Raw genomic sequence first — 115,343 nt, 5'->3', positions numbered from 1 at the left:
CCGCTTGGGGTCATCGATCCTGCGATCGAGGCACTGTCCCCGCAAGACGCCGATCTCGATCTCGACCATGTTGAGCCAGCTTGCGCGTTTGGGGGTGTAGTGGAACTCGAGCCGCCGCAAGATCCGTCGGGCTTCGGCAGGCGGGAACGCCTGATAGAGGGCGCCGGCAGAATGAGTCGATAGATTGTCCTGGACGACCCGGATGGTCTCGGCGTCGGATAATGGATGTCGACGAGCTCGCGCATGCATTGGGCGTAGTCTTCTGCCGCGCGCCGCTCGGTGACTTTGACCTTGCGCCAGGGACGATGCACGTCAAGCAGGACGAAGAGACTGACCGTACCGTTGCGACGATACTCGTAATCGTAACGTTTGAGCCGCCCGGGCTCGGCCGGGATTGGCTAGCGCGCCTCGCCGATGAGCTGCACCGGGCTTTCATCGAAGCACACCACCGGCCGCTCGGGATTGGACGGCTTGGCGTAAAGATCCAGCACGTCCTCCATGCGGGCGACGTATTCGCCATCGATCTGCGGAATGCACCACATGTCCTTGCGCCAGGGTTTGAGGTCATTTTCGACCAGGCGCCGCCGAACCGTCTCGTGCGACAGGCTCTTGTGCTCGGTGAGCTTGACCAGCGCACCTGCCAGCAGCTTGAGCGTCCAGCGGGCACGGCCCTCCGGCGGACCGGCACAGGCGGTGGCCACCAGCAAGGCTTCTTCCTTGCCCGTGAGTTTGCGCTCCGCCCCGGGACGCGGCTCTTCGCTCAGCGCCCGCTCCAGATTGCGTTCCACGAAGCGTCGCTTAGTCCGGTACACGGTCGAGCCGCCCACGCCGACACTTCTGGCGATCTCCTCGTCGCCGACCCCGGCATCGGCAGCCAGCAAAATCTGCGCTCGCTTGAGCTTGCGGGACGCATGCTTGCCGCCGCTGAGCAGGGTCTTGAGTTCGGTGCGCTCGACTTGGCTGAGTTTCCTTGATCGAGGCACGCACGTACAACTGAATCGGATGGCCGGCGTGAGTCCTTCGGCAAAAACCTTCACGCCCAAACAGGGGCAATACCTTGCCTTCATCCACCTCTATACGCGGCTGCACCGCAGGGCCCCGGCGGAAACCGACATGCAAGAGTATTTTCGCGTCAGCCCGCCTTCGGTTCACCAGATGGTGCTGACTCTGGAACGAGCTGGCCTAATCAGACGGCAGCCAAGGATACCCCGCAGCATCGAGGTCCTCGTTGATCCCAAGAGCCTGCCGGAGCTAATCTGACCGCCGGACGCGCAACACGTCAAAATCACTGTGCAGAGCCACTAGACCTTCCGGCTTTTTGGCTTCTCGTCGCAATGAGACGCGCTTGATCTGCGAGATTTGAAGCGCAACATTCTGAACTCGTCGACATGGCGGGAGATGTAAAGCAATTTGGAAACCAGGACCAGCAACCAGCGTTTGATATCATGTGAGATCTCGATCATGCTTTGATCTGCGACGAATGGCGCAAGACGCTCTTAGAAGCCAGCTGCGCTCTGAGTTAGCTCAGCAAAAATTGTATCGTACGCTTCACATGACCAACCGAAGTTGCTTTCCGTTTTAACAATGGGAATGCCGATGGGAGCATATGCATTGTGCTGGCGCTTACTCACGCTGCCGTCAAGGGACAGGGCGAGGTCAGCGGTACCGCACTTTGGCCGATAGCCCGCGGCCCTCCCATGGCCGAAGCGGTTCGGTTTCTTTGCCAGGATATACGACAATGCAATAGGGCGCATGCACTAGACACCTTCGAGGTTTCGGCAACCCCCTTCCGCATTGATAATGATGCGAGCAGAGCCAGAAGCAGGATCGCCCGCTTGCTCAACGCTCCTGTCGCTTCGCTGGCTGCGCAAGCACCCTTACAGATCCTGACCGCACTGATCGCCGACGTCTGCCTGTCCGGTTACACGGAAAGGAAGGACCTGCGCTTGCCGAGGACCGCACCAACCTGTCCGAGCCGGACTCAAAGCTGCACCAGCGATTTTAGGCAATCCACGACTACTCGGATTCGGAGTTCGTGAGGAGAACGTCGCGCCTTTCATGCCATAACGCCGGAGGACATTCAGCGGCGTCTATGCCAACGCGATGAAGGAAACCCACTGACCTTCCTACACCAACTAAGCGGCGCTGCTGTCGAGGTCGAACTTCACGACGGGAGCTCGCCGAACGTCGAACCGACACCTTCATCAACCTCGAGCTCAAGACGGTGGAGAATCCTGCTACTTCTCTGAATTGCAAGTCCAGGGCCAAGCCAATAGAGCAAATCTTCCTGGTATTTCCACGGCTTCCGCAACTTAAGCCGGACCAGGAGGCGGCGCAATCGCGCTTTGGCAGGTTTGTGAGCTTGCGGACCGGGTCGACGCCAGGATCGTGCTGTGGACCACGGGCGCGAACGTCTACCCCTACTATAAGCATCCGGCCTTATGCAGCTGCACCATATGCCCTATGACCCAAGCATGGCGTATTTCCGCCGCGAGCCGATCGCGGCGGATGACAGGATGGTGGATCTGGGTGGCAGAAAGTCAAAAAGGCGCATCCATTCGGCAACCGGTAATCCTAATCGACTCAGCAGTCTTAGCTCTGGTCAGCCTCGAGACGATCCGAGTTCGCGACTTGCTCATGATGGTGCGACGCATCTTCCAGCACGTATCGTGGTAGGGAGCTTTCATATCCTCGTGAACGCAGCGGACACTGTTCAGTTACACACCGCGCTGTCGCCGCAGAAGAAGAGAGCAAAACGGTCCCGTTCTAGGCCGCGCTCTTCTTGATCGATATCGATCATTGTAGCCGATGCTGCAAAGGGGACGTTGAGCTTCCGACCTATGTCGTAATGCTTCGACCGCTAAGGGGACGCAAATCGATCGTCCGCCCTTTCTCAATCATTTCCTCCCGCCTGATTTTCTCAACCCCCCATTGGCATGGGGCTTGCTGTCTCGGCATTGCGATCTGATCTTGATACGGAGCGCCTCAAACATGAGCCACGATACGTCAATAAAGCTATCCGAGCGCGAAAAACAATGCCTGCAGTTCGCGGCAGAAGGGAGATCGTCTTGGGCAATTGGGAGGGAACTGAAGATCAGCGAGAATACGGTCAATTATCATAAGAACGCCCTGCGAAAGCTTGCTACGAGGACCCGCGTCCAGGGTATCATCAAGGCGATACGCCTCAAGCTGATCCCAGATCCGTCGCAGGAAACGCGACGAGGATAAGGACTAGCGCGACGTCGAGCTTTTGCGACGTCCTCAAGTCCCGGGAATGTGAACCTCCTCCGATCCCCTGAGGCACGTTGCTCGCCAATGAGCCAAGCTTCGTCGCCCGGGAGATGCTGCTGACCCTTATCCCAAATCCGCTGAGGAGGGCCGTCGGCGGTGCGGACACGGAGAGCAGCAAAGCGGGCTGTCAGCCGACCTTTGGTCCCGCTGCGCCAGCTCACGGCTTTCCATTTGGCGCTGGCCAGCATTTGTTCTGCGCCAATCGACAAGATATCAGGCACGTGGTGCTTTCGTGGTTTCCCGCGGGCTTTGGTAATCGGCCAAATGAGCTTCACATCGACCGGGTACACTTTCAGGTGCCGAGGGATTCCGACAGCCCAGACCAGCCCGCGCTCTGTTAGCCCTAGTCGAAACGGTACGCTGAGACCGTATCCTGCACCGCCAGCACATATCCAAAGCGCACGTTGGCTGCTATCGCGCGGTCAATCTCGGCCAAAGCAATCTCCGGCTTGGACCGTGGCGTTCGATGTTCGACTGGCACGCGAGCGCGCTTCAAACGAGATACGTCGCTTGTCCAACTGTCAGGCAGAAAGAGACGTAACGCGACCATCACGGGCACTTCGCCGCTCGCAAGCGTCAAAGACACCAGTGTCTGGCAATTTGCCGTTTTACCGAGTGCCGAGGCGTATTGAGCCCCAACACCGACCGAGCGCTCACCCTTCTTGGGAAGTGAGGTGTCATCAATAACCAGCACCGCAGCCCTGCCGCCGACAAGTCGATCCGCCTGGTTGAGCAACTCTGTCCCCAGCGGCGTCGCGTCCCAGACACCGTCCGCAATGAAATGGTGCAACTGGTCGTAGGTGCTGGTGGCAAGGCGTTCCGCCATCGGCTGAACGCTCTTACGATCGCCGGGACCGATCAATCCCGCAACATACAGAGGACACATCCGCTGCCGGGTCTTATGACCCAGCCGGTCCAAGAACGGCATCAACCAGCGTTCGAGTTCGTCTTCCCATCCTGGCATGGTCAGCCCTCCAAGAGCCGACCACCCATGAATCATTGAAAAATTGATTCGGGAATCTTGAGGGTTCTGTGAGGTCGCGTGGCAGGCGCGAGCCGCGCGCTCGGTCGTGGGTGCGACCTCATAGAAGCCGGATTGAACGAAGCTGCGGAGTTGTGGGCGCTATGGGAATAGTGCAGCGGGTGCGGCTGCGGGGAAGGCGCGCCTGTGGTCGCCGGGCGTCGGCGAGACGTTCATCGGATGTGAGCGGCCGGATTGATCGGGCCAAGGGCGCGATCCAGCGAGCGATTTGCTGCGCTGGGATGCGTGGCCGAACGATTGGCCGGGTGTTCGGAGACGAGTGCGGCCACGGCGACTTCGGACGTTGCCACCGCGAAGGTGATCACAGAAGAGGTGGATGGTGCAGGCGCTGGTCATGACGTATCACAACGAAACGGATGGTCGTGGGCACGGGCTCGCGGGACGACATCGACGCGGCGCATGGTGCCGCCGCAATGCGGGCAGACGGGGATCTGACATGTGGTGAGGGGATCGTCGCCGGCTTCTTGATCAGTCGGCGCGTTGCGGACAGCAAGGAGTTGACGGCAGAGAGCGATTTTATCGTTGCGTCCGCCATTGGCGAGGAAGCCATAGTGGCGGATGCGATGGAAGCCGTCCGGCAGGGGGTGTAGCAGAAAGCGCCGAATGAACTCATCGGCATCAAGCGTCATCACTTTGGCTTTACGATTCTGCCGATAGTCCTTCCAGGGAAAGCTCACCTTGCCGTCGGCAAGCGAGATCAGCCGACTGTTGGCGATGGCGACGCGGTGCGTATAGCGGCCGAGATAAGCCAGCACCTGTTCGGGCCCGCCAAATGGTGGCTTGGCATAGACGACCCAGTCGGTCCGTCGAAGTTGATTAAGGCGCGCGGCGAATGCAGCGGGATCGGTGAGATGGGCGAGAGCGCCAAAGAAGCTCAGCTGGCCAGCCGCGTAGGCAGCTTGCAGCTCTTGCAGAAACAGGCGGCGGAACAGCCGGGAGAGGACGCGCACTGGCAGGAAGAAGCCGGGCCGGCAAGCGACCCAGCGTGTGCCGTCGAGCGAGGGTCCACCGCCCGGCACGACGCAGTGGATATGCGGATGGTGTTGCAGGGTCTGGCCCCAGGTATGGAGGACGGCAGTCACGCCGAGCTGAGCGCCGAGATGCTTGGGGTCGGCTGCGATGGTGGTGAGCGTTTCGGCTGCGCAGCGGAACAGGATGGCATAGACGACGGCCTTGTTCTGGAAGGCGATCCCTCCGGCGAGGGCCGGCATGGTGAAGACGACGTGGAAATACGGTACGGGAAGGAGTTCAGCTTGCCGTTCGGCGAGCCATTGCGCGCGCGCCGCGCCCTGGCACTTCGGGCAATGCCGATTGCGGCAGGAGTTGTAGGCAATGCGTGTGGCGCCGCAGTCATCGCACTGCTCGACGTGGCCGCCGAGCACAGCCGTCCGGCATGCCGTGATCGCGCCCATGACGCGCCGCTCGACGCGGCCCAGATGCTCGGCACGGGCTTGTCGAAACACTTCGCCGTGGCGGCGGAAGATATCCGCCACTTCCAGAACCGGAGCCATGGCGCCCGCTCAGCCGGGCGGCACGACCTCCAGGTGGAGCCGGTCCAGCGGACTTGGCGTATTGCTGATGGTCTTGGTGGCGACCTGGGTATAGCGCGCCGTGCTGGCCAGGCTGGCATGGCCGAGCAGCACCTGGATGATGCGCACGTCGGCCCCGCTCTCCAGGAGATGGGTCGCGAATGTGTGCCGCAACGTGTGCACCGTCACCGACTTGCTCAAGCCGGCCGCCGCACAAGCTGAACGGCAGGCGGCGTGCAGCACGTTCGGGACGAGCGGACGCTCGTCGTCGCGGCCGGGAAACAACCATCGCTTTGGCCGAGTGAGCCGCCAATACGTCCGCAGAATCCTCAAAAGCTGCGGCGAGAGCATAACGTAACGGTCCTTGCCGCCCTTCCCGTGCTCGACCCGGATCAGCATCCGTTGGCTGTCGATGTCGACAACCTTCAAGAGGACCAGTTCCGATACGCGTAGTCCGGCGGCATAGACCGTGGTCAGCGCGGTACGGCTCTTCAGGCTCGGGACTGCTTCCAGGAAGCGCACGACCTCGTCGGCGCTCAGCACGACCGGAAGTTTGCGCGGTTGGCGCGCATAGGCGATGCGCTCCGGAACGGTGTCATGACCAAGCGTCACACCGTAGAAGAACCGCAGCGCGCACACGATCTGGTTCAGCGCCGGCCAGGACATCCCCGTCGCCACCAGATGAACCTGGAAGGCACGGATATCCTCCAGGTCAAGGCGGTCGGGAGAGCGACCGAAATACCGGCTCAACTTCGCTACGGCGTTGAGGTAGGATTGCTGCGTCGCCGGTGACAGATTGCGGACCGTCATGTCCTCGATCATGCGGCGGCGAAGTGGGCTGATCTCAGCCATCGGAAAACCTCCTGTCTGAAGGGTTGGGCTTCGAAACCCCGCAATCCTCTCAGACAGGAGGCAATCCTTGCTATGCCTCCCTACATGCCGCGCCAGCGGCTTCGTTCAATCCTATAAAACGCGGCAAAATCAACAATCTGCCAAAGTAGTGCTAGGCGCCGTCGATATAACAGTGGCCTGCGCAGGAGCGAGAGGCCTTTGAGGTGGTCGCGGATGGCGTTTGGCTGTTCTGAGACACCAGCAGACTTTAACTTGCAGGCGTTTCTCGGTCGCCTCACCAAGCTTGTGGAGCGGGGTTATGAGAGCGCGTCGGTCAGCTCCGGAACCGCCTGGTAGAGGTCGGCGACCAGGCCGTAATCGGCCACCTGGAAGATCGGCGCGTCCTCGTCCTTGTTGATCGCGACGATCACCTTGGAGTCCTTCATGCCGGCCAGATGCTGGATCGCACCGGAAATGCCGACGGCGACATAGAGCTCGGGGCCACGACCTTGCCGGTCTGGCCGACCTGCCAGTCGTTCGGCGCATAGCCGGCGTCCACCGCCGCACGCGAGGCACCGACGCCGGCGCCCAGCTTGTCGGCGAGCGGCTCGATGTATTTGGCGAAGTTCTCGCGGCTCTGCATGGCCCGGCCACCAGAGACGATGATCTTGGCCGAGGTCAGCTCGGGACGGTCGCTCTTGGCAACTTCCTCACCGACAAAGGTCGACAGGCCGGGATCGGCCGCGGCAGCGACGCTTTCGACCGGCGCGTTGCCACCGGCAGCTGCCGCCGCAAAGGTCGAGGTGCGGACCGTGATGACCTTCTTGGCGTCCTTCGACTTCACCGTCTGGATGGCGTTGCCGGCATAGATCGGACGCTCATAGGTGTCGGGCGCGACCACCTTGGTGATCTCCGAGACCTGCATGACGTCGAGCAGCGCCGCGACGCGCGGCATCACGTTCTTGAAGCGCGAGGTCGCGGGCGCGACGATCGCATCGTAGGACGGGGCCAGCGAAACGATCAGCGCGGCCAGCGGCTCGGCCAGATCGTGCGCGTAGGCCTCGCCTTCGGCGACCAGCACCTTGGCAACACCAGCGAGCTTCGCGGCGACCTCGGCCGCAGCCTTGGTGCCCTGCCCGCCGCCAGCGACCAGCACGTGGACGTCGCCGCCGAGCTGGGACGCCGCGGTCAGCGCCTTGTTGGTGGAGTCCTTGAGGACCTCCTGTTCGTGTTCAGCAATCAACAACGCAGTCATCAGAGCACCCCGGCTTCGTTCTTGAGCTTCGACACCAGCTCGGCGACGTCCTTCACCTTGACGCCGGCCTTGCGGCCCGCGGGCTCAGCCGTCTTCAAAACTTCGAGGCGCGCAGTGACGTCGACACCGTAATCGGCAACGGTCTTCTCCGCGATCGGCTTCTTCTTGGCCTTCATGATGTTGGGCAGCGAGGCATAGCGCGGCTCGTTGAGACGCAGATCGGTGGTGACGATCGCCGGTCCCTTGAGCTTGACGGTCTGCAGGCCGCCGTCGACTTCACGGGTGACCTTGAAGTCGGAGCCTTCGACCTCGAGCTTCGAGGCAAACGTCGCCTGCGACCAGCCCAGCAGCGCAGCCAGCATCTGGCCGGTCTGATTGCTGTCGTCGTCGATCGCCTGCTTGCCGAGAATGATCAGGCCGGGCTGCTCTTCTTCTGCAACCTTCTTGAGGATCTTGGCGACGGCGAGCGGCTCGACGGTGCCTTCGGCCTTCACCAGGATGCCGCGATCGGCGCCCATGGCAAGACCGGTGCGGATCGTCTCCGACGCCTGCGCCGGTCCAATGGAGACCACCACGACTTCGGCCGCCTTGCCGGCTTCCTTCAGGCGCAGCGCTTCCTCAACCGCGATTTCGTCGAAGGGGTTCATCGACATCTTGACGTTGGCGAGTTCAACGCCCGATCCATCGCCCTTGACGCGGACCTTGACATTGTAATCGACCACCCGCTTTACCGGCACTAAGACCTTCATCAGGGTTTCCTCAACAATTGCAGCAGTTGACATCTGTTGAAGGATAGTATCTCATGCTACTACCATATTCCAGGAAGCAGGGAAGGCGGAATCTGCGAGCCCAAGACCCCGCCAGGAAAGAACTCGTATTATGCCTCGTGAATTCGACGCTGACGTCATCGTGGTAGGGGCAGGAAATGCTGCCGCTTGTGCGGCCATATCCGCCAGCAATAATGGCGCGACTGTCCTCATGCTTGAGGCGGCGCCTCGGGACGAGCGGGGAGGGAACTCGACCTATACGGCGGGCGCCATGCGATACGTCTTCAATGGTGTGGAGGACGTGCTAAGCGTAGTGCCGGACATCAATCCCGATACGTTAGCCAATACTGATTTCGGCACTTACACCGAGGACCAATTTTTCGATGACATGTTTCGCGTGACGCAATTCAGGACCGATCCTGACTTATGCGAGATTTTAGTCAAGCGCAGCTTGCCGACGCTTCGGTGGATGCGAGAGCAAGGCGTTAGGTTTCAAACTAGTCATGGGCGGCAAGCCTACAAAGTGAACGGACGGTTCCAATTCTGGGGTGGGCTCAGTGTGGAAGTGTGGGGTGGTGGTCCCGGTCTCGTGGACATGCTGCTAGAGTCCGCGGAAGGGAAGGGTATCCAGTTTCTTTACGAAACTGCCGCGGTCAGTTTGATCAATGACAATAGCGGGGTCGTTGGAGTTCGCGTCCGGCATCAAGGCAAGGAGCGCGATCTGCATTCAAATGCTGTCATCCTGGCGTGCGGAGGCTTCGAGTCTAATACGGAAATGCGCGCGCGGTATCTCGGACCAAACTGGGACCTGGCGAAAGTTCGTGGCACACGCTTCAATACCGGCGCTGGAATCCAAATGGCGCTTGCGATTGGTGCAATGCCATGTGGACATTGGTCCGGAGCACATGCCGTCGGCTGGGACCAAAATGCTCCGGCGTTCGGCGATCTCGCAGTAGGGGATGCCTACCAGAAGCACAGCTACCCATTCGGCATCATGGTCAATTCCCGAGGCCAACGCTTCCTTGATGAGGGAGCCGATTTTCGCAATTATACCTATGCCAAGTATGGTCGCGAAATCCTAGCGCAACCCGGCCAGTTCGCTTGGCAGGTATTCGATGCTAAGGTGCATCACCTTTTGCGCGACGAATACAGGATCCGGCAAATCACCAAGATTACGTCGGATACCCTGGAGGGTCTCGCCGACCAACTCGAAGGCGTTGATCGCAACGCCTTTCTCAAGACCGTCGCTGAATTTAACGCATCGGTGCGGCAGGACGTTCCCTTCAACCCGAATGCGAAAGATGGCCGCTCCGCGGAGAGTTCGCCGCGCAAGTCCCATTGGGCCAACACGATTGATACAGGACCATTCGAGGCTTATGCCGTCACGTGCGGTGTCACCTTCACATTCGGTGGACTCAAGATTGACCAGAGCGGTCAGGTGCAGGATACAGCCGGCCTTCCGATTCCCGGCTTGTTCGCAGCTGGAGAGCTGGTCGGGGGGCTGTTCTATCATAACTATCCAGGTGGCACGGGGCTCACTTCAGGCGCTGTATTCGGGAAGATCGCAGGTGAGAGCGCTGCTGCGGCAGTCGCTGCAAGCAAGAGCCGTTCAGCGGCCTGATCAATAAGTTGCAGAACAAACTGCATCATAAACTGCCGACAGGGAGGCACAAAAATGGCTCGCTCAATCCAAAACAAGTTGCGTCGTGTAGCATTTGTTGTGGCATCCTGCGTGATGCTGATTCCAGCGCACGCCACGTCCAAAGATGCGCTGACAATAAAGATAGGTCTGCAAGCCGTTCCAACCGACGACGTTTATCGCACCAAGGATTGGGGCGCAAAGTACAACCTTAAGGTTGACATCGGGAGCTATAGCTCTGGAAGCGAAATACTCAAGGCGTTTGTCGCCGGGCAAATCGATATCGGCAACGGAGGCTCAGGTCGACTAATCACTATGGCTGCGATGCAGCCCAATCTGTTCTACATTATTGCCGCCGATCAGTATGGGGGCGATCGCTACGGCGTAATTGTCGCGAACCATTCATCTGTCAAAGCGGTGGCTGAACTCAAAGGAAGGAAGATCGGCGCGGTTGCCGGATCCGGCTCTTTCAGCACTTTCCGTGTCTTTTTAGACAAGAACGGGATGAAGGAAGGCGACTTCCAGATCGTCAATATGAAGGTTGAGGACCTGCGAGCCGCCGTGCAGCAAGGTGTTGTCGACGCTGCAGTGGCATGGGAGCCGCATGTTGCGATTGGCGAGACGATGGGCGTGGTAAAGCGTATTCAGTCGATGAAGGGCGTAAGTGAATCGCCGAACCTTGTGCTGGTGCGCCGCAAGTTTGCTGATGAGCATCCCGAGGCCGTGGCGCGATATCTTGCCACGTTGATCGATGCCGGCACGTACATGAAGACGCAACCGGACGATGCCGCCAGCAAGGTTGCAGCCGATATCAGCAAGCAGGGCGTGGACATCGATCCAAAGGCGCTGGAGCTTGCCTTGACGCGGATCAACGTCGATCCAAAGCTGACCGACGCGATGACCGACGAGCTCATGCCGGTTGCCGAGTCTATGAAGGCGGCCGGAAAGATTCCCAACATTCCGGACTTCAAGAGCCTCGTGCGCAATCAATTCTATGAGGAAGCGGCGAAACTCGCGTCATCTACCAACTAAGGGCTCCATCATGTCTAACGCGACGCCGTCGGCGCCGTTCGCGGGTGTTGCCGACGAGCAGAGGCTGCGTAGCATCTTGTACCGCGGGGCGGCATCGGCATTCTTGTTCGCGCTGCCAATCATCGTCTTCCTGTTAATATGGGAGACAACGGTACGTCTCGGCTGGGTCAATGCGACGATCCTGCCTTCGCCATCAAATATCGCGCGGCGCGCGTGGGTGCTGCTTGATCCAGCCGATCCCGCCAAGAGCATATTGCTGACGCATATTGTCGTTAGTTTGTGGCGTGCGCTGAGTTCGTTCGCTCTGGCATGCGTGCTGGCCATCCCAATGGGCCTCTTCCTGGGCCTCAACAGGACGGCCTATCTGATTGCTTCCCCACTCCTGAGCCTGTTACTGCCGCTACCGGCAGTTGCCTGGGCTCCGATCTTCCTGGTCATTTTCGGTCAAGGCGATATCACGATCATTGCTGTCTGTTTCCTCGGTGCCTTCTTTCCGATTCTGTACAGTACTATCCAGGGCGTGCGCGCAATCGGCCGACACTCCTTGTGGGTCGTGCGCAGCATGGGCGCAAGCCGGTTTGATATCTTTCGGCGTGTGCTGTTACCCGGTGCGCTGCCGGCGCTGATCTCGGGGCTGAAGCTTGGAATGGCGCATTCGTGGCGCACGCTGGTCGCGGCCGAAATGCTAGCTGCGTTGACCCATGGCCTCGGATTCATGATATTCGCGGCGCGTTCCTATATGGACGTATCCACGATGTTCGTCGGCATCGTATGCCTGGCCCTGATCGGTCTCCTTATCGAACGTGGCGTGTTTGGCTCGCTCGAAGCACTTACCATTCACCGCTGGCACGGTAACGGAAAAGTGGGTAGCCATCGATGAGCGTGGACACATCCGGCATCCGTCTGCAGCGATATACTCGGTCCCCAGCCTCGTCCGGTCTCGCGATACCGATGGCTCGTATCGCGCTGATCCTGGTGCCGCTGGTGGCTTGGGAGGTGTGCTCGCGGTTAGGGTTGATAAACGGCTTCTTGTTTCCGGCGCCGTCCGCGATCCTCAACAAGCTTTGGGTGCAATCCGGCCCAAACGGAAACCCGCCATATGCAATTCTGTGGCACGTGGCAGACAGCATGCTGCGCTTGCTCTCGGGATTATCACTTGCGGTAATCATAGGTACCCTGCTCGGGGTTGGACTTGGCATGAGTCAGCGGGCGCGGCTGGTGTTTCAGCCAATCATTAGCATCTTGATGCCTGTGCCGACGCTAGCATGGACCCCCGTCCTGCTGTTGGTCATGGGTATCGATAACCGCACGACCATCCTAGTCGTATTTCTCGCAGCGGTTTTCGAAATGATATACATCGTCGCGAGCGGCATCGAAATGCTGAACGTCAAAATGCTTTGGGTGGCTTGGTCGATGGGCGCGAGCCGACGGCAGGTATTTTGGCGCGTCATTATTCCCGGCATTTTTCCTTGCCTGATCACCGGCACACGGCTCGGTACAGGTTACGCCTGGCGCGCTCTGATCGCCGCCGAGATGCTGGCCGCCAGCAGCTATGGCCTGGGTTTCATGATCTATGACGCCTCCGAATACATGAACATTGGCGTCATCTATGGTGGCGTGATGATGATTGCGGCGCTCGGCTATCTTCTTGAGAACGTTCTGGTTGGCAAGATCGAAGCTGCTACCATCGAGAAATGGGGAGTACTCAATGAGCGTTGAAACGGCAAAAATACTCCCGCTGCGCGACGGTGCCGGTACCAAGCCCAAGATTGTCGCCAAGAATGTCCAGAAGTATTTCGGAAACGTGCTGGCGATGGAGGACATTTCTTGCACGATCAACGAACGGGAATTCGTGGCTATCATCGGTCCAAGCGGTTGCGGCAAGTCGACGTTTCTGTACCTGATCGCTGGATTCGAGAAGGCAAGCCAGGGGGAACTGCTAATCAACAACGAACTCGTGGTGGGGCCAGGACCCGACCGTGGCGTGGTCTTTCAGGAGTTCGTGCTGTTCCCCTGGCTTACGGTGTTGCGTAATGCGACGCTGGGCCTGGACATCAAAGGTGTGCCACGGCAGGAAGCTGAGGAGCGGGCGAGGAAGTGGCTTCGTCTGACAGGCCTTTCGGGGTTCGAGAATGCCTATCCATCGTCTCTGTCGGGCGGCATGAAACAGCGCGTCGCCATCGCTCGGGCACTTAGTTACGATCCGGAGGTGCTGCTACTCGATGAGCCGTTCGGCGCACTCGACGTGCAAACAAAGAACTACATGATCCAGGATCTACAAAACCTCTGGGTCGAGGCCAATCGAACTATCGTGATGATAACTCATAGTGTATCAGAGGCCGTTCAGCTTGCCGATCGAGTGCTTATTCTGAGCTCACGGCCCTCGCGAATAATTGCGGACGTGGCGATCAAGCTACCCCACCCTCGGGACTTAAGGGACCCGCAGGTCCGGCGATACGAAGACGAGGTTACGGCTCTTCTGTCGGCGGAAGTCGACAAGGCGATGAAGCGCGAACGCCAGACGTTTGCTGGCCGCTCATAGAGCGCTGTGAATCAATAGCCCAGATTACCGCAGGCCGACACTCTAACGCTCTGATCAGCTTGCGTCGGCACGCCGGTGGCGCCGCGCCCGCTCCAAGAGTTGCCGGGCACGTTCGACGACGGGCTCGTCGACCATCCTGCCTTCCAGCGAATAGGCGCCGACGCCACGTTCGGTTTGCTGACGGGCGGTCTCGATGATCAATTGCGCCCTTGCGACATCAGCGTCGGACGGTGCAAAGGCATTGTTTAGGATCGGTACCACTGAAGGATGGACACAGGTCGCACCCGTAACTCCGTGACCGAATGCCTCCTCCGCTAGCTCGCGCATTAGTCGGACATCCTTGTAGTCCGCAACGGAGCCGAACAATCCGAACGAGTATTTTCCGGCTCCGGCAGCGGCCATGTGAACCAGCATCTTGGGTATCTTAAGTGCCTCATGAGTGGGATTAGCTCCCATCGATAGCGCTAAGTCCTCACTACCGCCCATCAGGCCTATCACCCGCTCGTGGGCGCGTGCGATGTCGTCCGCTTTGGCCAAAATCTTGACGGACTCGATGACTGCGATCGCTTGGAGTGGCTCCCGACGGTCATGATCCCGTTCGGTTCGCTCAGCAACCTCTAGAAGCAACCGCACGTGCTCGGCGCCCTCGACTTTTGTAATCAGAATGCCCTTGGCACCACCGAGCACCGAAGCCTCGATATCTCGGACGGCAGCCGACAGAGGTCGATTAATACGCACCCAAATGTCAGCTCCTGCGGCAGCGCATCGTTTTATCGACGACGCAAGCCTATTGCGTGCCCCCTCCTTCTGTGCGGGCGCGACGCTGTCTTCAAGATCCAGGATTATGGCATCGGCGCCACAAAGCGCCGACTTTGCAATGAAGCGCTCAGATGAGGCGGGGACATAAAGCAGAGATCGGTACACTGGTGTCTTCCGGTCGCCTACGGGTCATTGGGATGATGGCTTAGCCTGCACGATGACGCCAGCCTCGCGCAGTTCTTCCAACCGGGCCTGCGTGATGCCGAGGGAGCGCAGAATCGCAAACGTGTGTTGACCGAGATCCGGAGCGGGCATCCGAATCCTTCCGGGCGTAGTTTCGAGCCTCGGGACCACGTTGTGCATTAAAACCGTTCCGAGTTCGGAGTCCGGTAACCCAACGACGATTTCGCGAGCTTGAACATGGGGGTCATCCAAGAATTGATCGATGTCGTAGATTGGTGCAGCAGTTACGTCTGCCCGCTCGAATATACTCATGTTATCTTCAAGCGTCCGCGCGGCAATGAATTCCGCGATAGGCTCCTCGCAAGCATCGGCGTTTTTGATGCGATCAGAGTTCGTCAAAAATCGGGGATCCACGATCATGTCAGGGCGACCGATAGTCCGGAACAACCTCTCGGCCACAACTTGCATCGAGGCGGAGATTGCGATCCAGCGAGAGTCGCTGGTACGGAATGTGTTGCGCGGCGCTCCGGTAAGCGATCGACTGCCGGTCCGCGGGCGTACCTGCTGTGTTAGTTGATAGATTCCGGCTTCGGGACCGAGGAGGGAAAAAAGCGGATCTAACAAGGGCAAGTCGATAACCTGGCCGTTACCCCCGCTCACTTCTCGATGCCTGAGCGCAACCATGGTTGCCCCAAATCCGTAAATGCCCGCGACCATATCGGCGAGCGTGGCGGGTGGCAGCAGCGGAGGTCGATCAGGGAATCCGTTGCGGGAAGCGAAGCCTGACATGCCTTCGACCAGAGTGCCGAAGCCGGGCCTGTCCCGATAGGGACCGGTCTGCCCCCATCCCGAGATTCTCACGATGATCAGTCCTGCATTCTGTGCTCGAAGGACCTCGGGCAACAAACCCAGCTTTTCCAGACCTCCGGGTCTGAAGTTCTCGACCAGCACGTCCGCCGTCGCGAGCAGATCCGATAGGATCGTCCGACCTCTCTCGTCGCGAAGGTCTAGCGCGACACTCTTCTTGTTCCGGGCGTAGGTCTTCCAATGGATGCTGACATCGTTGACCCGCCAAGCGCGCAGAGGGTCGCCCGAGACGATGTCCTCAATCTTGATGACTTCGGCTCCGAAGTCGGCGAGCTGCAGGGTGAGCATATTCCCGGCGACCAGACGCGAAAGGTCCACGACACGGACGCCGTTAAGCGCGCCAGCAGCCTCTGGCTCGAACTGCTTAGGTACGGCCTTCATTGCGCCGACTTAACGATGCAAGGCGGAAGTAGTGCCTGTACAGTACCCGCGGAGGTCCCCATCGATCCTCAACAAGCTGACTTGTATGGGGTAGTATTAAGTGATACGACCACATCCTGCAACATCCTTTCGGTGAACCCGATGTTCACCGCAGCTGGCAACCCGAAGTTAAGCAGAGAGTGCCCTCACTTGAAGAGTTGAACCAGGCCGAGGCTCATCGCGAGCAGAAGTATCAGAGACAAGGTCACCGCAATCGTGACTTTCCCGCCGGCCTTCGAAAGCACCCGGATATCGACACCCAGCCCGAGTGCGGACATGGAGACTACGGTTAGCACGCTGGCGAGCTTCGCAACGGGGGCGGCAACGCTGCTGGGTATGATCTGCAACGAACGAAGGCCGGCCAGTACCAAGAAGCCGATGATGAACCAAGGTACCAATTTGATGAGGTTAATGCGCTTGCCGGGCGCGACTTCGCCACGCAGGCGTGGTGCGACAAGCGACAAGCCGACCACCAACGGCCCTAGCATGAGGACCCGAACGAGCTTCACCACGGTGCCAATTTGAGTGCTGACGATTCCTGCCGGAACGGTCGCGGCAAGCACCTGGGGAACGGCGTACACGGTGAGGCCGGCGAGAATCCCGTACTGAGTAGCCGAGAGCTCCAAGAGTGGAATGAGCAGTGGAAGCCCGAGCACCATCAGCACGCCAAGGACCGCGGTGAAGGAAATCGATGACGCGATATCATCGCCATCTGCCCCTATAACGGGGGCGACCGCGGCGATCGCGGAATTGCCGCAAATGGAATTTCCGGAGGCGATCAGGAGCGAAAGCTTAGTGGGTAGGCCGAGCATGCGGCTGAGGCCGAAACTCACGGCAAGCGTGACCGCAACCGTTCCGACGATCGCGGCAATCAGAAATAATCCGGAAGGCAGGATTGCCCCAAAGCTGATCGAGGCCCCGAGCAGCATCACGGCCACTTCGAGAAGTTGTTTCGCGCTGAAGGCGATTCCGACCTTCCAGCGCTCGGAAGTAGTTGAGACGCTGCGGATCATCATCCCGAGCAGGATGGCGATGACCAAGGCTTCAACATAGGGATGTTGGAAGATGTGCTCCTCGGCCTCCTGGATTCCAATCGACAGCAGCGTCAGGAGCACGCATAAGAGGATGCCGGGAAGCAATGCAACCAAACGACCGGCAGGCGCGTCTACCTTGCTCGATTTGGGAAGATCTTTGCATGGAGCCATGAGTCCCTCGCCAGCCGACAAGGCTATGCCCGAGAACCAAGGGCTCATAACAGTAGAATTTTGATCTAGGCCGATAAGCAGGCGTTATGCCAATGAATTTGCATTTCCTCCGCTTCTTTACCACCGTCGCTGAGGCTGGAAGCTTTTCGCGAGCAGCGGACATCTTGCGCGTTAGCCAGCCCGCGGTCTCGAAAGGAGTACGCGATTTCGAACTGCAAGTGGGCTGTCGCTTGCTGGATCGTACATCGAAAGGAGTACGTACGACCCGCGAGGGGCGGGCACTTCTCAGGCACGCAGAAAATCTGTTCGCTGCCGAGCGGGCCGCCGAAGAGGAACTGTCGTCGCTGCGCAACCTCGCGAGCGGATCGCTTCACATCGGGGCAAGCACCACGATCGCGACCTACATGATCGCTGAGTACATAGGCAGCTTCCGGCGCAGGTATCCGAGCATCGATGTGCATCTGGTAAGCGCCAACACGCGGGATATTGCCGGAATGATGCGCGCGCATGAAATAGAGATCGCCCTCGTGGAAGGACCGGTCGAAGACGATGATCTCGTCAGTACGGCCTGGCGGACGGACATGATGAGCCTGATAGCAGGTCCGACTCACGCCTTCGCATTATCGGAAAATCACGTGTATGCGGCGGCCCTCGAAGATGAAATCCTGATCGTTCGGGAACCAGGCTCCGGCTCACGGGAGATCGTCGCGCAGGCGCTGTTGAACCATGGCGTGCGGCCGCGCAAAACCCTCGAAATCGGCAGCACGGAAGCGATCAAGCAAGTTGTCGCATGCGGTCTTGGTGTCTCGATCGTCTCAACATCAACCATTGGCGATCAGATCAAGCTTGGCCGGCTCAAGGCGATAAAAATGAAGGATCTGCAGATATCGCGCACGCTTTGGCACGTGGAAGTACGGGGACGAACCAAAATTCCTGCCGCGATTGCCTTTGAGCGAATCATAGGTGTCGCCCCATGACATCAATATGATGGAGTCGCGGGATCGTCTCGTCATTCGGAAGGCTTTGCTGGACGTGACGGCGGATCAAAAAAGGCGAGCGGCGCGAGATAAACCCAGTTTGCGTCAGCAACATCCAGAGAGCAACTTATCCGATCCACCATAGATAGCGAGACAGTTCGCCAGATGTCTGCTGCACTGCAATCCGATCAACGTCCGAGGGGTCCGTAGTCAGGACATCCCATCGCGGTTCTTGTGCCGACGCGCAAATTATTGGTGGTTGGCCGTTGGATGCAATGGTAGCGAGGTCTCGTTTTGAGCGGCCGTAATGGGAATATGTTCTCCGAGGGGGCGCCCCGACAGGATATTTTGGGCAGGGTCCTCTGTTGCTTGGAGGCTGAGACTGTGCCCCCAGTCCGCTCTCCGGAAAATCTGGCGAGTCGGGTGGGCCTGATTAGGTCGATGATTGTGGCCATCTCATCTCGAGCGCTCGCTTTGGCTGGCTTTGCGATCGGCTGGGCGCGATCTGGTCGAACGCGCCATCGCGATCAAGTCATGCACTTGACACGAAAGCCATAGTCATAAAGGCTGCTACCCATGTTAGTTTCGCTTTGCCCGCTGGATATCAAAGACTTGCGCTTCTATCAAAATTGAGCGCCGACGGCGTCGAGCGGCAAGGAGCTACGTCGGAATGGTCAGCTAGGGCGTGACAATCAAGCTTCGAAGGCGAATTGATCAACTGAGGCAAAGCACTTCTTGTCGACGGGTGGGGGCGCTGCTTGGCTCAAATCAGGAAAAATCGGGTGAGCGGCGATAAGCAAGCTAATCTAAGTGAGTTGATGCCAGACTTGCTCGCTCTGGGTTTTAGCGAGTACGAAGCGCGTGCCTACCTCGCGCTCTATGAGCTTTCGCAGGCGACTGCCTACGAAGTAGCCAAACTTGCAGGCTTACCCAAGGCGAACGCATATTCTGTCCTCGAGAGTCTGGCAAAGAAGGAGGCGGCTCAACCGATCTCCGAAACTCCACTGCGGTATGTGGCGGTAGCGCCCCAGGTTCTGTTTGAGCGAATTGCGACAGCGACGAGCAAGCGCTGCGCAAAGTTGATCCGAACGATTCCGGCTGTTTCACAGTCCAACGACGGTGGCTACGTATGGACCATTAACGGCGAGGACGCGATCGCCGCCAAGATGGAGGCTATGATCGACGGAGCGAAATCACACATTTGGGTAAAAACAGAAGAGAAAATACTGCTGCCGCACCGCGACGCGCTTCGACGTGCTGCAGACCGCGGGGTTGCGATTCTCATCATCCTTTTCGGGACTCAAGTCGAGAAGTTTCAATTCGGTGCGAAGTCGCGAACTTATCTCCACGAGGGAAACGGCATTCCCGTGGGAATCGCACCGCATCTTGTAACCCTTACAGTGGATTTCGAAGAAGCTCTGGTGGCGGAGATTCGTGCGCAAGGCGGCTCCTACACGCGAAATAAGCCGATAGTTAATCTTGCTGACTCCCTATTGCGGCACGAGATCTACTTCGCGGAAATATTCGAAATGTTCGGGCAACCGATCCAGAAGACGTTCGGCCCCGCTATTATCGAGCTTCGAAGGAAGTATCTTCCCGCACCGCAAGTTGCGGCGCTGGAAAGCCTTCTAGGGCTTACCGCGAGTCGAGTTGAGAAAAAATCCAAGCTGAAAGAAGAAAAGATCTAACGCGTCTGTCGCGGCGATTGGCACGCTTCGCCGGCGTGTTTCGCGCGCCTGCAAGGAGCAGCAATCTTAAGGGGGAGTTGGCTTTGAACCTTCAAAAGTTGCGCGCGCTGCATAGTGTAATCGTGACCGGTTCGGTCACCGGGGCCGCAACTCGACTTCATTTGACCCAACCAGCGGTAAGCCGTTCGCTGTCTGCCCTTGAAGCGGAGCTGGGATTCAAGCTCTTCAACCGGCTTGGTGGGCGCCTGGTTCCGACTCCTCAAGGAGAAGCCTTCTCGCGGGAATGCGAGCGTATCCTGCTGGATATCGACGATCTTACCCGCATCGGCAAAGAAATCCGCGCCAATCGAGGCGGTCGCCTTCGGATCGTGGCAATGCCACAACTCGCCCGAAGTCTACTCGTGCCGGCACTGGCCCAATTTTCGAAGGAGTTTCCGAGTGTTTCGATTTCTTTGGAAGTCAGGGAAAGACGCGAAGTCGAACGTTGGGCTTCGGGACTTAGGTTCGACGTTGGGATAGTAATGCTCCCGACTCAATTTGAAATGTTGACGTCGCATTCCTTCGCCGAATTGGTTCCCGTTGCGGTGCTTCATCCCGATCATCCACTTGCGGCGAATAAGACGATTCTCCCCAGTGATCTGATCGAGGACCGTTTTATTGCGCTGGACCGGACGACGTTGTTGCGGCAGATCGTTGATGGAATGTACGTACAAGCTGGCCTTGCCGCGAACATTTGGGTTGAAGTGTCGTCGGCGTTCATCGCGTGCCAAATGGTGGGAGCCGGAATGGGTGTGTCGATATCGGATCCATTCAGCGCAGCGCTGCTAGCAGAGCGAGATGTCGTGGTTCGCCCTTGCAAGACGTCGGCAAGGCTCAACTATGCTTTCGTCTATCCGCGCCATTCGAAGAAGACGGCGCAGGCGGTCCGGTTTTCCGAAATCGTGAGGAGCACTCTGGAGAATTTGATGGGGCGGTTCGAATTCGTGCAAGGGCAAACAATTCGATAAATTGCACTTCTTCCGTGCAGTGCTGTAGACGCGCGGGTCGCGGCGGTACGCACAGCCAACTTGACCACGTTTTCCTGAGGAATCGGGAGGATCCGGCAAGTCGCGCGTCCTCGATATTACAGCAAGTAATGCATCCATTACGCTAATTGAATTGCTGCGGTTCCGAATAACCCTTCAGATATGTAGGATGCGAGTCTGGCTCAATCCAAACTGAGCAGAAGCCAAAAGAGATGCCGGTGTGTCAATGGCGACGCATTCGAGACAGATGAGGAAACACATGCTACGAACTTTGCATATTTTTCTAGCACTCGCTTTCCTGACTTTCTCGTCATCGAGTTTTGCCGGTGCCAGGCTGGACGACGCAAAGAAGAGCGGCCTTACCCTCGGCTTCAGCAACGAGCCGCCCTTCGCGTTCAAGCAGGCCGATGGATCATTGGCCGGGTCAGACTACGATCTCGCAAAGCTCGCATTCAACCGCCTTGGAGTAGAGCGGATCGAAGGAACGGTGGTTGCGTTCGGATCGCTCATCCCGGGACTTCAAGCCAAACGTTTCGATTTTATCGCGACCGGACTCTATATCCTTCCCGCGCGCTGCCTTCAGGTTCTCTTCACCGAGCCCAACTTCACCGTTCAGGAAGGTCTTCTCGTTCGCAAAGGCAATCCCAAGCAAATCCATAGTCTTGACGACATCGTCAAACACGAGGACATCAAGGTTGGTGGCAACATAAGTGGCCAGCCGACACAGAATGCAGTCAAGGCCGGCGTGAAGGATAGCCAAATCACGCGTTTTCCGGACATCCCCTCCAATGTCGCGAGCCTGAAAGCGGGCAGGATCGACGGGGCATTGCTTATATCGGTAACTGCACGCTGGAACGCAAAGAACGATCCGACCCTGGAAGTCGCCGAACCATACACGGGCCTGCTCATAGATGGCAAGCCGAAGCAAGACTACGGCGCATTTGCCTTCCGTAAGGAGGATTCGGAGCTTCGGGACGCATTTAATGCCGAGATGCTCAAGATCGTGCATTCTTCGGAATATGTTGAGATCCTGAAAAAGTACGGCATGACGCAGAACGAAGTGCCGGCGGCCGACGTCAAGCTCGATACTCTTTGTAAGCAGTAGGACTCGTGCCCGAAGCGGACGGTGACAGATGTCGGCGCTCTACGAGGGTAGATGGCTGCTCCTTTCTGGTGCGGTAACGACGATGGCCCTTTACGCGCTCTCGACAGTATTGATGTTCGCTTGCGCGCTCGTTTTCGGTATCGCCAGGACATCCAAGAGCTGGTGGATCCGAACCATCAGTTTGCTCTATGTCGAGATCTTCAGGGGCATATCTCTGGTGGTCGTCCTGTTCTGGCTCTACTTTGTTTTGCCGTTCTTCGGGGTTGCGATTTCCGCCTTTTGGGCGGCCACACTCGCCATAGGCATGTGCTTCGGGGCTTATGGAGCTGAGGTCGTCAGGACGGCGATCGGCGCTATCCCGCGGGGCCAGTATGACGCCGCCTTGGCGATCAATATGGTGCCATCAATGATGATGCGCCGGATCATTCTTCCTCAAGCAATGCTGTCGATGATACCACCTCTCGGTAACCTCAGCATCCTGGTATTGAAAGCCACCTCGGTTGCCGCCTTGGCGACCGTTCCGGAACTGACTTTTGAAGCCTACTCTCTCAATATCAGAACCTTTCAGACCGTGCCGATCTATCTCGTTGTCATGATCTTCTATGTGGCTGCGGCGCAATTGATAGGAGCGGCAATCGCGTACGCAGAGCGACGTCTCGGGTTATGGCAGGGGAAGCCAACGCACGGCGCAACCAGGGGCTGGTCGGCATGAAGGTCGATTTCCAATATGCCTGGGAGTTGCTTCCGCAACTCGTGGTCGCGGCGCAAACCACATTGCTCGCCGCCGTCCTCGGTTTTATCGCCTCCCTGCTTGGCGGCCTCCTTCTCTTTGCGCTGTACAGCGCTAAGCACCGTCTGACCAAAATCTTAGTTCGCGGCTACGTCGAATTCGCAAGAGGGGTGCCGCTCCTGGTCCTGATCTATTTTCTGTACTTCGTGGGGCCTTCGGCAGGCGTCGTGATCAGCCCGCTGGTGACCGGCGTCATTGCTCTCGGCTTGCACTACAGTGCGTATATGGCCGAGGTCTACCGTGCCGCAATGATCGGTGTTCCGGCCGGGCAATGGGAGGCATCAACATCCATAAATCTCTCAACGTTCGACACATATCGGCGGATCATTGTTCCACAGATGATCCCATTCATCATTCCAAATGCCGGAAGTTACTTCGTCTACATGCTGAAGGACACGCCGCTGCTCGCATCCATATCCGTTTGGGAACTCATGGCCGTTGCTCAGGCGGAAGGAGCCAGGCGGTTTCAGTACTTTGAACCCATAACGATGGTTGGGATAATGTTTCTCGTCCTCAGCATTGCCGGCGCGTTTCTCATCAACAGGCTCGAGCGACTGTCCCAGAAGGGATGGCGGTAATGTCGGCCGGACCGTTCTCAGTACAGCTAAGGAACGTTACAAAACGTTTTGGGGCGTCCACGGTCCTAAATGACCTAAATCTCGAAGTCGGACAGGGTGAAAAGCTTGTGGTCATCGGTCCGAGTGGATCGGGAAAATCAACTCTCCTCAGGGTTCTCATGACATTGGAGGGAATCGACAGAGGCAGTGTCTCTATCTGCGGCCGTGAGTTGTGGTCGTGCGATTCGACCGGCGCAGCACGCCAAGCATCGGCCCGGCAAACACGTACGATTCGGAGCGATGTCGGCATGGTCTTTCAGAGCTTTAATCTTTTTCCTCACCTTACGGCGCTTGAAAACGTGACCGAGGGACCGATTCGCGTCCTCAAGATGCCGAAGGAGAAAGCCGTGAGCCTCGGAAAGGAGCTGCTTCGAAGGGTGGGACTGGAAGATCGGTGCGACTACTACCCTGCGAGGATGTCAGGCGGTCAGCAACAAAGGGTTGCGATCGCGAGAGCAATGGCGATGAGACCGAAAATACTCCTATTCGACGAGGTGACCTCGGCGCTCGATCCTGAACTCGTTGGCGAGGTGCTAGCGGTCATTCGGGAGCTGACTCACCAAAAGGAACTGACGGTTATCATGGTAACGCATCAGATGTCCTTCGCGCGAGAGATCGCCGACAGGGTTTGCTTCTTCGATCACGGCCGAATTGTCGAGGAAGGAGAGCCGTACCAGTTCTTTTCTCAACCGAAAAGCGCGAGAACCCAGGCGTTTCTAAAGTCGGTCCTGGACGCCTGACGATCTTAGTCTCAGCAGTCGAATTCCTCTTAGGAGACACTCAAATGACTTCCAGATCCATTTCGATGCCCGAGCCGGAGAATGCTCAGACTCGCCGGTCGGCGCGCAAAGAAACGGTCTACGCCGTCGGACAAATTCCGGCGCTCGATATGGAATTCTACCAGAACGTTGGGTCCGGTGCTGAGAAAGTGTCGGAGTTGACGATCCCTGCTCGGGATGGCGGCGCGTTCGAAGTGCCTGCCGGGCACCTCTTTCGGATCGTGAGCGTGGAGGGATCGCAGGTTGGTGATTTTAATCTTTGGAATAGCGACAATCTTTCTGAACACTTCTACAGCGGTAAGACGCGGGCGATTCATGCGACGCACATTTCTACTGGTGATCGCCTGTGGAGCAGCATGCCATACCTGAGGCCGATGGCGACTATCACTTACGACAGTCTGGGATGGTATGGGTGGGATTCCGATGGTTGTGGAATTCACGATGTGATCGGAACACGCTGCGACCCTTACACGAGAAGAATGATAACCGGTGAAGATTACGATCACTGTTGCCATTCCAATCTCGTTCGAGCCCTATCTGCCTTCAGAAAGATTTCGGCGAAGGAAGCCGAGGGCTACGTGCACGACGTCATGAACGTCTTTATGTGCACAGGCTTCGATGTCGAAAGTCACGAGTATATCAAAAAGGCAAGCCCGGTTCGTCCAGGCGACTTCATCGAATTCTTCGCGGAGATCAATCTCCTTGGTGCGCTATCCGCCTGTCCCGGCGGCGACTGTGGGCCGCGGGTCCCAGGGCAGACCCCCAAGTGCTATCCCCTGAAGGTGGAAATCCTTCGTCCCGCGAAGGGCGCGCTGAATGGTTGGAAGTCGCCTGAACCCTCGCCCTACAAAGGCAAGCACGGGATGAGCTGATTTGCGGAGCGCATTGTAAGAGCCGATTAACATCAAGGCGCTCGGAAATACCGTCGGCAGCTAGGCGCCGACCGGAATGGCGTCAGCCGTGCCAAGTTGACGCCGCGTTTGGGTTTGAAGTGCAACCGCGACAGCGAATTTCGAGATTATTCTCGTCATGCATGGTTGCAGGCGCTTTAGTAATTGGCGTCGTGGCGAGGCGTGATTGATAATTTGGCCCCATAAGCGATCGGTCAATCCTGTCCGCTGTGGCCAGGCCGACAGCAATTGCTCATCGGTGGTAGGATCCGGAATGTCCAGTGACGTGTCGAGCTTTCCCGCACAATTGATGCAGGGCTACGCCGCTTTCATGTTGGACCGCTTTCCTCAGGAACGACAAAGGTTCGATTCATTGGCCGCGCGCGGGGCAGTCACCGGAAGCCCTGGTGATCGGATGTTGCGACAGCCGCGTTTCACCCGAATTGATATTCAATGCGAGACCCGAGGAAATCTTCGTCATCAGAAACGTTGCAGCGCGTACCGCCCTTCGGTGTCGAGGGAGAATTCCACGCCGCCGGGGCTGCTCTGGTTGTGCTCGGTCACGCCCGGTGTGGGGCGTCCCCGCTTATGCCAAAGGCAAGGTATCGGCCTCACCAGAAAGCTTCACGACTCCATGGATGCAACGTCTGGTCCCGGTGGCGCACAGAGCTGGCCGTGTTGCGGCGGCCTGGACGACGATCACACCGACTTGGAGCTGGCTGCGATCGATCAGTCCTTGCTCAATCTAATGAGTTTTCCGTGGTGTGCGATCGCGTAGGTCGCAAGCAGCTCACGTTGCATGGATCGTATTTCGAGATTGCGAACGGTGTTCTGCACATACGAGATCGAGAGACCGGCAAATCTGATCCAGCGTGTGCGGACCGTTTTACGGACGCGATTACCTGTGCATCCGGACGATATCGATGAGGGGGCCGCTCCTGCGCCGATAGGTTTGAAATCGAAATCGGCTCGCGAATGGCCTGCTGCACATCCGGCAGATGACAACGACGAGAGGAACTACCAATGACAGTCTTCGACGCCGCGTCTGCGTCCAACCGCTCCGAGTTTGCCGCACGCGTGAATCGAATTCAACCGTCGCAGAGTGGTGCTGCGGCCCAGCGAGTGCGGGAATTGCAGGCTCAGGGGCGAACAATTCTCAATCTGACCCAGGGTGAACCCGACTTCGACACACCCGATAATGTCGTGCAGGCTGCGCTCGCCGCCATGAAGAGGGGCGAGACGAAGTATACCAACACGGATGGTACGGCAGTCCTGAAAGAGACAATTGCGAAGAAATTCGCGCGTGAGAACGGCCTCTCCTACAAGGTCAGTCAAATTTCGGTCGCCAACGGCGCCAAACAAATCTTATTCAATGCGTTGGCGGCGACGTTGGATCACGGAGACGAGGTCATCATCCCGGCTCCGTACTGGGTGTCGTACCCGGAAATGGTGTCGTTCTTCGGTGGGGTACCCAAAATCGTCGCTTGCCCGGCGGCGAGGAACTTCAAGCTCGATCCGATCGATTTGGAACGTGCGATCACGTCGAGGACTCGGTGGCTCCTCTTGAACTCGCCTTCTAATCCCACGGGGGCCGTATACACGCGCAGGGAGCTGGAGCCAATCATCGATGTATTGCGAAGAAATCCGCACGTCTGGCTCCTTAGCGACGACATATACGAGCATCTTGTCTATGACGGGCTCGAATATTGTACGCCGGCGGCGATCGATCAGTCCGTCGCGGAGCGAACCCTGGTCGTCAATGGCGTCTCGAAGGCCTATTGTATGACGGGTTGGCGCATCGGTTATGCCGCGGGTCCGGCGAAGTTGATATCCCAAATGGCGAAATTGCAATCTCAGGCCACGGCCAATCCATCGTCCATCAGCCAAGCTGCGGCCGTCGAGGCTTTGAACGGGCCGCAAGAGGGGCTTCGAGAGCGAGCAGAGAAATATCAACGACGGCGCAATCTGGTTCTGGAAGGACTCGCGTCCGTGCCCGGGTTGGCTTGCGACAAGCCGTCCGGCGCCTTTTACGTCTTCCCCTCCTGCCGCGACCTGATCGGAAAGCGGACCCCGGACGGAACCGTCCTTGCCGATGACAAGGACTTTTGCAAGTATCTCCTCGATGCCGAAGGGGTGGCGGTGGTGCACGGAGCGGCCTATGGCTTATCGCCCCACTTCAGAATCTCATATGCTACTGCGGACGAAACCTTAAAGGAGGCCTGTGTCCGCATAGCCCGGGCATGCAGTCGACTGAGTTGATGCAGCTCGCTGCCCTGACAATACGTGTGGAGCGATGTCGGACCACATTCGAGCAGCTCATATCGTTTTGCGGTTCATCGGGTCCGTGATGCGAAATGGAGATCTGCGACATGATGTCATCATTGCTCCAGGGCCGCATGAGCTCTCTAACCAGCGTTCTGTATCGCGGCCAAACGGGCGAACCGCCAAGATCAACTCATCGAGCTGGCCGCTGAGCTGGTCTTGCAAAACCGCCTCCACGAAAGTCGAGGTATTTGGTAGCTTGAAATAATACTACCAAATGGCTAGCCTCAAAGCGATCGACAAGGGAGGAAGTAATGGCCGCCATTCGACGGATAGGTATCCTCGCGCCGCCGATAAATGTGGCTATGGAAACCGAGCTACCGTCCTACGTTCCTCCCAATGTCAAGCTCAATCACAACAGGCTCACCAAACCCGGCACCGCTATAGCGAAGGAAGCGCAGCTCGCTATGGCCAACTCGTTGGATCGAGCGGCCTCGGATCTCGCACAGGCGAATCCGGAGGTGATAGTTTACGGATGTACGAGTGCCAGCTTCCTAGAGGGGCTAGGCAACGAAGCCAAGCTAGCCGACCGCATCACGATGTTGACCGGAATTCCCGCTGTCACCACTTCAACAGCCGTCATCGAAGCCTTGAAGGCCGTTCGGGCGACCAGAGTATTCATGCTCACTCCCTATCCGGATCTAATCAACAAGGAAGAGGCCCTCTTTCTGCAGCACTATGGCTTCGGCGTGGAGGCCGTCGATTCCTTCTTTTGCGCAGATGGACGACAGATCCTGACCATCTCGTCGGCGGACGTTGCCTCCAAGGTGCTCTCAAGCCGTGAGGTCATTTCAAGGTGTGACGCCGTGTTTGTCAGTTGCACCAATTTGCTGGTGATGGATCAAATCGACCGATTGGAAAGGGAATTGAACCTGCCGGTTGTCACCTCGAACCAAGCCTCTCTTTGGGCGGCACTCCGAAGGATGAAGATCGATGTCACCTCAACGGGGGTAGGCCGCCTGTTCAAGGAGCGGCGGCCACAAGAAGCACCGGTATTCGAGTTGAGCAATGCCTAACCGCGCCGTCAGGATCGTCGAACCGCCAGCATGCTCGATCGATTCCGACGCGGATAGAGTGGCCGCGCTCGAAATCATCGAAGTGTCGAAACGATTTGGAGATAACTCGATCGTCGACAACTTGTCATTGACGGTCAAGCAGGGCGAATTTTTGACATTTTTGGGACCGTCAGGCTGCGGTAAATCAACGACCTTGCGCATGATCGCGGGGTTCGAGCAGCCGGACGCGGGATCAATCAAGATCGGCGGCCATGTGATGACGGGCGTTGCGCCTTATCGGCGTCCCGTCGGCTTGGTCTTCCAAGGTTTGGCGCTATTTCCGCACCTTACTGTCGAGGAGAACATCGCCTTCGGGCTGGCGGTGAAAAAGGTCAAACGCGACGAAATCGTAGCAAGAGTACGCGAGGCGCTCGCGTTGGTGGATCTGAGCGAGCTCGGACGACGTCGGATACAACAGATATCGGGCGGTCAACGTCAACGCGTGGCCCTGGCGCGCGCGCTGGTCACTGGCCCGTCCGTTCTCCTGCTGGATGAGCCCTTCGGTGCACTGGACTTCAAGCTGCGCCGCCAGATGCAGATCGAATTGAAGCGTATCCAGCACCAAGTCGGCACAACATTCGTATTCGTGACTCATGATCAGGAAGAGGCGATGATCCTGTCGGATCGGATAGCCGTTTTCAATCATGGAAAGCTCGAACAATTGGGCAGCGCGCGTGAGGTCTACGAGAACCCGAAGAATGCATTCGTCGGAGGCTTCCTCGGGGATATCAACATCTTCGTCGGCCACGTGCAGTCTCTCGAGAAAAACGGTGCGAGTCTGCACCTGAGCGAGGTCTCGGCCGACGCTCTGATAGTGGCAACTCCAGAGATGAAAATCGGCGCAGAAGTCGCGATATCGATTCGTCCCGAGAACGTACGTGTGGGACGCGAAGTGTGGGGTAACAGTTGTCTTATGGTCGGCCAGATCGTGGCGAACATCTATATGGGCGCGACCGTCCGTCAAAGCGTTGTGGTCGACGACAAGGTCGTGGTGGTGGATACGACGGCCCGGCATGTGCAGCAGCAAGGCCTGCTTCCGGGAACTCAGGTCAAGTTGGCATGGGATTTGGAGGACGCCATCGTTTTCGCGAACAAGGAGGTGCGGAAGTGAAGCACGCTGCCGGTCTATTGATGGCCCTGAGCTTGTTCAGCCTTTCGACGACGGTTGCGTGCGCCGCCGACGGAGAAGTTGTCATGGGCACCTGGGGAGGAGGCAACAGCGAGATGTGGCGAGAGAAAGTCGGCAAGCCGTTCTCCGCGTCGTCCGGTATCGTGGTCAAGATCCGCGACTGGTCGGATCCGGAGCCGACGTTAAGAGCCCAAGCGAGAAAACCTCAGTTCAACGTCGCACTGGGCACCTGCTACAACGCCGCAAATCTCCAAAAGGATGGATTGCTGGAAAGCTTTAAGAAGGAAGACTTCCCCGAACTGGCTAATTTCGAGAAGTCGTCCTATCTGATAGACCAGAACGGCGAAGTTTACGCTTTCGGCATCTACTTTCAGTATTACGGGGCCGCATTCAACAGCGATCAGGCAAAAGCGTCAGACTTCGAGTCCTGGCGGGCATTGGCCGACCCGAAATTCAAGGATAAAGTCGCTATCGCCCGGCCGATCTATGCTGCTCCCAATGATTTGGTTCTCTTTGCGAAAGTCGGAGGGGGCGACGAAAACAACATTCAGCCCGGCATTCCTCTGCTTACGTCGATCGCGCGTAATGCTCTGACTGTCACGAACTCCACTGCTCAGATGAATGCCCTGCTGTCGCGCGGAGAGGTCACGGCGGGAGCCTACTATTCGAGCCGCGTCTGGACCATGCGGGCTTCCGGTGTAAAGAACGTCGATATCACAATACCCTCCGAAGGAGGATTGCTGCTGTCATATTTCTTGATCGTGCCGAAAGGCGCGAAGAATCTGGACGCCGTGAAAGCCTGGATAAACTATGCTTTAAGGCCAGCACCAGAATTGGCCATGCTTGATGCGTCTGGCTTCCTACCGCTCAATCAAACTGCCGCGCTTAGCCAGGAACAGCTCAAGGAGGTTGGTTCGCCGCAATCGTTGCGTTCGAAACTTTACCAGCCAGACTGTTCGGTGCTTGCCGCGAACCAGGAGAAGCGGGTCAATTTGGTCGAACAAATCTACTCTCAGGTCAAGTAAGCAATAAATTGGAAAGCGGCGGGTCAATGACGGATGTCGGAACTGAGAGGACGACCCGGCGGCACAGCGGCAGCGGAATGTTGTTCAAGGCGCGGCCGGTAAAAGTCGACTCCCAATTTCTTCTTCTCGTTCCAACTAGCGTACCGTTGATGCTTCTGGCGATCGGTGTCATCTCACTCGTGGTCGGCTCGTTCACGTCGAACAACGAATTGAGCTTCGCGCAATACCAGGCAGTCTTGGCGCGTAAAGATTACATTGAGACTCTTTATCGAACGATTTGGTTGGCCGGTCTCACGACCTCGATTTCGCTCCTGATAAGCTATCCCACTGCCTACTGGATCGCGCGATATCCGGGAAGGCGCGACATCTTTCTCATCATTCTGATGATGCCCTGGTTGGTAAGCGTCGTCGTGCGAACGTACGGCTGGATAGTGATCCTGGGCAAGAAAGGGGTCATTAGCCAGGCGTTGATGTCATCAGGCCTGATCGCGGGTCCATTAGAAATCCTGTTCAGTCCGACCGCCATCGTGATCGGGCTGGTTCATGTATTCTCACCCTTCATGATCCTTGCGATAGTGACAGTTCTGATCCGGCTGGACAAATCACTGGAGGAGGCGGCAGCCAGTCTCGGCGCGGGACCGTTTGAAACGTTCCGCAGGGTACTGTTGCCGTTGAGCTTTCCTGGGATCGTGACGGGCAGCATCATCGTGTTTCTGATGTCAATGGGATCGGTGGTCACTCCTCTGTTGCTCGGCAGCATGCGTGACAAGATGCTTGGTGCGCAAATTTATCAAGATGTCTTTCAACTCTTCAATTTTCCGAAGGCCGCGGCGCTAGCGATGATTCTTTGCGTCGCTGCCCTGGCGGTCGTGCTGCCTCTGCAGCTACTCGAGGCTCGTGCGAAGAAAAGTGCGGCCTCTTAGGGAGGTAGGATGAAAGTCGCTTGCCGCATAGTCGCCGTCCTAGTGCTCGCCTTTTTGCTCGCACCGATTGTGGTCGTGGTGCTGTCCTCATTCTTCGAGTCGGGATTCATCGAAGTTCCGCTCAGCCAGCCTTCACTGAAGTGGTACAGTCAATTCTTCAGTAGCGACGAGTGGATTTTAACGGCGGCCGACAGCGTCGTCATTGCTTTTGTTGTCGCGGTGGCGAGCACTGCCCTAGCGCTGACAACCGCATTGGTGACCGCGCGCCGCCATTTTTGGGGCCGCGCATCATTCGAGTTCATGATTTTGGTGCCGCTGGTATTGCCGCACGCCGCAATGGGTGTCGTGATGCTGACCGTGATCGGATCGCTCGGCTGGAATGGAACGTATAGCGGCATTGTGCTGGCCCATACAATCCTAGCGTTACCCTTCGCTTATCGACCGATCCTGAACAACATGCGGAGCCTTGAGAAGGATGTCGAGGAGGCGGCGATGAATCTGGGCGCGACGCCCGTCGTGATGTTCTTCAAGGTTATTCTTCCACTGATGCGGCCGGGCATTGTCACGGCACTCATCTTCAGTTTTATCATTTCGTTCGACGAGTCGACCGTGACGCTCTTCCTAATCGGACCCGACGCCACAACTCTGCCAGTCAAGATTTTTGCCGCGATACAGGAGGACGCAAGTCCGATTATATCGGCAATTTCGACGATGTTGATCGGAGCAACCGTCTTTGTACTGATCGCTGTGCAGAGGTTGGTTGGCTTGGAGGCGTTTGCTGAGGCCGAGGGAGGGCCAGGCCGGCGATAGCAACGGCTGCTGTGTAGAAGGCGTCCGGTCTCTTCCGACAGGAGGTGCTTGACGGCGGAAAAAAGAAGCTGCCGTCAGCCGGGGCTATATGCATCATATGCATGAAAGTAGGTACTTTTGTTATTGGCGTTGTTTTGGCGAACTGTTTTTAGTGTTGCCCAGCATATGGCTGGCACGCAGCTCCATCGAGGATCGATGGCTGAATGGCTTCGACGTTTGCGACGCAAGAAGATGAGTCTTGGAGACGAAAAGGAGCCATGAAAAGCGAAGACTTCAAGATGATCTCAAAGCTCATTGGCTTGATGCATGGATCAGGGGTCGAGGAGCTGGAAGCATCCGACGGAGACTTGCGCGTAAAGATCACGATGTTTGCGGCCGCACAGGGTAGGCAGGAAATGCATGGGGCGGCGCCTTCCGATCCGCCAGTTGATGCGACCGTGTCGAACGAAGCCGTCGACGAAACGACGTCGTTCGTCTGCGCTTCAATGCAGGGCATTTTCCATCGCGCGCCCGCGCCGGGTGCCGAACCTTTCGTAGTAGTTGGAAGCCGGATCTCCACAGGTCAGCAGGTCGGCATCATCGAAGCGATGAAGCTCTTCACTCCACTGCTCGCTCCGACAGCCGGTGTAATCGAGCAAATATTGGTGGAAAACGGAGTGGAAGTGCAGGCCGAACGGCCATTGTTCAAGGTGAAGTGCAATAGCAATACCAGTAGCGATGGCGAAGCGACATGAAGCCTTCCAGGCCGATAGAGTTTGCAAACCCGCAGGTGAGCTTGTGCGGAAGTGCGGCGCTCTTGTTCGATGCGGAGGGGCCGATGTGTCTACCCACACAGGAGCGTATCTGGACTCTTAGCAAGCAGGTCGGTCAATGGGACGTGGTTGTCGATACTCAAGTCGGTATGAATAATCTTCTCGTCCTGTTCGACTCTTCGAAGGCCGATCCGGAAGCACTTGCATCGAGACTTCTGGAGAGCTGGAGGAAAGTTGAACCGGGCGGTCCACAAGGGAAGCTTCTTGAGGTTGGTGTCGTTTATGGAGGCGATCGCGGCATGGACCTTGGTGAACTGGCTGCTCATCACGGTATCGATCCGGAGACCGTCGTAAAGCTGCATTCCACTCCGGAATATGTCGTGTTCGCGCCCTCCACGACGCCGGGATTCGGCTATCTCTTCGGTTTAGACCCACGTCTCTTCACACCTCGAAGAAAGGTGCCCGTGGTGCGTCCGTTTGGGGGAAATGTGACGATCGGGGGCGGGCAATCAAATCTTGGAAATCCTCGCGGCGCCGGTGGGCCACCGACGTTTCCGACCGGCTGGTACGTCATCGGGCACGTACCGGAGGCGCCGGTGCCGTTTGATCTAAGTCGCAATCCGCCAAATCTTCTCGATGTCGGTGATCGAATTCGCTTCCGCGTGGAGCGCATAGAGAGATGATTGAGGTTGTTCAGACTCCGCCGCTCAACTCCGTGCAGGATGACGGCCGTGTCGGCTTTCGAGGATTTGGGATTGGACGATCCGGGGCGATGGATCACGTGGCCTTGGCGGCGGCCAATGCGCTTTTGGGAAACGAGGAGAACGCGGCCGCCATCGAACTGCAATTGTATCCGTTCGCGGTGAAGTTTCATTCTGACACTCTTTTTGTGCTTACAGGCGCGACAGCTCGTGCAAAGCTCGATGGCGTGGCGGTACTTCCTTGGTGGGTGACGCCGGCTCGCGGCGGCCAAAAGCTTGTGGTGTCCGAGCCGGTGGACGGTTTGCGGACGTATTTGGCGATCGCCGGTGGCGTCGAAGTTCCCGTAATACTCGGATCTCGCAGTACGCAGCTGCGCGATGGCTTCGGCGGCTTTGAAGGGCGCTCGCTTAAGGCCGGAGACCAATTGGAGGTAGGGCACGCCGCTCCGGTCACTCTGCGGGATTTAGGAGGATATGGCGCCAGTCCAGCCTTGTCTGAGCTGCCGTCGGCGACGTGGGCGGGCAGCAGCCCGGGGGGAGTCATCCTCCGCGTCATTACGGCATCGGAGTACGACCTGTTCGACGAATCCTCCAAAACCGCCTTTTGGACCACACCTTGGACGATTTCCACGAAAAGCAGCCGGATGGGCTATCATCTTACGGGCGCGACACTGTGCCGGACGCATGACGTGGAAATGAGGTCGCACCCGATCGTACCTGGCGTCATTCAGGTGCCGCCTTCCGGTGATCCGGTGATACAACTGGCGGACGGTAACTCTGCGGGCGGTTACCCGAAGATTGGTGTCGTCATCGAGCCCGATCTTTGGCGGATTGGGCAAGCAAGGCCAGGCCAGTGTCTTCACTTCGTTCGGTGCAGCTTCGCCGAAGCTCGCGATGTCGAGAGGGTGACGCGCAGCTACATCGAGGAGATCCGACGGTTGGCAAAGTTTTGTAGGTGTTCCCCGCGAGCGAAGCTCCCATGAGCATCGAGTCTTGGGAATTAGCGGAGTTGATCGCCCAAATGAAACGGGCAGGCGTGAAAGAGTTGGAGGCGCAACGCGGAGAGAGTTCGATCCGCCTCTCTCTGGGCCGGCACAACCGCAAAATGGTGGGGACGAGAGCGCTAGAGCTGGCTGGCGTCGAGCGGACCGACGCAGCCACGTTCGTTCGGGCTCCTGCTGTGGGTAGGTTCTCGAATAGACACCCGTTGGGAGAGGCGACGACCGTAGGAGATCACGTTCAAGAAGGTGACTTGCTCGGGGTGATCGCTATCGGACCAATCTTCAGGCCGGTGATCGCGCCCGTCGCCGGTCGTGTGATCGAGCAGGTCTGCCGCAGTGAGAGCGACGTCGAATACGGAACGACGCTATACCGCATAATGGCATCGGGCTGAAACGAAGGTCCTGCCGAAAGGAGCACCCATGGAGATTGATCTCAATTCTGATCTTGGCGAAGGCCTTGGCCGTTGGAGGATGGGAGACGACGAGGCGCTGATGAAGCTGGTCTCATCAGCGAACGTCGCTTGCGGCTTTCACGCGGGCGATGCGGTCATCATGACGCGCATGGTCGAGGCAGCGAAAGAGAACGGCGTAGCTCTCGGCGCACATGTCGGGCTGCCGGACATACTCGGTTTCGGGCGTATCCCGATGAAGATCGATCCGCGTGACATGCAGAAGCATGCGCTTTATCAACTGGGTGCGCTTTCTGCTATCGCGAAGGTCAATGGCTACAAGGTTACCCACGCGGGGACCCATGGCGCCCTGGGCCAGATGGCACAGGAAAACAAGGAATATATCGAGAAGATTCTCGAAGTGTTCGCGGCGTTCGACAGGGATCTGATCATCGCGGCTTCGGTCAAGAGTCACGCAGGCACATTCGCGAAGTCGCTCGGATTGCGGGTGGTAGGCAAGATCTTTGCTGACCGGGCATACGACGACGAGGCTCGCTTGGTTAATCGGCGACATCCGGGCGCACTTATCACCGATCTGACCGAGGTTGCGAGGAGAATGAGCCAGTTCCTCGATGACGGGACTATCACGTCCGTGTCGGGAAAGCGGATCAAGGTCGACGCAAAATGTGTCCTGGTCCATAGCGATACTCCGGGCGCTGTGGAAATCGCGAGAGCCGTAAGGACGGTGGTCGAAGACGGCGGAGGACGTATCGTTCCGCTAACGGAGCTTGCGGCGTAATGTCGGTGCGGTCCATATTGATCGCTAATCGAGGCGAGATAGCGCTCCGGATCATTCGCGCGTGTCGGACGCTGGGGCTGCGAACAATCGCTGTCTGCTCCGAGGCAGATCGAGGGGCGGCTTACCTTGCTCTTGCCGATCGAGCGGTCTGCATCGGCGGCGCGGCGGCAGATACGAGCTATCTGGATATTGGGGCGGTGATGCTCGCAGCAGCCGCCGTTGGTGCCGACGCAATTCACCCCGGATACGGGTTCTTGTCGGAGAACGGAGACTTCGCGGAAGCGGTCGAAGGCGCTGGGCTCATCTTCATTGGTCCGACCTCCGATGTTGTCCGGCTAATGGGGGATAAGATCGCCGCGAAGGCGAAAATGCGCGAGCTCGGCGTGCCTTGCGTTGCGGGAAGTCATGGCGCGCTTCCCGATGATCCGCAGCTCTGCCAAGCGTGTGCGACCGAGGTTGGGTACCCTCTTATCATTAAGGCGGCGGGCGGCGGCGGCGGTCGCGGCATGCGGATCGTACGAGACAGCGCAAGTCTCCACCAAGCGATCGGAGCCACGCGGGAGGAGGCGAGGCGGGCATTTGCCAATCCGACGATCTACCTGGAGAAATTTTTGGAGCACCCGAGGCACGTCGAGATCCAGGTCATCTGCGATGGGGGAGGCGAGGGAGTATGGCTCGGCGCCCGCGACTGCTCGATGCAGCGCCGCCACCAGAAATTAATTGAAGAGGCGCCGCCGCCAGGCGTGCCTGAGGCCAATATCGCCGAACTTGGGGAGCGCTGTGTAGCCGCTTGCCGGGCGATCGGCTATCGCGGCGTAGGCACCTTCGAATTTCTCTACCAGGACGGGATATTCGCTTTCATCGAGATGAATACGCGCATACAGGTCGAACATCCAATAACCGAGGAAACCAGCGGCATCGATATCGTGCGCGAGCAGATTCGGGTGGCATTGGGCGAGCCGCTCGGACTTCGTCAATCCGAGGTCACCTGCAGAGGCCATGCTATTGAGTGCCGGATCAATGCGGAACATCCTTTCGACGGCATTCCTTCTCCTGGTCGTGTTGAGAGCTGGCTGGCTCCGGGCGGACCGGGAATTCGGGTCGATACCCATATCGTGGCAGGTTCGGAAGTCCCTTCACACTACGACTCCTTGATAGCCAAGGTGATCGCTAGGGGCGAGGATCGTTCGGAGTGTATCGAGCGCATGCTTTCGGCCTTGGCAGACCTGCGCGCAGAGGGTATCCGGTTGAACACCGAGCTTCACTCGGTGGTATTGAAGGACGCGTCCTTTCGGGACGCGCGCCTTAGCATCCACTCCTTGGAAGACATCCTTCGACGGCGCGCCTCGTCCGATCGACGGTGAGCGTGATAGGCGACGGCCCGTCGAACCTAATGTGCAATCGAGCACGCATCAAAGGCGGGCAGCCTTGGGCGAATTCGTGCAGTGCGAGATCGCGTCCGATCGAGTCGATGACTTCGGGCTCGGGTCCCAGGAAGATATCAGCTCTCGCGGAACTCGGTCAGACCGAATTCCTTCAAGACGGCCTCGGTATGTTGTCCGAGGGACGGCACCGGGTCCATACGCGGCTGCCAGGACTCACCGCTAATTGGTCGCAAAGATGGCATCGGGCCCGCCGGGGTTTCGATATAAGCCCAGCGCTTGCGGCTGCGCAGTTGCGGATGATCCCACACGGCGGACATGTCATTCACGCGAGCCGTACCGATCCCGGCGGTCTCGAGGCGCGAGATGGCTTCGTTCGACGGCAGCTTGCGGAACGTGTCACAGATGACGGCATCGATCTCAGCTCGCTCTTTCATCCGGCCCGCATTGCCCTTAAAGCGTGCTTCGCTGGCCCACTCGGGCCGTTGTAAGACGATCGTCGTGAACGCGGCCCACTCGCGATCATTTTGAAGTCCGAAAAGTACCATGCCATCAGCAGTTTCGTAGGGCCCATATGGGAAGATCGTGGCATGGCCAGCTCCCGCCCGAGCCGGAGGTTGTGCTCCGTCCATCGCATAGTAAAGCGGATATCCCATCCATTCCACCATGGCCTCCAGCATCGAGACTTCGACATGATCGCCCTGTCCGCTTTTGGCTCGACGCAGCAAGCAGGCCAAAATGCCCTGAAAAGCCATTGTGCCCGCAGCGATGTCAGCAATCGAGATGCCGGCCTTTGCAACGGCGTCCGGCGTGCCGGTCGTTGACAAAAAGCCGGCCTCCGCCTGAATCAGTAGATCGTATGCTTTGCGCTTCTCCCACGGCCCATTCGGACCGTATCCAGATATGTTGCAAGTAATCAGCTGCTTGTATGTGGAGCGCAGCACGCCATCGGCGAGCCCTAGGCGGGCAGCTGCCCCTGGAGCAAGATTTTGCACAAACACGTCTGCGTGCGCGATGAGCCGTTGCACGGCTTCCAACGCTCCCGGCCGTTTCAGGTCGAAGGTGACGCTCTCTTTCGACCGATTGGTCCAGACGAAATGACTGGCAAGACCACGCGCACGCGTATCATAGGCCCGAGCAAAGTCGCCACCATCGGGCCGTTCGATCTTTATGACTCGGGCGCCGAGGTCGGCAAGCTGACGCGTGCAATAGGGAGCCGCGATTGCCTGCTCGATTGCGATGACCAATACCCCGTCCAGTGGCCGCGTCACGACACCTCCGACCTTAGATTGTAGCTTCCGCCTTCATGATAAGCTCGTCCCGATCGTTCGTGGCCCACAGCAGGATTTTTCCGGTTTCGTCCGGCGGACTGCCATTCAGATGAAGTTCGCTGCCGTCGAAAAGCGGCGACACCGCGCGGAAGGAATATGCCTTCACCACCACTGAGGAAGGGAGACTGCGCCTAACGAGATCGATCAGGAGAGTAGCAATGAGCGGACCATGGACGATCAGGCCTGGATAACCTTCCACCGCAAAGACGTACGTTCGGTCATAGTGAATACGATGGCCGTTGAACGTGAGAGCCGAATAGCGAAACAGCATGACGGTATCCGGCACGATGCTGCGATGCCATGGTCCTTTCGGTGCAGTTGATCTCGCTCTGTCGGCGGGCGCTGTGACATCTCGATAGACAATGTCGTGATGGTCCGTCAGAAGTAGATGGCCGTTCTCGTCGTGGACGGCGTGCCCTACCGTGACGAACACCAGAGGGCCGGTCGTACCTTGTTTGGACGTCACGCTTTCGATCGTCGATGTCCGCTTGACATGCATGCCCACGCGCAGCGGGCTCTTAAAGGTGAGCCTGCTGCCCGCCCACATCCGCCGGGGAAGGTCATGGATGGGAGGAAGAAAGCCCCCGCGCTTGGGATGCCCGTCAGGCCCTAATGTCGATTGCCGTTCGTTAGGTAGAAAATACAACCAGTGGGCCAGCGGAGGCAGCGCAACCCCCGTTGAATAGAGCTGGTGGTCGGTTTCGAGGGTCGCATCCAGACGCTCAATCGGACTGGCTGTCACCATGTCTTCCTGGGTTACTGTGCGCCCGATCCATTCCTGGTAGTCGTGTCCGTCAACCATCTAGACCTCTCGTTCTGGTCGAACCTATTGGATATCGCTGGTGGACCAACAGTCGTATTATCCAGCAACAGCATTCGGAGTTGGAGAAAGGCATGCATTTCGATCTGGTGGATCTGCGGCTGCTTGTGCTCGTCGTGGACAGAGGTGGGCTTGCCGCGGCAGCCAGACATGCCAACCTCTCTGTTTCTGCGCTGTCCGAACGCATGAAATCGCTAGAGGAGCGGGCTGGCCTGCAGTTGTTCGAGCGTACGGTCAAAGGGACACGACCGACCTCAGCGGGACTGGAGTTCGCCGGGCACGCCCGCAGCATACTTATGCAGGCAGAGCGGCTGAGCGGGGCGGTCCGATCGTGGAGAAAGCGCGAACGGGGCCTGATACGGATGCGGGCCAATTCGAATGCCATCGCAAGCTTCCTTCCGGATGTCTTGGCGAGCTATCTCGCCCGGCATCCCGACGTGACGGTCGATCTCCAGGAGCAGACGTCGGATCTCATCGCGGTGGCGGTAAGAGCGGGTGAAGCAGACCTCGGAATTGCCGCCGAGAATGCGCAGTTTGAAGGGCTGCGAACGGAGCCATTCGGAGTGGACCGCCTTGTCGTACTGGTTCCTCCGGGGCATTGGCTCGCCGACTACACCTCAATAGGGTTCGCCGAGGTGTTGAACGAGCACTTCATCGGCCTAGATGAGCAGGCATCCATTCAGACATATCTCGCCGATCATGCGCGAAGGCTCGGTCGAGAGCTGGTCATCCGCATACGTTTGCGAGGGTTTGAAAGTGTTTGCCGCATGGTGGCTGCGGGCGCCGGCGTTGCCGTCGTCCCAGTAAGCGTCATCTCTTCTTCGGTGAAGGACGCAGGAGCGCGGGCTGTCGAGTTGTCGGATAACTGGGCCCAACGCAATCTTGTGGTCTGCCTCCCGGTCGATCGTCCCGTATCAGATCTGGTGCAGAGACTAATAGCGGACATAGCGAGGTCTACTAGGTCTCGATTCGCCGAAATCGGCGGAGATGCCGGCCCCCTGCGGACATAATCAGCCAGTGTTCGCCCACCGCGAGGGCGGCTTTCGGCAGAAACGAGTTTACAAAGAGTTCGCCGCGTGCGCTTTAGATCTCGGCCTCGCATGAGGCGTTTCCTCCCTGACTCGCCGAGGCCTTCAAAGGTCTCGGCATTTTCGTGAGATGAGGATGGGCAGAGTGCCGCTCGCCGTTAGCGAAGAATGGTGAGCTTATTATGGGAAAAGCCCTCGGGTCGTTTTCGCTGCCCGCACTCGTTCGACACCTATGGCCATGGCGGCGGTTCGATGAGAGACGTTGTCACGAGCGGCGCGGGTAACCATATCGTTGAATGCGCGATCGAGGATCTGATATTCCCTCCGCATAACCTCTTCTTCTTCCCAGAACAATTGCTGGAGGTCTTGAAGCCACTCGAAATAACTCACGATCACGCCGCCCGAGTTACAGAGAATATCCGGTATGAGGAATATCTCGTTGCGGCGCCTCTCTAGGACCAGATCAGCCTCCGGAGTGGTCGGGCCGTTGGCGCCCTCAGCAAGCACGCGACATCGCAGATCCCGCGCCACGCGATCATCGATCACCCGCTCCATGGCTGCTGGCACAAGGACGTCGCAAGGAAGCTGCAGGAGCTCGGCTGGATCGAGACGGGGCGCTTCGTGATAATCAGACAGACTTCCGTGCCTCGCCGCATGACGGATCAACTGTGTGACGTTGAGGCCTGCACGGTCGTAAAATGCGCCCGTGTGGTCGCCGACACCTACTATCTTGACGCCGCTCCTGCTCAACTCCAGTGCCGCGTACGAGCCGACGTTGCCGAAGCCTTGAACCACCGCGGTCGCCGTCGACCAGTCGATCGACAGATCCTTCAAAACTCGTTTGGCCAGATGGGCGACGCCGCGTCCTGTCGCCTCCCGACGCCCTAAGGTGCCTCCCGCGCCAACAGGCTTGCCGGTTACGATCTCCGTTACGGTACGCCCCTGGTACATGGAATACGTGTCCATGAACCACGCCATCACTTGCTCGTTGGTGCCCATATCGGGAGCCATGACGTCGACGTGCGGACCCACGAACGGAATCATCTCCTGCATATAGCGGCGCGAGAGCGCCTCAAGCTCTCGGTGGGAAATCTTCGCTGGATCGACACGAATACCGCCCTTCGCGCCGCCATAGGGTAGTCCGACCAGTGCGCATTTCCAGCTCATCCAAATCGCGAGGGCGGCGACTTCGCCGATATCAACACTAGCGGCAAAGCGCGTTCCTCCCTTGGTCGGCCCGAGTGTAAGGTGATGCTGGACTCGATAGCCCTCGAATACGGAGATCGACCCGTCATCACAATGGATGGGGCAAGAAACCGAGATGGCGCGCTTGGGAAGAAGCAAGCGGCTGCGTTCGTCGATGGGAATTGCCAGATGATCGGCAATCACGGTGAACTGTCGTGAAGCCATCTCGAAGACGGGCCCACTATAGATGCTCATTTTGGCTCCGATTTATCAATAAGCGACGGCCCGGGAGCAATCGACTAAGCGCCCGCGAGCGGATGGAGGACGCGCGGCTGTCTCGCAGCGCCGGCGATCACGTGAGAACTTGCGGGCGTGCAAGCACGCAGGCCCGAAATAGCAGCGGGATGTCTACTGCAATCGGAGCCACACGCTCTTCGTCTGAAGGAAATCCTTCATCGCGTCGATCCCACTTTCACGCCCCAAGCCGGATGTCTTGTAACCACCAAAGGGAACGGCAGGATCAGTCTTCCGATACATGTTGATCCAGACCGTTCCGGCCTGGAGTCGGGCTGCGACGCGGTGAGCGCGACTTACGTCCTTGGTCCAGAATCCCCCGGCTAAGCCGAAGTTGGTCGCATTAGCCGTGCGGATCGCATCCTCTTCATCCTTGAACGCGATAACAGAAAGAACGGGACCAAAGACTTCCTGCTGGGAAATCGTCATCGTGTTCTTCACATCGGCATAGATCGTCGGTTCGACGAACCATCCCTTGCCGCATTCCGGGGCGTGGGATCGCTTGCCGCCAAGCACTAGCCGCGCGCCCTCCGAGCTGGCTGTGTCAATCATCGAAAGTATCTTGCGGAATTGCTGTTCCGTCGCGACAGGGCCGATGTCGGTCGCTGGATCCAACGGGTCGCCCAGCCGCATGCCGCTTCCACGCCGGACCAGCTTTTCAAGGATCTGTTCAAGCACCGTCTCTTGAACGAGTAGGCGGGAGCCCGCGACACATGTTTGCCCGGTCGAGGAGAAAATACCTCCGACGGCACCGGCTGCCGCAGCATCCAGATCGGCGTCCTCGAAAATGATGTTAGGCGATTTCCCGCCCAGTTCCAGGGCTACCGGTTTGAGGTGGCGAGCGGCGAGCTCGTAGACTTTGCGACCGGCGTCGACACCACCAGTGAAGGAGATCTTGGCGACTAGTGGGTGCTGGACCAGCGCGGGTCCGATCTCGGAGCCGTAGCCGGTAAGAACATTCACGACGCCGGGCGGCACTCCAGCCTCTTCGAGCAGATCCACGAACAACAGTGTCGATGTGGATGTGAATTCTGATGGCTTGACGACCACCGTGTTGCCGGCGGCGAGGGCCGGGGCAATCTTCCAGGAAAGAAGTCTCAACGGCGAATTCCACGGAGTGATCGCGGCGACGACGCCGATCGGCTCGTATCGTGTGTAGTTGAAATAATTCTCCGGATCGACGGGGATAACGGAGCTGTGGACCTTGTCGGCAAGGCCGGCGTAGTAGTGATACCACTGCGCCATCGTCTGCATTTGGGTCCGCATTTCGGAAATAGTCTTTCCGTTGTCGCGGATCTCCCATCGCGCCAGGCTCTCGATGTTCTTCAGCACGAGATCTCCAACCCGGTGAAGAATAACCCCTCGCTGCTTTCCGGTCAGCCGAGGCCAAGGTCCTTCGACGAATGACCTGTGTGCGGAGTCGACTGCGTCGTTCACGTCGGAAGCATCGGCTTGCGGGACAGTCGCCCAGGTCTCTGATGTAAAAGGGTTCTGTGTTTCCAATCGCCGTTGGCTCTTTGACGCGCGCTTTTTTCCTCCGATCACCATCTCGAAGTGCTGCATTCCATCTCCTCCGTTTGAGCGTTCGCAACAAGCAGCTCAATAGATCGAGGTAGCAGCATGGGCAACGACAGCAGCTGTTATGGAAGTATGATCAAAATGAAAGAGGAGGCTTGTCCTGCGCGTAAGCTTCGGGGACTTCGAGTAAATTTGTCGCGACGGCCGTGGTTTGGTGCAGCGCGGGAAGCGACCGGCTGTCGATCTCGCCTTGACGTCTCCGGCTCACTGATCGTAGCAATCACTACGACGTCGTCCCGGTTGCCGGGTTGGTCGGAGATACAAGGAGGATCGTTCATTGTCAGCAGCTGTGCACGCAGAGAGCCGCGTTAAGGCGAAGGAAGCCGCCCGGGCGGGCTGGCAATATGAGTTGTACGACCTGCTCCGACGAAACAACTTCACGCAGTTTGCCTACGTCCCGGATGCCGGCCACACCGTTCTCATCAACGAGTCGCTCGCAGATGCCGAGGTCGAGTCGATCGCGCTTACAACCGAAGAAGAAGGTGTCGCGATGATGGCGGGTGCCGAGTTGGGCGGCGCCCGTGGCGTGCTGCTTATGCAGAGCAGCGGCGCGGGTAATTGCGTCAACCTTCTCTCCCTGATAGCGGGCGGACGCTTCCCTTTCTTGACGCTCCTGAGTATGCGCGGAGATTTCGGCGAGGGTAATCCCTGGCAGATGCCGATGGGGAGGGCCGTCGAGCCGGTCCTGGAAGCGATGTCGGTTCGATGTCTGCGTGTAGACCGGCCTGAGGACGTCGTGCCTGTCGTCTCGGCTGCCATCACGATGGCCTTCCAAGGCGGCGAGGCAGTTGCGGTCCTCCTCACTCAAAAACTCATCGGCGCGAAGGCGTTCTAGGGGGCATGATCATGAAAGCAAATGTTGGCAATCCGGAGTTCGACGAGCGCTACGTCCTTGATCGACGTGAGGCCGTTCCAGCGTTAGTGGGAGGTCACAAGGAGTTCCTGTTCATCGCGGGCTTGGCTGGCACCGCGCGCGATGTGACTTCGCTGGTGAACGATGGTCCGTCCGCCTATGGTCTCGGAGGGGCCATGGGGGCGGCGACGATGATGGGGTTGGGTCTCGCTCTCGCTCGTCCCGATCGTACCGTCATCGCCTTTTGCGGTGACGGAGAGTTGCTGATGAACGTCGGGTCCCTGGCCACCATCGGCGTCCGCAATCCTCCCAACTTGAGAATCGTTTGTGTCGACAACGGTCACTACGGCGAAACCGGCTACCAGCGCAGCCATACGAGTTTGGGCGTAGACCTTGAGAAGATCGCCGTCGGGTCCGGCATCAGGCGCACCCTGACTATCGGTACAGCAGCCGAGCTACCGAAAGGCAGCAAGTTGCTGCGGGAATCTGAAGATGCCGTCTTCATCTTGATGCGGGTCAAGCCCACCGATCCGCCGAAGTTTAAGCGAACTCTGGATCCGGCCGTGTGCCGCGTCCGTTTCAAGGCTGCTTTGGCGGATGCAGCTCGTGCGGGCGGCTGAGTCGAAGAGGCGCGAAGTGCCGACGGCACGCAGCGAAGACGCCGCGCCGTCGGCTACCGGCATCGACGTTCGCGATGTATCGAAGATCTTCGCGCTCGGCGCTTCGGAACAGACCGTGGCGCTCAAGCCGCTTTCCCTCACGATCCGGAAGGGCGAGTTCTTCAGCTTCATCGGACCGTCGGGATGCGGCAAGACAACCTTGCTCCGCATCATCGCCGGCCTCACCACCCCCACGACAGGTGGCGTTTTCATAAATGGCACGCAAGTGACCGGACCGGATTCACGGATCGGTATGGTCTTCCAGAAGTCCACGCTTCTACCCTGGCGAACGGTTCTTCAGAATCTTCTCCTTCCCGTCGAGGTGACGAAATCATGCTCGATGCAAGAGGCGAGATCGCGGGCCGATCGCCTGCTTGAGATGATGGGAATTGCCGCTTTCAAAAATCGCTCGCCAGACGAGTTATCCGGCGGCATGCAACAACGAGCGGCGATAGCTCGGGCGTTGATCACAGATCCCGAAATCCTGGCCATGGACGAGCCCTTCAGCGCGCTCGACGAATTCACGCGTGAGCGCCTGAACGATGAACTGATGGGTCTGCAAAAGAGCGCGCAAAAGACCATCATCTTCGTCACGCACAACATATCCGAAGCGGTCTTTCTGTCTGATCGCATCGGAGTGATGGCCCCAAGACCCGGGCGCTTAGACAGCATCATCGAAGCGCAGGGCTTTCCCGCTGTGAGGGACGCCTCACTCCGGAAGAAGCAAGAATTTTTCCGGGAGGTGGCGAGAGCCCGGGATGCCTTCGATAGGCTTCATTTGTGACTCGGGACCTATCGTTCGATGTTGTAAACGGAGAATGCAAGTGTCCAGCCAGGCCGTGAGAAGCGAATCCGAGATCGGCTCAGTCCCCTCGATCCTAGAGGGGGGCCGAAAATTCGGAGCAGCACTGCTAGCGCTCGGCATTGCGCTGCTGCTTCTCGCTATCTGGCAACTCTCGTCCCAATATCGACTTGTGTCCGCTCTGATCCTCCCGAGCCCAGCTCTGGTAGCGGGCGCGCTCTACGAAGGCGTGGTCGGCGGACGCTTCCTGAACGACATCCTCGTGACATTCAACGAAACCGTACTTGGCTTCCTGTTTGGAACGGTCGTCGCCATCACTCTGGGGGCGACGTTCGCATATTCGGGGCTCCTGCGGCGTGCCGGCTATCCCTACGTCATTGCTGTTCAGACGTTCCCGAAGATCGCTATCGCTCCCTTGCTGATAGCCTGGTTCGGATACGGCATAGGACCGAAGGTCATCATTTCGGCTCTACTCGCCTTCTTTCCGGTATTCACCGCTACACTTGCCGGATTCACTGAAGTGAACTCGGACATGATCGATCTGCTGCGATCGATGAAGGCGACGCGGCTACAAGAACTTCGCAAATTGAGGCTGCCCTTCGCGATGGCTTTCATCGTGCCTTCTCTCGATGTGGCCATCGTGCTGGCTTTGCTCGGAGCAATCGCTGCCGAACTGGTCGGCGGAGCCGCAGGTCTGGGGCAGGTCATTCAACAAAAGTCGTTCACGGGCGACATAGCGGCCGTTTATGCGGTCCTCGCTCTCACGGCCGCAATCGGCATAAGCCTTAGAAGCATCGTCAGGACGGTGACCCGAGCTCTTCAGTCAATGGCGTGGGGCTGATTGCAGGTATGGGCACGCAATGCCTTTCGGCACGATTGAATGGAGGAAGTCCTTGCGTTTAGTAGGTTGTTTGGCGGTTGCAGCCAATCTGTCCGTCTTCGTCTGTGGTGCGACGCAAGCCGAGAGTCTGAAGGAAGTGACCTTCGCATCCTCGGATACAGCATTGAGCATCGGGTCCGCGCCTTACTCATCGCTCCAGCCCACCTTGAAGTTGCCGGAGAAGTACGCGGGGGTGACGGTCAAGTTTCAACCTACCGCTGGCGCGACGGCTGCGGTGCAGGCCGTAAGCAACGGCAATGCATTCTATACTTTGGTGGCGTTAGCGTCCTTCTTGCCGCTCGCCCGTCAAGACCCGAACCTTGTTATCGTCTCGTTCGACCCCGGCAATTCTCTCCGGGTGATTGTGCCCCCCGATAGTCCGGTGAAGGGTCCCTTAGACCTGAAAGGTAAAGTTATTGGAGTCGGTAGTTTTGGCACGGCGGCCTATCCGTATGGCAAGGCTATCCTCAAGGAAGCCGGCCTCGATCCCGACAAGGACGTGACCTTCCTGCCGGTCGGTCTCGGAGCACCAGCGGCGGACGCTTTGAAAAGCGGCAAGATCCAGGCTTTCGCGGGGTTCGATAGCCCGAACGCGGTGATCGGAAATCTCCTCGGCGTGAAGATGAGAGACGTGCCGTCCCCGCTGAACGATCTCGTTGGTATGGTCGGTATGGTTGTCACCCGCAGTGAAATCGAAAAGCATCCGAAGGTGGTCGCAGGCCTGTGCCGTGCGCTCTACGAATCGTTCTTCTTCGCCGAAGGAAACATCGAAGGGACCGTGCGCAATCACTTTAAGGTCTATCCTGGCCAGCTCCCATCGAACAAACCACTTGATGAAGCGGTCCGGGAAGGCGAGGTCATCCTGAGAGCCAAGCTCGACGTCGTGAACCACAGAGGAGCCGGTGGCATCATCGGCTACCAGGAACTGCCGACCGTTCAGCACACCGTCGACAAGCTGTACGAGAACGGAATCCTTCCGGAGCGGATGGAAATATCAAAGTACGCGGACCAACGGTTCAAGAACGATTGTGGCGGTTTCGATCCCGCTGAGCTCCGGGCGCAGGCCCGCGCTTGGAAACCGCAATAGAGGAAATCGACAACTGGACACCGAGAGAGGAGAATATTCAATGACGGTCATCGAGCATCTTGCAAAGTGGGGGTCCGAAGCGCCCTTCGAACATTCAAGGGCAGCGCGAGACGTCGCTCGGCACGCTGTTGAAGACGTAATTGCCTGCATCATAGCGGGATCCAACGATCTCGGCGCCTCTAACGTCCGCAAGATGGTGTACGCCTCCGATAGTGCCGGTCCTGGCACGGTCGTCGGAGAGGAGAAGGCCGTGTTGCCGCAGCTGGCGGCGCTCGCAAATGGAACGGCCGGCCATGCATTGGACTATGACGATACGTTCCTTCCGGGCGTCAATCACGCCAGTTCGGTTCTCGTCTCGGCCCTCATGGCGCTTGGCGAGCAAGCGGGATCCTCGGGCGCCGAATTAATCGATGCCTATTTGGTCGGTCTAGAGCTCCAATTCGCGGTCGGCAGCGGTGTGATGCGTAGCCACTACGATTTTGGTTGGCACTCCACTTCGACGATCGGGTGCATCGGAGCCGCCGGCGCCTGCGCGCGGCTTCTCAAGCTGGATGCCAGGCGCTTCGCGCATGCGCTCAGCCTCGGGACGAGTATGGCGTCTGGGTGCAAGGTCCAGTTTGGCAGCATGGCAAAGCCTCTGCACGCCGGGCTTGCCGCTCAGCACGCCATCGAGGCGGCCCAATTGGCCGCGGCCGGCGTCGAGGGACGGCTGAATGCGCTTGAAGGAGGGATGGGCTTTCTCGAATTGTTCGGCGGCAAAGGACCGGCTGGCTGGGGAAAAAACATCGAGAAACTGGGCGCGCCGATGACGGCGGAGTCTCGCGGTCTCATGTTCAAACGCTATCCGTGTTGCGCCTCGACGCACCGGGTTCTAGACGCGTTCTTCGAGCTAAGGGCGCAAGAGAAGTTCGAGGCCGACGAGGTCGAAAGCATCAACACGCTAATTGGATACGGTAACTCGCGAAATCTGATGTACACAAATCCAGTCTCCGAAATGGAGGCTAGATTCTCTATGCAATATTGCATGGCCGTGGCTCTTGTCGACGGTGCTCCGAAGCTCAGTCACTTCACGCCGCAATCCGTCAAGCAGGAAAAATACCGTCGACTTTTCGGACTGACAACCGTCAGTTGCTACGATCCTGCGGAGGAGCAGAAGAACGTCGACCTAATGCGTCCTCATGTCATTACCGTCAAGTTGAAGAATGGCCGGTCGCTGGAACGGTCGCGGGATCTTCCGGTCGGTACCCTCAAATACCCGTTTAGCCTCGACGACCGCAAAGCAAAATTCGACGATTGCTGCAAATCTAGATTGGACAAGGTATCCTCCGATAGGCTCTTCGAGGCCATCAACAATATCGAGAGCGAAGGGCATCTGTCCCGGTTCACCGGTTTGCTGCGATTCGGAGCAAAGGCAAACCACGCTTTCCGCACTTCGAGCTTCGCGTGAGTGCGGCCGGAAGACCACGCATCCGGCCTCACGTGATCCATTCAGCGCAGAACGACTGCGACCGGAAAAAAATATGTCGTCGAAGCCACTTCCCCTGGATCAGGTTAGCGTAGTCGAATTCTGCTCGACGGCAGCGGGGCCTTTCGCGTCCATGCTGCTCTCGGATATGGGAGCGAGCGTCATCAAGGTCGAACCGCCAAATGGAGATGGCTTACGCCAATGGCCGCCGTTGACAGAAGGATTTAGCGAGAACTTTGCCTCACTCAATCGCAACAAGAAATCGATCGTCCTGGATCTCAAGAATGATGAGGACAATGACATTGCGCGGCGGCTTGTGCTCGATGCCGACGTGCTGATCGAGAACAATCGTCCCGGCGTGATGGAGCGCTTGGGGCTCGGTTATCCGCAATTCGCCGCGGAGAGGCCGGATCTTATCTACTGCTCGATATCCGCATATGGTCAAACCGGACCTCGAGCCGACGAAGGTGGGTTTGATCTCACCATTCAGGCCGCTGCTGGCGTGATGAGCGTAACGGGCGAAAGCGATGGAGCGCCGGTCAAATGCGGAGTTCCGATCTCGGATTTTGCGTCGGGTCTATACGCCGCTTTTGCCGTGACCTCCGCTCTGGTGCGGGTTCGGGCGGGGGGCAACGGCGCTCACATAGACGTTCCGATGTTTGGCTGCACGTTGGGTATAGCCGCGTTACAGACAAGTGAATTTTTCGGGACTGGTCTGCTCCCCCGCAGATTGGGATCCGCCCACCCGCGTAATGCGCCCTACCAGGCTTATCGAGCGGCGGACGGCTTCTTCGCGATTGCGGCTGGCAACGACGGACTGTGGCGCGAGGTCTGTCGTGTCGTCGGACGCGACTATCTCGTCACCGATGGGCGTTTCCTTACCACCGCTGACAGGGCTTCGAACCAGCACTCCCTCAAGGAGCTGCTGGAGGCCGTATTCGAAACCCAGCCGGTCGATTACTGGATCGGAGCCTTCGCGAAGGCTCGTGTGCCTCATGCAAGGATTAATAGCTACGACGCGGCCCTTGGAGATCCTCAGACGCGCCACATGGGATGGATCAAAGAACTCCAGTTGCCGGGTGGACGAACGACGCAGACTTTCGCATCGCCCCTGAAGTTCGGCGGCGAAAGCTTTGAAATCCGGAGCCGACCGCCCCTGCTGGGTGAACATACAAAGGAGTTCCGTGACGCCTACAGCCGCAGGCAGCCGGACCTCAACCGAGTTTCAACAAGGTCGGAGGACTGAGGTGAGCCAAAAGCTGCTTGCATTTGTGGCCGAGGTGACACGCTGTGTCGAAAACGTTCAGGACGAAGTCATAGTCGTTTCGCGCGTCAGGAAGGCGATGAGCGAGCTTGTGTCAACGGATGACTGGTTGCCTGAGACGATGGCGCTGTCCGATCCCAAATTCTATCAGCAACATCTGCTATATGGAGACCCTCTTGATCGCTTTTCGGTCGTGAGCTTCGTTTGGGGACCGGGCCAGCAGACGCCGGTCCATGACCATTCCGTGTGGGGTGTCATCGGCATGTTGCGAGGATCCGAGATCAACCAGAGGTACGGCCGGACGGCCTATGGGATGGACCCGATCGGTGGTTCCGAGCGACTGGAGCCAGGCGACGTGGAAATCGTGTCGGAAGCGGTTGGCGACATTCATCAAGTGCGAAATGCGTTCGATGACCGCGTGTCCATTAGTATCCACTGCTACGGTGGGAATATCGGGAGAATCCGACGTCATGTCTTCAAAGATCTCGGTGAGACCCAAGAGTTTGTCTCGGGTTATTCCAATGCTCTCACTCCCAACCTCTGGGCGCCAGCGCAGTGAGTGGGACGGAAGACCTTTTCGTCGGTCGCGCCGACGGTGTCGTGCGATTGCGCCTGAACCGACCGGAAGTAGGCAACGCCTTGAACCCAGGTTTGATCGCGGCCCTCACGCGCGAGGTAGAGGAGGCACGAAGATCGTGCGCCAGGCTTATGATCGTCGAGTCGAGTGGGCGCAACTTCTGCACTGGCTTTGATCTGTCGCGACTCCAGGAGGAAACAGACGATACGCTATTGGCAAGATTCGTCCGTATCGAATATTGTCTCCAGGCGATCAAGAATGCACCTTTCCCGACGTTGGCAATAGCCCGAGGGCGAGCGATCGGAGCCGGGGCCGACCTGTTCTGCGCCTGTGCCATCCGTTGGATCCTACCGGGGTCGTCGTTCGTCTTTCCGGGAGCGAATTTCGGCCTTGTCTTGGGTACCTCAAGGCTCGCCGAGATCGTCGGCGCCGCGACGGCCGCGGAATGGATCATGGGAGGGGCGACGGTCGATGCGCAATCCGCGCTGGAATCCGGCTTGGCTATGAAACAAATTGGCTACGAAGACATCGAAAGGGCAGTGTCTAGCGAGACCGCTCGCGCCTGTCGGCTAGATAGTTCGACGCATCAATCGATTTGGATGGCTGCAGCGAGTGCTCGCAGCGTTCGCGGAGAAACGGGTGACGGCTTCGACATGCTGAGGCTCATCGCGTCCGCTTCGCAGGTCGGCCTAAAGGAAAGAATAGCATCATACCGAACGGCAAGCCAATCGATCTGGCCCGTCACGTCACCTTGATATAGGATCGTGATCTAACCTCGCCGAACAATCAGCGTGAACGATGTTACCTCGGGCCGGCCACAATTTGACCTTCGAAACGTTTCGTCCGGTCGGTCACCATCGCTTCTTTTGAGATGGTAGCTGCGACGTCTGACAATCTGACGAGATATTGCTTGCCGGCCTACTCCGCTTGTTTGGTCTCATCACACACAAGATCGTCGACGGACCCAGGCGTCTTTGAGTAGCTTACATTTAGCAAATATTCGTCGCGGCGGAGCCTACTTTTGCGCTCGAGGACGGCGCCGCCATCAATCCTTTCCACCGCGACATGCCGCGCCTGTCGGTGGATATCGACCACACCTATCTGCCGGTGGTTCCGCGCCCCAAATCTCTGGCCCCGATCGATGCGGCGATGGAGCGCATGGCGGCGGCCATCAGGAAAGGATTGCCGGCAGCACGGGTGACGGAAGTCGTCAGCGCCGGTGAAAGATTGTCATCAAGCTGACCGTCCAGAGAGGCGCCGCGCAGGTCAGGATCGAGGTCACGCCGGTGATCAGGGCCGAGCTAGAGCTGCGCGATGTCTCGTCGAGCGTCGAAGAAATGTCCGGCTTCCGGACCCAAATGGAGCTGCTCAGGCTGTTGTCAAGTAAACCAATTCGTCATATATGGCATATAAACAAGTGTTAGTCGCCACATATGGTGATATTATGAGTTCGCCCAAATCCAATGCCGCGCTTGAACGTCTTGGTCACGACCTTCGATCGGCTCGCCTGCGCCGTCGTGTGGCTGTGGCCGACTTGGCTGCGCGCGCGGGTACGTCGCCTAGCACCATCGCACGCCTGGAAAAAGGCGATCCGGGAGTCGCCGTAGGCACGCTCGCGGACGTGCTCGTCTCTCTCGGGCTTATCGAGAATCTCGCCGATCTCGTCGATATACGGAAAGACGATCTGGGTTTGGCGTTGACGTCGGAGCGGTTGCCGCAGCGCGGTCGATCGTACGCTGCAAGGCTGCGCAAGCAGGAGAGGCAGGGCGACAAGGACGGGAAAAACGAACCGGACGATGTTGATCCGAACGGCGTGGCCTTCTGATGACTGAATACTACGCCCAAGTAGCCCTTGGCGAAGGCTTAACGCGAGTCGGTGAACTACGCTTCACGCAGACCGGGCCTCGTCAATTTTCGATCTTCACCTATGACCCGGCCTGGGCGAAGGATCCGCGTGCTTTCGCATTGCAGCCGAACATGCCCTTTGAGGGCGGGCCGTTTCATGCGTCGGCGCAGTCTGGCAATTCGCGCGAGGCGCTTGCTGGCGTCTTCTCCGATGCTGCGCCCGACAGCTGGGGGCGCAGACTGCTTGAACGTGCCTATGGCAATGGCCTCTCTGAATTCGAATATCTCACACTGTCCGACGATACATGCCGGCAAGGTGCTCTGCGTTTCATCGATGAACATGGGAAGATCATTACCGGTAAGGCCAACGAAGCGGTACCGCGTCTTCTTGATCTAGAGGCGATCACGGCGATTGCCCGCGCCTACGAACAAGGCAAGGAGATTTCCCCTGCGGACATGCAAGCTCTTGCCGGAGCCGGCGGCTCGGGCGGGGCTCGGCCCAAAGCCAACGTTCGTGACGGCGACGTTCTCTGGCTTGCCAAGTTCACTTCCGTCCACGATCAGCACCCGATCGAACAGGTCGAGGTCGCGACGCTGAACCTTGCCAGGATGTGCGGCATCCGCATTCCAGAGGTCAGACTGGAACTCGCTGACACGAAATTTCCGGTCGCGCTGGTCCAGCGTTTCGATCGACGCGGCCGCGCCCGCATTCCCTACATCTCCGCCCGAACGGCGCTCGGGAAGACAGGCTTAGAGCTCGGTTCGTACACGGAGATTGTCGATTTCATGCGGACGTCAGCTCCGGATCCGCAAGTCGATTTTGAGGAGCTCTATCGGCGGATGGTCTTCACTATCCTTGTTTCGAACAAGGATGATCATCTGAAGAACCATGGCTTCCTGTACGTCGGTTCGGGACGGTGGCGTCTGTCGCCGATGTTCGATGTGAACCCGGCGCCCGATCGCAACCCGCATCTCGAGACGGCGATCATGGAAGGTGGCACGCACGACCGATCAATCAAGCTCGCCCTCGAGGCCTGCGAGTTTTTCGAAATCACCGACGCCAACGCGCGAAAGATCATCCGAGATACAGCTCAACGCGTGTCCGATGGATGGCGGGAAACTTTCCGACGGGCAGGGGTCGGCCGTGCCCAATCGCGCGACTACGAAGCCGCCTTCGTCCATGATCAGAGCGACACAGCGCTTGGTCTATAATTCATCATATATGAAATGTTATCTGCTTCAATATATCATATTTGACTACTACGTAGTGATGCGCCAGAGACTTGCGAAGGCGCGGCCGGGTTCCCTCTGCCCTATCCACTTAGGTACGATCGACGATTTGCCTCGTATCGGACGGGAGGCATTCCAAGATTTGTGCCTCGCCATCGTGGCGGAAGATTTGAAGTCCCCGATACAGAACTTTTTGGCCTCCCACGATGGCGGTCGGACGAGCATTTCCCGGCGCTTGGGAAGGAGGCGAGGCCGCCCCGCGCCGGAAAGTGCACGATCCAGATCAAGCATTTCGGAAATGCCGCCGCCCGTCTATCTCTGTCGCACCTCACCAAGAAGCCGGGTGTCAAACGCCATCCGGAACTGAGGGGGCAGTTTTCCATGGCGCGCGACAGCCGGGCAATGCCAAGGAGCTCGCTGCCCAGGGGGCGCGCAGGCGATTACATCTTCATTACGAACGCCGGGGTTTCGGGAGCTGCCGAGGCAAGCATCTGCAGGCTTTCGAAAAGGCCGGTGTGCAGCGTTGTCGCGTGTTTGGAGGCGACTGGGTCGCGGCCCAGCTTCGGAGCCGCCCGTCCCCGAGGATGCTAATTCCGCGAATCTACAACCTCACGCATCTCCGACAATTCATCGACGGCGGAGCCTATCTTCAGGCATGACATCTACTCGGCGCGATGGGCGACAAATCTGCGCTGCTTCGCGACCACGGACGCGCATAGACGGAGCGTGGAAGCGCTGCTGGATCACCGGTTCGTCTTGCTTCGCGGGATCCGGCTTCCGGCAAATCGATGATCGCGGCGATATCGTCTCTTGGCGCGCTGGATGACCTTGCTATAGCCGAGCACGAGGAAGGCGACAGGTGGACCTTTCGTCATCCGACGATCGCGGATGCCTATTCGTCGCGGGAGGCCCCGACCTCGTCGAGATATACCTGCCCGGAGCCAAATCCGAGCGACTGCTGGCGTACGTGTTTTGCGGACGTCGCAGCGATGTCGATGCGTCAGAACGCCATAGAGCGCAGAAGGTACTATTGGACGTGCCGATCAATAGCGTCCTTCATTACTTCCTAGCCGAGCGCTGTGATGAAGATTTCTGCGCACTTTCGTCGAGGCGCGCCCAGAGATTTGGTAGTTCCCCTGCATATTCCGATGGCTGACGGCAATAACATCCGCTTGCTTGCCCGATTCAAACAAATCGTCCTTTGTCCGAAGAGGACATTGAAACCTGATGAGGGAGATACGGGAATACGCTGGAATGCTTCGACGAGTCGATTTTCCAGGATGGACGTGTGCGATCACTGTTGCCTTCTGACGAATTCGAACGGCTCTGCGCCGACGTGAAATGGGAATGGCTTGCCGACCTTGGTGCGTCGGTCGGTCGCACGCGAAGAAGTTACAGCTCGAGCGATCAGGCAGGAATGTATCGTGACTTTCGCGATTCTCTCGAGGCCGCCGCAAAGTATTTTTGGGACGATGACGCGTTGCAAGCGGCGTTGTCAACGGCTTTGCGCCGGATGGACGAGATGATCTACGAGGATGAGGACCAGCGGCCTCCCCGCGGCGAAGCGAAACTTTCAAATCTTCGCCGAAGATCTCCGGAGCGTTGATCGAGATATTCAGTGATGTAGATGAAGAGTAGGGGCGCCATGATCTTGATCCAGCGCTTGCCCGGGGCAGTTCAGAAAATCGTGCCTGTCGTACCCGCGGCGCTGTTTCGCGGTGCGTTCGCCGTTTTCGTTGAAGTCCGACAGGCCCGGAGCTTGCGGGCTTCGCCTCGGTCACCTATCGCGAGCTCAGCAGCGATTGCCACAAATGCCGTTATGAAATTTCTGAATCGTCGGCCCTGGTCGATTCACTTATTTAATTGGACGGTTGATTCGGGAATTGCGATTCTGGCGCATGTCCGAACTCACCGTGCAATAAGCCCGCAAAGTTCTACGTGCTGACGATCGAGCCGACGCTGTTTGGCGATACAGCATTGGTGCGCGAATGGGGCCGCCTCGGTGGGCACGGCCAACGGCGGCTCGATCTGTTCGATGGGCACGTGCAGAGGCGCTTGAGTCCTGGTTCAAGCGCAAGACCCGTCGTGGTTACGTACAGCGGCACTTTCGCTTGGAGCCGGCTGCGACGTGCGGCAAGCGGTCTGATCTGGAGAAAATCTCCAATTAAAGTATGTCAAAGTAATCCGAAGGTATTTCGAATCTATTCCGAGAATTGCAGTATTCCATAGTACAACAATAGCGTACCTTCGCCGTGATCGAGGCTCATCAGGAAGGCTTTCCGCTCTCTACGTCAAGCTACCTTATCCTGGTTTGAAGTCGGAACATCGAGATGAAGTTGGAGCCCTTCTCAAGGTCCCGATAGCTCGAACACTGCGTCTTTGCGCCCGCGTTCAAGCGAATCGGTGGTGATGTTCGTCCGGACGGCCGCCACCTGAGCCAACCTAATTCGACCCCGCCGCAGCAGCCGTGAAGCTGCGGTCGACGGCTTTGCTGACGTCGAGCGTCTTCGGCAGGATGCCGTAGCGGGTCGAGCGGTCGGAGGCTTCCTGCACCTCTTTCACCACGCCCTCGTCGATCACAATCGGGCTGGTGCGCTGCGCGGTGTAGGCCGAGATCAGCACGTCCTCCGGCAGCTTGGTCAGCTCGGCCGTGCTCCTGGCGTATTCCGCAATATGGTCCAGCGACCACAGCCGTGCCTTGTTCAGCCGTTGCACGAGGTCCTGAACCGCGGCGCGCTTGGTGGCGATGGCATTGTCGGAGGCGACGATGAAGGTGATGGTCGGCGTCAGGCCGTCGCCGTCGGCGATGACGCGCGCCTTGTCCTTCAACGTCGCGAATGAGACATAGGGCTCCCACACCGCCCAGGCGTCGACTGACCCCGCCACCAGTGCCACCTTGGCATCGACAGGGCCGAGAGGCGCGAAGGTCGCCTCGTCCAGCTTGATCTGCGCCTTCTCCAGGGTTGCATCGATCAGGAACTGGCCCCAGCCGCCGCGCGTACCAGCGAGGCGCTTGCCCTTGAGGTCGGCGGCCGACTTGATCGGTGAATCCTGACGAACCAGGATCGCCTGCGTCTTGGCATCCGACCGCGTGCCGCCGATCGCCTTGATCGGCGCGCCCGCTGCATAGACGGAGAGGAAAGACAGATCGCCCGTGTAGCCGACGTCGAGCGCGCCGGCGTTGAGCGCTTCCAGAATGGGAGCTGCCGCCGGGAATTCCGACCATTCGATCTTGTAAGGCAGGTCCTTCGCATAACCCGAGATCTCGAGTAGCGAGCGTTTACCGCCTTTCTGGTCGCCGACGCGCAGCACGACTGTATCGGCCGCGAACGACGCGGCTGCCGTCGACAAGGTGACGACCGCGGCGAACAGAGAGGCCGCCAGGCGGTGCGTGATCGAATGGTCCGAAGAGTTGATGCTCATGTGATCTGTCTTGTTGCTTGCCTGTTACGACACGTGGGCGCGTGATGCGGCGAGACGATCAAGTCTATGACCGCGTGATACGCAGTCAATGAAATGGCCAACCGTATTGCGCGCGCGATGAGCAAGGACATTTCAATGAATGTGTGCTTTTCAGAAAAGCGGCGTGCGCATGCCTCAGACTGGGTGACAGTGATCCTCTCGCAGAGTCGTGAAGCTGCCTGGGAGCCGATGCGTCAGCGAAAATCGTTTCATCGTTGTTGCGTGTGCCGATGGAGAGAATGACTTCGCATCGCGCCAGATTCGAAATTCCATTTCATTGACGATGCGGTACCCGCGCCGCATGATTTGCACATCGCATCAACGTGGACGCAGGAAGCGACCCGCGAAAAATATTCTCTCTACGCAGCTCCCTCAGGAACATCCGCAACGCGAACAGTTGTGCCGATGGCGGAGCGTGCCAACTCAGGAGTGGGGCTGATGGGAAACGACATTAAGCGCAACGGATCGAGCCTCGACCGGCGTCATTTGCTTCAGGCGGGACTGGCGGCGGCCTTTGCGGCCCCGTTCGGCGCCCTGGGCGCACAGGCGTTTGTGCCGCAGGCGCCCGCGCCTGGCATAGACTTCTCGGAATTCCCGCTATGCCGCACGGCCGCGGACGGTCCTGTGCTCACGGGAGCCCCGCGCAAGCTAAAGCTCTCGTGGAATGCCGGCGCGGTGTGCCTTGCGCCGCTGCCTGTTGCGATCGAGCACGGCTTCTTCCAGAAGCAGAATCTCGATGTCGAGCTCGTCAACTATTCCGGTTCGACCGACCAGTTGCTCGAGGCCATCGCGACCGGAAAGAGCGATGCCGGTCTCGGCATGGCGCTGCGCTGGCTGAAACCGCTCGAGCAGGGCTTTGACGTCAAGATCGCCGCCGGCACCCATGGCGGCTGCATGCGCGTGCTGAGCCGCGCCGATTCCGGCGTGAACAAGCTTGCCGATCTCAAGGGCAAGATCGGTGCGGTCGGCGATCTCGCTGGTCCCGACAAGAACTTCTTCTCGATCCAGTTGGCAAAACTCGGCATTGATCCTAACAAGGACGTCGACTGGCGCGCCTATCCCGGCAATCTGCTCGATGTTGCGGTCCAGAAGGGCGAGGTGCAGGCTTTCCTGTCGTCCGACCCGCTTGCCTATCTCTGGCTCAAGGACACCCAGTACAGGGAGGTCGCCTCCAACCTCGATGGCGACTATCGCGACAAGAGCTGCTGCATCGTCGGCCTGCGCGGCTCGCTGGTTCGCGAAGAACCCCAGGTCGCGCGTGCGATCACTCAGGCGCTGCTCGACGCCGCCATGTTCACCTCGCAGAATCCGGCCGTCGCGGCAAAGTCATTCCAGCCCTACGCACCGAAGGCCGCAACGCTCGCCGATATCGAGGGCATGGTGCGCTACCACACCCACCATCATCATCCGACCGGTGAGGTGCTCAAGCGCGAACTGAAGGCTTACGCCGACGATCTCAAGAGCGTGCAGGTCTTCAAGCAGAGCACCGATACGACCAAATTCGCGGAGCGCATCTATGTCGACGTATTCTCTGTCTGACGGGCTCGCCTCCGGCGCGCCGCGGACCACGACGGCGTTTGCCAGCTGGGTGCGCGAGTCCGGCGCCGGGGTTTTCGCCAGCATCGCGTGGATTGCCTTCGGCCTCTCCTGCCTGTGGTGGGAGGATGTCGGCGACTGGTCGCGCACCCATTCGCTCGGCATCGCGGCGCTCGTCATTGCCGCGGTCGTGTTGTTCGGGACCGTCGGCGCCGACTATCTGGGCACGGCGGGCAGGGCGCTGCGCCAGCGCGCGCCCTGGCTCATCGCGCTCGGCGCGTTCCTGACGCTGTGGGAGGTCGCGACCGCCAAGTTTGCCTGGCTGCCGCTGCCGTTCTTCCCGCCGCCGCAGGCGATCATCGAGGTCTATACCGACGATCTGCCGAAGCTGCTCGACAGCCTGTTCGCCTCGGTCAAGCTGCAGCTCGGCGGCTACATCATTGGCGCTGCGGTCGGCTTCCTGACGGGGGTGTCGATCGGCTGGTCGCGCGCGGTCGGCTATTGGGTGCACCCGGTGCTGCGCTTCATCGGGCCGCTGCCGGCAACCGCCTGGCTGCCGATCGCGTTCTTCACCTTCCCCTCGAGCTGGAGCGCGTCGACCTTTCTGATCGCGCTCGCGACCGGTTTTCCCGTCACGGTGCTGACATGGTCGGGCGTCGCGAGTGTCAGCAGTGCTTATTACGATGTCGCGCGGACGCTCGGGGAAAAACCGTCCTTCCTGGTGCTGAAGGTCGCGATCCCTGCCGCGCTGCCGCACGTCTTCGTTGGGCTGTTCATGGGGCTCGGCGCCTCCTTTGCCGTGCTCGTCGTCGCCGAGATGATCGGCGTAAAGGCCGGTCTCGGCTGGTACCTGCAATGGGCGCAGGGCTGGGCTGCCTATGCCAACATGTATGCGGCGCTGATCGTGATGTCGCTGCTCTGCTCCGGCGCGATCACGCTGCTGTTTGCGATCCGCGACCGTCTGCTGGTCTGGCAGAAGGGGACCGTGAAATGGTAGAGGCAATCGTGCATCCGGCCGCCGGTGCCGCGCTCGACATCGAGCAGGTCGGCCATGCCTTCGACATCGACGGCGCCGCGCTGCCGGTGCTGAGCGATGTCAGCATCGCCGTCGAGCCCGGCGAGTTCGTCGCGCTGCTGGGGCCTTCCGGCTGCGGCAAGTCGACCTTGCTGCGGCTGGTGGCAGGGCTCGACAAGCCCAAGGCGGGAAGTCTGCGCGAGGACGAAGTCCGCATCGTCAGGCCGCATCCGTCACGCGTCGTCGTGTTCCAGGATCCGACCCTGTTTCCCTGGCGGTCGGTCTGGGACAACGTCGCCCTGGGCCTCGAAGCCCAGGGCATTCTGAAGAGCCAGCGGCAGCGTGTCGATGATGCGCTCGATCTCGTCGGACTGTCGTCGTTCCGCAATGCCTATCCGCACCAGCTCTCCGGCGGCATGGCGCAGCGCGTGGCGCTGGCGCGGGCGCTGGTGAACGATCCCAAGATCCTGATTTTGGATGAGCCGCTCGGCAAGCTCGACTCGCTGACCCGCATCACCATGCAGGCCGAGCTGGTCTCGTTGTGGCAGCGCAAGGGCTTTACCACGCTCCTCGTCACGCATGATGCCGAGGAGGCGCTGGTGCTCGCCAACCGCGTCATCGTCTTCAGCGAGCGTCCGGCGCGCGTGAAGGCCGACATCCGCGTCGACCGTCCCTATCCGCGCCATCGCGGCGATCCATATCTTGCGGACCTGCGCCGCCAGATTCTTGGCCTGCTGGGATTGGATGCAACATGGTGACTTCTATCGCTCAGGGACGGGTGGCGCATGGCGAACCCGACTATATCGCGCGCGCCGAGGCGCTTGCGCCGGGCTTTGCCGTGCGCGCAGCCGAGCACGACCGCGCCGCCAGCTTTCCCTTCCAGAACTTTCGCGAGCTCTCCGAAGCCGGCCTGCTGTCACTGACGGTGTCGGCGGCTCTCGGCGGGGCCGGCGCGGGCGCACGATATGCCGCGCGTGTGCTCGGCATCATCGGCAAGGCCGATCCGTCGACCGCGCTGGTGCTGTCGATGCACTACATCAATCATTTGGTGATGGCGCGCAGCCCGACCTGGCCGGCGCGGCTGTCGCGCAAGCTTGCGCGCGAAAGCGTCGAGGGCCTCGCGCTCATCAATGCGCTCCGGGTCGAGCCCGAACTCGGCTCGCCCGCGCGGGGCGGCCTGCCGGCGACAGTGGCCCGCCGCACCGAGACCGGCTGGCGGCTCTCTGGCCACAAGATCTACTCGACCGGCGCGCCGATCCTGAAATGGTATCTGGTATGGGCGCGGACCGACGAAGCCGAGCCGCGGGTGGGCCAGTTCCTGGTGCCGGCAGGCCTGCCGGGAACGCGGATCGTCGAGACCTGGGACCATCACGGCCTGCGCGCCAGCGGCAGCCATGACGTCATTTTCGACGACGTCGTGATCCCGCTCGACGCCGAGGTCGATGTCCGCAAGCCCGCCGACTGGCGCGCCCCCGACGTCGCGCAGGCGACCGTCCACACCGTCTTCGTCGCCGCGATCTATGATGGTATTGCCCGTGCGGCGCGCGACTGGTTCGTCCAGTTCCTGAAGCAGCGCGTGCCCGCCAGCCTCGGCGCGCCGCTTGCCACGCTGCCGCGCGCGCAGGAAATCCTCGGTGCGATCGAGGCCAGGCTCGCGGTTAATGCTCGGCTGCTCGACACCTTCGCCCGCGACTTCGACGACGGCGTCGATCTCTCCAACGGCGAATCCAACGTCATCAAGCTGACGGTCACCAACAATGCGGTCGCCGCGGTCGAGGACGCGCTGTCGCTGACCGGCAATCACGGCCTATCCCGCAGCAATCCGCTGGAGCGGCATTATCGCGATGTCCTGTGCGGGCGCGTGCACACGCCGCAGGACGATGCCACGCGCACCGGCCTCGGCCGCGCCGCATTGGGCCTCTAGCCTTTCCGAAAACAACAGGGAGATTATCATGTCGGTCGAGTTCATCGGCTTTATCGCCAACAGCAATGCTTCCGAGACCATCGTGCGCCAGGGACCGATCCTCGATCCCGCTTATATCGAGACGGTGGCAAAAGCACATGAGCTTGCCGGTTTCGACCGCGCGCTGCTCGCGTTTCATTCCACCACGCCGGATGCGCTGCAAGTTGCCCAGCATGTGCTGACCATCACCAAACAGCTCAAGGTGATGATTGCGCAGCGGCCGGGCTTCACCGCGCCGACGTTGCTGGCGCGCCAGCTCGCCACGCTCGACCAGCTCTATGGCGGCCGCGTCTCGCTGCACGTCATCACCGGCGGCAATGCCGCCGAGCTGCGTCAGGACGGCAACACCTTCGACGACAAGGACGAACGCTACGCCCGCACCAGCGAATTCCTCGACGTGGTCAGGCTGGAATGGACCAGCGAAAAGCCGTTCAACTACAGCGGCAAATATTACACCGTCGAGAACGGTTTCTCCCAGGTGAAGCCGCTGCAGAAGGGCGGCATCTACACCTTCGTCGGCGGCGGCTCGGATGCCGCGATCGAGGTCTCGGGCAAGTATGCCGACACGTTTGCGCTCTGGGGCGAGTCCTATGCGCAGGTGCGCGACGTCACGGCGCGGGTGCGCGCAGCGGCTGCGAAACACGGGCGGCCGAGTCCGCGCTTCAGCCTGTCGGTGCGGCCGATCCTCGCTGAGACCGAGGAGAAGGCCTGGCAGAAGGCGGAGCACATCCTCGAACGCGCAACTGCGCTCCAGGACCAGACCGGCTATCGCCGGCCAAACCACGCCACCGACGGCGCCAAGCGGCTCCTGGCGCTGGCTGACCAGGGCGCGCGCATTGACAAGCGGCTGTGGACCGAGATCGCAAAGCTCACCGGCGCCAACAGCAACACCACCGCGCTGGTCGGCACGCCCGAGCAGGTCGCCGAGGTCTTCGCCGATTATTATGATCTTGGCGTCAGCCATTTCCTGATCCGCGGCTTCGATCCGCTGCCCGATGCCATCGACTACGGCCGCGAGCTGATCCCGCTGACGCGCAAGCTGATCGCGACACGCGACCAGCAACGGGGCATCGCGGCGGAATGATCCGGCTCATCGCTGCTTTGGCGCTCGCCCTTGCGGGCGCCGGTCTCGCCAGCGCGCAGACGACGCTGCGCGTCGGTGACCAGAAGGGCAATGCGCGGGCGGTGATGGAAGCCGCGGGCCTGCTCAACGACGTTCCCTACAAGATCGAATGGAAGGAGTTTCCGGCCGCGGCGCCGCTGCTGGAAGCGCTCAGCGCCGGCGCGATCGAGACCGGGCTGGTCGGAGACGCGCCCTTCACTTTCGCCGCCGCCTCCGGCGCGCCCGTCAAGGCGATCGCCGCGATCCGGCAGACGCGCGAGGGGCTCGCGATCCTCGTGCCCGAGAGCTCGGCGATCAAGACCTTCGCCGACCTGCGCGGTAAAAAGATCGCGACCGGCCGTGGCTCGATCGGGCATCAGCTGATCCTGGCCGCGCTCGAAAAGAACGGCTGGAGTGCCGGTGACGTGCAGATCGCATTCCTGGCGCCGTCCGATGCCAAAATCGCCTACACGCAAGGTTCGGTCGATGCTTGGTCGACCTGGGAGCCGTACGTCAGCCAGGAAGAGGTGCTGTTCAAATCGCGCCGCATCATCACCTCGGAAGGCCTGACGCCGGGCCTCAGCTTCCAGGTGGCGCGATCCGATGCCATCAGGGACAAGCGCACCGAGCTCAACGACTTCATCCGTCGCCTCACCGCGGCGCGCGCGTGGTCGCTGAACAATATCGACAGCTATGCCGCGACCTGGGGCAAGTGGATGAACATCCCGACATCAGTACCGCAGAACTGGCTCTCGCGCGCAAAAATCCGGATCGCGCCGATCGACGACGGCGTGGTTGCGGACGAGCAGGGCACGATTGATCTGTATTTCCGCTGGGGCCTCATCAAGCAGAAGCTGGTTGCGGCGGAGATCGTCGATCGTTCGTTTGCTGATGCGATCGGAAAGGCGGGGTTCTGATGCTTCTTTGCGAGAATATGCGTGGTGCTCCGTAGCAGCCGCCGCCGACACGAAGCAACTATCGCGGATAGCGCGCTCGCGCATTAGGTCAAGCAATTTGTCTCGGAAATGTGGCTCGCACGCTGGCGCTGTGCGACATCGGTGACGGAAAGATCCCAGTTGCCGAGATCGTTCTCATGTCAACCAAGGTCGATGTTGGCCCTCTGGTGGTGAATGGCATGCCTTCGGTGGGCTTCCAGTGAGGTCATGCTTATAGCTGTCCGCGAATTGTCGAAGGCGGCGTCGCAAGAGATAGGACATCGACGATGTCTCTGCCGCAGGTGGACGAGCAAACAACGCTGAACCAATGGGCCCCTTGAAGCAGGCAGAGCCGCTTGATCGCTCGTTGTAGCCGCGCCGCTCTGGTGGCTCCGCCGCGACGAGGGATATTGAAGCCCTGGGCCGCAAGCGTGATGCGCCGCGCTTCGGAAAGCGAGAGTTCCGACTTTAGCAGCGCTCTCCCAAGACTCTGCCGTTGATAGCTCGCAAGTCGGCCAGCATCAGCTTTGGCTCTCCCATCGCTGCGAAATGGCCGCCTGTTGGCATGTCGGTAGGTGTGCTCCGCAAATGAGCGCGGAGTCGGCAGGAACACGGGATCGGGGAAGGCCGCCACGCCATCGGCGCTCCAACACGGGTGCCCGCGGGAAACCGAGCTGATCCTTCAAGGCGCTTACCGTGATAAATCCGTGTCGCGGTTACAACCGCCGGCGTCGCGACATAGGAGGCGTCGTTCGACCGTGCGACAATCGAAACTATCCAGCGAATAGGCGGCGTGCCGCTTGGACATGGCAGCGTTGCACCCGGTTGCCCTAAATGCCGGTCAATTTGACCTCGGTCCTCAGATGCTCGGCGGCAGCGCCGAGCATGGTCGTTCCGATCGTTCACTAGCTGCGCCGGTGATGCGCTTGAATTCCTCACTTTGCTCTCCTCGGTCGACGTCATCGTGCAATGCGGACTTGTCGGATGCAGCCTCCTTCATCCTCTCCGCCGCATTTAAGAAAGAAGCGTTCGCCATAAAAATCGAGCCCCATGAGTTCGTGAAGGTGGCTGTCTTTATGCGCGAATCTTGTTGCGCATCTCGATGATTTCATCATGAACTTTGTGAAACGTTTAAGGAAGGTTATGGCGATCGAATCCGCTGCCGTTTCCGCCCTGATGCAGACGCACATAGGCTACGACAAACGCCGTCGTGAGCATGTCGAGCTCCATGATGGCATCCATGGTTGCGTCGAATGTGTATTCCGACAGGCGTTTTGCGCATATTTATGAGCCACCGCGGAGGTGAACGAGTTGGAAACTCGGGAGAGCTGCAACAGTTCTGTCTCGACGGAGTCTAGGGTGGCGCGTCCGCTCTGGAAGTCAATGCACCACTCTTCGGGAAGAAGATGAGACTGCCCGCGTTCTTCGGAAAGCCACCTGCCCTTTCCAGTCACTGGCCGGTCGTTGACCGGGATTTGTAGCTCTCGTCCTGGCCTACACTTGCCGTGAGCACTCCTGCGCGGACGGCATCATGCAGCTTCAATATTAGTCTGCGGAAAATCGGTGCCTTTGAACATCAAAGGCTCTCCTAAATGGCAGGCGCATGCATAAGCAAAACAGTCCCGAAATTCAGCCGTGCTGGGTGTCGGCCCTTGCCTTAACGGTCAAAGGCGTCGAGCGCGATCCGGGCCGTTTCGGGCGGCACTTGCACCATCTTGATTTCCATTAGCGCCAGATAGCTCTCGACTGCTTCGCTAGCGTCCGAGATTGGAAGACCAAGTATTCGGGCTACGGCGATCACCGCCTCCCACACTGCCAGCGGCGAGTGTCAACGCGCGGCCGCTTGTTGAAGGCGCGTCAACAGCTCCCGCGCTTCGTCTTCATCGATCGACATCGCGGTCAACGCCGAGGCATCGATAAACATCAGTCAACTTCGTAAAGGCCGTCGCGAAACACCTTGTCTGCCGGCCTACTTTTTTGCGGATTGCCCCTGGCCCGGAGATCGCGACAGAACTGTACGCCCAAGTCGACCAAGGTAGGCTTACCCTGCTCACGCTCCAGCTCATGGGTGAGCGCCGTATGCACGGCCTCGGTGAGGCCGATCTTCTTGAGCGCCGCGATCCTGCGGGCCAGCGCGTCAGTATCAGGATTCTTAATATGGAAAGCCATCCGGATCCTCTAGCCGTTGCCGTGTATCATTATATAGCACGTCGGATACACCCTTTGAAGGCTAGGGCTCCAAGTTGATCACCGAGCTCCCGACGCAGGCAGTCGGCGCGCTGATGGTTAACCTCGCGTCGCTCTAGCTTTTCAGTCCTGAATTCCACCCGGGTGCGCCTCTTCTAGAGGTACTATTCGGAATAGCCGGTGGCCCTCTGCCGCAGCCAGTTTGGCCGGACTATTCTGCCGCGCCGAACGGAGCTGCCTCGGTCATCCACGATTGGGGAGGAGGGGGGGCCCATCCACCGGCCAATACCTTCGCCATCTCCCATTTGAGCGGTTCGTCCTCGATGTCGATCGTCTGGTAGTGAGTGTTGAACAGTTCGATGCGGTGTCCGTCCGGGTCGCGGAGATAAACGAAGCGGGCATATCCGGGAGCGAAATGGCGCGCCGGGCCGTACTCCACCGACCTACCGAAGCCCATCTCGGCGAGCAGATCGCAGATGAACATGAGATGGTAGGTCTCCGGGATGGTGAAGGCGGCGTGATGAAGGAGAGGTCCTGGGCCCGGACCTGGGGCGAACACTATGTCGTGCGGATTGCCCTTTCTCTGCAGGAAAACGAAGCTCGGTTCTTCCGATCCGTCCTGCGTAATGTACTCCGACAGTCTGAATCCGAGACGAGTGTAGAATTCGAGCGCCCGGTCCACGTGTGGTGTCAAAATCTGAAAATGGTCGAGCCGCTGCGGACAGGCGCCGCTAAAACGGCTGGATTGCAAGATCAGACGAGGCCTCGTTTCCATGGAGGCGCAAATATCGAGAGGAACACCCGCGGCGTCGGAAACACGCAGCGTACGAGCCTGATGAGGTACCTCGACCCAGGTCGGACGATGACCTAGATCCCGGAAGAAAGCTTCTGCAGCATCCAAATCCTCTTCGGTCAGAACGCGAAAGCCAATGTGTTGCGCGCTCGGCTTGCCGCCCTGTTCCAGAACGAGGGAATGATGGCAACCTTCTTCGAGTCCTCGGAGGTAGAGGCGGTTTTCGTCTTCGCTGCTGACTACGAATCCGAGCGCGTCGACGTAGAAGCGCTTGCTCTCTTTCAGGTCTTTCACCGCGAGCACGACATGGCTTGCTCGGGGCATGTTGAACGGTGGACGAAATACGGGTCGCGGTATCGCCATCAAGTCCTCCCTTGTATTGGTTTTCGTTCAAATCAGGCCGGGGTAGGAGCCGCCGTCCAGTTGAAGATTCTGGCCGGTGATGAAGCCCGCCTGTACGCTGCAGAGGTAGGCACAGGCATCCCCGAATTCTTCTGGCTTTCCGAATCGCTTCGCCGGAAGCGAGTCGGCGATCCTGGTGCGTGCCTCTTCAAGCGATATTCCCAGCTCCGACATCATCCTTTCCGCCATGAAGCGCTGACGATCGGTATCGATGCGCTCGGGCAGCATGTTGTTGATGGTGACGTTGTAGGCGGCGTATTGCCGGGCAAGCGACTTGCAGGCCGCCGTGAGCCCGGCGCGCGCGCCTGACGAGAGTTCCATCTTGGGATGCGGCGCCTTCACCATGGCAGACGTGATATTGATGATCCGCCCGAACTTCCGGTCCCGCATTCCAGGAAGAAAGGTTTTTACGAAGTGAAGGGGCGCGAGCATGTTCTGCTCGATCGCCTCCAACCACTCCGTGCGGCCGAACTCGAGGAAATTTCCGGGCGCCGGCCCGTGATTGTTGTTGATGAGGATGTCGGGTTCGGGACAGGCCTCGATAACCGTTTGGCGACCCGATTCTTCCGCGATGTCCGCCTGGACGAACGCCACTGGCTTACCCGCGAGGGCCTCGATGGACTTTGCGGCCAGGCGAAGGCGCTCCTCATCCCGGCCGTTCAGTGTGATTTCGCAGCCCTCGCGGGCGAGCGAAGTCGCGCATGCAAAACCCAACCCCTTAGAGGACGCGCATACGAGGGCCCGTTTAGCCGCCAAACCGAGGTCCATTTCGGCTCCAAACAATATATTATTTGACTTGCCCGACTTAAATAAAGATTATCATACGTCAAGGCAAGAAATTTCTATTTCAGGAGGGGTAGTTTGTCGGACGCATCAGAGACGCTCGCAACGGCCGCCTACCAGAAGCTCCGTATGGACGTGATCGGAGGGATGTTTTCCTTCGGCCAAAAGCTGAAGATCCGCTCGCTGTGCGAACGTTATGGGGTCAGCGCAGCTCCGATGCGCGAGGCTCTGACCCGGGCGGCCAAAGACGGCCTCATCATGCATTCCGACCAGCGCGGCTTTTCCGTCGCGCCGTTGAGCATCGAGGATTTGGACGACCTCTTGCAGACCAGGATCGTGCTCAACGAGTTCGCTCTCAGAAAATCGTTCGAGTACGGTGGGGCCGAGTGGGAGGAGCAGGTCCTGCTCTCATGGCACCGGCTGTCCCGCATTCCGTTTACGCCGGCTTCCGTTGACCCGGAATGGGAGCGCGCGCATCGTGTCTTCCACGCCACGCTTCTCTCCGCGTGCCGCGCGCCGCGCATTCTGGCGTATTGCGATCAGTTGTTCGACAGCGCCGACAGGTATCGGTTCATGTCTCGCGCCGCACACGTCGGCGGAGCCCGCACCGCCGACCACAAGATGATCGCCGACGCGGTGCTCGCGCACCGTCCGGACGAGGCGGTCGTCCTGCTGACACGACACTTCAGCGAGACCGCCGAACTCTGCCGGCAGCAACTGCTGTTGCAGGGAAAAGCCCAGCCCGGTGTCGTGACGCGAACGCCTTGCTAGGCAGCGTTCCTAAAAACAAACAAGAAGCCGAAGAGAGAGGAAATGACAGGCGATTTCGAGGAAACGTTCGTTCTTATCGTAGGCGGAGGACCCGTCGGGCTGACATCCGCGATCGATCTCGCGCAGAGGGGGGTACCTTGCATTCTGATTACGGAAAACCTCGAGACGGCGACCCAGCCCCGCTGCAATTTCGTGAATGCACGCACTATGGAGCATTTCCGTCGTCTCGGACTGGCGGAGGAAGTTCGCGCGGCGGCGCCGCTTGCCAAAATGCATCCGCGCGTAGCCTTCGTCACGCGCTTCTGCGGCCACGAATTCGGTAACATCGATCTGCTGAAGACGCGCCTTAGTGAAGGGCAGCTCGGACCGGAGTCCGGCCTGTCCATCTCCCAGCTCTTTCTGGAGCCGCTGCTGCGCCGACATGCCGAGGCCTCGGAGTCGGTCGACGTGCGCTTCGGTACACGCCTGGTCGCGCTCGGTGGGGAGGACGGCGCTCCGATCGCAACGGTCGAAGACGTGCGCACGGGAGTGCGCAAACGAATCCGGTCTCGGTACGTCATCGGTGCCGATGGGGCTCGGAGTCCGGTTCGTCGTCACTTCAACATTTCCATGGCGGGCGACGACGGGCGCATCGACAATGCGTTCGTCTCCGGCACCATGATCACGTATTTCGTTCGGGCCCCGACTCTGCTGGAGGAGAGCAGGCGTGCGCCGGCGACCATCACCTGGATCATAAATCACGACCTCCGCGCGTTCGTTTTTGCCCAGGACGGCCGCGAGCGCTGGATCATTCATTATCAGGTTCCGGAAGGCCTCGGCTGGGAGCAGGTCCGCAGCGACGAGGTGATGCGGTCGATATTCGGCAAAGACCTTCCGTACGAAATCCTCGCGGAGGGGCCGTGGACCGGCGGTTTGTCTTTGGTTGCCGCGGCATACCGGGCAGGTCCCGCTTTCCTCGTTGGCGACGCGGCGCACCTCTACACACCTCTAGGTGGCTTCGGCATGAACACGGGCATCGGAGATGTCCTGAACCTGACTTGGAAGCTTGCGGCAGCATACTCGGGGTGGGCCGGTCCCAACCTCCTGGATTCGTACGAGGCCGAGCGGAGATCCATCGGTTTGAGGAACTCGAAGATCGGCATCCACTGCTCGAAACGGAAAGGCAAGTGGCTGATCCCGCCGACCATCGAGGATGAAGGCGAGGCCGGTGCGCGTGCCCGGAAGACGTTCGGGGATTTCGTGGTCGTAGACGATCTCGACGAATACGACACGTCCGGACTGCAGTTGGGCGAGCGGTACGAATCCTCCCCCATCGTTTGTGCCAATGGCACTGCCGCGCCTCCGGACACATGGAGCAACTACAAGCCCGCCGACTTTCCGGGAGCGCGTTCGCCCCACTTCTGGCCGTCGCCCGGACGCGGCTTCTACGATCTGTTGGGTCGAGACTACACCCTTGTCGATTTCGAAAGCGGAGAACCTCTCGAGGCGTTGCTCGAGGCCGCGAAGCTGCGGAGGCTCCCGCTGTCGGTGGTCCGTTGTCCCGCTCCTGGCCAGCCCTACCAATCCAAACTCGTTCTGGTCAGGCCCGACCAGCACATCGCATGGCACGGAAACGCTCCACCGGAGGATCCGACGGCTGTGATCGACCGGGTGCGCGGAGCTTGACGAACCAAAACGAACGAAAAAGCGGGAGGGAATATGGGAATCGGAGGACAAGTCGTCGTTCCGTTCGATGGGTCCGCTCCGGTCGATAGCCGACCGGACGGCCGCAGGATCGACTTGGACGAATTCGTGGAAGGCCGATCGATCGGCGCCTTCCACCTCAATGTCGTGCTTTGGCCACTGCTGGTCACGATCGCAGATGGTTTCGATCTTGTCGTAATGGGCTATGCCGCCCCCGAGATCATCAAGATATTGAACTTCGATCGGAGCGCGATGGGCGTCATCCTGAGCTCCAGCCTGGTCGGAATGCTGATCGGCACTCCGATAGCCGGCTATCTCGGCGACCGTTTTGGCAGGAAGCCTCTGATCGTTCTGTCGACATTGCTTTTCGGCCTAGCCACGTGCTCGACCGTGCTGGCCGCTTCCGTCGCGCAGTTCTGCGCTCTTCGTTTCGTCGCGGGAGTCGGCCTTGCCGGGATCATCCCTAACGCGACCGCGCTCGTATCGGAGTTCATTCCACGCCGCGTCCGCGGTGCCTTCCTCATAGTCGTACAGCTCGGCGTGCAGATCGGAGGCATAGTACCCGGCCTCGTCGCCGCGTATCTGGTCTCCCGCTACGGCTGGGAAGTACTTTTCCATATAGGAGGCGCCGCTCCGGTGGTGCTGGCGACGGTGCTCGTTTTCGTACTGCCCGAGTCCATCAAGTACCTGTCGCTCGTTCCATCGAAGCGAGCGGAGCTTCTCAGGATCGCCAGGGCTCTCGACCCGAGGGGCCACCTTCCGGACGACGCGGTTTTCGCCTTGAAGTCCACGGGCTCGAGGGGAGCCTTGTCCCCGCTCGTGCCGCTTCGAAACGGCATGCACATCATCACACCGCTCCTCTGGCTACTCGCGGTGGTCAATTTGTTCACGACCCTTCTGATGGCGAGCTGGGCTCCGACGGTCTTGCGTGACATTGGACTTTCACCCGAAGCCGCCGCGCTCACGGCGACCCTGTTCGGTCTCGGAGGATTGATCGGAAGCTTCATGCTTACGGTGGGGTTCAATCGCTATGGTTTTCTCGTCATCGTCGCTTTCTACATCGTCGCGATCCCCTCGATGGCGCTCATCGGCCAGCCGTTCGTCGATCGCGGAGTCCTGCCGTGGTTGGTTCTTGTGACCGGCATATGCGTTGCCGGTACCCAATCCGCGATCAACTCGGCTTTCGGAATGTTATATCCAACCACCATCCGGTCGAACTGCGTCGGGTGGGGAATGGCGATCGGCCGCCTCGGAGCGATCGGAGGCCCTCTGTTCGGAGGCTTCCTGATGTCCAAGCAACTCTCCGGTACCGCTTTCTTCGAAACCGCCGCGTTGCCTCTCGTATTCGGCGTCCTGATAGCTGGCGTGCTGACGTACGCCTGCCGGCAGAGGTTCGGAGGCTGGACTTTGGATGAAAGGGCAAAGGGGGAGGCATGACCGCTCCATTCGAAAACAATCGCTGGATGTCTTCGCCGCCGAACGAGATAGCAGAAAGAATAAGAGCCTTGGGGCCGGTGATAGATCCGCCCGGAACCGCGCGGATCTACGCAGACATCCTGGCTCACCAGCCGACCGACGGAGTCGACGTCATTCCCAACATCCGCTACGGAAACGGGACCAGGCAGTCGTTGGACGTCTATCGGCCGGTTGCGACATCGGGTTCGGTGCCTGTGGTGCTGTTCTTCCACGGTGGCGGCTACAGTCGCGGCGACAAGTCCGATAGGAGCAATGTGGGTTACTTCTTTGCCCGCAACGGGGTCACGGCCTTCATCGCGAACTATGGCCTTGCCCCGGAATGCAAGTGGCCGTCTGGGGCACGCGACGTGATTGCTGCCTTGAGGTGGGCCCAGGAGAATGCGCAAGATCATGGAGGAGATCCGAGACGAATATGTCTGCTCGGAGAATCGGCGGGAGCCGCGCACGTCGCTCTCGCTTCCTTCGTCTCCACCTTCCACAAGGGGCGACCTCTCCGAGCGGCCGGCGTGGTTCTGCAGTCCGGGTCTTACAACGTCGCTCTCGAACGCGTCGCGGCTGCGGCTTTCGGTATACCTTCTCCCGACCTGCGCAATCAGGCCTATTTCGGCGAGGAGACTGCCCGATATTTGGAGATGTCGACGACCCGTCTGATAGATGCCCCGGACGTGCCGACCTTGATCACCTACGCGGAATACGATCCGGTTCCGATGCAGGTGCAAGCCGGAGAACTATTCGCCACCTTGGCGCTGCGGGCGTCCCATTGCCCCCTGCTACTCCGGTTGTTGGGCCATGGGCATATCTCTCAATTCAGCTCGTACAATACGGTGGATACCAGCGTAAGCGGACGGGTGCTCGATTTCGCGAAGTCTCTGCCGAGAGTCCAATGATCCATGGAGAACTGCAATTCGGATCCGAACGCCGGCCTCAGTCCCGCATTGCGATGTCAGGGGGGCCATCGCTGAATTGCGAAGCCGAAAGCGAACGGGGCGGCGACTTCCAGGCCGCTCCACGAAAGCGCTCTATGACCACGTAGTCCAAAGCAAGCTTCATCTGAATTGACGGCGCTCTGTTGAGATACCCGGTCCTTTGGTGATGCCCACCAGAGCTCTCTTTCCAAGCGGCTTACCTAGAGCCTTACTGAGTAACACTTGCGCTATGAAGAGTAATACGAGCCGTGCCTCGGTTGTCCTGATAGTTCCTGTTGAGCGGCCCTTGGAGACGACGGTAATACTCCGGAGTGATGTCAGGCGGCAGAATGGTTGGAAGCGTTTGAACCGCGTCATTTACGTAAGGCAGACCTCTCCCGTTTCCGGGGCGACAAAGTCAGCAATGAGAAGGCGAGACAGATTTTGCTTTTGCCAAACCTCATTGGCGACGGGCAATAGAGCGTCCGGGATGGGGTCTAGAGTCTCCAAGTCGCTCTGTTCTTTTTGACGCCCAATAATCCCGGCATCATCCGACGTTTCTTCCAGCCGCTTTGGGCGTGCAGAGTGTCGGCTGCATCCCCTAGGTCTAGATTGAGCCCCGCATCGCTGGGTTCAAGGGGAAGCTCGCCGCCGCCACTGCCCCAAATAGTGAGAATTGGTTGAAACCAATTCGCGCCGTAAACGCGACGAAAGGGGAACAAAAGGAATCTCGGTCTGTCGTATGATCCGAATCCCATTACGCCGGACAAGAGAACACCATGGCACAGAATATCTACGACAATCCCGATTTCTTCGCCGGTTACAGCCAGCTTCCGAGACAAATTCGCGGTCTGGACGGTGCGCCTGAATGGCCCTCCATACGCGCGATTTTGCCAGCGATTTTCGGCAAGCGCGTCCTCGATTTGGGGTGCGGCCTTGGTTGGACGTCGCGCTGGATGCGCAAGCAAGGCGCAAACTCGGTGCTCGGCCTGGACCTCTCCGAAAACATGATCAGCCGGGCAAAGGCGGATACCAACGATCCAGAAATTAAATACCGGATTGCAGACCTGGAGACAGTGGAGTTGCCGCCGGCAGCCTTCGATCTCGCTTATAGTGCACTCACCTTTCACTATATCAGGGACTTCAGCCGTCTCGCGCGCATGGTCCACCAAGCGCTCACGCCCGGCGGGCATATCGTATTCACCATCGAGCATCCGATCTTTATGGCAGCGGTCCATCCGCATTGGATCGCCGACGAGGACGGGCGCAAGACTTGGCCAGTCAATTGCTATTCGATCGAGGGTGAGCGCCAGACTGACTGGTTTGCGAAAGGCGTAATCAAATATCACCGGACCATCGGCACGACGCTTAACACCTTGATCCGTGCTGGCTTCCGGATCTTAGCCGTCGAAGAGTTTGCCCCGTCCCCCGAGCAGATCACACAAACGCCAGAGCTGGAAGAAGAGTTGGAGCGACCGATGATGCTTCTGGTTTCCGCGCAACGGTAGCACCCAAAGTCAATTGTTCGGGTCGTTCGGCGCGCTTGTTGTCAATGACTGCATCGAGTCAATCAGTAATCTTCTCAAAGCCCTTGGCCATGCGCATTATGCAGATATCGCCATATTGACCAGGCGGACCAGCCGGCGGGTCGGGTCTTTCAGCGATTTTCGACTGCGGCCAAAGAACTCTCGGCCAGGACCTCGCGAAGCCACAACAGAAAGACCCCCGTCGCCGGGGATGCCTCTCGCCCAGGATTTGGGATGGCGAGAAAGCCGTTTGGGATGCGAAGCATGCGCGGATGCCTCCTAATATTGGGCTGTTGCGCCGTCGGCTTGGAATGAAGCGGGTGGTCGGGAATGCTGGTCGTTGAGATGACCGCCAGAAGTGCCGTGCGACGTTGCCTGCTTCAAGGAACGTCTCAGCACCCTCATGAATGATGCACCACCCGTCCCCTTCATCCGATGAGCGCACTGGCGCGTCGCAGAGGGACAAGGTAGCCATCTAGGACATGCGCACTCGTCCATGTCGGTCAATACTCGGAGAAGATTCGCTTTATCTCATGCGGCTTGTTGGTCCTGGTTAGGGCCAACGCAAGGAGGATGCGAGCCTTTTGCGGACTTAAATTGTCTGCGTTGAGGACGCCAAGCTCTAGGTAGTGGTCGCGTTCAATGACGCGCCCGTTCAGTGCGGCTGGAACGCATGATGATGGCTTCACCACCTGTCTTACGATAAGCCGCGACGGCCGCCTTCTCATTTTGGGATAGGGTCCCGGCACCCGCGCCGGCAATGACAACTCCTTTCGCGCCCGAAGCGAGAGCATCCCGGATCGGTGTTCCCGGTGCATCGGCGTAGGAGTAAACAATATGCACCGTCGGCAACTCGTTGATGTTCTTGATATCAAATTCAGAGTTGTTGCCATGACGACGGACAGGTGCCCGATAGAAAACAATCCTATCCGTATCGACATAGCCTAGAAGGCCAAAGTCTCCCGACTTAAAGGCCTCTAGCCGGAAGGTGCTGGTCTTGACAACCTCGCGAGCAGCGTTGATCTGCTCGTTCATGACCACCAGAGTTCCCTTGCCTGCCGCCTCTGGCTGAATGGCAACGCGAACTGCACTGTAGAGATTGTAGGGTCCATCCGTACTCATTGCAGTTGGGGGACGCTGCGATCCGACCAGGACCACCGGCTTGTCCGATTTCATCGTTAAATTCAGAAAGTAGGCTGTCTCCTCCAGGGTATCGGTTCCGTGGGTAACCACAATGCCCGCAATGTTCTCTTCTTTAGAACTGAGAAGACCGTTTGCAGTCTCAGCTAACTTTTTCCAATGACCGAACGAAATGTCTTGACTGCCAATGTTCGCAATCTCGATGACCCGTGTGTCCGCTAACTGAGCGAGTTCGGGGATGGCCTGAACGAGGTCATTGCCGGTAAGAAGACCGACCTCGTAGTCGGCAGGGCGAACCGACGAGTCGCCCTTGCCCGCGATCGTGCCGCCAGTCGTCAATACATATACTAATGGTAGTGACATGCTCGCCTCAGCTGTTTGCGGGGGAAAGGGATGCTTTTTCTCCGATGATTGTGGAGGGTCCAAGCCAGGGTAGCTGCGTCCATGCCTTCTGAACCATGGTCACTCTTCTGACGCCCTTCGGCACTGCCGGCCTGTAAGAGCCTGCTCCGAAGTTACGCCAGCTCACTGGAGTATCCACTGCCTGAATCGTTCCTCGCCTTCGGCAAGGTTCTTGCTCCAAGATTCGTTGTCGACCGGCACCATTTGCTTCAGATTGTCAGGATAGGTGGACATTATCGACTGACGTCTTTGCTCATAAACTGATATGCGTTCACATTAGACGGTCCGGCACCGATCTTGGCGCAACGAGCTGCCTGACTCTCTGGTTCCAGCGAGAAAACGATGAGACGTCGAGTCAGCTCGGCTTTGGGATTACCTTTCGGGATGACCCAGCCATAAGAGTTGTAAAATGCCTGATTCCAGCAAATCGCCAGCCCATCCCCTTGCGCGATCAATTGATAGGCCCGGTTCGAAAAAGTTGGCATAATATCGATCTCGCCACTGTGGAACAGCTGAGCGCCTTGTGGCGGAGTCGTCCACCAAGTCACTATCTTCTGATCTTGTCGAGTTTGTTGAAGGCGCGCTTCCAGCCGTCGTCAGTCTCAAGAACCTTGTAGATCTCCTCGCCTCCGGGCACCCCGTCAGCCCGCAAGGCAACTTCGCTGTCGTCGCGGCCGCCATTGCGAAGTGAACGAGCTCCTGGGATCGAAAAGTCCCACATGTCGGCGAAAGACGTCAGCTCCTTCTTGGTGGCAGAGGGAAGGCATACCAGAGCAATGGCAGAGATATATCTGGCATAAAGCTTGGATTGTGCCGCATCTCCTCGGGAATCTGATCGACGAATTCGCCACTCACGTTGAGCGGTTCTAGCAAATCCGCCTGCTGCCACTGCAGCGACTCATCGGCGCCGGCCCCGAAAACACAGTCCCACATGTAGTTCTTGGTCTCTACCATCGATTTGATCTGGGTGGTCGGACTAGCGCTACGGATTACGGGGACGACCTGGATTCCTGTGGCTTTCTCAAATGGCCCATAGAGAAGCTCACGATTGACTTCAGTCATCGCTCCTCCGGTATCCGCAACGTATAATGTCTGTGCGCCGGACTCCAGACTGTGGGCGCGGCCAACGAGGCAGTTGCGCGCGCCGTCCATTTTAAAAACGTCCTTCTGTTCATGGCGTTCCTAGAATTCCTGATTGCCCTTACCACTGTCGCGTTGGCTCTCGTTGCGGTCACGTGAGCGATAAGCATCACAGAGCGCACGACCAGCAGAAGCCAAGCGGAGACCGCGGCAAGAGAAGGGGTCGCGCGGTAAATCGCTTCTTCCCAAAGCTGCTTGGGCAGTGCGACGAAGGTGCCGCCGTGAGGCGCAGATTTTTGTGAGTTGCCGTGTTACGGGAGCTGCCATCGCCAACCTTCTCCGGGTTTCTTGCTGTTGGCGCGCAAGTCTGGCATTCCGCTTCGCGGTCGCCAGCGCTGCTTGACTACCAGACGCTATTTTCGTATCCAAACACCGTCAAGTGTATAATCAACAGCTTTGCCGAGCTTCTGAGATCGAATCCTCCAGGTGGAATTCCGGCAAGATGCGGCGGCTGTGGGCCGGCTGGAGCAACTGGGTGCTTCCCGAAACTCCGTGTCTCCGCCACGACCAGAAGTGCTGCGTTTTGGCCTGAGGCGACGGATGGACCATGCGGAGGAACAAGCGCGTGACCATGTTGGTGGTGACGCGCGATCTGGGTTTCGCCTGCAACTGGATGAGACCACGCGATGATGGCCAAGAGGCGAGCAGTAGATCGGCTCAGGCGTCGAAATGGCATTAGTGCGAAGAGCTAAGCCGTACGTGCGATGATGCAAGACCTCGGGATCGGATCGTCCCACAGGCCTCATCTTCGCCAGGTGCGAGAGAGGATCATGATGCGGCTTGCCGAGATGAGCGCCGACGAACTTCAGCAGATGCTCCGCCACGTGAGGGCGGAATACGATGCTATTCGCGCGCGCAAATTGAAGCTGAACATCGCGCGCGGGCGCCCGGGAGAAGAGCAGCTCGATCTGTCGAACGAACTGCTTTCGCTACCGAAACCCGATGATTGGATCACGGAAGCTGGGGACGATGCACGAAATTACGGGGGCGATCCGAAGGGACTTGTCGAACTCCGCCGCATATTCGCTCCCATCCTAGACGTTCCAGTGGAGCAAGTCGTGGTAGGAGGTAACTCCAGCCTTGCGATCATGCATGATGTAATTGTGTGGGCTCTTCTAAAGGGTGTGACAGCAATTGCGACCCCTTGGATGAAACAGGGAAGAATCGCGTTCCTTAGCCCCGTGCCTGGTTATGAACTGCATCATAACATGTGCATCGAGTATGGCATCGATCTGATTCCGGTCCCTGTCACGCCCAAGGGGCCAGACATGAAGGTGGTGGAGCATCATGTGCGGGATCCACGTGTGAAGGGCATGTGGTGCGTGCCGACTTATGCCAATCCGACGGGCGAAATATGGTCCGATGAAGTAATTGATCGACTGGCTGCGATGGAGGCTGCGGCCACAGATTTTCGGCTCTTCTGGGACGATGCGTATGTCGTCCATCACTTAGCCGATAACAGCAAGCCAGCTAAACGGATCTTGCCTGCTTGCGCGGCCGCCGGGAATGCGGATCGACCGCTTATGTTCTGGTCTACCTCAAAGATTACCTTCGCCACAGCCGGTATCGGCTTCTTCGCAGCTTCTCCCGCGAACGTTCGTTGGTTTCTTGACTGCGCCAAGCGGCGTGGAGCTGGTCAAGACAAGCTTAATCAACTTCGTCACGCGCGTTTCCTCAAGGACGCAGGGGGCGTGACACGACACATGAAAAGACACCGCGCTATTCTTGCTCCCAAGTTTTCCGCAGTGCTCCAAGCGTTCGAAAGACGTCTCGCAGGCAAAGGTGCTGCCGTCTGGACTCGGCCTGAGGGCGGTTATTTCATCAGCGTCGATACTATTGCAGGCGCAGCGCAACGAGCTGTCAGGCTGGCGGGCGACGCGGGAATCTCTCTCACTGCAGCAGGATCGACTTTTCCAAACGGGCATGATCCCAAGGACAGCAATATCCGCATTGCGCCAAGTTTTGCATCGTTGGAAGACGTGCGGATTGCAGCTGAGGCAATTGCAATCTCAATTCTGCTGGCGGCAGTCGAGAAGCAGCTTGGCATCAATGACAATGACTGAAGTGAACACGCAGCACAACTCGTCTCAAGCCATTTGTCTTCTGACCCGTCACCTCAGCGGCCACCTCGCCATCGATTTTTCGTCCGCTTCGCCGGAGGCTATCGGCCACGCCCAGTGTCATGTTATTGACAGGCAGCGCGACTGGATACAGTATAATTAATATGCATACATCAGGCTTGCTTGGTTGTGTCGGTGGCCGGCAAACCGGCTCGTTCGGGCCCGAAGCTAAGGCAGATCCTTAAATGGAAACCCACGCTCCGCAAACTTATCGCAGCGCCGCCAACCCCGGAGCGCGTTTGAAGCAAGTTCCTCTAGATTATCTTGACAACTACAAGTCTCGGTTCGATGCGATAACGGCTCCGCATATTCATGCGTTCGACAAGGCCCATCTAGTTGCGCTAACCGAAGGGGGCGCAATTAAGCGTAAAATCGGACAGCAACTTCTAGCCGGCCTGCGACAGATGGAGGCAGAAGGTGTTCTAAATGTTCATTCTAAGATGAACTCGGGCCTGCACGCGGGCGAACGATATCTAACAAAGCTTTATGGCAGTGAAATTGGTGGGCAGATCGCCACCGGGCGCAGTTCGGGAGATCTGAATGCCGTTTCTCGAAGGAGGGCGTTTGCGGCTCAGATCTGTTCAGCCTTGGATGGCATGATGAAGCTGCGCCATTCTCTCATAGAATTGGCGTCGAAACACATCGAGACCGTCATGGCGGGCAACACGCATGGCCAGCACGCCCAGCCAACAACACTGGCGCATTGGGCTCTGATGTTTGAACTGGTCGCAGCCCGGCATCAGCAGCGATATCAAGAAGCTCATGCTCGCATCAATCAGTCGCCTGCTGGCGCTGCCATCATGACTGGGAGCGATTTTCCGATCGATCGTCGGCGCTCGTCAGAGCTCCTCGGCTTCGATGGGCCCTTGCCCAACACTTTCGATGCGATCATCAGCCACGACATGGAGATCGAATATGCCGGTCTCATGGCAGGTTTAACGCATTCGCTCGCTCGCTTGGCCGATGATCTGCAGTTATGGTCGACATTTGAATATGGCTATGTCGAATTGCCGGATTATCTGTGTGGTACTAGCTCGATCATGCCGCAGAAGAAAAATCCTGATGGGCTGGAGGACATCAAGAGTTTGGCGACGCAAGCATCATCGGCCTTCCTGGCTGTAAGCATGTCCGAACGCGGACCTACTGGTTTTACCACCATGGAGCGGGTCAATACGGACAGTCAGCTCAAGGCCATTGGTGAAATGATTCCCGCACGACTGGATACTCTGTCGCGCCTTGTGGGCGATGTGCGCTTTGATGTCGCGAGAATGAGCTATTTGGCGGGTGCCAACTGGTGCACCGCAACGGACCTTGCTGCGGCCATAGCGCGCGAGACTGCGTTGGGGTGGCGTAAAGCGCATGAATTGGTCGCCGGATTCGTGGCGCACTGTTTCAATTGCGGAATGATGCCAAACACGGTGACAAGTGCCGACTTGGATGCAGCAGCAAATCAGCTCGGTTTTCCTGCACCAAGCCTTGACCCCCAACTGTTTCGGGAAAGCCTTAGTCCACTCGCTTTCGTTGGCCGACGTTCGACTTACGGCAGCCCGGCGCCCGCCAATGTGTGCGCGCAGATAAAGCTCGCTCGCGAGAGCCAGACCAGAGATGCGGAGCAGCAGGAAAAGCTGCGTTGTGTTCGCGAACGCGCCGCTAAAGCTCTTGATGAAGCCGTGAATGCCATCCTTGAGTAACATTGGGTGGTCGATATGTCCGGCCAGCATCTATCGCAACATGATGATGTATCCAAAAGGGCCGCAATAGAATACATTGTGCTTGACTGTTATGGGCGTCGTGCTCATTGTCTCGCGATCGGCGCAAACGGCCCGGCGCAGTTTGATGCTGTCAGCCCCGTCTTCGGTTGCCGATTAGTTCGTTCTTCGGGAGACCGCGGCCTTCATGGACCTGAAGCAGATCGAAGTTTTTTGCCGGAAGGCGGCTGAGCTCAATTTGCAGAAGATTGAGCTGAAAAGAGGGGACATTCGGCTGCTGCTGATCGCCGCCGCTGAAGTGACATCCGCTTTCACCAGCGCGCCGCTGTCACTGCAAAAAGCTGACAGTCTCGGTTCGAATCAAGAAGGTCATAAGATACGAGCTTTGACCGACGGAGTGTTTTATCGCTCGGATGTCCAGGGTGGTTCTCCTGCGGTTGAAGTAGGGCAGACAATCACCAAGGGGCAGATCGTTGCTGTCGTAGAGTCCATGAAAACACTGTTCCGTGTCGAAGCTGACAGAGCGGGGACGGTGCGAGCAATCCTACCCGACGACGGCCAGGTGGTTTGCGCGGGTGACACTCTTCTCGTTCTCGAGTGAGCAAATGTTTGACAAGGTGCTGATCGCCAACCGTGGGGAAATAGCCGTTAGAATGGAGCGCGCCTGCGGTGCCATTGAAGCGTTCAAAGCCGGCAGCGCGGACATCCGGTTTCTGAAGAATTGGTTGGCCGCTGGGCTGAGGCTGAAGAGAGCCACTTCTGCGGTGGCATCATGACGGGTCTTTGCGATTACATTCCGCAATTGACTGCCATCATGAGGCGCCATGGCTTGATCCGGCTGGAATATGAGGAAGGCGGCGAGTTTATAAACATTGAGCTTGCGGCGACGACCGACGAGAAGGTGCGAGCGGCGCCGCCGGCTACGGCAAATATTGTTGTTCGCGCGGTTGGGCCGGGAAGATTCTTACCAAGGCATCCCGCGGCGGCTTCAGCGGCGGTGCCGATGGGCTCGTCTTTAAACTCGGATGATATCCTCGGCTACCTACAGGATGATTTGATTCTAATCCCGATCAGAACGCCGCAGCGGGGGCGGTTGGTCACAATTCTTATCGAAGAAGGCGCCGCGGTTAGTTACGGCGCGCCCTTGTTCGAGATCCTTCCGGTAGACGTGGAGTAGGCGGCATCTACGAACGGCATCGGCGCACGGCGTTGGCATAGTATCACACCATCTACTCTACTCGGGCAGGTAGGAAAATGAAATATGATGTCGCAATTATTGGGGGCGGAGCCATCGGTTCCGCGGCTGCCTATTTTCTCAAGCTCATGGCGCCGGCTTCAGATGTCATAGTGATAGAGCGCGATCCGACCTATGCGATAGCCTCGACGCCACGGGCGTCTGGTGGCGTCCGACGTCTTTTCGCGCTTTCCGAGAATATCCAGCTTTCAAATTTCTCAATCCCCTTCTTTGAGTCATTTCCGAAGACGATGGCGATCGAAGGCGTGGATGCCGAGATCGGCTTTAAGAAAAATGGCTACCTCTTCATCGTGCCCCTTAGTGCGACGGGGATGTTGCGTCAAAATTACGACGCTCAACGAGATCAAGGTTGCAATGTCGTATGGCTGACGCCGGACGGTCTGAAAGAGAAATTCCCTTCGATGAACGTTTCGGACCTTGGCGCCGGCGTCCATTCTCCCGATGACGGCTGGCTGGATCCGCATAGTGTGCTGATGGGTTTTCGTAAGAAATCGCAATCTCTCGGCGTCAAATATCTTGCCGACGATGTGGTGGGGATGGACCGCGCCGCTCATGCTGTAACGCATGCCCGAGTGGCATCCGGCGCTCAGATTGAAGCGGATCAATTCATCAATTGCGCAGGAGCGTGGGCAAAGGAAATCTGCAAGCAACTGGGGTTCGATGTTCCAATCCCCCCGCTGCGGCGTTTCGAACATTACTTCGAAACGCAAGAACCCATCGAGCCGCTGCCTTACCTCAAAGACCCCGAAAGATTAGCTTTCCGTCCCGAAGGCGCCGGCTATTCAGGCGGTGTTCCGACGCTCGCGGAACCGCGGGGCTATAATTTCGAGGTCGACTACGACTATTTCGAATCAGTTGTGTGGCCAGCATTGGCGCACCGTTTCCCGCAGTTCGAACGGACGAAATGCCGTTCAACTTTGCCGGGTCTCTATGATCAGAACGACTTCGACGGCAATGTCATCATCGGGCCGGGGGCCGATGGTCTGGGCAATTTCCACATGCTGGCGGGCTTCTCAGGTCACGGCCTGATGCATGCGCCCGGCTGTGGTCTGGCGATTTCCGAACTTATCCTGAAGGGACGATACGAAACGCTGGATTTAACTCGTTTCGGTTGGCAGCGACTGATCGACGACGCCCCTCTGCCCGAGCGCGGCATCATATAGTTTCAACGCTTTCCCCTGCCTGTGGGATTTGGGAGCTTTGCCTTCCAAGACCTTCCGATGTGACCGCGAGGCCGTTCTCCTTGAGGCGCCACGCGCCACGGACCGTGTGACCTCGAAACGGCGCTTTGGAACCCTTCCGTAAAACGCGATCGGCGATGCGAAATCAGTTGCGGTGTGGCAATATAAAATGTATCCAAAAACAATAGAAGGGATGCAAAATATGGCGAGCGTGAAAAGCGCCGAGGTCGCTATCATCGGGTCCGGTACGATTGGTATCGCGGTCGCCTACTATCTGGCCAAACACCACGGCATCACTGATATCGCGCTCATCGACCAAGGCCCTCCGATGGCCTTCACGTCCGCTCAGTCTGGCGAGAATTATCGAAATTGGTGGACCCATCCACTGATGGTTCGTCTCTCTGATCGTTCCATCCAGCTCATGGAAGACATCGCGCGAGAGTCGGGCAATCGGCTGAACATGACTCGACGCGGATATGTCTTGGCGTCGCGAAAGACAGATGCCTCCGAGCTGATCGAGGGATTGCGCTTCAGCTTGGGTGCGGAATTCGATGAGCAGGTACGGATCCATGAGGGTACCACGAGCCGCAGTTATCAACGACCCGCAGACGCTGACTGGACGCTGGCGCCACGAGGCTTCGATCTGCTTCGCAATCCCGAGCTGATCCAATCGCTGTTTCCCAATTATGATCGCGACCTGCGAACAATCCTGCATGTACGCCAAGCCGGCGACATTTCGGGGCAGCAGATGGGAGCCTTCATGCTGGAATACACGGGCAGCGTCGGCGCGCACCGCATGCAGGGCATGGTCGACGGCATTAGGGCGGAGCGAGAAGGCGGGTTTACTATCGCTTTTAAGGACGAGGGGACCTCTAAGACTCTCCGAGCGGTCAAGCTAATTAACTGTGCGGGTCCCTTTGCGAACGACATTGCCGCCATGCTCGACGTCGAGTTGCCCCTATTCAATGTGATGCAGCAGAAAATCGCCTTCGAGGATGTTCACAAGGTCATTCCTCGGGACATGCCGTTTTCGATCGACCTCGATGATCAAATGATCAATTGGACGGAAGAAGAAGCTAGCCTGCTTCGGGCCAGTGCAGACACTGCCTGGCTCACACAACCAATGACCGGCGCAATTCATTGCCGTCCCGACGGAGGAGACGGCGGCAGCTGGCTACGGCTCGGATGGGCCTACAACGAGAGGGCGCAGGTAAACGCGACCTGGGACGTTCCGCTGGACGACCGCTTTCCCGAAATTGTGCTTCGAGGGGCTTCGAGGCTCAACCCCGGACTCAGGACCTATATCGGACGGCTGACGCGCGGTCTGCATCATTATAGCGGCTGGGATACGCGGACCCACGACAATTGGCCGCTGGTCGGGCCCATGGGACCGGAAGGCTCCTATATGTGCGTCGGTCTTTCCGGCTTTGGCACGATGATGGCTTGCGCTGTCGGAGAGCAAACGGCCGCATGGGTTGCGGATAAGCCGTTGCCCGGATCGGCTGTCTTCACAATGGACAGGTTCACGGATCCTTCGTTGATCCCTGATCTGGGCTCGGTGGGCGCGGGGCTGCTTTGATGTCTGCGCCCGACCGATTGATGCATTGCTTGAGAGATACGCGCCTAGCGTTGGACTAGTTGGGAACTCCGATGAGTGACAGCCATACATTGCCCCTTGGTGACGTCGCGTTCGCTACGATCGGGGAGCTTTCGCGCGCATTGGCCACCAAGCAGGTCACGTCGCTCGAGATCACGGAGCGTTTTCTGGCGCGGATTGCGAAGTTCGACCCGCAGCTCCATGCCTTCGTCGCAATCTACGCGGATTCGGCTCGCGTAGCTGCCAAGACCGCCGATGCACGGCGTGCGGGCGGCAACGCTTTGCATATGCTGGACGGGATACCTTTCGCGGTCAAAGATCTATTTGATGTCAAGGGGAGACCGACCCGGGCCGGATCGCTTGCGACCGCATCGACCCCTGCGGAGAACACAGCCCACGCTGTTCAGCGCCTCCTCGATCGAGGAATGGTTCTCATCGGGAAAACGCACACCGTTGAATTCGCTTTTGGTGGTTGGGGGTGCAATCCCGTCTGCGGTACGCCGGTGAATCCCTGGGATACCTCGGTTGCGAGAGTACCCGGCGGATCATCCAGCGGATCGGGAGTCGCGGTCGCGGCGGGGCTCGTGCCGGTTGCGCTCGGGACCGATACCGGCGGCTCAATTCGTACCCCCGCATCGCTTTGTGGAATTGTTGGCCACAAGAGTACGCTCGGCTTGGTCGGCCGGGGCGGCGTCTTTCCATTGGCGCCGACATTTGACACTGTGGGTCCGTTGGCCCGCAGCATCCGGGATGCCGCGTTGGTACTCGATGCCTTGCAAGGGCGGGATCCCCAGGATCCCTCGACCTACGGAATTGGGCGCATAAATCCTCTTGGCGAGTTAACGGCTGGCGTCGAGGGCTTGATCTTGCGAGCGCCAACTGACTCTCAGCTCAAATTCGTCGACCCCCGAATTATGGACCTTTTCCATAAGGCACTGGGCGACCTCAAGAGACTAGGCGCTCACATAGATGTGCGTCCCATGCCTCGGAGTCACGAAGAATATGCGGCTCACGCATCCGGTATCACGGGGACCGAAGGCTGGAATGGGCTATCGCAATACATCGAGGGGCTCGACAGTCGAGTTGATCGTTTGATAGCGCAGCGAATGCGCAAAAGCAGTGGCATCAGCGCGAGGGACTATTTCGGCCTGCTTACAACCCGCCGCGAAATGCAGGTGGAATTCGATCGTTATCTGGAAGGCGCAGCAGCGTTTCTCTTGCCCTCGGCTCCGATCGTGACTCCAGAGATCGAGGGGGCGCACGAGCAAACCGCACCTTTTGGTCTCCTCGCCCGTATAGCCAATCTAATGGACTTGGCCGCTATATCGATACCCATGGGGCTCGCAGCCCTTATGCCGGTAGGTCTGCAAATTACCGTCCGCCGTTTTGGTGATGCAACGGCCTTCCGGATTGCGCAAGCGTTTGACCGCGAACGAGGGGGCGCCGTAGCAATCCCTCCCGGATACATATGAAACCGTTCGCGATCCCCCCAATGACTTGTCGCAGACCGAGCCCTTTTGGGGGGCTTGCCGAGTTTCGGGCATTGTTCGTGGCTTTCTGAAAATGAGGATTCCATTCGGAAATTACGATTTCGTCACATTCAGGTTGACACGAATGTGCCGGAGGCCCTTTAATCGTATCCTAAATTAACGTCTCGGATACAAATTGGGCCGCGGGCCCTCGCTCCCATGGCGGCCGGCGAAAAGAGGACGATGATGAGTGACGAGCAAGCCGCGGCACTGAGTCCCGAATCGGTCGTTGCGCAAATGAAGCAAAACGGCGTGTCGCATGTTGTTTGGCTGCCAGATAGCGAGACGAACTGGCTGTTCTTGAAAATGCAGGAGGAGCAATCGCTGAGCTTGGTCGGCGTCGCCCGCGAAGGGCATGCCTGCTCAATAGCGGCCGGACTTTTCGCAGGAGGAGCAAAGCCGATCGTGTTGGTGCAGAATACCGGCATGATGGAATCGGGAGATTCCATGCGCGGCTGGCTGCTCAATCTGAACGTTCCGGTCGTCTTCTTGGTTGGTTACCGCGGTTACACGCGGCACGGCGTCAATCACGATAGCGCGGCCGAATATACAGAACGCTTCCTGCTCGCTTTCGGAATCAAGTTCTACATGGTGGAAAGTAATGCGGACGCCGATCGCATCTCGCTCGCTTTCACCGAGTCTGAACTAACTCAGCGCCCAGTCGTCGTACTGATCGCCGACGAATTTCACGGTTTTAATTGAGGCGCGGGTCGATGATTTACACAAAAGATCTTGTCCACGCTTTCGCACCTCATCGCAGGAATGCGCTCGTCGTCTCGGGTCGCTCGGGTCAATATTGGTTGGACATCAGCGAAGGAGGTGCGGACCTTCCAGTCGGTGATCCTTCCATGGGCGGTCATGCCGGCTTTAGTTTTGGGCTCGCATTGGCCCAACCTGAGAAGCCGGTAGTCGTTTTCGATTCTGAGGGCGATCTACTAATGAACCTCAGCATCTTGACAACGATCGCCGAAAAGGCGCCTCGAAACTACTACTACTTCTTGATGGACAACGAATGCTATGCCACAACTGGTGGACAGCCCGTACCGAACGCGAAGAACGTTGCTTATGACCTTGTGGCTCGCGGATGTGGCATCAATCGCACTTATTTTTTCGATGATCTAGCCACATATACTGCCGCCCTGCCAGAAATCCTGGCGAAGGACGGGCCCGTCTTCGTCTGGAATAAGATCCACCCAGAAATCGAAAACCGTCCGCCAGGTCAGCGCGCGCCGTGGCGTAAGCGTAGTCCGGCAAAAGTGGTGGCCGACACACGAAAATTCCTCGGAGTGACCCGATGACTGGGCACACCCCAATAAGGCTGTTTATCGGTGGAAAATGGATCGAACGTAACGGCGCTCCGATATTGAACCCCGCAAACGAAGCCGTGCTGGGGATCGTTCCTATGGCAAGGGAGGCCGATCTTGCCGCTGCCGTCGATGCTGCAACGAACGGCTTCAACGTTTGGTCACTGACCTCAGCGGCCCGGCGATCCGAGATAATTCGTCAAGCCGCGGCGAACCTGCGTGCGAATGCCGATGTGGTGGCCCGCGATATCACTCTGGAGCAAGGCAAGCCGCTACGCGACGCGCAGACCGAAGTTCGGCGGGCATGTCAGGTGTTGGAATGGGATGCGGAAGAAGGACGCCGACTTTACGGCAGGACCATTCCGTCCGAGCCCGGGGATCGAAACACCGTGCAACTCTATCCGATTGGCCCTGTAGCGGCCTTTAGTCCTTGGAACTATCCCTTAAGTTCAGTCGCCCGGAAGGTTGGCGGTGCGCTATCGGCAGGCTGCAGTCTCGTCCTGAAAGCTTCTGAGGAAACACCGGCGGCTGCCGTGCATCTGGCGGAAGCCTTTGTGAAAGCCGGACTGCCAGATGGCGTGTTGAATTTGGTATTCGGCATTCCCGCAGATATCTCGCGCTATTTGATAGGACACCCGTCAATCAGACTGGTTGCGTTTACTGGCTCCGTTCCAGTTGGCAAGGGACTTGCCGCGCAAGCCGGAATGCATATGAAGCCCTGCATTATGGAATTGGGCGGGCATGCGCCGGTCATAATTTGTGACGATGTCGATCCGCTCGATTCAGCGAGCAGGTCGGTTGCCGCTAAAGCCAGCAACTCGGGCCAAATCTGTACATCACCGACACGCTGGTTCGTCCACGACTCCATTTATGGAGAGTTTGTCAACAACATGGGCGAGGCGGCTCGAAAAATTGAGGTCGGCAATGGCCTCGATCCGGCCACGCAGATGGGGCCCGTAGCCAATTCACGGCGCCTTGCTGCGATACAGGAACTCGTCAGCGAGGCGATCGCGAAAGGTGCCAGGCTTGTTGCCGGTGGGGAGCGCATCAAGAATAACGGCTACTATTGGCCTCTTACGGTATTGGCCGACGTGCCCGCGGATGCGCGTATTATGAAGGAAGAACCGTTTGGCCCAGTCGCACTCGTAAATTCGGTTACTTCGCTGCCAGACGCGATCAAGCGCGCCAACGAACTGCCCTATGGGCTTGCGGGTTACGCGATGACTCATTCGGCTGACTACGCCGGCTACATCGCCGACCACATGCAGGTCGGAAACCTTGCGATCAATCACTTCACGTCATCGCTGCCGGAGACGCCTTTTGGGGGAACAAAGGACTCGGGGTATGCGCGTGAGGGTGGGGCTGAGGGGTTGTTGAACTACACGATTGTACGCAGCATTTCATTCCTGGCGGGACCGCCCCGCAACTCAGTTCCTGCGCATCGTTAGAGCGGGCATACGAATGAAGCTCAAGATCGAAAACCTCTCGAAACGGTACGGTGCGTTCGACGCTTTGAAGCCGACGTCTCTCGATGTGGCCGAAGGAGAATTTCTGACTCTATTGGGCCCTTCTGGCTCCGGAAAGACGACGCTCCTAACCATGATCGCCGGACTAACCCCTCCAAACTCCGGCGAGATCTACATCAACGGTCGTCGAGCTACCAACGAGCCCGCGTTTTATCGGGATATTGGCATGGTCTTTCAGAACTATGCCTTGTTTCCTCATTTGAGTATCGCGGAAAACCTCGCATTTCCGCTGCGCATGCGGAAGATGCCGGAGGCTGATATACGCGACCGGGTAAAGTCGATGTTGGAGATCATCAGCTTACCTCACGTTGCCGAGCGTGTGCCCAAGGAGCTATCGGGTGGTCAGCAACAACGCGTGGCTCTCGCACGCGCAATGGTCTACCGGCCGTCGATCGTACTGATGGACGAACCTTTGGGCGCGCTGGATAAGAACTTGCGCGAGCAGATGCAGATCGAAATCAAGCATCTGCATAAGCGATTAAAGACGACCATCATCTACGTGACCCACGACCAAGAAGAAGCGTTGGCCATGTCAGATCGGATCTGTCTGATGAACGGTGGCGAGATCGAGCAACTGGCACCACCGAACGAAATTTACGATCGCCCCTCGACGGTCTTCGCCGCTAACTTCATCGGACAGTCCAATATCATGGCGGCTGGCGAAGGGAGCGATGCAAGCGGCAACGTGACGCCCATGCAGGCGGGAACGCGACTGATGGTTCGACCTGAATACGTTCGCGTCAACGCCGACGTCGTTCCCGCGCACCACCGGACCGAAGCGACGTTTATTGAGCGCATCAATATTGGGCCGACAACCCGGTACTTCTTCAAGTCGGCGTCCGATCGCGTCCTTTCAGCCCTTGTTCTGAATGCACAGGCTCCTCACGATATCGAGAACGGTCAACGTTGCATCTTGAGCTGGGCCGCCTCCCGGTCGGTAGAAATAAAGGATGTAGGAACGTGACAGATCGGACGACCATCCCGGGATCATGGCCGCGATCAGATCGGCGCCTACCTCTGAGCGAATTGCTAGCGCGCTGGCCGTTTCTTCAGATAGCACCGCTGCTGACGTTTCTATCCGTCGTATTTGTACTGCCTGTCGGCGGAATTCTTGTTCTCAGCCTCTTTGACGCTCACGGTGCGCTGACGCTAGAGAATTTTTCGCGAGTATTTAAGACCAATCTATACGTTAGCGTGCTCGTGCGAACGATTCAAACCGCTGCTTGGGCCACCGGGATCTGCCTGACGCTCGGTTACCCCGTTGCATATGCACTCTCCAAAGCAAATGCAGGGGTTCGAGCAGCAATCCTGACGTCCGTTCTGGTGCCGCTTTGGACTAGCTTTCTGATCCGCAATCTGTCACTGATTATTATCTTCGGTCGCCGCGGTTTGATCAACGTAACCGGCTTGAAGTTGAGCTGGCTCGATCATTCGATCGCCTTCCTCTACAACTGGAACGGCGTGATGATCGGCCTGAGCAGCTCGCTTTTGCCTTTGGCGATTATTACGATGTACTCCGTAATGGAGGGCATCGAGCCGAACTTGGAAAAAGCGGCGAGCACGCTGGGTGCCCGCCCCTCCCATGGTTTTTGGCGGGGCTATTTTCCTCTGTCGTTACCGGGAGTGGCGGCCGGCGGTATCTTGATCTTTGTGAGTGCTCTTGGGTTTTTCATCACGCCGCAGCTGCTCGGGAGTCCTCGGGAAACGATGATCGCTCAATTGATCATCGAACAAGTTACCGAGGTGTTGCACTGGAACTTCGCTGCGGCGATATCCGCCATGCTGTTGCTGGCAACACTTATTTCCTTCTTTCTGTTTGATCGGGTGGTTGGAATGCACATTCTGACCGGAGAAGAGGGCGACCAGCATCCGTCGAGACTGAACCGAATGCTCCGCCGTGGCGGAATGAAACTAATCAACGGAATTTCATGGATTACCGCCAGCTTCGGATTGGTCGCCGAAAAACTGACGGGACGGACGGTGAAGCTCAGGCAAAGGGTGAGTAGACCCATTCTGTCGATGGTTTCGCTGGCAATTGCGTTGTTCTTGATACTTCCGATCTTCTGTATCGTTCCGATTTCATTCTCTAACAGCCTTCTGTTCGGCTGGCCGCCCCAGGGTTTCTCACTCCGATGGTACACGTCGGTCCTTAGCTCACCAATCTGGGTATTGGCTTTCTGGCGATCGGTTGGCATCGCCGCCATCACCAGCTTGATGGCCATTGCCATCGCTATTCCGGCGGCACTATTTCTCGTTCGTCAAAAGACGAGGGCAAAGTTCCTGATAATTCTGCTGCTGACCATTCCGATTTTTCTGCCTCATATCATCACGGCGGTCGCGCTGTTCTACGCTTATGCCCGCTTCGGGCTGATTGGCACATGGGTCGGATTGATCATGGGGCATATGGTGTTTGCGCTGCCCTATGCCACGATGTCACTGATGGCCGTGCTCAAAAATTACAATCGTTCGTTGGACTATGCCGCATGGACGATGGGCGCGTCAAAATTCAAGACCTTCCGATATATCATGCTGCCGATCATCAAGCCTGGAGTTTATGGCGCGTTTCTTTTCGCATTCATCCAGTCGTTTGACGAAGTGACGATTTCTCTGTTTGTCACGGGAGGCAGCTTCACCACGCTTCCGAAGCAGCTATACCAACAGGCAGTGTACGGGGCGTCACCGGAGTTGGCAGCAGTGTCGACGCTACTCCTGGCGTTAATTCTCGGATTTATGCTCATAGCCAATTCCGTTGGCGGGACGTCCAGACGCGTGTAGCGCTTGCATCGGTTGGATGGGCCGACATTAGAGCCGTCAGTTCGAGGCAATGGTTAGTGAGGAGGCCAACAATGAATAGAAGGCAATTCGTCAAGATAGCTGCGCTATCCGGCGCGACTTTCCCACTACCCGCCATCGTCGGACGCGCATCGGCGGCCGGTGAGACCCTCTATGTTGCGGATGCGGGCGGTGCGTACACCGAGTCCTACAAGAAGGTTATCTATACGCCCTTTACTGCAAGCACGGGAATTGATGTCGTTCCGGTCGTTCGGCCAGCCCAAGCGCTGGCTCAGATGAAGACCATGGTGGAAACGCAGAACTATACGTTCGATGTGCATGGGGCCGCCGGTCTCGATGAAGGTGTCCGCTACGATGCTGAGGGGCTCAGCGAACGAATTGAGTTGCCGAGGTCAATATATGACGACCTTCCTGACTCCATCAGAAATGTTCCGGGCTTCTATCCGGACTCCGTTGCAGCGTTTGCGACGGTATATCGGCCGTTAGCGACAAAACGGGATCTGAAACGAGTTGCCGATATTTGGGACATGTCCATTCCGGGAGTTCGCTCGCTGCGTACTGGCGGTCGCGACAACATAGAATGGGCGCTTCGAGCGGATGGCGTTCCCGCGGGACCGGCCATTATCAATGAGCTGAAAACAAAAGCCGGGTGGGAGCGCGCATTTCGAAAATTGGATGAGATCAAACCGAAAATCCTGACTTGGTGGAGTACGGCCCCACAAAGCGCTCAGCTTCTGCAAGCTCAGGAGATCGATATTACAGCGACGTATGCGAACCGGGCTGCAACGCTGATCCGGCAAGGTGAGAACCTCAAAGTGCTTTGGAACGAAGGTTATTACACTGCCTATGGGTACGTCATCCCAAAAGGCAATCCAAAGGTCCATTTGGTGCAGAAGCTCATCGAGTTCTCATTGGATCCGAAGCGTCAAGCCGCGCTTGCTTCCGAGTTGATGCAAGGAAGCGCCTCGAAAAGTGCCTTCGAATTTATCGACAAGAAGGTGCTCGAGTACGTCCCGACGCAACCAGATAATTTCAAGCAGATGGTCCCGTTGGACGTGGCTTTTTGGGGAGAGAATCTCACGAAATCGAATGAGCTGTTCAATCAGTGGCTTGTGAAATGACGAATGATGATCGGCACTATCGGCAACGACCATCCCTTTGAACGCCCCGGGATGATTGCCTCCGACGACATTCGATGAAATCCGCGGTCGGCGTAAGTCGCTAACGGAAGGCCAGAAATGAACAGAAGAAAGTTTACTAAGACCACAATGCTGGCGGGCGCAACGTTAGCAGCACCCGCGATCATGGGTCGCGCTTCGGCAGCGGGCGAAACTCTCTACATTGCAGATGCTGGTGGCTCCGTATCTCAGATTTATAAGGAGCTCTTTTACACTCCTTTCACGGAGGCTACCGGCATCACGGTCGTTCCCGTGGTGCGAGCCGCGCAGCCGCTGCCCCAGATGCAGTCGATGGTCGACACGAAGAATTATATCTTCGATGCTTGCATTGGCGCAGGCATGGACGAAGCAGTTCGATATTTGGCTTTGGATTTGGTTGAAAAGATCACCCTTCCAAAACACCTGTATGACGACCTTCCGGTGGAGCTGAGGAACCTCGCCGGTTTTGTGCCCGACTCGATATCAGCCTATTCAACGGTTTATCGGACCTCCGCGACCGGGAAAGATCTGACTTGCGTTGCGGACATGTGGGACAAAGCGATCCCTGGCGTGCGGTCCCTCCGCAACAGCGGCCGGGACAACATCGAGTGGGCATTGCGCGCCGACGGCGTCAAGCCCGGCCAGGCCATCATAAACGAACTGAAAACAGATGCCGGTTGGATTCGGGCATTCAAGAAGCTCGATCAAATCAAACCGCGGATCGCTATGTGGTGGACGACGGCGCCGCAGAGCGCGCAGCTGTTACACAGCGGCGAAATCGACATTACCGCGACCTATGTCAACCGGGCAGCGGAGCTTATCGTGCAAGGAGAGGATCTTAAGATCCTATGGAATCAAGGCTATTACACCGCATATGGCTGGTCGATTCCGAAAGGGAATCCGAAGGTGGCGATGGTTCAGAAGCTCATCGAATTCACTCTTGATCCGAAGCGACAAGCCGCGCGTGCAGCGCGCGTCCTGAACGGAACGGCTTCGATCAGCGCCTACCAATATATCGACCCCAAGATCTTGTATTTGATCCCGACGCAGCCTGACAACTTTAAGCAGCTCGTGCCCCTCGATGTCAGCTTCTGGGGTGAAAACTTGTCCAAGTCGAATGAAATGTTCAACGCTTGGCTCATCAAATAAGAGGCTGCGACAGCCGAGCCCGCGCGCAGACGGGTCGAAAGCCTGGCGTCGTTCTCACGGACTAGGAAGCGGTGACTAATTTGAATACACGAAGCAGATCGAAGCGGGTTGGCAAGATTCAGGTCGATGTCTCCGAGAGCATGGCTCAAAAAGCAAAGTTGAGAGTGGCCTCAGGCAAGCGCGTTATCAGCCTTGCACAGGGCGAACCTGACTTCGATACGCCAGAGCACGTTCAGGAAGCGGCAATTGCGGCGATCCGAGCTGGAGAAACCCGCTATACCATCAATACGGGTACCATTCAGCTGCGCGAGGCCATCTCGCGCAAGCTGAGACGCGACAACGACTTGGAATACGGAGTCAATCAGATCGTGGTCGCTCCGGGCGCGAAACCAAGTATATATAATGCCTTCGCCGCAACCTTAAACGACGGCGACGAGGTCATTATACCTGCACCCTATTGGGTGCCGATGCCAGACATGGTGCGGCTCGCCGGCGGACAGCCGGTGATAGTCGCGTGCGGCGTCGAAAGTGACTTCAAGATGCAGCCTGGACAACTACAGGCGGCCATCACACCTCGGACGCGTTGGCTTCTTTTGAATTCGCCAAACAATCCGTCGGGATCAATTTACTCAAAGGCGGAATTGCTTTCCTTCGCCGAAATATTGCGTCGCCATCCTAACGTCCTTGCTTTGTCAGATGACATCTATGAGCACATTCGGTTTGATGGGCGGCCGTTTTACACCTTGGCGCAGATTGCGCCCGATTTGCGGGAGCGCATCCTGACGGTCAACGGCGTTTCCAAAGCATACGCCATGACGGGTTGGCGTATCGGCTATTGCGCCGGGCCGGATTGGCTGATCAGGGACATTACTCGAGTCTTGTCGCAAGCGACGGGTGGCGCATGTTCAATCGCGCAGGCTGCTGCTCTGGCCGCACTCGAAGGGCCACAAGATTTCTTAGCCCAGCGCGTAGCTGTGTTCCACCGGCGGCGAGATTTTGTCTTACCGATCATCAAGGCAATTCCAGGTCTTTCCGCCGAGCGCCCTGAGGGAGGGTTCTATATCTTTGTGAGCTGTACCGATCTGATTGGGAAAACGACGCCGGCAGGCGGCCGAATCTCGTCTGATAGCGTTCTGTGCGATTACTTACTGGCCGAGGCCGACATCGCAGTTGTACAAGGCGCGGCCTATGGCCTTTCTCCTTACTTCCGTATCTCCATCGCGTCGTCGGACGACGACTTGCGTACCGCCGTGGCAGCGATCCGCTCCGCGGTTCTAGCCTTACGCTGAACCAAATTCGAAGTATCATAATATGAACGAGATCACTTCCAGTGCCGCCGAGGCGACGCGATCACGTCCACCCGTGACCGCCTTCCTTGCTGATTGGGTTACGAAACTGCGCTTTTCCGACATCCCGACAGAGGCGGTGGAGACGACCAAGCGCGCTTTCGCAGACACGTTGTCTGTGACGCTTGCGGGCGCAGGCGAGGCGGCCGCAAGCAGGGCGCGTCAAGCTTTGGTCGATGAACCCGGCAAATCGCTGGTTATCGGCACTTCCTTGCGCACGACGGCGAGAACGGCGGCTTTTCTCAATGGTGTGGCAGCTCATGTGCACGATTTCGATGACGGCAACGCGACTATGCTTGGCCATCCATCCACTGGCATGGTTCCGGCGCTTCTTGCGCTGGCCGACGAGCGCAACGTTTCGGGCGAACAACTGATCACCGCGTATGTGGCTGGGATGGAAGTCGGCGCCAAGATTGCGCGGGCGATGACCTACCAACATAATGCCAACGGTTGGCATACGACGTCGACTTTCGGAACCTTCGCAGCGACGGCTGCATCGGCAAAGCTGTTGGGTTTGGACGCGCAGCAGACCAGAGATGCGTTGGGGATCGCCGCCTCGATGGCTTGTGGCATCCGTCAGAACTTTGGAACGTCGACCAAGCCCGTCCACGCCGGCCGTGCTGCCGAGAACGGCGTAATGGCCGCAAAGCTGGCTCTGGCTGGCATCGACGCAAGCCCGACTGCCATCGAGGGTCATGAAGGTTTCATGCACCTATTCGGTGACTTGAGTGTGATCTGTTTTGAAGACGCAATGCGCGACATGGGAGCCCCCTTTGAAGTGATGCGCATCAACGTCAAGCTATATCCGGTTTGCGCGATGGTGCTCCCGGCTCTCGACGTGCTTGTCGAAGGCCTCCGAAATAAAGAGCTTGATCTGGCAGATATAACCTCGGTGCGTTGCGGCACCAGCTATCAAACGCTTAACATCATGCGTTATGATCGGCCTGAAAGTCACTTACAGGCAAAATTTAGCTACAGCTATTGCGTGGCTGTGGCACTGCGAAAAGGCGACGTCACGCTAGCCGATTTCACTCCCGATGCGCTCAAGGATCCCGCGACGCGCAAGATAATGGAGTCGGTTGAACCTTATGTTCATCCAGACCAGAGCACGCCAGAGCTTTTCGAGCCGCTCTACAGAGCCGGAAAAGCCTTTACCGAAGTTGATGTCATGCGGCGAGACGGGAGTCTCTTTAAACGGCGCAAATCCAATTATATCGGCTCCAGCAGCGACCCCGTCAGTTGGGAACATCTGGAGCGGAAATATCGGGCGTGTACTGATGGAATGTTCGATTCCGCCAGGTCGGATCTTATTTTGACACGTTTCCAACATTTGGACAGGCTGAACCGGGTCGGTACACCAATTCTATTGGGCCTTGAAGAGCTGCAGTGACGGACAAAGTACGGGCATGTGCGCAAAGCTAGTGGTTCTTGATGCACCGAGGGTCAGTCACTGCGGTGCTTCGGCTCTGCTGCTCGATGCCGAAGGGCCACTTTCGTTGCAAACGCAGCAACGCATTTGGGCGTTGGATAGAACGGTCCGGAATTGGCAAGAGGTGACTGACGCGCAGGTGGGATTGAACAGCCTCTTAATCGTTGTCGACCCTTTGACAACGGACACCGAGCCTTTGGCGATGAGATTTTTGGCGGAATGGAATGGAACGACCGCTTGGTCCGGTAATGGCCGCACACTCGAAATCGGGATCGTTTACGGGGGAGCTGCAGGTCGGCACCTGCGCGAAGTTGCCGATCGTCTCGGAGTATCGCCGAGCAGGGTGGCTGAATTGCATTCGGCAGGCAATTACACTGTCTTTGCGCCTGGAACGGGTCCAGGCTTCGGCTTTCTCTTCGGACTGGATAGACGGCTGCACCTGCCACGCCGGCCTGAACCTCAAATGGTACCCAATGGTCCAAATTTGAGCATGGCGGGAGCGCAGACGTCTCTTGGACCGCCGTTGAAGCCGGGGGAGGAGCCTTCGCTCGTTCCAAGCGGCTGGTACGCACTCGGACATGCACCGGCATCGCCCATACCGTTCGACTTCAGCAAAACGCCGCCCAACGTTCTTGACCTGGGAGACTGCATTCGTTTCCGAATCGAACGGGTTGAGACATGATCGAAGTGCTTCAAACGCTTCCCTTGAATTCTGTGCAGGATTTGGGGCGGATAGGGCAACGTCACCATGGAATTGCCCGAACGGGAGCGGCCGACCGGGTCGCTCTATCGGTGGGCAACATCTTGCTTGGAAATTCCACTGAGGCCGCCGGAATTGAGGTCCAGATGGGTCCCATGCGGTTGCTGTTCAATCAGCAAATCATGGTTGCACTGTGTGGGGCCGATTGTCAGGCCGTTCTCAACCAACGTCAAGTCGCACCATGGTCGCGTTTCGCGGTTGCGCCGGGCGACGAGCTGGCGATTGGACCGGCACGTATGGGGCTTAGAGCCTATCTTTGTGTGCCCGGAGGCATCGACGTTCCCGAGGTGCTGGGATCCCGCAGCACCTATTTCAGGCAACGCGTTGGTGGCCTGGAAGGGCGCATGCTTCGCGTAGGCGACAAGCTAGGCGCTCTGAAAAAGAGTGCGCAGCCGCAACCCGAACTCTCCGTCTTGCCGCCCGACAACGTTCTCGAACGCGGACTTCACGCATTAGCGGAGCAGGACGATATTGTTCTCCGCGTCGTTCGTGCCGGAGAATATGATGATTTCACATCTAGGTCGCAGCAAACGTTCTGGCGTGATCCCTGGAGGGTCTCCGCTCAGAGCAATAGAATGGGCTATCGATTGGATGGCGCCGAACTGATGCGTACCGACCCCGGAGAAATGCGATCATGTCCGATCACGCCCGGGGTGATCCAGGTGCCCCCAGGCGGGCGCCCTATCGTGCAATTGGTCGACGGCAACTCTGCGGGTGGCTATCCGAAAATTGGTTACGTCATAGAAGCCGATCTCTGGCGCGTCGCCCAAGCGCGGCCAGGCAGCGTGTTCCGTTTCGTGGAATGTTCGGTAACCGAAGCGCGTAAGGCTCTATCTGAGATCGTGAAATATTTGGACAGGCTGGGTTGCCTGATAGCGACGGCCGACAACGGCGGCGTACCAGCGCGCATTTCGCGAGAAACCGAGGCAGGGATGGCGAACGATGAAAATCGATATCAATTCTGACATCGGAGAAGGGTTCGGGCGTTGGCGGCTTTGCGATGACGCCGCTCTGATGGCGCTGATTTCGTCCGCGAATGTGGCCTGCGGTTTTCACGCGGGTGATGCGGTCATCATGACCGACATGGCGGCGCAGGCGAGAGCGCGGGGAGTGGCGCTAGGAGCGCATGTCGGCCTGCCCGATCTACTAGGCTTCGGTCGTGTTCCGATGAAGATTGATCCCCACGATATGCGGAAACACGCACTTTACCAGTTGGGCGCTCTCTCGGCGATCGCCAAGGCTGAAGGTTATAAGGTGACACATGCCGGTACGCATGGCGTCTTTGGCATGATGTCGCGCGAAACACCGGAATATCTTCAGCTCATCTTCGATGCTTTCAAAGCCTATGATCCCGACATCATCGTGCCGGGAGAACCCGGCAGCCCTTGGCAAGCTTACGCGCGGAAGATCGGGTTGCGGACTGTTGGACGAATTTATGCCGACCGGGCCTACGAGGAAGACGGCTCGCTCGTTTCGCGAAAGAAGCAGGGAGCAGTCATCAACGATCTCGATCAAATCGCCGCGAGAGCAAGCCAGTTCTTGAATGACGGCACGGTGACAGCTATCACGGGAAAACGAATCAAGTTGGATGCGAAAAGCATTCTGGTTCATTCAGATACGCCTGGCTCGGTCGAGATTGCCAAGACTTTGCGCGACACGATTGAGAGAGGCGGTGGACAAGTGACGCCACTGACAGAGCTTGTCGAATAGAACAGCGTTCATCGCGGAGCGTCACTTGACCGTAGCGGACGACGAAATTCAGATCCCGCTAGAGATCCTCGAACCCAAATTAGCTTCGGCCTTGCGCAGAGCGGGACTGTCGGAACCCATCGCACGAATCATTGCCGAAACGGTTGCCGGCGCCGAAATCGACGGCAGTAGAAGCCACGGGATCCATCGCTTGCCCGGCTATGTCTCAAGCATATCCAGCGGCTGGATTAATACTGCAGCTAAACCGGCTTTCGAGCAGACGCGGCCCGGCTGTTTGGCGGTTGAGGCTGACAACGGGTTTGCTCAACAAGCAACGCGCGCCTTCTCGAACCGTCTTGCTGGTATGGCTCGGAGCCAAGGTGTCGCGACGATGTTTGTCCGCAATTCGCATCATTTTGGTGCTTTGTGGCAGGACGTGGAACCCCTGGCGCGCGCCGGTCTGATCTCAATTGCGATGGTGAACAGTCGCAGCCATATGGCTGTTTGGCAGGGTAAGCGAAAGACGCTCGGCACCAATCCGATCGCATTTGCCTGTCCAAGGACAAACGCGCCGCCTTTGGTGTGGGACCAAGCTTCGAGCATCATGTCGCACGGCGACATCCTGCTGCACGCTGCCGCTGGTAGACCCGTTCCTTCAGGGGTCGGAATTAACAGGGACGGAGACGTAACTACTGATCCGGCGGCGATACTGGACGGGGGGGCGCTCCTGCCGTTCGGCGGAGCAAAAGGAGCGTCGCTTGCCTTTATGGCCGAGGTTCTGGTGGCGGCACTCTCCGGCGGCACCTTCGGATTTGAAGATTGTTCTTCCAACTTTCCTGGGGCGAAGACCTCGAATGCCGGGCAATTCATTTTGGCCCTTGATCCCGGTGCTGGCGGGAATGCTTCGTTCCAGGGACAGTTGGAGAGGCTAATAGCGGAATTGAAACACGCAGGATCAACTCGCATGCCGGCCGATAACCGCTATCGGCGTCGCCAAGCGGTGCATGAAAGCGGAATGCTGTCGGTCGATGCGCGCAATTGGGCGCGCGTTCTCAGTTTGGCGGAGGACTAGCGATCTTGATATCGCGAAGGCGACAAGTGTTGCCAAAAGCATCACCGAGACAATTGTGCCGGTTCCCCTGTTTCTGTCTCCATTAAAGCAAAAGGCGTTTCGATCGCTCTGGATCGCGACGATGATGTCGAATCTCGGGACGCTTGTGCAGTCGGTGGGCGCCAGCTGGGTCATGGCCACTATGATGGGTTCGCAGGCCATGGTGGCGCTGGTTCAGACAATGAATTCCCTTCCCGTGATGATCTTCTCGATGATAGCGGGTGCGCTGGCGGATAATTATAGTCGTCGTCGCATATTGATCATGGCACAAGGTGGCATGGTGTTAGTATCCGCGGTTCTCGCGACTTCTATCTGCTTCAATGTTCTGGATCCTTGGCTTCTTCTCGCCCTTACATTTCTAATCGGTTGTGGCAACGCGCTGTACAATCCCGCGTGGCAAGCCTCGATAGGCGATGTCATCTCAAAGGAAGATGTTGCCGGCGCGGTCGGTTTGAATGGGCTCAGCTTCAACATGATGCGCAGCGTTGGCCCTGCCTCGGGCGGATTGGTCGTCGTAGTGGCAGGGGCCGCCGCGGCGTTCGCTGCGAATGTTCTTCTCACACTGCCGCTGATAGGCGCGCTCTTGCATTGGAAGCCGCACTATCCAAAGCCGGAGCTCCCCCCGAGCATGTGGGAGCAGCGATTGGTGCCGGCCTTCGTTACATCAGGGTGTCTCCCCATCTTTTGAGAGTTCTCCTACGAACGGCGATCTTCAACTTGGCCGGTGTCGTCGTTTTGGCTCTGCTTCCGTTGGTTGCACGAGACACGTTGAAGGGAACGGCACTAACCTACGGCATGATGTTGGGCACTTTTGGCTTCGGTGCGATCGGCGGCGGCTTGGCAAACGCTGCCATTGTCCGCAAGTTCAATAACGAGGTTGTCATTCGCGCAACTTTCGCGAATTTTGCGCTCGCGCTCATCTTGTTGGGCGCTTCAACTTCGATGCCCCTTAGCTGCATCGCACTACTTGTCGCCGGTGCCTGTTGGGTCATTTCATTGTCCTTATTCAACGTCACCGTGCAACTGTCACGCCACGGTGGGTGGTTGGAAGAGCGCTCTCCTTCTATCAGACCGCGACTTTCGGCGGGATGGCCCTTGTATCCTGGCTTTGGGGCGAAGTTGCAGGTTCACACGGTCTTTCGATCGCCTTCGTGGCGGCAGGGACCGTAATGATGATCGGAGCGGTCTTGGGCTTTCAATATCCGCTTCACGCGTTGTCCGGCGATGATCTCGATCCCATCGGACCATTCCAAGCGCCCGAGCCTATGGTCGAGATCAAGCCGGATTCGGGGCCGGTCTTGGTCTTAATAGAGTATGAAATTGCCCACGAGGATACTCTTCGCTTTCTTGAGCTGATGCGAGAACGGCGTCGTATCCGTTTGCGTGACTGGGCCCGTCGTTGGGCCTTGTTACGAGACATTGAACGGCCACTCGTCTGGGTTGAAAGCTACTACTCGCCAACGTGGATCGAATATCTGCGTCATCATGGCCGCCGTGTACGGGCAGACGCTGACAACTTGGCGTCGCTTCGCAGTCTACATCGGGGGCCTAAGGATCTGCGTCGTGTGCATCGCCTGATTGATAGCCGGATTGTTCCCACGCGAAGCGATTTTCCGCCAAAACCCGAAGCAATGCTTTGATCTTGAGTACGATCCAAGCGCCCTCTCACCTTTCGACGCAGAAGTTGGTTGATTGTATCCAATAGCTAAGTTAAGTATGCACCAAGTCTCTCGCCCTGACTTTTTGCTGGTTCGTCATGTCCCAACTGCCCGCTTCAACCAAAGTGATCGTGATAGGGGGCGGAATTATCGGCAGTTCAACTGCTTACTACCTGGCCAAGCGAGGGGTTCCAACCTTGCTTTGCGAGAAGGGACTTATCGGAGCAGAGCAATCCGGACGCAACCAGGGTTGGGTTCGCGCTCAAAAGCGCGACGCTCAAGAAATGCCGTTGATCCGGGAAAGTTTGCGAATCTGGAACGATCTGGAGCGGCAGCTAGGCCAAAGTGTCGGCTTTAAACAGACGGGTATTTTGACGGTATTCAAGCGCGACGAGGAAGCAGAAGCTTGTGAAAGCTGGCTCGCCAACACCTGTCCCGACGATATCGTTGCTCGCATCGTTTCAGGGGCTGAATTGCGAGCCTTGCTGCCTGGCGCGTCAAGACCGTGGGCTTGCGGCCTGTATTCTCCCAATGACGGCAGGGCGGAGCCATCATTGGCAGCTGCTGCGTACGCAAGCGCGGCGAGGGCGCTCGGCGCGCAGATTGTCGTGTCATGCGCTGTGAGAGGAATTGAAACCCGGGCGGGACGCATTTGTGGCGTTGTGACGGAGCTCGGGCCAGTATCTTGCGAAGCAGTTGTTTTGGCGGGCGGAGTTTGGTCTTCGCTCTTTTGTAACAATATGGGTTTGCGGTTGCCGCAACTCAAGACAATGTCGAGCCTTGTCCGAGCGTACCCGTTGGAAGGGGCTCCAAAAACGTCGATCAAGGGCCCCGATTTTTCGATCCGCACTCGGCACGATGGAGGGTTCACCATAGGTTACGGCGCGTGGAATCGAACGGAAATCGTGCCCGACAGTTTCCGCTATCTCGTCGACTATTTGCCGATGATTTTGACTGGTGGAAACAATGTACGGCTGCGTCTGGGGCGGCGCACGCTTGCGGAGCTGTTTCAGAAATCGCGCTGGCGCATGGATGAACAAACGCCTTTTGAACAGACACGTGTCCTGGATCCCGTGCCATCACTATACGATCTTCGTCAGGCGCAGCGTAATATCAGTCGCGAGTTTCCCGTATTCGCCAATATGAGAGTTGCCGCAACCTGGGCCGGCCTGATCGATGTCATGCCCGATACAAAGCCGGTCATTGGGGCAGTGGACACCATTCCGGGATTTTTTATCAGTAGCGGGTACTCCGGTCACGGCTTTGGGATTGGTCCTGCGGCCGGGCATCTGACGGCTGATCTGGTTACTTCCGAAAAACCTATCGTCGATCCTTCTCCTTTTACTTTCAACCGGCTGTCGAGCGTCAAACGCCAGCCGGCTTTCGCACAGTAGAACGGATATGTATCGCGCAAGCACGTATCAGATGCGAAGCGGTTGGAACGCGATGCTACCGCCTCGCATTTGCCGGCCCGCCCTCAACGGAAAGCTGAGCGTCGATCATGCCGTTGTAGGCGCAGGTTTCACTGGGCTCGCTGTTGCAAGAAGGCTCAAAGAGCTGGAACCCGAAACTGATATTCTCATCATTGACGGCGGAACAGTTGGCGAGAATGCTTCAGGTCGGAATTCCGGCTTTTCTGGCAGCGATCTGCCAACGGTGAGTATGGCATCGGCCAGCAGAGCTGACGCCTCAGCCGATGCTCTAAGCAAACAGAACGTCATAGCCGTATTTGATGCCGAGGGTTTGGCTTGGCTGAAAGACCTCGTGGCCCGGTACGGGATCGATTGCGGGCTTCGACAGGTCGGTTCGTTCAAGGCCGCTGTAAGCGAGCGAGCCGCTGCGGCTCTGTTGAGAATGAGCGAGAGCGCATCGACACAGGGCCGCACGCTTCCGGTTTACAAACAAGATGCTTTGGAAGAGCTAACCGGCACATGCTTTTATCGGTTGGCCATTCGATCCGAGTCTACACATCTATTTCAGCCGGCTGCGCTCGTGCGCGGTCTGGCAGATCATCTACCTTCTGACATTGTCTTTCATGAAGGAACCACTGTCAGCAACATCGAAAAAGTAGGTGAGCGTTGGCACTTGACTTGTCCGCAGGCGCGGATATCCGCGCGGAACGTCATCCTGGCCAACAATGCCTTTGTTAAGCTGCTGGGATACGGCAAAGATCGGTTGGTTTCCTTATTTACTTATGTGGGCGTGACGGAAAGGCTGGGCAACAGGGCACGTCTGCTCGGTAGTCTTCCGGAATGGGGCATGACGTCGGCCCAACGGGCCGGTGGTAGCACCCTTCGTAGACTTTCCGACGGACGCTGTATGATCCGCAGCCTCTATTCCTATGAGGCCGAGCTCAAGGAGAGCGTAATCCGACGAAGATTGCTCGATCGGTTTCGCCGTCGTTATCCGCATCTTGCGGATATCGACTTCGAATACGTATGGGGCGGAGTTACCGACGTCACGCGTGGAGGCGCTCCATTTTGGGGAGAGCTGGAGCAGGGGCTTTTTATAAGTGCCGGCTATAACGGCTCTGGTGTCGCGAAAGGTACCGCATTGGGGCGCCGTCTTGCCGAACTAGTCGCCGGCAAAGTCGCACAAGAAACGGTGACTGGACCGCTCGGCCGTCCCGGATGGCTGCCGCCCGAGCCATTCAGATTCGTCGGCGTGCGTGGCACGGCAATGTACGAGGAATTCCGTGCCGGTGCAGATGCAACCTGATCTCAAAGTTGGACCAGCAGGATAGGGAAATGGTGGTGATGAAGGAGTCCACTCGACTGCTGTTCTTCGGCGGGGGAAATATGGGTTCGGCTCTTATCCGAGGAGTACGCCAAGCACTACCTAATTTAAAATTGATCTTGGTTGATCCGGATGTCGGCCGAGTGGAAGACGCTGTGCGTGGTCTTCAAGGCGTATCAATCTTGCCGGACGCTCCGAGTTCATCATCAGGCTACGATCTGCTCGTATTGGCGGTGAAGCCGCAGAATGTTGCAACTTTCTCTGATGGACATCGACGCTTGCTGGCCGAGAGTCCGGTTCTTTCGGTTATGGCCGGCATGCCGCTTGGGCGATTAATGGAGGTATGCGGCAGTGCGAGAGTGGCGCGCGTTATGCCCAACCTTCCTGCGTTTGTTGGTCAAGGGACGAGCCTCGGCGTAACCGGGCAGACGTTTCCAATCTCGGCAAAAACGGCCGTAGAGCAAGTCTTCGCGCCAGTCGGCAAATTTGAATGGGTGGTGGACGCGGCATTGATTGACAAGGCTATGCCGTTCTACGCCTGCGCGCCTCGCTATATTTTCGCTTTTGCTGAGCAGCGGCGCAAGCGGCTGGCGAGGCTGGATTTTGATACAGAATTCGCTCAGTTGCTCGTTGCGCAGACGATGTTGGGTTCGGCGGCGATGTTAGCAGCTGATCCGCGCTCGCCTTCCGAGCTCAAGCGAGCCGTCATAAGTCCGGGAGGGACCACTGAGGCTGGCGTGATCGAAATGGAGCGTGAGGGGGCCCTTCCCAAGATAGTACGCGCTGCAACCAGCGCTGCGTATCGACGGAGTGTCGAACTAAGAAAAAGTTAGATTTGGGATCGCAAGACGATTGGGAGGTTCGAAAGTGTACGGCGAATTCTCGCCGAACTGGATGCGTAAGCGGCCGGATCGCGCTGCCGCGCACCGAAGGCGCGATTTGAAAAATGGCGGACCTATGCCAATCGAGCTCGAACCGAATTGGCCGGACAAAAACGTCTGGTCGGCATAATCGATAGATAAGCAAAAGGAAGCAAAATGAACGCGAAAAGAGCGTCAGACTCTCAAAAGCAGCGACCGGAAGTCGGCCGCATCCTTGCTGACTTCTGCGCGGAGCTGAAGTTCGAATCAATGTCCGCTGCCGCCGTCGAGGCCGCAAAGAGGGGCATTGCCGACACGTTGTCTGTTGCCCTAGCGGCGAAAGCTGAGGAAGTTGCGGGAGTCATGGGCGGGTTCTTCGCCGAAGAACCAGGAAAGGCACGTGTCTGGAATACTGCGCTGCGAACGACAGCTCGAAATGCTGCTCTGGCCAATGGCGCTATGGCTCATGCGCATGACTTCGACGACGGTAATTATGCGATGGTGGGGCATCCATCCGCCCCAGTATTGCCCGCTATCCTTGCGCTCGCAGACGAACTGGCAGCTTCGGGTGCAGATATCATTGCGGCCTATGCGGCCGGTGTCGAGATGGAAGGCCGTCTCGGCATCGCCGTAACCTATGAACACAATGGTCGTGGCTGGCACACAACTTCCTCGCTCGGGACATTCGGAGCTGCCGCTGCCGCCGGAAACCTGTTGGGGCTTGATGGCAAGCTCATGCTAGAAGCCTTCGGAATTGCAGCCTCGCTTGCATCTGGATTACGTCAAAACTTCGGATACATGACCAAACCGCTACATGCAGGATTCGCAGCGCAGAACGGCGTCCTTGCCGCCAAACTTGCTAAGGCCGGAATGCGATCAAGCCCTAATGCGATCGAGGGGCACGAGGGGTTTTTCGATCTCTTTACAGATCCAGAAAAGCTGAACGCGGACGAAGCAATCCGCGATCTTGGCCTATCCCTCGAACTCATCCGCAATAACCCCAAGCTTTATCCGACATGCTCGCTTGTACATCCGGCCCTGGATCTTGTAACGGAGGGTATTGCGAGTGGCGAAATCGTGGCGGACGACCTCGAGGTCATCAATGTGGGCGTCAGCTACCATGCTTTGAATTTAATGCGATACAACGATCCGAAAGATGCACTGCAGGCGAGGTTCAGCATCCCGTATTGCATAGCGGCGGCATTGGCGCATGGCGACGTAACGCTTGGGAGTTTTTCCGACCAGTCCGTTGCCGGAAATGAGATCCGCGGCCGCATGGGCAAAGTCAATGCCTATGTTCATCCCGACCTGTCAACCAAGGAGCAGTTCGAAAAGGTCTATACCAAAGGAGCCGCCTTTACCGAAATCGAAGCGGTTCACAAGTCGGGGAAGATCCATCTCAAGCGGCAAAGCGTGGCGGTCGGCAACCATCAATATCCGGCTCCGCCTGAAAGGCTCCGACGAAAATTCGAAACGTGTGCAGCGCTTTCTGTTGGAAAGCCGAAAGCCAGGGATCTTTGGAATATGCTGATGAAACTCGAAACTGTGCAGTGGTCGGAAGTCGATAGCCTTCTGGATGAGTAGTCAATACAATCTGTCAGAATCAACATCTGCTGGTGGTGGGTATTTAGGGAGAACAACGGAGGTCGGAAGGCCCAGAAACGCTTGATGTTCGGGTGAGCGAATTGCTTTCGTCCTCCTTTTGTATATAATTTCGGCAAAGAGGATACATTTGAGGCGAAGTTTGTGACAGAACTGGACAATCAACAAAGGCCTTCGGCGACTGAGACGGTGAGAAAGCTTCTCCGGGCTGACATTCTTGCTGGGACATTCGCCCCCGGCGAGCAGCTTCGCCAAGAGGAATTGGCGGACAAATTCGGAACGAGCCGCATTCCGGTAAGGGAGGCCTTGCGACACCTCGAGGCGGAGGGTCTGGTCACGCTCCTAAACAATCGGGGCGCCAAGGTAGTCTCATTCACTTCGGCCGAGGTGATCGAATTGATGGAAATTCGCATTGCGCTGGAGTGCCGCGCGTTGCGTCTAGCCATTCCTAATATGATTCAGAGTGATTTTGATGAGGCCAAACGTATTCTCGTGGAATACGACAAGAAAAGCGACCCCGCTCAATGGGCGGAGATGAACTGGAAGTTTCACGAAACCCTCTATATCCCCTGTAATCTACCTAGATTGCTGTCTCTTATCGAAGGCAACTACGGGCAGGTGAGCTTGTTCGTCCGGGCACAAGTCTCTATGGCGTCAGGCAAGAAAACGCCGCAAGAAGAGCATGTGGATATCTTAAAAGCTTGCCGCGCCGGGAACGTTGAAAAGGCCGTCGATCTTCTCGAAGCACATATCTCTAACACCAAGAAGGCGCTCATGGTGCAGCGCCGTAGGAGTCGGTGAGCGCTCCTATTGCTGGCGCGGAAAGCGTACTTTCCTTCACGCCACCGGCGTTTCCTGAATCTTCATACTGCGGCGGTTAGATCAACCCAGTACTTTATCGAGAAATACCCGGGTCCGTTCTTCGCGTGGCGTACCCAAGATCGAACTTGGTGCACCGTGCTTGACGATGACGCCGCCATCGGTGCAGTAGCCATGATCCGCCACTTCGCGAGCGAAGCCCATCTCGTAGGTGTCGAGAATGCAGGTCATGCCTTCTGCGGCGAGATCGCGAATGGTGACCAGATCCTCCTTCTTTGTTTCCGGATCGAGCGCGGCAGGACCTCGTCGAACAGCATTACCTTCGGATTCATGGTAAGTGTAGCTCTGCGGCCCTTTTGAATGGCGCTTGACGCCTATTTTGTTCGCGTAGCGCGCCGCCGCGGTTTCCATATGTCGGACAACGCGTTGACGGCGGCTTCGAGCGCCTTCCGGTCGACGACGTTGGGATCGAACCGCCCCGGGCCCCAGAGGCGCATATGTTCGTGGTCCGGATGGGCGGGGTCTCTGATGGCTTCGAGGTATTCGGCATAACCCGGCGCACCGCCTACGTCTTCCGGAGGACAACGACCGGCGGCCTCGAGCAAGAAGGGAAGTCCCTCCGTCGTGGTGTTCTCGAACCATTTTTCGAGCTTGATCACATGGTCCCAGCTGTCGCCGAAGTCATAGAGATAGTGGATCGTCTTGGCGCCGGTCTCGCGAACGATGTCGCAGAGGCGCGCTTTGCTCGCATCCATGGGCTGGTGGCCGTAATCGTTGTGGGGATCAGGAATTCCCCAATGAACATCGCCAGCGAAGAACTCGAAGAGGTGACCGTTCGTCCAGCCGAATGCCTCCTGAAGCGTCAGATGCAACCGATCAAGGCGCAAGGTGACGGGTACGACGAGGCGACGCATCACCGCCGGCTTCACATCCTTGAGGGTCACCTTGATCCGGACCGCGGTCGTGTTCAGGTTCATGCCGCCAGCCTCGGATCAAGTGTATGCATCGTATAGGTCGACGCCCAGGGAAGCAGTTCGTCCAACCGCGCCGCAGGCCAACCATTGACGAGCTTGGCGAGAACGTCAGCGAGCCAGTGCTCGGCACTGACGCCATTGAGCTTACAGGTCTCAATGAGCGAAGCCAGCAATGCCCAATTCTCGGCACCTTCGTCGCAACCGGCAAAAAGGGAGTTCTTGGCGTTGAGCTTGATCGGCCGCATCGCACGCTCGACAGCATTCGTGTCCAATTCGATGCGCCCGTCATCAAGGTAGAGCGCCAGGCCGTTCCAATGACGCAGCGCGTAACGCAAAGCCTTCGCCGTGTCGCTCTTCGGTGCAAGGTGATCAAGCTTGGCCTCAAACTGTCATTCGGCCTGCAATATTGACCCCCTAAGCCGGGGGATCGGCGTCCAAAATTGACCCCCTACAGATTGGTCTGTTGCGCTGCCTGCTTTGGAACGAAGCAGGTGGTGGGGGATGCTGATCGTGGAGACGATTGCCCGGATCCGGCGCGAGCACTTCATCAAGGGCAAGACGATCAAGGAGATCGCCCGTGACCTGAAGGTGTCGCGGAACACGGTCCGGAAGGTGCTGAGGTCGGGAGAGACCTCCTTCGAGTACGAGCGGCAGGGGCAGCCGCGGCCAAAGCTGGGCCGATGGGCAGTAGAGCTTGACGGATTGCTGGCGGCGAACGCGGCCAAACCGGCTCGTGAACAGCTGACGTTGATCCGGATCTTCGAAGAGCTGCGCCGCCGCGGCTACGACGGCGGTTACGATGCGGTGCGGCGTTACGCCAGGCGCTGGAGCAAGGAACGCGGGCAATCGACCGCAGCCGCTTATGTCCCGCTGAGTTTTGCCCCAGGCGAAGCTTACCAGTTCGACTGGAGCCACGAGGTGGTCTTGCTGAGCGGCACCACGGTGATGGTGAAGGCCGCCCATGTTCGGCTCTGTCACAGCCGCATGCTGTTCGTGCGGGCCTATCCGCGGGAGACGCAGGAGATGGTGTTCGACGCCCACGACCGTTCGTTCGCGCTGTTCAAAGGCACCTGCACCCGCGGCATCTATGACAACATGAAGACCGCCGTAGAGACGATCTTCGTCGGTAAAGGGCGTCTCTATAATCGCCGCTTCCTGCAGATGTGCAGCCACTATCTGGTCGATCCGGTCGCCTGCACGCCAGCGTCGGGCTGGGAGAAGGGGCAGGTCGAGAACCAGGTCGGGCTGGTCAGGGAACGCTTCTTCACGCCGCGGCTGCGGTTCAAAAACCTCGACGAGTTAAACGCCTGGCTGCTCGACAAATGCATCGCCTACGCCAAGGCTCATCGCCATCCGGAGCTGGTCGATCAGACGATCTGGGAAGTGTTCGAAGCCGAACGCCCCAAACTCGTTCCCTATGCTGGCCGCTTCGACGGCTTCCATGCGGTGACGGCATCGGTCTCGAAGACCTGCCTGGTGCGCTTCGACAACAACAAGTACTCGGTCGCAGCCAGCGCAGTCGGACGGCCGGTCGAGGTTCAAGCCTATGCCGATCGCATCGTGATCCGTCAGGATGGACGCATCGTTGCCGAGCACCCGCGATCCTTTGGCCGCGGCGATACCGTCTACGACCCCTGGCATTACGTGCCGGTGCTCGCCCGCAAACCCGGCGCCTTGCGCAACGGTGCTCCCTTCAAAGACTGGGTGCTGCCGGCCGCGATCGAGCGGATCCGGCGCAAACTTGCCAGCACGGACGATGGCAATCGGCAAATGATCGACATCCTCAACGCGGTGCTGACTGACGGTCTGCCCGCGGTGGAAGCGGCCTGTGCCGAAGCGCTCAGTCACAGCGTCCATTCCGCCGATGTCGTGCTCAATATCTTGGCCCGTCAACGTGAACCCGCCCCACCGGCCAACATCATGACGCCGGCCGCACTGACGCTCCGTCATGCGCCGATCGCCGATTGTGCCCGCTACGACAACCTCCGGAGGACCATCTGATGGAACGAACCCAAATCTTCGACCTCATGGGCGAACTCAAGCTCTACGGCATGAAGGCTGCCTTCGACGAGATCATGGCAACTGCCGTCAAGCGCCAGCACGAACCTCAGCGCATTGTCGGCGACCTGCTCAACGCCGAGATCAACGAGAAGCAAGCCAGGTCGATCAAATACCAGCTCACCATTGCCAAGCTGCCGTTGGCCAAGGACATCGCCGACTTCCAGTTCGACGGCACGCCGATCAATCAGACTCTCGTCAATGATCTCGCTGGCGGCGGCTTCATCGCCCAACAACGCAACGTCTTGCTGGTTGGCGGCACCGGCACAGGCAAGACCCACCTGGCCATTGCCATCGCCAGAAGCTGCATCCGATCCGGTGCCCGTGGCCGCTTCTTCAACGTCGTCGACCTCGTCAATCGCCTCGAGACCGAGACCCGCAACGGACGGCAAGGACGGCTCGCCGAGCATCTGACCCGGATGGACTTCATCGTGCTGGATGAACTCGGCTATTTGCCCTTCGCCCAGTCCGGTGGCCAGCTTCTCTTCCACCTCGTCAGCCGGCTCCATGAGCGCGCCTCCGTCATCGTGACCACCAATCTCGCCTTCGGCGAATGGCCGAGCGTGTTCGGCGACGCCAAAATGACCACCGCGCTGCTCGACCGATTGACCCATCACTGCGACATTGTCGAAACCGGCAACGATAGCTGGCGGTTCAAGAGCCGAGACGACGATCACGCCACCGCGCTCGTCTCGCCTCCGCTATCCCGGCCAGCTCCGACGAGACGAGCGCTACCAGCAAAGCCCGCCGCACGAAGGGGTCAAAATTGGACGCCGATGAGGGGTCAAATTTGCAGGCCGATTGACAGGCAAATCGCCGCTCTTCATGAAACCGCGGTATGATCTGCCGTGGCTGGCGCAATTCGCAGCAGAGATGGCGGCGCGCTGTTGGCCGGTCTTCGAGACGAAGGCTTGGGGATGCTCGGCTACCGAGGTCGACTGGCGGAAGCATGGCTTCGAGGGGTCGCGTCTCGGCTACCTGTTGAACGGTGCCGGCCTCTTCCACCATGCGCATCGCGCGGTCGACGATTGCCACGCTTTATTGGAAATCCTCTCGATCGACCTGCCGACAACAGGAGAGCCTGCTCTCGCGCTCCTGCTCGGGACCGCCCGCAAGCCGACGCTGCGGGTGTGGGCGGAGCAATCCCCGTTCGATCTCAAGGATTTACTCAAGAGGCGCGGCTATCGCGGGAGCGACGGCAGCGACGGTCGGTCCAAATCCTGGGTACATCGACGTCTGCGAGACAGCGTCCGAGGACGAGATCGCTTTCCTGAAGGCGATCCAGTCGCGCAGACCATTGATGCTGTGGAATCCGTCGGAAGCATAACATCGGATCGAGGGGAATGTGCTCTGCATCATCTGGGCCAGCGCGTGTCCCGGACCGAGGTCGAGCGCGCGGTCGACCCCTTGCTCCGCAAGAGCCTCCAGTGTCGTCTGCCCAGGCGATCAGGCGTGCGGCTTTGTAAGCGAGCTTGGTCGTTCCGGCGCCGAGAAGATGCTTTCTGTGCCATCGTCGGCGAGGAGGATTCGCTGAGACGAGACCGGCGCCTTTGTGCTCATCGAACAAGCGCAGTGAACAGCCCGACCAGCAGGCCTACGACCGTAACGAATAGACGGAACCCGGACTCAAGCAGCGAATCGAGTGTCGCCTGCTTCTGTTCGTAACTCTTCGTCAGTTGGGCGATCGGAAACGCGCTTTGGTAGGCATCGTTGAATCGACCGTAGATCACTTCACCGGCTACCCACACAGTGCCGAAGCGGCTGATCAAGTTCATGAACTTCCGCTTTTGCAGCAAATTCTGCCAAAGCGGTTCTGCTAAGCTGAAAGCGACCACCGAGATCGACAGCCAGAAGAGGATGGAAGCGCAAACTTCCAAAAGCCTCGCTGGCCATCTCAAAAGTGTTAGCGGCCACGATGCCCGCACAGATGCGTAAATGATGACTACTGCAACAAAGAGAGCCACCAGCGAAATTAAGGCTACAGCGAGCGGGTTACGCCAAGTCCTAGGATGCAACTCGGTCCGAACGTTCTCGAGATCGCTCCCTAGTCGTAAATTCACGTGCTGCAGCGAAAACAACTGCATGACCGGGACCTCGGCGAGGAGCATCAACTGGAAGAGGTCGTCGAGAATCGAGTCTTGCACCGTCTGCCCGGCCTTCGGCCTTGAGAACGGCATCTCCGCATGGATTTCGACCGTGCTCGCACGCGAGACCAGGATCACCCCATAGTCGTATTGTAGTAGATTGGCCTCGAACGCCTGTTCGACCTCGGAGGCCGCAATGGTTTGGTCCAAGAGGCGGTAGCGGTTGTTGATCGAAACGATCTCCTGCCCTGTTTTCCCCTCTTTGAGGTCGGCCGCATTTCTCGTGTCCGCGACGGAGGAAACGTACAAGAAAGGATAGGAGAAAGACGGGTCTTGTTCATCACCCTCTTGACTTGGTTCCTTGAAGTCGCGCGAAAGATCCGGATACTTCTCTTGAAATCTGGCCCAGTAGGCTCGGGCACGTTCCAAGACTTGCCTATAGGTCTCGTTCCATCGTCGCAGCTCGGGATGAACCGCAGGACGCTCGGGGGGCTCGGTGAATAAGGCCGGAGATTCTTCCCGGAACATCTGCAGGTAAAATTTTGCAAGGTCCGAGACCTGCTCAAAGGGGGTCGACCTGTGAGCCACCTTCAGACAGCCGAAAGCCGCAGCGGGGTCGGTCAGCTTGAAGAGGTCAACCGCTTGCAAAGCATCGCACGCATGGATTGACCCGATTTTCAGCCAGAAGGCGATCGTGCCGACGCCCGTCCCAGGGAAGAGTGAAACGATCGCCCTGAAGCGAGGATTCTCAATCGGAAATTTCCGCGGCTTTTTAGCCTCCTCTCTATCAGGCTTCTCTTCAAGCTCTTGTTTATAGAGGTCGAATTTTTCGATCGGCACCTCGATGCTGAACTGAGTGACCTCGCGCCAAGCCGGTTGCGCCTTGTAGATGTTGTCTCTAGCTTTGCCGAATGCCTTGACCCAGCTTGGTGTCGCCGCTTCGGGCGTCTGCTGGGGGGACGTCGCTGCCTTGGCCGTCTTTTTTTCAGACTTTACTCGCGTGAAGTGCTTCGTGCTCCCGCATCCCCCAAACTCATGAATATTGGGTTGGTACAAGAACGGCATAATCGCCGCCGCGTAGACTTCGCGGTACGGCGGGGGGGAGTCCTGTTCGGGCTCACCTGTCTGCGTCAAGCCTGCGCAGCCTTCCGTGACGCCACACGCCTGATATCGGCGGTCGCCAGGAAACCGGCGATCTCGCGCACGGGCAACTGCGCGACAGCCGACCGCTCGGCTGATGACAGCTGTGTGAATTCC

Annotated in this window: 104 protein-coding genes and 8 pseudogenes (2 of these 112 running past the window's edge); 84 read left to right on the top strand and 28 right to left on the bottom strand. The window is 58.2% G+C overall.

The genetic code is table 11. The features are described from left to right. A pseudogene (locus X268_RS35925) lies at positions 1-983 on the bottom strand (IS630 family transposase) (it extends 132 nt beyond the left edge of the window). 2,008 nt (positions 984-2,991) lie between these two features. On the opposite strand from X268_RS35925, the gene X268_RS35915 reads away from it, so the two are divergent. Then, the gene (locus X268_RS35915) at positions 2,992-3,228 is read left to right on the top strand and encodes a response regulator transcription factor (protein WP_128929695.1); all 237 of its coding nucleotides are present in this window, start codon (positions 2,992-2,994) and stop codon (positions 3,226-3,228) included. On the opposite strand, the pseudogene X268_RS35910 reads toward X268_RS35915, so the two are convergent. From X268_RS35910 to X268_RS35890, 6 genes and pseudogenes are all read right to left on the bottom strand, one after another. Then, positions 3,117-4,177: pseudogene (locus X268_RS35910) on the bottom strand (IS701 family transposase). The gene X268_RS35915 and the pseudogene X268_RS35910 overlap by 112 nt on opposite strands. 488 nt (positions 4,178-4,665) lie before the next feature. Continuing rightward, positions 4,666-5,844, bottom strand: a complete 1,179-nt coding sequence (locus X268_RS35905; RefSeq protein ID WP_128929694.1) for an IS91 family transposase — start codon at positions 5,842-5,844, stop codon at positions 4,666-4,668. 9 nt (positions 5,845-5,853) lie between these two features. Further along, complete coding sequence (locus X268_RS35900; protein ID WP_128929693.1) at positions 5,854-6,714, bottom strand: tyrosine-type recombinase/integrase; 861 nt, start codon at positions 6,712-6,714, stop codon at positions 5,854-5,856. A 296-nt stretch (positions 6,715-7,010) separates the two neighbouring features. Continuing rightward, complete coding sequence (locus tag X268_RS40755) at positions 7,011-7,139, bottom strand: hypothetical protein (RefSeq protein ID WP_347341923.1); 129 nt, start codon at positions 7,137-7,139, stop codon at positions 7,011-7,013. Beyond that, positions 7,136-7,948, bottom strand: coding sequence for an electron transfer flavoprotein subunit alpha/FixB family protein (locus X268_RS35895; protein WP_347341922.1), 813 nt, complete (start codon positions 7,946-7,948; stop codon positions 7,136-7,138). Before X268_RS35895 ends, X268_RS40755 begins: the two co-directional genes overlap by 4 nt. Then, positions 7,948-8,697 (bottom strand): electron transfer flavoprotein subunit beta/FixA family protein, encoded by a 750-nt coding sequence (locus X268_RS35890; protein ID WP_128929692.1) that lies wholly within the window; start codon positions 8,695-8,697, stop codon positions 7,948-7,950. Before X268_RS35890 ends, X268_RS35895 begins: the two co-directional genes overlap by 1 nt. 130 nt (positions 8,698-8,827) lie before the next feature. Here X268_RS35890 and tcuA point away from each other — a divergent pair, with 130 nt between their 5' ends. The 5 genes from tcuA (at position 8,828) to X268_RS35865 (ending at position 13,928) form a co-directional block, all read left to right on the top strand. Then, positions 8,828-10,336: an FAD-dependent tricarballylate dehydrogenase TcuA gene (gene tcuA, locus X268_RS35885; RefSeq protein ID WP_128929691.1), complete on the top strand. Its 1,509-nt coding sequence runs from the start codon at positions 8,828-8,830 to the stop codon at positions 10,334-10,336. A 54-nt stretch (positions 10,337-10,390) separates the two neighbouring features. Continuing rightward, on the top strand, positions 10,391-11,386 hold the full coding sequence (locus X268_RS35880; RefSeq protein WP_206733163.1) for an ABC transporter substrate-binding protein: 996 nt from the start codon (positions 10,391-10,393) through the stop codon (positions 11,384-11,386). 10 nt (positions 11,387-11,396) lie between these two features. Continuing rightward, on the top strand, positions 11,397-12,266 hold the full coding sequence (locus X268_RS35875) for an ABC transporter permease (RefSeq protein ID WP_128929690.1): 870 nt from the start codon (positions 11,397-11,399) through the stop codon (positions 12,264-12,266). Positions 12,267-12,337: 71 nt separating this feature from the next. Further along, a complete protein-coding gene (locus tag X268_RS35870; RefSeq protein ID WP_128929689.1) occupies positions 12,338-13,105 on the top strand; it encodes an ABC transporter permease in 768 nt (255 codons plus the stop codon). Next, positions 13,095-13,928 (top strand): ABC transporter ATP-binding protein, encoded by an 834-nt coding sequence (locus X268_RS35865; RefSeq protein WP_128929688.1) that lies wholly within the window; start codon positions 13,095-13,097, stop codon positions 13,926-13,928. The genes X268_RS35870 and X268_RS35865 overlap by 11 nt, the downstream gene beginning before the upstream one ends. A 54-nt stretch (positions 13,929-13,982) precedes the next feature. Here X268_RS35865 and X268_RS35860 read toward each other — a convergent pair whose 3' ends face one another. From X268_RS35860 to X268_RS35850, 3 genes are all read right to left on the bottom strand, one after another. Then, positions 13,983-14,852, bottom strand: coding sequence for an HpcH/HpaI aldolase/citrate lyase family protein (locus X268_RS35860; RefSeq protein WP_128929687.1), 870 nt, complete (start codon positions 14,850-14,852; stop codon positions 13,983-13,985). A gap of 24 nt (positions 14,853-14,876) precedes the next feature. Continuing rightward, a complete protein-coding gene (locus tag X268_RS35855; protein ID WP_128929686.1) occupies positions 14,877-16,118 on the bottom strand; it encodes a CaiB/BaiF CoA transferase family protein in 1,242 nt (413 codons plus the stop codon). Between the two features lie 185 nt (positions 16,119-16,303). Further along, positions 16,304-17,362, bottom strand: coding sequence for a YeiH family protein (locus X268_RS35850; protein WP_128929685.1), 1,059 nt, complete (start codon positions 17,360-17,362; stop codon positions 16,304-16,306). Between the two features lie 92 nt (positions 17,363-17,454). On the opposite strand from X268_RS35850, the gene X268_RS35845 reads away from it, so the two are divergent. From X268_RS35845 to X268_RS35745, 21 genes are all read left to right on the top strand, one after another. Beyond that, complete coding sequence (locus X268_RS35845; protein ID WP_232995588.1) at positions 17,455-18,339, top strand: LysR family transcriptional regulator; 885 nt, start codon at positions 17,455-17,457, stop codon at positions 18,337-18,339. Between the two features lie 782 nt (positions 18,340-19,121). Continuing rightward, entirely contained in the window at positions 19,122-20,027 is a 906-nt protein-coding gene (locus X268_RS35840) for a TrmB family transcriptional regulator (RefSeq protein WP_245478032.1), read from the top strand. Between the two features lie 83 nt (positions 20,028-20,110). Further along, positions 20,111-21,034: a LysR family transcriptional regulator gene (locus tag X268_RS35835; RefSeq protein ID WP_128929683.1), complete on the top strand. Its 924-nt coding sequence runs from the start codon at positions 20,111-20,113 to the stop codon at positions 21,032-21,034. Between the two features lie 277 nt (positions 21,035-21,311). After that, the gene (gene ehuB, locus X268_RS35830) at positions 21,312-22,157 is read left to right on the top strand and encodes an ectoine/hydroxyectoine ABC transporter substrate-binding protein EhuB (RefSeq protein WP_164933832.1); all 846 of its coding nucleotides are present in this window, start codon (positions 21,312-21,314) and stop codon (positions 22,155-22,157) included. A 28-nt stretch (positions 22,158-22,185) separates the two neighbouring features. Beyond that, the gene (locus tag X268_RS35825) at positions 22,186-22,869 is read left to right on the top strand and encodes an amino acid ABC transporter permease (RefSeq protein WP_128929681.1); all 684 of its coding nucleotides are present in this window, start codon (positions 22,186-22,188) and stop codon (positions 22,867-22,869) included. Next, positions 22,866-23,525 carry an ectoine/hydroxyectoine ABC transporter permease subunit EhuD gene (gene ehuD / locus X268_RS35820; protein ID WP_128955088.1) on the top strand — a complete coding sequence of 220 codons (660 nt, stop codon included), beginning with the start codon at positions 22,866-22,868 and terminating at the stop codon, positions 23,523-23,525. The genes X268_RS35825 and ehuD overlap by 4 nt, the downstream gene beginning before the upstream one ends. Next, positions 23,525-24,304, top strand: a complete 780-nt coding sequence (gene ehuA / locus X268_RS35815) for an ectoine/hydroxyectoine ABC transporter ATP-binding protein EhuA (RefSeq protein ID WP_188637407.1) — start codon at positions 23,525-23,527, stop codon at positions 24,302-24,304. The genes ehuD and ehuA overlap by 1 nt, the downstream gene beginning before the upstream one ends. A 44-nt stretch (positions 24,305-24,348) precedes the next feature. Next, the gene (locus X268_RS35810; protein WP_128929678.1) at positions 24,349-25,215 is read left to right on the top strand and encodes an urea carboxylase-associated family protein; all 867 of its coding nucleotides are present in this window, start codon (positions 24,349-24,351) and stop codon (positions 25,213-25,215) included. 292 nt (positions 25,216-25,507) lie between these two features. Further along, complete coding sequence (locus tag X268_RS35805) at positions 25,508-26,011, top strand: hypothetical protein (protein ID WP_283814997.1); 504 nt, start codon at positions 25,508-25,510, stop codon at positions 26,009-26,011. Positions 26,012-26,256: 245 nt separating this feature from the next. Then, complete coding sequence (locus tag X268_RS35800) at positions 26,257-27,492, top strand: pyridoxal phosphate-dependent aminotransferase (RefSeq protein ID WP_128929677.1); 1,236 nt, start codon at positions 26,257-26,259, stop codon at positions 27,490-27,492. A gap of 317 nt (positions 27,493-27,809) precedes the next feature. Next, positions 27,810-28,571, top strand: coding sequence for a maleate cis-trans isomerase family protein (locus tag X268_RS35795; RefSeq protein WP_128929676.1), 762 nt, complete (start codon positions 27,810-27,812; stop codon positions 28,569-28,571). Continuing rightward, on the top strand, positions 28,564-29,721 hold the full coding sequence (locus X268_RS35790) for an ABC transporter ATP-binding protein (RefSeq protein ID WP_128929675.1): 1,158 nt from the start codon (positions 28,564-28,566) through the stop codon (positions 29,719-29,721). Before X268_RS35795 ends, X268_RS35790 begins: the two co-directional genes overlap by 8 nt. Next, positions 29,718-30,764, top strand: a complete 1,047-nt coding sequence (locus X268_RS35785; RefSeq protein ID WP_164933833.1) for an extracellular solute-binding protein — start codon at positions 29,718-29,720, stop codon at positions 30,762-30,764. The genes X268_RS35790 and X268_RS35785 overlap by 4 nt, the downstream gene beginning before the upstream one ends. 26 nt (positions 30,765-30,790) lie before the next feature. Further along, entirely contained in the window at positions 30,791-31,687 is an 897-nt protein-coding gene (locus X268_RS35780; RefSeq protein WP_206733165.1) for an ABC transporter permease, read from the top strand. A 9-nt stretch (positions 31,688-31,696) separates the two neighbouring features. Next, entirely contained in the window at positions 31,697-32,497 is an 801-nt protein-coding gene (locus X268_RS35775) for an ABC transporter permease (RefSeq protein WP_128929673.1), read from the top strand. 257 nt (positions 32,498-32,754) lie between these two features. Then, the gene (locus X268_RS35770) at positions 32,755-33,231 is read left to right on the top strand and encodes an acetyl-CoA carboxylase biotin carboxyl carrier protein (protein WP_164933834.1); all 477 of its coding nucleotides are present in this window, start codon (positions 32,755-32,757) and stop codon (positions 33,229-33,231) included. Beyond that, a complete protein-coding gene (locus tag X268_RS35765) occupies positions 33,228-33,932 on the top strand; it encodes a 5-oxoprolinase subunit B family protein (protein WP_128929671.1) in 705 nt (234 codons plus the stop codon). The genes X268_RS35770 and X268_RS35765 overlap by 4 nt, the downstream gene beginning before the upstream one ends. After that, positions 33,929-34,933: a 5-oxoprolinase subunit C family protein gene (locus tag X268_RS35760; RefSeq protein WP_128929670.1), complete on the top strand. Its 1,005-nt coding sequence runs from the start codon at positions 33,929-33,931 to the stop codon at positions 34,931-34,933. Before X268_RS35765 ends, X268_RS35760 begins: the two co-directional genes overlap by 4 nt. After that, positions 34,930-35,343, top strand: coding sequence for an acetyl-CoA carboxylase biotin carboxyl carrier protein (locus tag X268_RS35755; RefSeq protein ID WP_128929669.1), 414 nt, complete (start codon positions 34,930-34,932; stop codon positions 35,341-35,343). The genes X268_RS35760 and X268_RS35755 overlap by 4 nt, the downstream gene beginning before the upstream one ends. A 28-nt stretch (positions 35,344-35,371) precedes the next feature. Further along, entirely contained in the window at positions 35,372-36,139 is a 768-nt protein-coding gene (locus X268_RS35750) for a LamB/YcsF family protein (RefSeq protein WP_128929668.1), read from the top strand. Continuing rightward, positions 36,139-37,503 carry an acetyl-CoA carboxylase biotin carboxylase subunit gene (locus X268_RS35745; RefSeq protein WP_128929667.1) on the top strand — a complete coding sequence of 455 codons (1,365 nt, stop codon included), beginning with the start codon at positions 36,139-36,141 and terminating at the stop codon, positions 37,501-37,503. Before X268_RS35750 ends, X268_RS35745 begins: the two co-directional genes overlap by 1 nt. Positions 37,504-37,640: 137 nt before the next feature. Here the strand turns inward: X268_RS35745 and X268_RS35740 are convergent, their stop codons facing one another. Both X268_RS35740 and X268_RS35735 read right to left on the bottom strand, forming a co-directional pair. Further along, on the bottom strand, positions 37,641-38,792 hold the full coding sequence (locus X268_RS35740; RefSeq protein WP_128929666.1) for a CaiB/BaiF CoA transferase family protein: 1,152 nt from the start codon (positions 38,790-38,792) through the stop codon (positions 37,641-37,643). 13 nt (positions 38,793-38,805) lie between these two features. Then, a complete protein-coding gene (locus X268_RS35735; protein ID WP_128929665.1) occupies positions 38,806-39,654 on the bottom strand; it encodes an HTD2 family dehydratase in 849 nt (282 codons plus the stop codon). Positions 39,655-39,746: 92 nt separating this feature from the next. Here X268_RS35735 and X268_RS35730 point away from each other — a divergent pair, with 92 nt between their 5' ends. Next, entirely contained in the window at positions 39,747-40,682 is a 936-nt protein-coding gene (locus tag X268_RS35730; RefSeq protein WP_128929664.1) for a LysR substrate-binding domain-containing protein, read from the top strand. A 198-nt stretch (positions 40,683-40,880) separates the two neighbouring features. Here the strand turns inward: X268_RS35730 and X268_RS35725 are convergent, their stop codons facing one another. Both X268_RS35725 and X268_RS35720 read right to left on the bottom strand, forming a co-directional pair. Then, positions 40,881-42,140, bottom strand: coding sequence for a Glu/Leu/Phe/Val family dehydrogenase (locus X268_RS35725; RefSeq protein ID WP_128929663.1), 1,260 nt, complete (start codon positions 42,138-42,140; stop codon positions 40,881-40,883). 153 nt (positions 42,141-42,293) lie between these two features. Beyond that, positions 42,294-43,742, bottom strand: coding sequence for an aldehyde dehydrogenase (locus tag X268_RS35720; protein ID WP_128929662.1), 1,449 nt, complete (start codon positions 43,740-43,742; stop codon positions 42,294-42,296). 292 nt (positions 43,743-44,034) lie between these two features. Between X268_RS35720 and X268_RS35715 the strand changes: the two genes are divergently transcribed. From X268_RS35715 to X268_RS40920, 14 genes are all read left to right on the top strand, one after another. Then, entirely contained in the window at positions 44,035-44,592 is a 558-nt protein-coding gene (locus X268_RS35715) for a phosphonopyruvate decarboxylase (protein WP_232995587.1), read from the top strand. 5 nt (positions 44,593-44,597) lie between these two features. After that, positions 44,598-45,230, top strand: coding sequence for a thiamine pyrophosphate-dependent enzyme (locus X268_RS35710; protein WP_206733166.1), 633 nt, complete (start codon positions 44,598-44,600; stop codon positions 45,228-45,230). A gap of 16 nt (positions 45,231-45,246) precedes the next feature. After that, complete coding sequence (locus X268_RS35705) at positions 45,247-46,053, top strand: ABC transporter ATP-binding protein (protein ID WP_164933835.1); 807 nt, start codon at positions 45,247-45,249, stop codon at positions 46,051-46,053. 40 nt (positions 46,054-46,093) lie between these two features. Beyond that, positions 46,094-46,912 (top strand): ABC transporter permease, encoded by an 819-nt coding sequence (locus X268_RS35700; protein WP_164933836.1) that lies wholly within the window; start codon positions 46,094-46,096, stop codon positions 46,910-46,912. Positions 46,913-46,931: 19 nt separating this feature from the next. Further along, entirely contained in the window at positions 46,932-48,038 is a 1,107-nt protein-coding gene (locus tag X268_RS35695) for an ABC transporter substrate-binding protein (RefSeq protein WP_128929659.1), read from the top strand. A gap of 40 nt (positions 48,039-48,078) precedes the next feature. After that, positions 48,079-49,485, top strand: a complete 1,407-nt coding sequence (locus X268_RS35690) for an MmgE/PrpD family protein (RefSeq protein WP_128929658.1) — start codon at positions 48,079-48,081, stop codon at positions 49,483-49,485. A 73-nt stretch (positions 49,486-49,558) separates the two neighbouring features. Beyond that, positions 49,559-50,749 carry a CaiB/BaiF CoA transferase family protein gene (locus X268_RS35685; protein WP_128929657.1) on the top strand — a complete coding sequence of 397 codons (1,191 nt, stop codon included), beginning with the start codon at positions 49,559-49,561 and terminating at the stop codon, positions 50,747-50,749. A gap of 1 nt (position 50,750) precedes the next feature. Continuing rightward, positions 50,751-51,326 (top strand): cysteine dioxygenase family protein, encoded by a 576-nt coding sequence (locus X268_RS35680; protein WP_164933837.1) that lies wholly within the window; start codon positions 50,751-50,753, stop codon positions 51,324-51,326. Continuing rightward, positions 51,323-52,099, top strand: coding sequence for an enoyl-CoA hydratase/isomerase family protein (locus tag X268_RS35675; RefSeq protein WP_128929655.1), 777 nt, complete (start codon positions 51,323-51,325; stop codon positions 52,097-52,099). The genes X268_RS35680 and X268_RS35675 overlap by 4 nt, the downstream gene beginning before the upstream one ends. A gap of 310 nt (positions 52,100-52,409) precedes the next feature. After that, a complete protein-coding gene (locus X268_RS40200; RefSeq protein WP_232995585.1) occupies positions 52,410-52,586 on the top strand; it encodes a hypothetical protein in 177 nt (58 codons plus the stop codon). A gap of 202 nt (positions 52,587-52,788) precedes the next feature. Continuing rightward, positions 52,789-53,169, top strand: coding sequence for a helix-turn-helix domain-containing protein (locus tag X268_RS35665; RefSeq protein ID WP_128929654.1), 381 nt, complete (start codon positions 52,789-52,791; stop codon positions 53,167-53,169). Then, on the top strand, positions 53,169-54,401 hold the full coding sequence (locus X268_RS35660) for a type II toxin-antitoxin system HipA family toxin (protein ID WP_128929653.1): 1,233 nt from the start codon (positions 53,169-53,171) through the stop codon (positions 54,399-54,401). Before X268_RS35665 ends, X268_RS35660 begins: the two co-directional genes overlap by 1 nt. A gap of 1,306 nt (positions 54,402-55,707) precedes the next feature. Next, complete coding sequence (locus X268_RS35655) at positions 55,708-56,025, top strand: hypothetical protein (protein WP_128929652.1); 318 nt, start codon at positions 55,708-55,710, stop codon at positions 56,023-56,025. A gap of 332 nt (positions 56,026-56,357) precedes the next feature. After that, entirely contained in the window at positions 56,358-56,648 is a 291-nt protein-coding gene (locus X268_RS40920; protein ID WP_232995584.1) for a WGR domain-containing protein, read from the top strand. Positions 56,649-56,861: 213 nt separating this feature from the next. On the opposite strand, the gene X268_RS35645 is transcribed toward X268_RS40920, so the two are convergent. After that, positions 56,862-57,842 (bottom strand): ABC transporter substrate-binding protein, encoded by a 981-nt coding sequence (locus X268_RS35645; RefSeq protein ID WP_128929651.1) that lies wholly within the window; start codon positions 57,840-57,842, stop codon positions 56,862-56,864. A gap of 477 nt (positions 57,843-58,319) precedes the next feature. On the opposite strand from X268_RS35645, the gene X268_RS35640 reads away from it, so the two are divergent. The 7 genes from X268_RS35640 (at position 58,320) to X268_RS39735 (ending at position 65,538) form a co-directional block, all read left to right on the top strand. Next, complete coding sequence (locus tag X268_RS35640; RefSeq protein ID WP_128929650.1) at positions 58,320-59,420, top strand: ABC transporter substrate-binding protein; 1,101 nt, start codon at positions 58,320-58,322, stop codon at positions 59,418-59,420. Beyond that, positions 59,398-60,414 carry an ABC transporter permease gene (locus X268_RS35635; RefSeq protein WP_128929649.1) on the top strand — a complete coding sequence of 339 codons (1,017 nt, stop codon included), beginning with the start codon at positions 59,398-59,400 and terminating at the stop codon, positions 60,412-60,414. Before X268_RS35640 ends, X268_RS35635 begins: the two co-directional genes overlap by 23 nt. Continuing rightward, positions 60,408-61,190: an ABC transporter ATP-binding protein gene (locus X268_RS35630; RefSeq protein ID WP_128929648.1), complete on the top strand. Its 783-nt coding sequence runs from the start codon at positions 60,408-60,410 to the stop codon at positions 61,188-61,190. Before X268_RS35635 ends, X268_RS35630 begins: the two co-directional genes overlap by 7 nt. Next, positions 61,184-62,356: an acyl-CoA dehydrogenase family protein gene (locus X268_RS35625; protein ID WP_128929647.1), complete on the top strand. Its 1,173-nt coding sequence runs from the start codon at positions 61,184-61,186 to the stop codon at positions 62,354-62,356. Before X268_RS35630 ends, X268_RS35625 begins: the two co-directional genes overlap by 7 nt. 28 nt (positions 62,357-62,384) lie before the next feature. Further along, on the top strand, positions 62,385-63,479 hold the full coding sequence (locus X268_RS35620) for an LLM class flavin-dependent oxidoreductase (protein WP_128929646.1): 1,095 nt from the start codon (positions 62,385-62,387) through the stop codon (positions 63,477-63,479). Continuing rightward, positions 63,476-64,414, top strand: a complete 939-nt coding sequence (locus X268_RS35615; RefSeq protein ID WP_128929645.1) for an ABC transporter substrate-binding protein — start codon at positions 63,476-63,478, stop codon at positions 64,412-64,414. The genes X268_RS35620 and X268_RS35615 overlap by 4 nt, the downstream gene beginning before the upstream one ends. Before the next feature lie 818 nt (positions 64,415-65,232). After that, positions 65,233-65,538 carry a hypothetical protein gene (locus tag X268_RS39735; RefSeq protein WP_164933838.1) on the top strand — a complete coding sequence of 102 codons (306 nt, stop codon included), beginning with the start codon at positions 65,233-65,235 and terminating at the stop codon, positions 65,536-65,538. A gap of 423 nt (positions 65,539-65,961) precedes the next feature. Here the strand turns inward: X268_RS39735 and X268_RS35605 are convergent. The 4 genes and pseudogenes from X268_RS35605 to X268_RS35590 form a co-directional block, all read right to left on the bottom strand. After that, positions 65,962-66,356 (bottom strand): annotated as a pseudogene (locus tag X268_RS35605) (type II toxin-antitoxin system VapC family toxin). Continuing rightward, positions 66,356-66,601 carry a type II toxin-antitoxin system VapB family antitoxin gene (locus X268_RS35600; protein ID WP_128929644.1) on the bottom strand — a complete coding sequence of 82 codons (246 nt, stop codon included), beginning with the start codon at positions 66,599-66,601 and terminating at the stop codon, positions 66,356-66,358. The pseudogene X268_RS35605 and the gene X268_RS35600 overlap by 1 nt, the downstream one beginning before the upstream one ends. A gap of 229 nt (positions 66,602-66,830) precedes the next feature. After that, on the bottom strand, positions 66,831-67,775 hold the full coding sequence (locus X268_RS35595) for a VOC family protein (RefSeq protein ID WP_128929643.1): 945 nt from the start codon (positions 67,773-67,775) through the stop codon (positions 66,831-66,833). A 27-nt stretch (positions 67,776-67,802) separates the two neighbouring features. Next, the gene (locus X268_RS35590) at positions 67,803-68,582 is read right to left on the bottom strand and encodes an SDR family oxidoreductase (protein WP_128929642.1); all 780 of its coding nucleotides are present in this window, start codon (positions 68,580-68,582) and stop codon (positions 67,803-67,805) included. Positions 68,583-68,675: 93 nt separating this feature from the next. Between X268_RS35590 and X268_RS35585 the strand changes: the two genes are divergently transcribed. The 5 genes from X268_RS35585 (at position 68,676) to X268_RS35565 (ending at position 74,940) form a co-directional block, all read left to right on the top strand. Then, on the top strand, positions 68,676-69,368 hold the full coding sequence (locus X268_RS35585) for a GntR family transcriptional regulator (RefSeq protein WP_128929641.1): 693 nt from the start codon (positions 68,676-68,678) through the stop codon (positions 69,366-69,368). Positions 69,369-69,410: 42 nt separating this feature from the next. Continuing rightward, positions 69,411-71,033 (top strand): FAD-dependent monooxygenase, encoded by a 1,623-nt coding sequence (locus tag X268_RS35580; protein WP_128929640.1) that lies wholly within the window; start codon positions 69,411-69,413, stop codon positions 71,031-71,033. A 114-nt stretch (positions 71,034-71,147) separates the two neighbouring features. After that, entirely contained in the window at positions 71,148-72,488 is a 1,341-nt protein-coding gene (locus tag X268_RS35575; RefSeq protein WP_164933839.1) for an MFS transporter, read from the top strand. Beyond that, complete coding sequence (locus X268_RS35570) at positions 72,485-73,414, top strand: alpha/beta hydrolase (protein ID WP_206733167.1); 930 nt, start codon at positions 72,485-72,487, stop codon at positions 73,412-73,414. Before X268_RS35575 ends, X268_RS35570 begins: the two co-directional genes overlap by 4 nt. A 797-nt stretch (positions 73,415-74,211) precedes the next feature. Beyond that, positions 74,212-74,940, top strand: coding sequence for a class I SAM-dependent methyltransferase (locus X268_RS35565; protein WP_128929638.1), 729 nt, complete (start codon positions 74,212-74,214; stop codon positions 74,938-74,940). A 521-nt stretch (positions 74,941-75,461) separates the two neighbouring features. Here the strand turns inward: X268_RS35565 and X268_RS40915 are convergent. The 4 genes from X268_RS40915 to X268_RS35550 all read right to left on the bottom strand — a co-directional run bounded on the left by X268_RS40915 (position 75,462) and on the right by X268_RS35550 (position 77,562). Further along, a complete protein-coding gene (locus X268_RS40915) occupies positions 75,462-75,686 on the bottom strand; it encodes a hypothetical protein (protein ID WP_371746378.1) in 225 nt (74 codons plus the stop codon). Next, the gene (locus X268_RS35560) at positions 75,598-76,461 is read right to left on the bottom strand and encodes an asparaginase (protein WP_128929637.1); all 864 of its coding nucleotides are present in this window, start codon (positions 76,459-76,461) and stop codon (positions 75,598-75,600) included. The genes X268_RS40915 and X268_RS35560 overlap by 89 nt, the downstream gene beginning before the upstream one ends. A 272-nt stretch (positions 76,462-76,733) precedes the next feature. Next, the gene (locus tag X268_RS35555) at positions 76,734-77,048 is read right to left on the bottom strand and encodes an extracellular solute-binding protein (protein ID WP_164933840.1); all 315 of its coding nucleotides are present in this window, start codon (positions 77,046-77,048) and stop codon (positions 76,734-76,736) included. A 187-nt stretch (positions 77,049-77,235) separates the two neighbouring features. After that, a complete protein-coding gene (locus X268_RS35550) occupies positions 77,236-77,562 on the bottom strand; it encodes a type 2 periplasmic-binding domain-containing protein (protein WP_128929635.1) in 327 nt (108 codons plus the stop codon). A gap of 848 nt (positions 77,563-78,410) precedes the next feature. On the opposite strand from X268_RS35550, the gene X268_RS35545 reads away from it, so the two are divergent. From X268_RS35545 to X268_RS35415, 27 genes and pseudogenes are all read left to right on the top strand, one after another. Beyond that, positions 78,411-79,703, top strand: coding sequence for an aspartate aminotransferase type Ic (locus tag X268_RS35545; RefSeq protein ID WP_128929634.1), 1,293 nt, complete (start codon positions 78,411-78,413; stop codon positions 79,701-79,703). A gap of 242 nt (positions 79,704-79,945) precedes the next feature. Then, positions 79,946-81,451, top strand: coding sequence for an argininosuccinate lyase (locus X268_RS35540; RefSeq protein WP_128929633.1), 1,506 nt, complete (start codon positions 79,946-79,948; stop codon positions 81,449-81,451). A gap of 205 nt (positions 81,452-81,656) precedes the next feature. Further along, complete coding sequence (locus tag X268_RS35535) at positions 81,657-82,070, top strand: acetyl-CoA carboxylase biotin carboxyl carrier protein (protein ID WP_128929632.1); 414 nt, start codon at positions 81,657-81,659, stop codon at positions 82,068-82,070. 4 nt (positions 82,071-82,074) lie between these two features. After that, positions 82,075-82,245 carry a biotin carboxylase N-terminal domain-containing protein gene (locus tag X268_RS35530; protein WP_164933826.1) on the top strand — a complete coding sequence of 57 codons (171 nt, stop codon included), beginning with the start codon at positions 82,075-82,077 and terminating at the stop codon, positions 82,243-82,245. Beyond that, on the top strand, positions 82,242-82,646 hold the full coding sequence (locus tag X268_RS35525; RefSeq protein ID WP_128929630.1) for an acetyl-CoA carboxylase biotin carboxyl carrier protein: 405 nt from the start codon (positions 82,242-82,244) through the stop codon (positions 82,644-82,646). Before X268_RS35530 ends, X268_RS35525 begins: the two co-directional genes overlap by 4 nt. 77 nt (positions 82,647-82,723) lie before the next feature. Beyond that, positions 82,724-83,887 (top strand): NAD(P)/FAD-dependent oxidoreductase, encoded by a 1,164-nt coding sequence (locus tag X268_RS35520; protein ID WP_128929629.1) that lies wholly within the window; start codon positions 82,724-82,726, stop codon positions 83,885-83,887. Between the two features lie 220 nt (positions 83,888-84,107). Beyond that, a complete protein-coding gene (locus X268_RS35515; RefSeq protein WP_128930153.1) occupies positions 84,108-85,484 on the top strand; it encodes an NAD(P)/FAD-dependent oxidoreductase in 1,377 nt (458 codons plus the stop codon). Between the two features lie 71 nt (positions 85,485-85,555). Next, on the top strand, positions 85,556-86,974 hold the full coding sequence (locus tag X268_RS35510) for an amidase (protein ID WP_128929628.1): 1,419 nt from the start codon (positions 85,556-85,558) through the stop codon (positions 86,972-86,974). Positions 86,975-87,217: 243 nt separating this feature from the next. Then, on the top strand, positions 87,218-87,733 hold the full coding sequence (locus X268_RS35505) for a thiamine pyrophosphate-binding protein (protein ID WP_164933841.1): 516 nt from the start codon (positions 87,218-87,220) through the stop codon (positions 87,731-87,733). 11 nt (positions 87,734-87,744) lie between these two features. Then, positions 87,745-88,329, top strand: coding sequence for a thiamine pyrophosphate-dependent enzyme (locus tag X268_RS35500; RefSeq protein WP_128929626.1), 585 nt, complete (start codon positions 87,745-87,747; stop codon positions 88,327-88,329). Next, positions 88,326-89,783, top strand: coding sequence for an NAD-dependent succinate-semialdehyde dehydrogenase (locus tag X268_RS35495; protein WP_128929625.1), 1,458 nt, complete (start codon positions 88,326-88,328; stop codon positions 89,781-89,783). The genes X268_RS35500 and X268_RS35495 overlap by 4 nt, the downstream gene beginning before the upstream one ends. 13 nt (positions 89,784-89,796) lie before the next feature. Then, the gene (locus X268_RS35490) at positions 89,797-90,825 is read left to right on the top strand and encodes an ABC transporter ATP-binding protein (protein WP_128929624.1); all 1,029 of its coding nucleotides are present in this window, start codon (positions 89,797-89,799) and stop codon (positions 90,823-90,825) included. Further along, a complete protein-coding gene (locus tag X268_RS35485) occupies positions 90,822-92,636 on the top strand; it encodes an ABC transporter permease subunit (RefSeq protein ID WP_164938222.1) in 1,815 nt (604 codons plus the stop codon). Before X268_RS35490 ends, X268_RS35485 begins: the two co-directional genes overlap by 4 nt. 71 nt (positions 92,637-92,707) lie before the next feature. Beyond that, on the top strand, positions 92,708-93,775 hold the full coding sequence (locus X268_RS35480) for an extracellular solute-binding protein (protein WP_128929622.1): 1,068 nt from the start codon (positions 92,708-92,710) through the stop codon (positions 93,773-93,775). A 117-nt stretch (positions 93,776-93,892) separates the two neighbouring features. Further along, the gene (locus X268_RS35475) at positions 93,893-94,960 is read left to right on the top strand and encodes an extracellular solute-binding protein (protein WP_128929621.1); all 1,068 of its coding nucleotides are present in this window, start codon (positions 93,893-93,895) and stop codon (positions 94,958-94,960) included. A gap of 71 nt (positions 94,961-95,031) precedes the next feature. Continuing rightward, complete coding sequence (locus tag X268_RS35470) at positions 95,032-96,249, top strand: pyridoxal phosphate-dependent aminotransferase (RefSeq protein WP_128929620.1); 1,218 nt, start codon at positions 95,032-95,034, stop codon at positions 96,247-96,249. Between the two features lie 22 nt (positions 96,250-96,271). Next, positions 96,272-97,696 (top strand): MmgE/PrpD family protein, encoded by a 1,425-nt coding sequence (locus tag X268_RS35465; protein ID WP_128929619.1) that lies wholly within the window; start codon positions 96,272-96,274, stop codon positions 97,694-97,696. Positions 97,697-97,712: 16 nt separating this feature from the next. Beyond that, positions 97,713-98,417, top strand: coding sequence for a carboxyltransferase domain-containing protein (locus X268_RS40910; protein ID WP_128929618.1), 705 nt, complete (start codon positions 97,713-97,715; stop codon positions 98,415-98,417). Beyond that, positions 98,414-99,460, top strand: coding sequence for a 5-oxoprolinase subunit C family protein (locus tag X268_RS35455; protein WP_128929617.1), 1,047 nt, complete (start codon positions 98,414-98,416; stop codon positions 99,458-99,460). Before X268_RS40910 ends, X268_RS35455 begins: the two co-directional genes overlap by 4 nt. Then, positions 99,438-100,205, top strand: a complete 768-nt coding sequence (locus X268_RS35450; RefSeq protein WP_128929616.1) for a LamB/YcsF family protein — start codon at positions 99,438-99,440, stop codon at positions 100,203-100,205. Before X268_RS35455 ends, X268_RS35450 begins: the two co-directional genes overlap by 23 nt. Before the next feature lie 25 nt (positions 100,206-100,230). Beyond that, positions 100,231-101,256: an Ldh family oxidoreductase gene (locus tag X268_RS35445; RefSeq protein ID WP_164938221.1), complete on the top strand. Its 1,026-nt coding sequence runs from the start codon at positions 100,231-100,233 to the stop codon at positions 101,254-101,256. After that, positions 101,189-102,935, top strand: a pseudogene (locus X268_RS35440) (MFS transporter). The gene X268_RS35445 and the pseudogene X268_RS35440 overlap by 68 nt, the downstream one beginning before the upstream one ends. 116 nt (positions 102,936-103,051) lie before the next feature. After that, a complete protein-coding gene (locus tag X268_RS35435) occupies positions 103,052-104,347 on the top strand; it encodes an NAD(P)/FAD-dependent oxidoreductase (RefSeq protein WP_128929614.1) in 1,296 nt (431 codons plus the stop codon). 7 nt (positions 104,348-104,354) lie between these two features. Further along, the gene (locus X268_RS35430; RefSeq protein WP_128929613.1) at positions 104,355-105,671 is read left to right on the top strand and encodes an NAD(P)/FAD-dependent oxidoreductase; all 1,317 of its coding nucleotides are present in this window, start codon (positions 104,355-104,357) and stop codon (positions 105,669-105,671) included. A gap of 29 nt (positions 105,672-105,700) precedes the next feature. After that, positions 105,701-106,522, top strand: coding sequence for a pyrroline-5-carboxylate reductase family protein (locus X268_RS35425; RefSeq protein ID WP_164933845.1), 822 nt, complete (start codon positions 105,701-105,703; stop codon positions 106,520-106,522). 204 nt (positions 106,523-106,726) lie between these two features. Beyond that, positions 106,727-108,133: an MmgE/PrpD family protein gene (locus X268_RS35420; RefSeq protein WP_128929611.1), complete on the top strand. Its 1,407-nt coding sequence runs from the start codon at positions 106,727-106,729 to the stop codon at positions 108,131-108,133. Between the two features lie 162 nt (positions 108,134-108,295). Further along, on the top strand, positions 108,296-108,952 hold the full coding sequence (locus X268_RS35415; protein ID WP_128929610.1) for a GntR family transcriptional regulator: 657 nt from the start codon (positions 108,296-108,298) through the stop codon (positions 108,950-108,952). A gap of 81 nt (positions 108,953-109,033) precedes the next feature. On the opposite strand, the gene X268_RS35410 is transcribed toward X268_RS35415, so the two are convergent. The 3 genes and pseudogenes from X268_RS35410 to X268_RS35400 form a co-directional block, all read right to left on the bottom strand. Then, positions 109,034-109,381 carry an ATP-binding cassette domain-containing protein gene (locus tag X268_RS35410; protein ID WP_371746379.1) on the bottom strand — a complete coding sequence of 116 codons (348 nt, stop codon included), beginning with the start codon at positions 109,379-109,381 and terminating at the stop codon, positions 109,034-109,036. Next, a complete protein-coding gene (locus X268_RS35405; RefSeq protein ID WP_128929609.1) occupies positions 109,345-109,947 on the bottom strand; it encodes a plasmid pRiA4b ORF-3 family protein in 603 nt (200 codons plus the stop codon). The genes X268_RS35410 and X268_RS35405 overlap by 37 nt, the downstream gene beginning before the upstream one ends. Next, positions 109,944-110,330 (bottom strand): annotated as a pseudogene (locus tag X268_RS35400) (IS66 family transposase); the annotation flags it as partial. The gene X268_RS35405 and the pseudogene X268_RS35400, both read right to left, overlap by 4 nt. A gap of 115 nt (positions 110,331-110,445) precedes the next feature. Between X268_RS35400 and istA the strand changes: the two are divergent. The 3 pseudogenes from istA to X268_RS40195 form a co-directional block, all read left to right on the top strand. Beyond that, positions 110,446-111,936 (top strand): annotated as a pseudogene (gene istA, locus X268_RS35395) (IS21 family transposase); the annotation flags it as partial. A gap of 8 nt (positions 111,937-111,944) precedes the next feature. After that, positions 111,945-112,667 (top strand): annotated as a pseudogene (gene istB, locus X268_RS35390) (IS21-like element helper ATPase IstB); the annotation flags it as partial. Positions 112,668-112,878: 211 nt separating this feature from the next. Beyond that, positions 112,879-113,278 (top strand): annotated as a pseudogene (locus tag X268_RS40195) (3'-5' exonuclease); the annotation flags it as partial. 280 nt (positions 113,279-113,558) lie between these two features. On the opposite strand, the gene X268_RS35380 reads toward X268_RS40195, so the two are convergent. Further along, entirely contained in the window at positions 113,559-115,220 is a 1,662-nt protein-coding gene (locus tag X268_RS35380; RefSeq protein ID WP_128929607.1) for a hypothetical protein, read from the bottom strand. Further along, on the bottom strand, positions 115,217-115,343 hold the 3' portion of the coding sequence (locus X268_RS35375; RefSeq protein WP_128929606.1) for a hypothetical protein. It continues 95 nt past the right edge of the window; only the last 127 of its 222 coding nucleotides appear in the window; its start codon lies off the right edge, out of view; it ends in the stop codon at positions 115,217-115,219. Before X268_RS35375 ends, X268_RS35380 begins: the two co-directional genes overlap by 4 nt.

It is taken from the genome of Bradyrhizobium guangxiense (genome assembly GCF_004114915.1).
GTDB classification, from domain to species: Bacteria; Pseudomonadota; Alphaproteobacteria; order Rhizobiales; family Xanthobacteraceae; genus Bradyrhizobium; species Bradyrhizobium guangxiense.
This window is presented reverse-complemented; position numbering and strand designations above follow the sequence as displayed.

What these genes read in the sequence shown, in the direction of transcription:
- X268_RS35915 (WP_128929695.1), top strand. Translation starts at nt 2,992, where the DNA reads ATGAGCCACGATACGTCAATAAAGCTATCCGAGCGCGAAAAACAATGC.
- X268_RS35905 (WP_128929694.1), bottom strand. Translation starts at nt 5,844, where the DNA reads ATGGCTCCGGTTCTGGAAGTGGCGGATATCTTCCGCCGCCACGGCGAA.
- X268_RS35900 (WP_128929693.1), bottom strand. Translation starts at nt 6,714, where the DNA reads ATGGCTGAGATCAGCCCACTTCGCCGCCGCATGATCGAGGACATGACG.
- X268_RS40755 (WP_347341923.1), bottom strand. Translation starts at nt 7,139, where the DNA reads ATGAAGGACTCCAAGGTGATCGTCGCGATCAACAAGGACGAGGACGCG.
- X268_RS35895 (WP_347341922.1), bottom strand. Translation starts at nt 7,948, where the DNA reads ATGACTGCGTTGTTGATTGCTGAACACGAACAGGAGGTCCTCAAGGAC.
- X268_RS35890 (WP_128929692.1), bottom strand. Translation starts at nt 8,697, where the DNA reads ATGAAGGTCTTAGTGCCGGTAAAGCGGGTGGTCGATTACAATGTCAAG.
- tcuA (WP_128929691.1), top strand. Translation starts at nt 8,828, where the DNA reads ATGCCTCGTGAATTCGACGCTGACGTCATCGTGGTAGGGGCAGGAAAT.
- X268_RS35880 (WP_206733163.1), top strand. Translation starts at nt 10,391, where the DNA reads ATGGCTCGCTCAATCCAAAACAAGTTGCGTCGTGTAGCATTTGTTGTG.
- X268_RS35875 (WP_128929690.1), top strand. Translation starts at nt 11,397, where the DNA reads ATGTCTAACGCGACGCCGTCGGCGCCGTTCGCGGGTGTTGCCGACGAG.
- X268_RS35870 (WP_128929689.1), top strand. Translation starts at nt 12,338, where the DNA reads ATGGCTCGTATCGCGCTGATCCTGGTGCCGCTGGTGGCTTGGGAGGTG.
- X268_RS35865 (WP_128929688.1), top strand. Translation starts at nt 13,095, where the DNA reads ATGAGCGTTGAAACGGCAAAAATACTCCCGCTGCGCGACGGTGCCGGT.
- X268_RS35855 (WP_128929686.1), bottom strand. Translation starts at nt 16,118, where the DNA reads ATGAAGGCCGTACCTAAGCAGTTCGAGCCAGAGGCTGCTGGCGCGCTT.
- X268_RS35850 (WP_128929685.1), bottom strand. Translation starts at nt 17,362, where the DNA reads ATGGCTCCATGCAAAGATCTTCCCAAATCGAGCAAGGTAGACGCGCCT.
- X268_RS35845 (WP_232995588.1), top strand. Translation starts at nt 17,455, where the DNA reads ATGAATTTGCATTTCCTCCGCTTCTTTACCACCGTCGCTGAGGCTGGA.
- ehuB (WP_164933832.1), top strand. Translation starts at nt 21,312, where the DNA reads ATGCTACGAACTTTGCATATTTTTCTAGCACTCGCTTTCCTGACTTTC.
- X268_RS35825 (WP_128929681.1), top strand. Translation starts at nt 22,186, where the DNA reads ATGTCGGCGCTCTACGAGGGTAGATGGCTGCTCCTTTCTGGTGCGGTA.
- ehuD (WP_128955088.1), top strand. Translation starts at nt 22,866, where the DNA reads ATGAAGGTCGATTTCCAATATGCCTGGGAGTTGCTTCCGCAACTCGTG.
- ehuA (WP_188637407.1), top strand. Translation starts at nt 23,525, where the DNA reads ATGTCGGCCGGACCGTTCTCAGTACAGCTAAGGAACGTTACAAAACGT.
- X268_RS35810 (WP_128929678.1), top strand. Translation starts at nt 24,349, where the DNA reads ATGACTTCCAGATCCATTTCGATGCCCGAGCCGGAGAATGCTCAGACT.
- X268_RS35805 (WP_283814997.1), top strand. Translation starts at nt 25,508, where the DNA reads ATGTCCAGTGACGTGTCGAGCTTTCCCGCACAATTGATGCAGGGCTAC.
- X268_RS35800 (WP_128929677.1), top strand. Translation starts at nt 26,257, where the DNA reads ATGACAGTCTTCGACGCCGCGTCTGCGTCCAACCGCTCCGAGTTTGCC.
- X268_RS35795 (WP_128929676.1), top strand. Translation starts at nt 27,810, where the DNA reads ATGGCCGCCATTCGACGGATAGGTATCCTCGCGCCGCCGATAAATGTG.
- X268_RS35790 (WP_128929675.1), top strand. Translation starts at nt 28,564, where the DNA reads ATGCCTAACCGCGCCGTCAGGATCGTCGAACCGCCAGCATGCTCGATC.
- X268_RS35780 (WP_206733165.1), top strand. Translation starts at nt 30,791, where the DNA reads ATGACGGATGTCGGAACTGAGAGGACGACCCGGCGGCACAGCGGCAGC.
- X268_RS35775 (WP_128929673.1), top strand. Translation starts at nt 31,697, where the DNA reads ATGAAAGTCGCTTGCCGCATAGTCGCCGTCCTAGTGCTCGCCTTTTTG.
- X268_RS35770 (WP_164933834.1), top strand. Translation starts at nt 32,755, where the DNA reads ATGAAAAGCGAAGACTTCAAGATGATCTCAAAGCTCATTGGCTTGATG.
- X268_RS35765 (WP_128929671.1), top strand. Translation starts at nt 33,228, where the DNA reads ATGAAGCCTTCCAGGCCGATAGAGTTTGCAAACCCGCAGGTGAGCTTG.
- X268_RS35760 (WP_128929670.1), top strand. Translation starts at nt 33,929, where the DNA reads ATGATTGAGGTTGTTCAGACTCCGCCGCTCAACTCCGTGCAGGATGAC.
- X268_RS35755 (WP_128929669.1), top strand. Translation starts at nt 34,930, where the DNA reads ATGAGCATCGAGTCTTGGGAATTAGCGGAGTTGATCGCCCAAATGAAA.
- X268_RS35750 (WP_128929668.1), top strand. Translation starts at nt 35,372, where the DNA reads ATGGAGATTGATCTCAATTCTGATCTTGGCGAAGGCCTTGGCCGTTGG.
- X268_RS35745 (WP_128929667.1), top strand. Translation starts at nt 36,139, where the DNA reads ATGTCGGTGCGGTCCATATTGATCGCTAATCGAGGCGAGATAGCGCTC.
- X268_RS35735 (WP_128929665.1), bottom strand. Translation starts at nt 39,654, where the DNA reads ATGGTTGACGGACACGACTACCAGGAATGGATCGGGCGCACAGTAACC.
- X268_RS35730 (WP_128929664.1), top strand. Translation starts at nt 39,747, where the DNA reads ATGCATTTCGATCTGGTGGATCTGCGGCTGCTTGTGCTCGTCGTGGAC.
- X268_RS35725 (WP_128929663.1), bottom strand. Translation starts at nt 42,140, where the DNA reads ATGAGCATCTATAGTGGGCCCGTCTTCGAGATGGCTTCACGACAGTTC.
- X268_RS35720 (WP_128929662.1), bottom strand. Translation starts at nt 43,742, where the DNA reads ATGCAGCACTTCGAGATGGTGATCGGAGGAAAAAAGCGCGCGTCAAAG.
- X268_RS35710 (WP_206733166.1), top strand. Translation starts at nt 44,598, where the DNA reads ATGATCATGAAAGCAAATGTTGGCAATCCGGAGTTCGACGAGCGCTAC.
- X268_RS35695 (WP_128929659.1), top strand. Translation starts at nt 46,932, where the DNA reads ATGCCTTTCGGCACGATTGAATGGAGGAAGTCCTTGCGTTTAGTAGGT.
- X268_RS35690 (WP_128929658.1), top strand. Translation starts at nt 48,079, where the DNA reads ATGACGGTCATCGAGCATCTTGCAAAGTGGGGGTCCGAAGCGCCCTTC.
- X268_RS35685 (WP_128929657.1), top strand. Translation starts at nt 49,559, where the DNA reads ATGTCGTCGAAGCCACTTCCCCTGGATCAGGTTAGCGTAGTCGAATTC.
- X268_RS40200 (WP_232995585.1), top strand. Translation starts at nt 52,410, where the DNA reads ATGCCGCGCCTGTCGGTGGATATCGACCACACCTATCTGCCGGTGGTT.
- X268_RS35665 (WP_128929654.1), top strand. Translation starts at nt 52,789, where the DNA reads ATGAGTTCGCCCAAATCCAATGCCGCGCTTGAACGTCTTGGTCACGAC.
- X268_RS35660 (WP_128929653.1), top strand. Translation starts at nt 53,169, where the DNA reads ATGACTGAATACTACGCCCAAGTAGCCCTTGGCGAAGGCTTAACGCGA.
- X268_RS35645 (WP_128929651.1), bottom strand. Translation starts at nt 57,842, where the DNA reads ATGAGCATCAACTCTTCGGACCATTCGATCACGCACCGCCTGGCGGCC.
- X268_RS35640 (WP_128929650.1), top strand. Translation starts at nt 58,320, where the DNA reads ATGGGAAACGACATTAAGCGCAACGGATCGAGCCTCGACCGGCGTCAT.
- X268_RS35635 (WP_128929649.1), top strand. Translation starts at nt 59,398, where the DNA reads ATGTCGACGTATTCTCTGTCTGACGGGCTCGCCTCCGGCGCGCCGCGG.
- X268_RS35630 (WP_128929648.1), top strand. Translation starts at nt 60,408, where the DNA reads ATGGTAGAGGCAATCGTGCATCCGGCCGCCGGTGCCGCGCTCGACATC.
- X268_RS35625 (WP_128929647.1), top strand. Translation starts at nt 61,184, where the DNA reads ATGGTGACTTCTATCGCTCAGGGACGGGTGGCGCATGGCGAACCCGAC.
- X268_RS35620 (WP_128929646.1), top strand. Translation starts at nt 62,385, where the DNA reads ATGTCGGTCGAGTTCATCGGCTTTATCGCCAACAGCAATGCTTCCGAG.
- X268_RS35615 (WP_128929645.1), top strand. Translation starts at nt 63,476, where the DNA reads ATGATCCGGCTCATCGCTGCTTTGGCGCTCGCCCTTGCGGGCGCCGGT.
- X268_RS35600 (WP_128929644.1), bottom strand. Translation starts at nt 66,601, where the DNA reads ATGGCTTTCCATATTAAGAATCCTGATACTGACGCGCTGGCCCGCAGG.
- X268_RS35595 (WP_128929643.1), bottom strand. Translation starts at nt 67,775, where the DNA reads ATGGCGATACCGCGACCCGTATTTCGTCCACCGTTCAACATGCCCCGA.
- X268_RS35590 (WP_128929642.1), bottom strand. Translation starts at nt 68,582, where the DNA reads ATGGACCTCGGTTTGGCGGCTAAACGGGCCCTCGTATGCGCGTCCTCT.
- X268_RS35580 (WP_128929640.1), top strand. Translation starts at nt 69,411, where the DNA reads ATGACAGGCGATTTCGAGGAAACGTTCGTTCTTATCGTAGGCGGAGGA.
- X268_RS35570 (WP_206733167.1), top strand. Translation starts at nt 72,485, where the DNA reads ATGACCGCTCCATTCGAAAACAATCGCTGGATGTCTTCGCCGCCGAAC.
- X268_RS35565 (WP_128929638.1), top strand. Translation starts at nt 74,212, where the DNA reads ATGGCACAGAATATCTACGACAATCCCGATTTCTTCGCCGGTTACAGC.
- X268_RS40915 (WP_371746378.1), bottom strand. Translation starts at nt 75,686, where the DNA reads ATGAGAAGGCGGCCGTCGCGGCTTATCGTAAGACAGGTGGTGAAGCCA.
- X268_RS35560 (WP_128929637.1), bottom strand. Translation starts at nt 76,461, where the DNA reads ATGTCACTACCATTAGTATATGTATTGACGACTGGCGGCACGATCGCG.
- X268_RS35550 (WP_128929635.1), bottom strand. Translation starts at nt 77,562, where the DNA reads ATGACTGAAGTCAATCGTGAGCTTCTCTATGGGCCATTTGAGAAAGCC.
- X268_RS35545 (WP_128929634.1), top strand. Translation starts at nt 78,411, where the DNA reads ATGATGCGGCTTGCCGAGATGAGCGCCGACGAACTTCAGCAGATGCTC.
- X268_RS35540 (WP_128929633.1), top strand. Translation starts at nt 79,946, where the DNA reads ATGGAAACCCACGCTCCGCAAACTTATCGCAGCGCCGCCAACCCCGGA.
- X268_RS35535 (WP_128929632.1), top strand. Translation starts at nt 81,657, where the DNA reads ATGGACCTGAAGCAGATCGAAGTTTTTTGCCGGAAGGCGGCTGAGCTC.
- X268_RS35530 (WP_164933826.1), top strand. Translation starts at nt 82,075, where the DNA reads ATGTTTGACAAGGTGCTGATCGCCAACCGTGGGGAAATAGCCGTTAGA.
- X268_RS35525 (WP_128929630.1), top strand. Translation starts at nt 82,242, where the DNA reads ATGACGGGTCTTTGCGATTACATTCCGCAATTGACTGCCATCATGAGG.
- X268_RS35520 (WP_128929629.1), top strand. Translation starts at nt 82,724, where the DNA reads ATGAAATATGATGTCGCAATTATTGGGGGCGGAGCCATCGGTTCCGCG.
- X268_RS35515 (WP_128930153.1), top strand. Translation starts at nt 84,108, where the DNA reads ATGGCGAGCGTGAAAAGCGCCGAGGTCGCTATCATCGGGTCCGGTACG.
- X268_RS35510 (WP_128929628.1), top strand. Translation starts at nt 85,556, where the DNA reads ATGAGTGACAGCCATACATTGCCCCTTGGTGACGTCGCGTTCGCTACG.
- X268_RS35505 (WP_164933841.1), top strand. Translation starts at nt 87,218, where the DNA reads ATGAGTGACGAGCAAGCCGCGGCACTGAGTCCCGAATCGGTCGTTGCG.
- X268_RS35500 (WP_128929626.1), top strand. Translation starts at nt 87,745, where the DNA reads ATGATTTACACAAAAGATCTTGTCCACGCTTTCGCACCTCATCGCAGG.
- X268_RS35495 (WP_128929625.1), top strand. Translation starts at nt 88,326, where the DNA reads ATGACTGGGCACACCCCAATAAGGCTGTTTATCGGTGGAAAATGGATC.
- X268_RS35490 (WP_128929624.1), top strand. Translation starts at nt 89,797, where the DNA reads ATGAAGCTCAAGATCGAAAACCTCTCGAAACGGTACGGTGCGTTCGAC.
- X268_RS35480 (WP_128929622.1), top strand. Translation starts at nt 92,708, where the DNA reads ATGAATAGAAGGCAATTCGTCAAGATAGCTGCGCTATCCGGCGCGACT.
- X268_RS35475 (WP_128929621.1), top strand. Translation starts at nt 93,893, where the DNA reads ATGAACAGAAGAAAGTTTACTAAGACCACAATGCTGGCGGGCGCAACG.
- X268_RS35465 (WP_128929619.1), top strand. Translation starts at nt 96,272, where the DNA reads ATGAACGAGATCACTTCCAGTGCCGCCGAGGCGACGCGATCACGTCCA.
- X268_RS40910 (WP_128929618.1), top strand. Translation starts at nt 97,713, where the DNA reads ATGTGCGCAAAGCTAGTGGTTCTTGATGCACCGAGGGTCAGTCACTGC.
- X268_RS35455 (WP_128929617.1), top strand. Translation starts at nt 98,414, where the DNA reads ATGATCGAAGTGCTTCAAACGCTTCCCTTGAATTCTGTGCAGGATTTG.
- X268_RS35450 (WP_128929616.1), top strand. Translation starts at nt 99,438, where the DNA reads ATGAAAATCGATATCAATTCTGACATCGGAGAAGGGTTCGGGCGTTGG.
- X268_RS35435 (WP_128929614.1), top strand. Translation starts at nt 103,052, where the DNA reads ATGTCCCAACTGCCCGCTTCAACCAAAGTGATCGTGATAGGGGGCGGA.
- X268_RS35430 (WP_128929613.1), top strand. Translation starts at nt 104,355, where the DNA reads ATGTATCGCGCAAGCACGTATCAGATGCGAAGCGGTTGGAACGCGATG.
- X268_RS35425 (WP_164933845.1), top strand. Translation starts at nt 105,701, where the DNA reads ATGGTGGTGATGAAGGAGTCCACTCGACTGCTGTTCTTCGGCGGGGGA.
- X268_RS35420 (WP_128929611.1), top strand. Translation starts at nt 106,727, where the DNA reads ATGAACGCGAAAAGAGCGTCAGACTCTCAAAAGCAGCGACCGGAAGTC.
- X268_RS35410 (WP_371746379.1), bottom strand. Translation starts at nt 109,381, where the DNA reads ATGGAAACCGCGGCGGCGCGCTACGCGAACAAAATAGGCGTCAAGCGC.
- X268_RS35405 (WP_128929609.1), bottom strand. Translation starts at nt 109,947, where the DNA reads ATGAACCTGAACACGACCGCGGTCCGGATCAAGGTGACCCTCAAGGAT.